Below are 112,856 nucleotides of genomic sequence, written 5' to 3'. Positions count from 1 at the left end.
AGCTGCGGGCGCTGCTTCTCGAGAACTTCCGTCGCGATCGGCAGGTCTTTGAGAACTGCGTCGATCTTGTCGGTCTGCGAGTTGACGCGACCACTGAGAGTGTCGAGACCGTCGATGGCGCGGGTGATGTCGTCGCGCTGCTGATTGAGACCGTCGATCAACGTATTGGCCTGCTGCAGAAGCTCTTTGGTCTTGCCTTCGCGACCGTCGAACGCCGTGCTCAGCTCTTTGACGATCGGCGAGAGCTGCCCGACGCCGCCGCCGTTGAGCAGCAGCGACAGGGCACCGAGTACCTGCTCGATGTCGGTTGCGTGGCGGGTGCGATCGAGCGGGATCGTGGCACCGTCCTGCAGACGTGCAGCCTCTTCGTCACCGGGAGGTGCGGAGAGCTGCACGAACTTCTCACCGAGCAGGTTGGTCTGCTGCACCGACGCGATCGCGTTGGCCGGCAGATCCACGTCGGAGTTCAGGATGACGTTGACATCGGCGGTCCACCCGTTGTTCGGCACCGAGATGGAGTCGACGCGACCGACGGGGACACCGTCGACCTTGACGGTCGACTGCGGCACCAGGTCCAGCACATCGTCGAACTGCACCGTCAGATTGAACGGGTTGTCGCCGACGTCGGCACCACCGGGTAGCGGAATGGCATAGATGCCGGCCGACGAGCACGCGCCGGCAGACAGCGCAACCACGCACAACCCGGCTCCGAGGGTCAACGAACGTTTCACGCGAGCTCGATTCCGATTCACAGAGGTCATCACTGTCCTCCCCCGATGAGCGACTGCTCGAGACCTGGCATGGTGGTGGACCCCAGTCTCGGCGAGACGTTGCCCGGCACGGTGCCCGGCACGGACACGTTCTGCTCGATGTCGTTGGTGAGAACCCCGAACGGCAACACAAGCCGATTCTGGTCGGCAAGAGGAGCCTGGATCATGGTGGTGATGTTGGCGCACTGATCGATGATCGGCTGAATCTGCGCACCGAGCGCCTCGAAACGCGGGTCACCGGGTACCAGCTTGCCGAGGTCGAGCAATCGGCAGACGGTTCCGAGCGGATCCTGGGTCTCGTTCTGCAGATTGGCACGCGAGGCCAGCGTGCCGGATTCTGCGTCGTAGGCGTTGACCAGGTTGCTGATGGCCAACGGCAGCAGCGTCAGAGTTTGCACGAGCTGCTCACGGTTGTCGGCAAGGGTCTGAGTGGGGACCACCAGACCGTTCGCTGCGGTGGTCAGCTCGGTCCGGTTGTCCGCCACGAACGTCGCCACGTCACCGAGGGACACCGAGAGCTGCTGCAGGGCGGCTCCCAGGTCCTCGCGCTGGCCCGACAGGAAGCCCGTCAGATCGGCGAGCTGACTGTTGAAGTTACGAACCTGCTGATCGTTGACGGCCAGCGCACTGACGAAGGTCTGCAGATTCTTGATCGTGTCGAAGACATCGGAGCGCGAGTCGCTCAACGTACGGCCGGCGGCCGAGAGCTGAGTGATGCTGTTGCCCAACGCTTCCCCGTTGCCGTCGAGGTTCGCCGCGCCGGTGTTCACGAGGTCGGTGAGAGCGCCGTCCTTGTTCGCGCCGTCCGGACCGAGAGCAGTGGACAGATCGTTGATCGACTTGTACAGCTCGTCGACCTCGACGGGAGTGGCAGTGCGATCACGGCCGATCGTCGTGCCGCTGGCCATGGTGTCGCCGCCGGTGTAGACGGGCGAGAGCTGGACGTAACGGTCGGCGACGAGCGACGGGGTGACCTGAACGGCCTTCGCGTCGGCCGGAATGTCGATGCCGCGATCGACTCGCATGACGACCTCGACGTCCTCACCCAACGGCGTGACCGATTCGACGGTACCCACCTTGACGCCGAGAACTCTGACCTCGGATCCCGAGTAGATGCCGATCGACTTGTCGAAGTAGGCGGTGATCTTGGTCGAACCGGCCCTGGTGAACAGCCACCAGCCGGCGACGGCCAGAACCAGCGCCACGATCACGACGACCGCGATCAGTGCGAGCTTGTTCTTGTTCCTCGGTGCTGCCTGAGTCTCTGTCATCAGTTCCCCGCCAACGTATCGAGCGCGGGCTGGCGGTAACCAGGTATCAACGGAACTCCGGGTGGGGTGAGGTTGGCCAGAACGATGTCGAGCCATCGTCCGTTACCGGTCACGTTGGTGTAGAGCCGGATGAACGGCTCGTACAGCTTCAGCGCCCGGTCGAGATTGTCGTTGTTGCGTTGCAGGATGTCGATGACGCCGTTGAGCTGTTGCAACATCGGGTTGATGGTTGCCTCGTTGTCACGGACCAGACCGGTCAACTCCTGCGACACACGTTGTGTGCCGGTGAGCAGCTGGGAGATGGCCTGCTGCCGATTGTTGAGCTCCTCGAGCAGTGGACCCGCATCGGTGATCAGTTTGTTGAACTGCTCGTTGCGGTCGGCCAGCACCTTGGAGGTCTCGCCGGTGGCTGCGAACAACTTCTTGAGTTCCTCGTCGCGGCTGGCCACTGTCTGCGACAACCGAGTCACGCCGTCGAGCGAGGCTCTGATGTTGGCCGGGGTCTCGGAGAACGCGTCGGACAACGTCCGCATGCTGGTGGCGAGCTGGTCGGTGTCGATGTCGTTGATCGTCGACGCCGCCGCCGAGAACGCGTCGATGACGTCGTACGGAGAGGTGGTGCGCGCCAACGGAATCGGATCTTTCGGGCTCAGGGTGTCCGAGCCACTCGGATCCAGTGCCAGGTACTTCTGCCCCAGCAGAGTCTTGATGGCGATGGCCGCTCGCGACTCGTTGCCGACCCAGGCGTCCTGCACCGTGAAGTCCACGAGCACCCGGTCGCCGTCGAGCCGCACGTCGGTGACCTTGCCGACCTTGACCCCCGCGATACGGACTTCGTTGGACGGCTTCAGACCTGCGGCTTCACTGAACTCCGCGGTGTACACCGAACCTGCACCGATGATCGGGAGACGGTCGAGGAAGAAGACCGACATCGTGGCGAGCAGGATGATCGCGATTCCCAGTGCCCCGATGGTGGCCGGACTACGTCGAGATGTCATTGCTTGATCCCCCCAGCTTTGCAGCGCTCTGCCGAGTTCGTGTACAGGGGCTGATTGACGGTCGGAAGCCCGGTCGGCAAATTCAGGTTCGGCGAATACCCCGGTCCGGCGACGATGTCGATACCGCAGAGGTAGAACGTGAACCAGGATCCCTGCTGAGCCGTACGAATCAGCTTGTCGAGCTTGACCGGCAGATTTCCGAGGACCGCGTCCACGTCGGCGCTGCGTCGATTGATGGTCTCCGACAACGTGTTCAGCGCTGTGACCGAACCCTGGATCGACGGCCGTGTCGGCTCGAGCAGGTCCGCGGTGGCGTTGGTCAGTCCGGCCAGCGAGGTCACGGCCGAGCCGACGACGTCGCGGTCGGCCGACAGGCCCGACACGAGCTGCTGAGTGTTGACGATGAGGCTGTCGAGCTGCCCGTCGTTCTGGTTGACCGTGGCGAGCACGTTGTTGAGGTTGGTGATGACCTGACCGATGACCTGATCCTTGTCGGCCACGGTGTTGGTCAGACTCGCAGTGTTCTTGACCAGTTCGTTGATGGTGCCCGATTCCCCCTGGAACACCTGGATGATCTGGTACGAGAGCTTGTTGACGTCATCTGCGCTGAGCGTGGTGAACAGCGGGCGGAATCCGTCGAACAGAGTCGTCAGGTTCACCGCGGGCTTGGTGCGCTCGAGAGGAATGGTCGCTCCCCCGGTGATCTTCTTGCCCTGATCGCCCGAACCCTGCTCGATGGCGATGTAGCGCTGACCGACCAGGTTGCGGAAGCGAATGGTGGCAGTCGAACTCGCCGGCAGCCAGTCGCGACTGCTCAGCGTGAAGTCGACCTTCGCCTCTCGTTCGTTGGCGATCTCGATCTTGTCGACCTGCCCGACGCGAACGCCGGCGATTCGGATCTCGTCACCCTCGTTGAGCGAGGTGACATCGGTGAACAAGGCCGAGAACTTGGTGCCGCCACCACCGCTCGAGTTCGCGATGGTGAAGGCCAGGGTGGCCGTGGCGATGATCGTGATCACGGCGAACACGACCAACTTGATGATCGGCGCGAGAAGGCCTCTCATGGCACGGTCACCTCCACTCCTCTCAATGCCGGTGCGCCGAGTGCGGCGGCCCACGACGGAACAGTCTCTGGTGCAACACCACTCGCTTGTCCGTAAATGACGGCAAGAGTGTCACGCTCGAAGTCCGAGCCCTCGTAGCTCGCGGGCTGCGCAGACGCGGAGACAGCGGGAACGATGGAACTCTGAGCCGACTTCGGTGGGCCCTGCCCGGGGATCTCCTGCGGGCCGGGATTACGGGTCGGTACCTGGTAGGACCCGTCGTTGACCGAACCTCCCGGGTACTGCGGGAAGAACTCTCCCGGTGCTGCCGGCTCGAAGCAGGTGGCTCCGCGGTCGTCGAACAGCCGTGGCTCGTCCTGGTTCGGCAAGTAACGGCCCTTCGGGTTGACGAACGATGCGGACACGTTGATTCCGGGGTACTCGTCGCCCTCACCGAGGACGATCTTGCCGCGCCTGGCACCTTCGGCGAACTGACTGAAGGTGCAGCCGAACGTCGGCGAGAACTCGGCCAGCAAATCGAGGGCCTCTCGCGAGTTCGAGGCGAGACCGATCAGATTCTCGGAGTTGACCTGCAAGAAATCGGCGGTCGTGTTCGATGCCGACGTCAGCGAGCCGTAGAGCGTCTCGAGGCTCGACTGCCGCTCGACGACCGTATTACCCGTCGTACGCAGGTTGTCCAGCGCCGAGATCAGCTCCGGTGCCGCGTCTGCGTAGGTCTGGGAGAAGTCGGCGAGACCCACCAGCGTCTGCTGGATGTTCGGCAGTTCGGTGTTGAGACCGGAAACGACATCGGTGAGGTCGTCGATGGTCTGTCCGAGCTGCTCGCCGCGTCCGCTCAGGCCCTGCGCCAGTGACCCGAGGGTATTGGCGAGGTCCTGCGGCGGGATGGCTTGCAGCAACGGCAGCAACCCGTCGAGCAGCTGCCCGACCTCGATCGCGTTGCCGCTGGTGTCCTGTCGAAGAACGGTGCCGTCGGAGATCGGCGACGCCGAATCGTTCTCGGGCACGATCAGCGAGACGTAGCGCTCGCCGAACAGGGTCTTCGGCAGCAGCCGTGCAGTGGCATTCGACGGGATCAGCGGAGCCTTGTCCGGATCGATGGCGAGCTGCGAGGTGACGACGCCGTCGACGGTCGACGCCGAGCGCACCTCGCCGACGATCATGCCGCGCACCTTCACATCTGCGTTCATCGGCAGAGCGTTGCCGACCGAGTCGGTTTCGAGGCTGACGTTGACGACCGATTTGAACGTCTTGTTGTAGGAGGTGATGCTCCATCCGAGAAACAGGATGAGTACCAAGAAGAACGCAAGTCCGAGCAGTACTCGCTTCAGTCGCGACGGCGAGTCGATCATCCGGCAACCCTCACTGTGGTGGTCGTGCCCCAGATGGCGAGGCTCAGGAAGAAGTCCAGTACCGCGATCGTGACGATCGCCGTACGTACTGCGCGACCCACCGCGACGCCGACGCCTGCCGGTCCGCCGGAGGCGTGGTAGCCGTAGTAGCAGTGGATCATGATCAGCACGAACGCGAAGATGAGCACCTTGAGGAAGGAATACAGCACATCTTCTGGAGGTAGGAACAAGTTGAAGTAGTGGTCGTACGAGCCGGACGACTGCCCGTTGAAGATCGTGCTGATTCCGCGGGAAGCGACGTACGAGGCAAGCAGACCGACGATGTAGAGCGGGATCACCGCGACGAATCCGGCGATCATGCGGGTGGTGACGAGGAACGGCACGCTGGGCACTGCCATGACTTCGAGTGCGTCGATCTCCTCCGAGATACGCATCGCGCCGAGCTGGGCGGTGAAACCACAACCGACGGTGGCGGACAGTGCAAGCCCGGCCACGATCGGTGCAATCTCACGGGTATTGACGTAGGCGGACAGGAAGCCGGTCAACACCGAGCTGCCGAGCTGTTCCAGGGCGGCGTAACCCTGCAGACCGACGACGATGCCGGTGAAGCCGGACATCATCACGATGACACCGATGGTGCCGCCGATGACGGCGAGCGCGCCGCTGCCGAAGGTGACCTCCGCCAGCAGGCGGAGAACCTCCTTCTTGTAATGGACTGCGGTCTTGGGTATCCACCCGATGGCCCGCAGATAGAACGACATCTGCTCGCCTGCGCGATCGAGCACGTTGAGCGGGGCATTGCCGACGCGCTTGACGCGCATCAGCGTGCGGTCACCGCGACCTCTGGCGATCGTCATCGCGGTTACGCTCCCTTCGCTGGTACGACCTGGAGGTAGACCAGGGTGAGAATGAGGTTGGCGAAGAACAGCAGCAGGAACGTGATGACAACCGTCTGGTTCACAGCTTCACCGACACCCTTGGGGCCGGGGTTGGGATTCAGGCCCTTGTACGACGCGATGATGCCGGCGATGAGACCGAAGATCGCCGCTTTCGCTTCTGCGACATACAGATCGGGTAGCTGAGCCAACGCGGAGAACGACGCCAGGTAGGCACCGGGGGTACCACCCTGCAGGATCACGTTGAAGAAGTAGCCACCGACGATGCCGACGACCGAGACGAGTCCGTTGAGCAGCAGCGCCACGAGGATCATGGCCAGCACTCGCGGAACGACGAGGCGGTGAACCGGATCGATTCCCAGTACCCGCATCGCGTCGATCTCCTCGCGAATGGTGCGAGAACCGAGGTCGGCGGTGACGGCAGAACCGGCCGCACCGGCCACCAGGAGGGCGGTCACGATCGGACTGCCCTGCTGGATGACGGCGAGCACGCTGGCTGCACCGGTGAACGATTCGGCACCGAGCTGCTTGATCAGCGAACCGGTCTGCAGCGATACGACCGCGCCGAACGGAATGGCGACCAGTGCCGTCGGCAGAATCGTCACGCTGGCGATGAACCAGGCCTGCTCGATGAACTCGCGGAACTGGAACGGCCTACGAAAGGTGTTTCGGACCACCTCGACGAACAGTTCGACGATATTGCCCGCTTGTGTCAGAGCGGCGTTCGCGGGCGCGAACGCGGACTTCTTCGATCCCCCCATGTCTGCTATTGACCCCGACCTTGTGTTGGAGCTTGGTAGCCCTGCTGATCATGTCCTTGGTCGTAGCCTTGTTGGCTGTACCCCTGTTGGTCGTAGCCCTGCTGGCCGTACCCCTGTTGGTCGTAGCCCTGCTGGTCGTAGCCCTGCTGGTCGTAACCCTGCTGGTCTGCGTACGCCGGGTAACGCTGCCCCGAGTCGGTGCTGTCGAGGCTCTCCTGGATCGCGACCTGAGCGCTGTGCGGCAGGGTGTGCATGATCTGGCGCACCCGCTCCTGCCTGCGTCCGACGGCCTGGCGCACCGGCGTACCCGGGGTGGCCTTCATCTGCGGCACGATGCCTTCGACGTCGTCGACGCCACCGGCGTGGTGACCGGCGTCGACCATGGCCTGCTCCTGCGCCATCTGCGCCTCGTCCTTCTCTTCCGACATTCCGATCGGCCCGATCATCGTGCCGTTCAGGAATTGCTTGACCACCGGCTCGTCACTGGTGAGCAGCACCTCACGGGGGCCGAACATGACCAGCTGACGACGGAACAGCATGCCGATGTTGTCGGGGACCGTTCGAGCCAGATTGATGTTGTGCGAGACGATGAGGATCGTGGCATCGATGTTGGCGTTGATGTCGATCAATGTCTGCGAAATGTACGTCGTACGAACAGGATCGAGGCCGGAGTCCGGCTCGTCGACGAGAATGATCTCCGGGTCCAGCACCAGCGCGCGGGCGAGGCCGGCACGCTTGCGCATACCACCGGAGATCTCACCGGGCAGCTTGTCCTCGGCACCGAGCAGACCCGTCAGTTCGAGCTTCTCCATGACGATCTTGCGAATGTCGGACTCGGACTTCTTGGTGTGCTCGCGAAGCGGGAAGGCGACGTTGTCGTAGAGGTTCATCGAGCCGAACAGGGCACCGTCCTGGAAGAGCACTCCGAACAGCTTGCGGATCTCGTAGAGCTCACGCGAGGAGCACTGCAGGATGTCGGTTCCGTCGATGAAAATCTTGCCCTGCTCGGGGCGAAGGAGACCGATCAGCGACTTGAGGAAGACCGACTTACCGGTACCGGAAGGACCGAGCAATGCACTGACTTCACCCTTCGGCAGAGTCAACGTCACGTCCTGCCAAATCTTCTGTACACCGAAAGACTTGGTCAATCCTTCGACCGAAACCTCGACTCCCACGCTGACCTCCACAATTCATACACATCGACCCGGATGTGGGTTGCGTCACTGTATCCCATGCACGTGTCCGCTCCGACACAGGAGCTTACCGCCCAGTAAGAACTTCCCCGAGTCAGGCTGTAGAGCTTGCATCAGTGTGGCTCATCTCACGCGAGCCGGTCGGGAAGTCGCCCGAACTGTGACAAGTCCCTGCCGTCGGATTCTGTGACAAGACACAACCGCACCCGGCCGAGACCATTCGGAAAGCTTCGGACTTCGGCGTTCACGAGTAAACAGTGACGCGTTGCCGATGTCCCGGGATCGAGAAGACTCCGTGATCGGTCACAACGCAGCGCGATGCGATCCGCATCGAACACAGGAGAAGGCTCCATCGAACGCAGGAGCAGCCCTCCCCCGAACACAGAAAAGGGCCGCCCTCACCGAAGTGAGGACGGCCCCTTCTGTGCGCTCGATGTTGAGAGCGCGAAGTACGACTGCAGTGAAGCGGTCTTACTTGACGGAGATCTTTGCGCCGGCAGCTTCCAGCTTCTCCTTGGCAGCCTCGGCTGCATCCTTGGCGACCTTCTCCAGGATTGCCTTCGGAGCGCTCTCGACGAGGTCCTTGGCTTCCTTCAGGCCGAGGCCGGAGACGACCTCACGGACGACCTTGATGACCTGGATCTTCTTGTCGCCGGCCGACTCGAGAACGACATCGAACTCGTCCTGCTCTTCGGCTGCCTCAGCCGGAGCGCCTGCTCCGCCTGCTGCTGCAACTGCGACGGGAGCAGCTGCGGTGACCTCGAAGGTCTCCTCGAATGCCTTCACGAACTCGCTGAGCTCGAGGAGGGTGAGCTCCTTGAACTGGTCGAGCAATTCTTCGGTGCTGAGCTTCGCCATGGTGGCGGTCCTTCCTGTAAGTACCTGGCCGCTGATCCGCGACATGGTGTTGGTGTGGAGCTGTTCGCTAATGCCAGCGGATCAGCTTTCGGCGGGAGCTTCCGCCGGTGCTTCTGCTTCTGCAGGGGCCTCGGCTGCGGCAGGTTCGCCGGCAGCCTTCTTCTCCTGCAACGCGAACGCCAAGCGGGCGAACTGCGATGCGGGAGCGTTGAACAGGCCTGCAGCCTTCGACAAGTTGCCCTTCATGGCGCCGGCGAGCTTGGCCAACAGGATCTCGCGAGACTCGAGGTCTGCGATCTTGTTGATCTCGTCCACGGACAGCGTTGCGCCGTCCATGTAGCCGCCCTTGATGATCAAGGCCTTGTTGTCCTTCGCGAAGGCCTTGATGGCCTTCGCAGCGTCGACCGGCTCGCCCTTGATGAATGCAATGGCGGTCGGTCCGACGAACAAGTCGTCGAGGCCGGTGATGCCGGCATCGGCAGCTGCGCGCTTGACCAGGGTGTTCTTGGCGACGGAGTACGTGGCACCTTCGCCGAGCGCACGCCGGAGCTGAGTCAGACCGGAAACCGACAGGCCACGGTATTCCGTGACGACGGCAGCCGTCGAACCCTTGAACTGGTCGGTGATCTCCGAAACTGCGGAGACCTTTTCGGGCTTTGCCATACTTCGCCTCCTCTCGTGGGAAGTTGTGTCGATCGCGAGAGGGCCGGAAAACGACGAACGCCCCGGTGCAGGAAGCACACGGGGCGTGAACAAGTGGCAGCCGAAGCTGCACGACAGGTTCCCTACCGCGTTCTCCTGCGTGGGCCGTCCGAAGCGATCTCGGACCTTCAACCGCACACCTGTCAGGAAATTTCCCTCGAGAAGGCGGTGACCAACGGTCTTGGGTAGAACTTGATTGGGCGGAACGAAAGAAATGCACGCACTGCGAGCACATTCCTTCTGGACCGTCGACCAGGCTACAACACCTCGGGGGTCAACTCCAAAACGATCGGCTACTGCCGCACCCCGTAGACGACCAGGTTGCGTTCGTAACTGCCCACGGTCGCATCGAAATCGCCCGAACAGGTGATCAACCGGATCTCGTCGCCGGGCACCGCGCCGAACACCGACGCCGTCGGGAAGTCCGCCTTGCCGTGGTCGCCGATGCGCTCGATCCGATAGTCCGCTCGGCCACCTGCTTCGTCGCCGACCGTGACGATATCGCCCGGGTTCAGATCCGACAGCCGATCGAACACCGCAGGCCCGGTAGTCGAGTCGACATGCCCGGCGAACACCGTCGGACTGCCGATCCCACCGGGTCGGCTACCGCCGGTGAACCACCCGACGTCGTCGTAGTCGGTGGGTACCTCCATCTCGCCGCTGTCGGCAATACCCAGGCCGACGAGCCCCTCGTCGAGCGCGATGGCAGGAATGCTCAGGCGCATCGGGATCGGCCGATCCCCCACTACGCCGGACAGTTCGGGCGAGGGCACGGGCACGGGCGACGAAGAGGACACCGTCGGGGCCGGCTCAGGTTGTGACGACGGTGGCGACGGTGGCGACGCACCACATCCCGTCACCACCGCCGTCAGAACCGCAGCCGTCAGAACCGCGGCCGCGAGTGCAGCCCGCGTGGGGAGCTTCAGCTCTGCACCCCGCGGGTGCGCCGTGCCACCAACGTCACGCCCGCGACAGCCATCGCGCCGAGGGCTACCGCGCCGACGACGGGAGCTGCGGAACCGGTCGCCGAATCGGATGCCGCGGCGAGCGCCGCGCCGCCACCTCCGGTTGCTACCGATCCGACCGGAATCCGGGTCAGCTGTCCTCGGACCGCTCCGGCCGAGAAGTCGACGGTGTGGGTGTCGGCCGCGAAGCCTGCTGGGTCGGCTTCGATCCGGTCCAACGTGAATCCGGTACCGCTGTCTGCATCGGCACCGGCCGGGGTCAGACCGGTGGTGAACGGACCCTGTATGCAGCCGTTGCTGTTGCGCGGGCCGTCCCCGACGGGGGTCGGGTTCGGGAACGCGAGGCGCGGCGGTCCCGCTGCACCTGCTGCGGCCTGGTGGATATGAGTAGCCGTCTTGGCCGGGCTCATGTAGTCACCTGTCACACCGTTCAGCGAGATGTCGTAGCAGATGATGTCGAGGTCGGAATTGATCCGCAGCGTGAAGGTGCCCATCGCGCCCGGCTGACCCGGAGTGGCCACGCCGTCACCGTTCAGAACCTGATCGGGCGTGGCCATCGCGGTGAATGCGCTGGTGAAACTGTCCGGTTCGGCGACCGGGGTGTCGGCAGCGGCCGGGCCCGCCGAGAACAGCAGCAGCGCCGCCGCGGTGGCCGTACCGCCGACGAGTGCCGTGGCGGATCTACGAACGGACGCCGCCCGGCGTGTAGTGGAACGTGTGATCATCTCGTGTGCCTTCCATGAAAGTATCGGGCAGGCGAGCCCGTACACGGTGTACGACGGTCGGCGCGTAGATGTTCAAATATCGGTAAAGAAATATTCCAGTCTTGGATATGAACGCCTGCGGGGCCGCAGACGTAATCACTGTCATGAGCATCGGGAGCGTGATCGAGCTGAACTTCGATGTCGCGGCCGCATACGACCAGCACGCGTCGGAGATGCTCGGTTACGCCGTCAATGCCCTCCGCGATCGAGCCCTCGCCGAGGATTGTGTGCAGGAGACGTTCCTGCGGGCCTGGCGGGCCAGAGCGCGCTTCGACCCGAGCCGAGGTTCACTTCGCACGTGGCTCTTCGCGATCGAGCGAAACGTCATCGTCGATCTCGTTCGGTCCCAGGCGAGAGTGCCTGCGACGACATCGGACCGGCCCGACGAGCACGAACGCGGACCGAGCGCCGTCACGCGCGACACCACCGCCGACACCGACGAGCGGCTCCGCATCATCGCGGCACTGGCACAGCTCTCGCCCGACCACCGCGAGGTCGTCGTGGCTGTGCACGTATCCGGAAGCAGCTACGCCGAGCTGTCGGAATCGACCGGAGTGCCGGTACGCACGCTCCGCACCCGCGCCTTCTACGCCCTGAAGGCACTACGCAGAAACCTCGACAGAAAGGAGGACCGATGACAGCCTCACCCGATCGGCGGGCAGAGTTGATCGCTGCAGCAGTCGGCGACGATCTCGACAATGCCGAAGCCGACGAACTTCGCGCACTGGCCGCGTCGGACCCCACGGTCGACATCGAGATCGCTGAACTACGCGCGACGACGGAGCAGCTCGAACGCCGGGGCCCGAACCTGCCGTGGCTCGACTCGACTCCGCCGCCCGGACTCCGCGAGCGAATCCTGACCGCCACCCAGAACGCCGGCAACGCCGAGAACACCGTGGTCCCTGAGCGTTCGGACAGCTCCGGATTGCAGCCGGTCGCCAGGCCGCGGTTCGGTGTCAGAAACGGGTCGGCCGGGTTGGCCGCTGCCGCAGCGCTCGTCGGTGTCGTCGTCGGCAGTGCAGCAGTACTGGGCATCGACGCATACCGCTCCGAGCCCGGTGAACCCCAGGTCGTGGTCACCGGACCACCAGGAACTCTCGGGGCCTACGAGGAAATATCGTTCACCACCAGCGGACCGACTGTCGACGTCGAAGGCGGTCTCGTCGCCCACACGTGGGGAACGGAAACCGTCCTCGAAATGGACGGCATCTCCGACGGCGGTCCGTACGACGTCGTTCTCGTCGACCGATCGGGCGTCGACCGGCCGTCCGGCACGTTCCTCGGCAGCACCGTCACCATCGAGTGCCGGATGAATGCCGCCGTCCTGCGCGGCGACGTCGCCGAGATCGAGATCAGGGGTTCGGACGGAGTCGTACTCGCGTCGGCTCAGGTGCCGTCTGCCTGAACGCTTGTCTCGGAACGCAATCCGGGCCACCAATTTCGCTCGCCGAACAGCTTCATCATTGCCGGCACCATCATCATGCGCACCAGAACCGCGTCGAACAAAACGGCGACAGCGAGCGCGAACCCGAACTGTTGGAGTTCGAGAACATCGGCAGTGAGGAAGCTGGCGAACACGGCGGTCATGATCGCGGCCGCAGCAGTGATCGGCCTGGCGGTGTGCTCGAGGCCGTCGACAATCGCGGTGTCGTTGGCACTGGTGTCGTTCACGCTGGGGTCGTTCACGCTGTGTCGGTTGCGATGCGCGACGAACACCTCGCGCATCCGGCCGATGAGAAACACCTCGTAATCCATCGACAGACCGAAGACCACGGCGAACACGGTGACGGGCAGATACACCTGGATGTACCCCGGACTGTCGAACCCGAGTAGCGACGATCCCCATCCCCACTGGAACACCGCCACCGTCGCACCCAACGCCGCGCCGGTGACGAGCACATTCATGGCGACCGCCTTGATCGGAATCACCACGCTCCGAAAGACGATACCCAGGTACACCAACGAGAATGCCAGCACTGCGAACACGACCCACAGGAATTTGCTCGAAATCTCCTGGGAGGCATCGACGACAAGGGCGGTGGTTCCGCCGACGGATACGGTGGTGCCGTCGCGGTCTGCGGCAACAACTGCCTGCGACCGGATCGACGCGACCAGGTCGGAGGCCTCGGTCGAGTCGATCGGCACCGCGGGCACCACGATCAGCAGCGTGCGGCCGGAGTCCTGTTGCGCCAGGGCGTAATCGACGCGACCGTCGGCTCGGATGTCGTCGGCGAAAGCCGCGACCGTGGCCGCCTGCGCCGGTTCGAGGGGACGGTCACCGCTGCCGGTGAACACGACGGTGATCGGCGAAATCGTTCCAGGAGCGAACTTCTCGGTGAGGACCGTGTTGGCCCGGCCGCTCGGCTCCGCGGCAAGGGCGTCGGCTCCGAGGTCCACCCCGTACTGGATGGTCCCGATCGGCACCAGGCAGGCCAGCAGCACGGCTGCGGTGACGGCCGTGTAGCGCCACGGGCGTTCGATGACGTGCTGCGCCCACCGTGACCACCACGTGGGTATCGCGGCATCGTGCTCACCGACCGCCGGAGGCTGAAACCTCTGCGGTAGCGACAGTGTCGAGATTCGCGGGCCGAGGACCGCGAGAATTGCCGGTAGCAGCGTCCAGGCCACCACGACGACGCACGCCACCGTCAGCGCTACGACGAACGAAATACTCTGCACGGCAGGAACATCGACGATCGCCAGGGCCCCGAGCGAAATGAGCACGACCAGCCCGGAGATGACGATCGTGTGGCCCGCCGTTCCCATCGCGGCCCCGACAGCCGCATTCGTACGCCCCTGGCCCGTGGTGCCCCCCGGCAGCGTGGTGCGGTCCATTTCCTCTCGAAACCGGCTGACGATGAAGAGCGCGTAATCGATGCCCAGACCGAGACCGAACATCGACGCCACCGTCGTCACGAGGACGTCGAAGGTCATGACGTGCGAGAGCAGCGAGAACACCCCGAACGCCGCCAACACTCCGATGCCCGTGGTGACGAGCGGCACGATGCCGGCGACCACGGATCCGAGAGCCAGGATCAACAGCACGAATGCCAGTGGTAGGCCGATACTTTCGGCCCGCACGGCGTCGTCGGACTCGACTTTCGTCAGATCGACGGTCATCGGCGAGTATCCGGTGACCGCCACGTCGATACCACCGGCGGACGCCCCGTCGATGAGCTTCTGCATCCGTTCTGCGGTCGCGATCCGGTCGCGAGGGTCGCCGCCGACACCGACGAAAGCCAGCGCCGACGTTCCGTCCTCGGAGATCTGGGGCACGAATCCGGCCGTCTCGTAGGGATCGACGACCCGCAGCACATCCGGGGATTGGCGCAGCGCAGAGACGGTCTCGCCGACGCGTTCGCGGAAAGCGGGATCTGCGACGCGGACCCGATCCGACGTGAACGTGACGACGAGCTGCTCGGACCCGAACGAGGAGAAGTGCTGTTCGACGAGCGCGTCGGCGCGACTCGATTCGGTACCGGGGACGGAGAAGTTGGCTCCCACCAACGAGTTCTGCAGTGCCGGATAGAGCGCAGCAGAACCCACCGCGAGCAACAGCCAGACGGCCAGCACGAGCCACCTGTGACGGCCGACCGTCCGCCCCCAGCGGTCACCGATGCCGAGCCTGGTCTGCGCACGGTCGAGCACCACCGTCCGATCGATCATGGCCGAGGCAGCTCGAGATCGCGGTTGTAGATGCGGTACGTCCGGTGCGGAGTCTGCTCCATGCGGGTCAGCACCGATCCCTTCATCCAGGGGCTGTCGTCGAGCACCGGCGCTGCCTCCACCCGGGTGTAGCCGAGATCGCGCATCCGCACCGACAACTCCATGATCAGCAACGACGACACCGCGCGATCGGGGCAGTCGGGATCGACGAACAGCATGTCCACCCGCACCCCGTCGATGACGTCCGTCCGGCTCGGCTTCTTGACGTGCCACAGCGTCACCAGGTCTCGTACCCACCGCGACTTCAGGTGCGCGGCCTTGGCCGCGGCCTGATTGACGTCCGGGATGCCCATCAGAAATCCGACGGGCTTGCCGTCCAACTCGGCCAGCAGGGTGAGCCGTCGATCGAGGACCGGCAGCATCATCCTCAGCAACTCGAACAGTTCCACGAACGACAGCGGTGAGAAACCCCAGAAGTTCACGAACGTCTTGTTGTAGAGATCGCGCACGATGCGCGCGTCGCGGCGAACCGTTCGGTACCTCATCGAGCGGAACGTCACTTCCGAACGCGCCTTGATCTTCTCGAAGATCTGCATGTGCCGCGCATATTCGGGGCGGTTGTAGATCACGCACGGGTCGTCGAACAGGTAGCTGTAGAAGTCCTTGATTCCCACGAGCCCCCACTTCTCGAAATGGGCTGCGTAGTAGAGAGGGTTGTGCGGCATGCCCACCAACGGAAGGGCGGGCTCGTCGTCGACGACGATGCCCGCGCTGTAGAACATCGACGGACCGAAAGGCCCGGACATCGCTCCGAGCCCACGCGCGGCAAGCCACGCCGCCGCGGCGTCGAGCAGGCCGGTGGCGACCTCGTGATCGTCGACGGCCTCGTAGAACCCGAAGAAGCCGATGGATTCACCGGTGTACTGGGTGAAGCTCGTGTCGTGGATGGCCACGACTCGGCCGACGACGACCCCGTTCTCGCGTGCGAGGAAGGCCGCGATATCGCGGGTCGACGCGATGGCGACCGGCGGCGAAATCAGGATCCGATCGAGATCCATGGGTTCGTCGGGCAATCGGTACGGATCACCCTGGTAGACGAGATCGGTGACAGCCTTGAATTCGTTCCAGTCCTGGGTGGACTCGACCCGGTCGACAGTGATCATCGTTCCTTCTCACATGAAGTGTTGTCTGCCACCGGGATCGGTGAGCGGGCGACGACGCTCTCCCCCGCGAACACGTACTGGCCCGGTCGGACGGTGATGGTCTCGGCGAGAGCGTCGGGGACGAACACGTCGCATTGAGACCCGAAGCGGATCATCCCGTACTGCTCGCCGCGTTCGACGGTGTCGCCGACGGCGACGTGCGCGACGATCCGGTCGACCCACAGATCGGCTATCTGCGTCACCGTCACCACCGACCCTGACGAATGTTCGATGGAGATGGTGAGCCGCTCGTTGCTCAGTATGTAGTCGCACCCCTCGTCGTACGGGGTGCGCCGCGTCAACAGGTTCGCTCCCACTCGCGCCATCGACTTGTTGAACGGTGCCGCGGAGCGATGACGCCGCATACCGATGGTGCCCGAGACCGGAATCCTGTTGCGGTGCACCGAGTATTCGGACATGTAGATCCCGATGAGGTATCCGCTCTCGGTCGCTGCCACACCCGCGATCTCGTCGAGCGGAATGGTTCTGCCCTTCTTGACGGCGAATGCCGTCGAACCCGCGTCGACTCGTTTGACGTACGTGACGAACCCGTCGGCGGGTGCCACCACCGACAGCGGATCGGCCGGCGGAACGCGATGCGGGTCTCGGAAGAAGAACCGGGTGCGCCAGTACAGGAACAGCCCGAACGGCGCCGCCACGGCGACACCCACACCGACGAGTGCTCGTCCGAGCGACATCAGAGATGTCGCTGTTCGTCGATGCTCTCCGACCAGGTCACGAACGCGTCGGCTGCCCGGTGACGTAGCGCACCGGGCAGCAGCCCGATAGCTGCACACACGACGTAGAAGCCAACGGAGAGAACGGCATTGGTGACCTCGTGGCCGACGGAGAGTTCCCGCAACCGCACCGAGGTCGGCTCGAATCCGTCTGCCACGTCAGTTGACGACAGGGGTGAGCGTCTTGAGCTGGGCCTTCTCGAAGTACAGCTCGAAGAGCCTGCGGTGATCGCACCAGGAGGTGTCGTGGTCGACGGGCAGGATGGCCTCGGGCTTGTGCACCAGCCGCATGAGCTTGTCGATGTTGTCGGCGAGCATGGTCTCGGCGAACCGAGGCGAGATACGGACGCTGACGCGTTCGACGAACTCGTCCCAGCTCACCAGGTCGAGGCCGAGGAGCTCGGCGTAAAGGTCGTGTCCGTAACCGGTCGGGTTGCTGGGCAACAATCGGGTGAGCGGGTGGCTCCGCAGTGCGTTGCCGGCCATGACGTCGCACATCACGTCCACCGGGACGTAGTTCATTCCCGGCCCGTCCCAGATCGCGCCGGCGGCGATCGCCAACTCCACGATGCGCCAGAAGCTGTAGACGCGGCCCGGATCGAGGCCCAGGTCGGTACTGCCGAGGATGTAGGGGGCCTCGGCCAGCGTGACGGAATACGTGTCCGACATCGACAACCACCCGAGCAAGGTGGCGTTGACCCACTTCATCTGGGCGTACCCGGAGTACCACCACGAGTCGGGACGACGGAAGTCCTCGGGCTTCTGATAGAGATGCGCGCCGATGCTGCCGACGTAGGTCAGATGCTTACGGGCCGAGGTGATGCTGAATTCGAGGATGCGTAGCACGCTGACGAACCAGTCGTCCCGCAGCTCGGCGTAACTCTCGGTGTAGTCGGTCGAGCTGGCGCAGTTGAAGATCTGGCTCACACCGGCTGCGAGTTCGAAGTACCCGGCCTTGTCCAGACCGAAGCGGAACGAGGTCGGCGTGCCTTCGACGATCCGAATCTTGTCTGCATCGACCGTGATCTCGTACTGATCGAACGTGCGCTGGAGTCGCTCGATAGCCGACTCCTCCTCGGTGGGACGAACCACGGCGTACACGACGTCGACGGCGGAGTCCCGGGTGAGACGGCCGATCAGATGCGCGCCGAGAAACCCGTTCGCTCCGAACACGAGCGCAGTGTCGGTACGCGGTGGTGCCATGCTCGCGACGCGGCGACGAGTCTCCTCGTCGATGAACGGCCGCAGCGCGGTGGGATCGCCGTTGCTGAGGGCAACGACATCGGCGTACTTGCCGGCAAAGCGCAGCCCCGGGCATTCGCTGGTGATCAGTGCGTCCGCGTGCGGCCAGATAGGCCGTTGCGATCCGTCTCCGAACAGTGCTTCTACGTGCATTCGTACTCCCCTGCAACGGTCGGTGTCCCACATCACTCGGACGGGCAGACGTTAACAACGCAGCGCGCGTCGTAGTCGCTGGTTTCGAAAGTCTGGTACGCCCCACAGCAACGCTCAACCGGCGTTGAGAATGTTCCCAACAAAACACAGGACTGAGGCCGTCTCGTTGGAGCACACCACGACCGATTCGCGTTCCACAGGACAAAGAGGGTCGTTCGAAGGTCTAATCGTTCTTCATGACCGCCGTCGAGCCCCACCCCCTCCTGAGACCCCCGCGCGACCCCAGCGGCGGCGAGGCCGCACAGGCCTGGGCAGCGATCACGGCGCAGGCTCCGCAGTACCCACGAGTGTCCGTCTCGGCCGACGTGCGCATTCCGATGAGCGACGGAGCGGCCCTGCGCGCATACGTCTTCCGACCCGCCGATGCGTCCGGGCAGCCGGTACCGGGGACGTTCCCGACGGTCCTGAACCTGACGCCTTACAACAAGCTGCTGATCAAAGGTATCGATACGATCCTCGAAACACCGATACTCGGCCGAGCCATCAGGAAGTTCTCGTCGGCGTTCGACCTGACCGGTACCGCGTTCGACGGCATCACCGAAATCACTCGTGTGGTCGCGGGCGGAGCCGCGGATCTGTTGTCGGTCAACCGCCACCTCGTTCGTAGCGGGTACGTCCAGATGATCGTCGACGTTCGAGGAACCGGAAGCTCCACCGGAACCTGGGACGTACTGGGCACCCGAGAACAACTGGACTCGATCGAAGTGATCGAGTGGGCGCGCCGGCAACACTGGTGCAACGGCAGAATCGGCATGGCGGGCATCTCGTACTCAGCGATCAACGCACTGCAGGCGGCAGCCAAGAGACCCGACGGGCTCGACGCGATATTCGCCGTCGAAGGTTCGGTGGACATCGTTCGCGAGATCTTCGCAACCGGAGGCGCGACCTCGGCGTTCATTCCCCTGTGGCTCGCTGCTGTCAACGGACTCAAATGGGCACCTGCGGTGAGAGGAATCGATACCGTCGCCTGGCTTCGCGATCGCGTCCGATCACCTGCGACCGACCTGTTCGATCTGGCCAAAGGCTTTGTCACGGGGAATGATCCACGAATCTACGACGACCCGTACTACGACACCATCGACGCCGTCATCGAGGACATCACCGCACCGACCTTCCTCTACGGCTGCTGGCACGACATCTTCGGCAGCTCGGCACCGGACATCTACAACCGACTCGCTCTCGAACGCGGCTCCAAACAACTACTCGTCGGCGACGGCTACCACGTCAATCCCGGAATCGGTTTCGGTGAACCGGGATTCCCACCACGACTGGATGTACTCGAGCGAGCCTGGTTCGACCGATGGCTGTGCGACATCGACAACGGAATCGAGAACTACGGGCCGGTCACCCTACGACAACAGGGCGGCAATTGGACTGCGCACGGCCGCTTTCCGGCTCCCCAGGCACTGTCGCGCAGGCTGTATCTGTCGGCCGAAGCGTCGAACACCGCCTCCCACGCCGCCGGCGACGGCAGCCTCGCCTTCGAGCCGTCCACGTCGTCCGGCGTGCTGACCGTACGTCCATCACTCCGTGCCGTCGTATCCCGGGACACCACACAGGTTCTCGCCGGTGTCACGGCTCTACTGGGCGGCGGCTTCACCTACGACAACCGATTCGCCGAAGGTGCCGCCGCCACGTTCACCACCGAACCCGCCCGCGCGGACGCCGTGCTGTCGGGGCCGATGAACCTGCATCTGCGCGTCATCTGCCGTGCCCGAGAAGCATTGTGGGCGATCATGATCTGCGACGTCGCCCCCGACGGTAAGTCGACCGTGCTGAGCAACGGGGCGTTGCTCGCGTCTCGCCGAGCCGTGGACGACGAGCGATCACTGTTCGCACCGAACGGCGACTACACCCGGCCGTACCACCCGCTCACCAAGGCCGCTGTGCTGCCGGTACCCGTGGGGCAGCCCATCACACTCGACATCGACATTCTCGGCACCGAAGCTATGATCGCGACGGGTCATCGCCTCCGGGTGGCCGTATTCGCCACCGACGCACCACGGTTCATCCCCATCCTGCCGGACCTCGTTCGCACTCGACTGAAACCGCAGGACATCGCGATCGACCCACACGATCCCAGTTACCTGGTGGTTCCGGTGCTGGGCGCCCCCGACTGGTAGGAACGAGAACATGAGAATCGAACAAGGCATCGCGCCGTCGAACTCCATCGACATCGCGTACGAGGACATGGGTTCGGTCGACGACCCCGCCGTACTGCTCATCATGGGTCTGTCCGCGCAGCTGACGCTGTGGCCCATGGACTTCTGCACGCGTCTCGTCGACGCCGGCTATCGGGTGATCCGCATCGACAACCGCGACATCGGGCTGTCGACGAAGATGACGGGCAGAAAGGTGCACGGCTGGCAGATTCTTCGGCTCCTCCGGCACGAACTGGGAATGTCGTCGGACGTCCCGTACACGATCGTCGACATGGCCGCCGATGCGGTCGGCGTACTCGACCACCTCGACATCGACTCCGCGCACGTCGTCGGCGCTTCGATGGGCGGCATGATCACGCAGGTGTTCGCCGGTAGCTACCCGCAGCGAACCAAGTCCGTGTCCATTCTGTTCTCGAGCACCAACGAGGCATTCCTGCCACCGCCGGATCCCCGGGCACTACTGCCGTTGATCGGTGGCGTCGGCAAGGACGCCACGAAGGACGAGATCATCGCGCATTCGGCGAAGACGCTGTCCACGATCGGCTCCCCCGGGTTCCGGACCCCGCTCGAGGAACAGCTCGAGATCGCCCAGGTGATGTACGAACGCAACTACAACCCGTCCGGAGTCATTCGGCAGATGGCGGCCATCACCGGTACCGGCAGCCTCAAGCCCTACGCACAGAAGATCGACGCACCGACGACCGTCATCCACGGGACCGCGGACCGACTGGTGCGGCCGGCCTGTGGCAAGGCCATCGCCCGGGCGGTGCCCGGCGCGGAGCTGACCCTCATCGAGGGCATGGCACACGACCTGCCGGCCGCGTTGCTCGACCGGATCAGCGGCCTCGTGCTGGCCAACTTCGCTCGCGCGAACGCAGCCTAGATCTCGGCAGGACAGAACGACGAAGGCCGGCCTCCCACAGGGAGACCGGCCTTCGTTCGGAGCTGAAGAAATTACGCGTTCGCGTCATCCTCGAGGAGGTTGCGAGTGCGGTTGGGATCGACCTGGACGCCGGGTCCGGTGGTGGTCGAAACGGTGACCTTCTTGACGTAGCGACCCTTCGCCGACGACGGCTTCGCACGCAGGATCTCGTCCAGTGCGGCACCGTAGTTCTCGACCAGCTTGGTCTCGTCGAACGAGGCCTTGCCGATGACGAAGTGCAGGTTGGCCTGCTTGTCGACGCGGAAGTTGATCTTTCCGCCCTTGATGTCGTTGACGGCCTTGGTCACATCGTTGGTGACCGTGCCCGTCTTCGGGTTCGGCATCAGGCCACGCGGTCCGAGGACACGGGCGATGCGGCCGACCTTGGCCATCTGATCGGGGGTCGCGATAGCGGCGTCGAAGTCCAGGAATCCGCCCTGAATGCGCTCGATCAGATCTTCTGCACCGACGACGTCGGCTCCTGCGGCCTCGGCTTCAGCAGCCTTCTCACCAGCGGCGAAAACAATAACCCGAGCGGTCTTGCCGGTGCCGTGGGGAAGGTTGACGGTGCCGCGCACCATCTGGTCTGCCTTGCGGGGGTCGACGCCGAGTCGCACTGCGACCTCGACGGTGGGGTCGAACTTGCTCGACGCGGTCTCCTTGGCCAGCTTGGCGGCTTCCAGAGGCGAGTAGAGGTTGTCCTGGTCGATCTTGGCGGCCTGCTCGAGGTAGGCCTTACTGCGCTTTGCCATGTCTTACTGTCCTTCGTTCGAGTTCAGAGTGGTTGACGAGCCTGGCCGGCTCTCCCACGTGTGATGCTTGGAGAGGCTGAAAATCAGCCTTCGACCGTGATGCCCATCGAGCGAGCAGTGCCGGCGATGATCTTCGCGGCCTGATCGATGTCGTTGGCGTTGAGGTCTTCCTGCTTGGTCTTGGCGATCTCGCGCACCTGATCCATGGTCACCTTGGCGACCTTGGTCTTGTGCGGCTCGCCGGAGCCCTTCGCCACGCCTGCAGCCTTGAGCAGCAGTTTGGCAGCGGGAGGAGTCTTCAGCTTGAAGTCGAACGTACGGTCCTCGTAGACCGAGATCTCGACGGGCACGACGTTGCCGCGCTGCGACTCGGTCGCGGCGTTGTACGCCTTGCAGAACTCCATGATGTTGACGCCGTGCTGGCCCAGTGCGGGGCCGACGGGCGGTGCCGGGTTGGCGGCGCCGGCCTGGATCTGAAGCTTGATGATCCCGGCTAGCTTCTTCTTCTTCGGGGGCATGTCTTGTTTCCTTGTATTCGCTCGGGTTTCTTGCGGTTGCTACTGCAAGTCTGTGCGGTCGGCTTCTAGATCTTGGAGACCTGGGTGAAGCCGAGCTCGACCGGGGTTTCACGGCCGAAGATCGATACCAGCACCTTGAGCTTCTGCTGCTCTGCGTTGACCTCGCTGATGCTGGCCGGGAGGGTCGCGAACGGGCCGTCCATGACGGTGACCGACTCGCCGACCTCGAAGTCGACCTCGATGGTGGGCTTCGACGTGGTCTCGCTGCCCTGCTCGGCAGTGCCTGCGGCCGCTTTCGCGTCCTTCTTGGCACCTTCCTGAGGCATGAGGAACTTGACGACCTCGTTGATGGTCAGCGGCGACGGACGTGACGTCGCGCCGACGAAACCGGTGACGCCGGGAGTGTTGCGAACCGCACCCCAGGATTCGTCGTTCAGTTCCATGCGGACCAGGATGTAGCCGGGCAGAACCTTGCGGTTGACCTGCTTGCGCTGGCCGTTCTTGATCTCGGTGACCTCTTCGGTGGGAACCTCCACCTGGAAGATGTAGTCACCGACGTCGAGGTTCTGCACACGGGTCTCGAGGTTGGCCTTGACCTTGTTCTCGTATCCGGCGTAGCTGTGAATGACGTACCAGTCACCGGGGGCGCGGCGCAGAGCCGCCTTCATCTCGGCAACGGGGTCTTCGGGCTCTGCAGTGACGTCGACGTCAGCGGAGACCTCGGATGTCTCGTCGCCTTCGGCGGGAACGTCGTCCCCGGCGGCAGCGGCGACATCGGCCTTGATTGCTTCGTCCGTCTCGCGGTCCTGAGCGGCCTGCTCCGCTTCGAGGCCCTGCTTGGTCGCCTCGACATCGGCGTCGAATGCGGCCACTTCGGTGGCGTCGTTGTGCGGCGTGCTCACGTCAGCACCCTTTCTCTAGTTCCTGCTCGGTTCGATCGTCGAAAAGTCACGGCAACTGCGTTCGGTCAACCGAACAGCCAGCCGACGCCCTTGATGAACAGCAGATCGAGGCCACTGATGAACGCGACCATGAACGCCAGGAAGACGAGCACGACGGTGGTGTAGGTGACCATCTGCTTCTTGTTCGGCCAGATGACCTTCCGAAGCTCGGCGACGACCTCGCGGAAGAACTGCAGCAGACGCAGAAACACATTCGGTCGCTTGTCGAGCTTGGCCTTGCCGGATCGAGCCTTGCCCGAAGCGGCCTTCGCGGGTGCGGCCTTCGTCATCGACACGCCGGCGGCGCTGCCACGGGACCTGCCGGACGCGCGCTTGCCGGTGGGAGCCACTGCGCCTGCAGCGGCATCATCTGCGGTTGTGTCAGCATCGGAGAGACGGCCCTCGGAGCCAGGTGCGACGTCGTCTGGAGCCGAGGAGTTCTCGAACTCCTCCGATCGACCGTCGCGCTTACCGCGCTCCTCGCTCACGTCGTTCCTCTCAGTTGCTGACACCTTGGGCAGGGGCGACAGGACTTGAACCTGCAACCTACGGTTTTGGAGACCGTTGCTCTACCAATTGAGCTACGCCCCTTCGGCCGAAAACTTCTCGGCCGCTCTGGTGTCCACCCGACGCATTCACGCGAACCCACACAACCTCCGAGGAGGACGCGGGCAGCGCACAGCGCTGGATTACCCCAGAAATCTCAGTGTACTGCACACCCTTCGGAACAGATAAATCCCGTCGTTCCGGCAGCTCGGTGGCCGTCCGGATCGACCCATCATCAGGCCAAGCGAACTGTAGCGGTCGCTCGCCCGAAAATCTTCTTGCTGTCGAACTTCGCCACGATAGCGATGACGGCAGTTCTCTCGTCCGCATCCACCGACTTGATCTTGCCGGAGAACTCGACCGCAGCCGCAGAGTCCTCGGACACGTAGACCGAGCTGGTGAAGCGAACGTTGTATTCGGTGACCGCACCGGGATCACCCAGCCACGACGTGACGAACCCGGCACCGAGGCCCATCGTCAGCATGCCGTGCGCGATCACATTGTCCAGGCCGGCCAGGCGGACGACCTCGTCGCTCCAGTGAATCGGGTTCGGATCTCCCGAGACACCCGCGTAGTTCACGAGATCGCCGCGCGTGAGCATGACGACTCGCTCCGGCATCTCGTATCCGACGGAGACGTCGTCGAAACTACGAAGCGCCATGCATGATCACTTCCTTGACCGCGTGCGCGATGTTTTCGTCGACCTCGCCGCCGGTACGCGCGACGATGGTCGTCCACGTCGTCTGCACGACCTCGCCGTTCTGGTCGGTGACGATGTTCTTGGTGGTCATGATGTCGCTGCCACTCATCTGACGGAACGACTCGAGGTGGACATCGCACACCAGTCGATCGCCGACCTGAATCGGGCGATGAAATTGCAGCCGCTGATCGGTCTGCAGAATCTGGCTCGGGTCGTACCCGGTGATGACCTCTTTGAACATCCGCGTCTGCGCGATGATGCCGACCAGCGAAATGAAGGTCAAGGGCGCGAGGAGACCGTCGTAACCGAGGCCCTTCGCTGCGTCCTCGTCGTGATGCGCGGGATGGAAGTCCTGGACCGCACGCGCGTACTCACGGACCTTTTCGCGGCCGACCTCGTAGAAGTCGTCGACGCGGTAATGAAAACCGACCATGGACGCCGCGTGAGCGGATACATCCATGGCCGGAATTTCAGATGATGCCGCAGCATCGTGTGGTGCTTGTGACACGGTGGAAACGACCTTTTCTACCCTTGCAGAAGGGCAGTTGGACCTAGCGAGACTCGCGGTGCGCCCGGTGCGTGCCGCAGTTGGAGCAGAACTTCTTCAGCTCGATGCGGTCGGGATCGTTCCGACGGTTCTTCTTGGTGATGTAGTTGCGGTGCTTGCAAACCTCGCAGGCCAAGGTGATCTTGGGCCGCACATCGGTGGAGGAGGCCACTGGACGCCTACTTTCGGGTAAATCTGATCTGGGTCAATCAGGACTGTTCATGCGTGCTACTTGCCGTGCTTGCCTACTGTGTAGCGGTGACCGGACTTGAACCGGCGACGCAACGATTATGAGTCGTTTGCTCTACCAACTGAGCTACACCGCCTCAGGTGCTCATCGTCCACCATCCCACGAACGGGAGCGCGACGTCGAGCCATCCAATCCAGCGAGCCCCCTAACGGAATCGAACCGTTGACCTTTTCCTTACCATGGAAACGCTCTACCGACTGAGCTAAGGGGGCGGGTGACTACGGGAACTCTCGTTCCGCAGGCTCCACCTCAGAACACGAACAAGCCGTGCGCTGAAGCCTTCAAGAGGTTACACATTCCGAGCACCGACTGCCAAATTGCGAGGTCAGCGGCCCTGATATGTCCTCTTCACATGGAAACCCCAGCGAGAAAATTTCTCGCCGGGGTTCCAGGTGTGGCAGATGTAGGATTCGAACCTACGTAGGCATAAGCCGACGGATTTACAGTCCGCTCCCATTGGCCGCTCGGGCAATCTGCCGTGCTGCGATCGAAGTCCGTGCTGGTCTTCGGCGCGGTGAGAAGAATACAACGAACGTCCCCCCGGAACGCAAACCGGGTGGATACGGTCGGTAGCGGGCCGATAAAGTCCCAGCGGGATGTGGACCGACACCACCGCAGAAACAAATTTTCGATTCGACTGGAGAGTGTGAGAAGTGGCTGATTCGTCCTTCGACGTAGTGAGCAAAGTCGACCGGCAGGAAGTGGACAACGCTCTCGGACAGGCCGCGAAGGAGCTGGCGACCCGCTTCGACTTCCGAGGATCGGACACCAGCATCGAGTGGTCCGGCAGTGGCGAGTCCGAGACCATCGTCATCACGTCCGAATCCGAGGAGAAGGTCAAGGCAGCTCTGGACGTCTTCAAGGAGAAACTGATCCGACGCGACGTATCGCTCAAGGCTTTCGAGACCAACGACCCGGCCGCGTCCGGCAAGGTCTACAAGGTCACCGGCAAACTCGTGCAAGGCATCAGCACCGAGAACGCCAAGAAGATCTCCAAGAAGATCCGCGACGACGGCCCCAAGGGCGTCAAAGCGCAGATCCAGGGCGACGAGCTGCGCGTGAGCAGCAAGAAGCGCGACGACCTGCAGGCAATCCAACAGTTGCTCAAGAACGAGGACTTCGGCATCGCCCTGCAATTCGTCAACTACCGGTAGAGCGCCGCATGTGAGTGGAACCTCGTAGCAGACTACGAAGTTCCACTCACATGCCGCAGGCTCCGCTCAGTACGGCCGATGGCCGGCCATCCGCTCGAGCCGCTCGATTCGGTCGGCCATCGGCGGGTGGGTGGCGAACAGTGCGCCCGCCTTGTCGCCGATACGGAACGGATTGGCGACCATCAGATGTGACTCCGCGGCCAGCCGCGGCTCGGGCGGCAGCGGTGCCAGCTGCACCCCCTGCTCGAGCTTGCGCAGTGCCGACGCCAGAGCCAACGGGTCGCCGGTCAGCTCGGCACCGGACTGGTCGGCCTGATACTCCCGAGACCGAGAGACCGCGAGGCGAACCAGGCTGGCCGCAATGGGTCCCAGCATCGACACCAACAGCAGCGCGAGCGGGTTCGGTCCCCCGTTGCCGCGGCCACCGAAGACGTTGGCGAAGAAGGCCAGGTTCGCCAGGCCGGAGATGACCGAGGCCATGGCACCGGCCACCGACGAGATCAGGATGTCGCGGTTGTAGACGTGCGAGAGTTCGTGTCCGAGCACCGCTCGCAGTTCCCGCTCGTCGAGGATCCGAAGTATGCCCTCGGTGCAGCACACGGCTGCGTTGCGCGGGTTCCGCCCGGTGGCGAACGCGTTGGGATTGTTGGTCGGGCTCACGTACAGCGCGGGCATCGGCTGATGCGCCGTTGTCGCCAGTTCCCGCACGATCCGATACATCGCGGGCTGTTCGAGCTCACTGACCGGTACCGCGTGCATCGACTTCAGAGCCATCTTCGCGCTGTTGAAGTACGCGTAGCCGTTGACGCCGACGGCCAGCACGATCGACCCGATCAGAATCATCGAGTTACCGAACAACGAACCGATGAAGACGATCAGCGCAGACATCCCGACCAGCAGGCCGAATGTCTTCGCACCGTTGGCGTAACTGTTCATCGTGACGGGTGCCTCCTCGTACCGGGTGTTCCTACCCGATCCAACGACGGCACCCCGACGTGCAGTTCCCGACCACCGAGTGGGCGACTACCCCACGCGTTCGACGGTGTAGTTCACCAGTCGGCCCAGGGCGTCGTTGGCGGGGCCCTGCGGCAGCAGTGCGAGCTCGGCGTGGGCGCGGTCGGCGTACTCGCCGAGGGTCTTCTTGGCCGCGACCATGCCGGGTGATCGCTGCAACAGCTCCAGGGCCTCGGTGACCAGCGCATCCTCGGTGACCGGGCCGGCCAGGATCTCGCGCAGGCGGTCGCCGTCGGCACCTTCCTCGCGGAGCGCGAACAGCACCGGCAGGGTGTGCACGCCTTCCCGCAGGTCGGTGCCGGGAGTCTTACCCGACTGCTCGGTGGCCGAGGAGATGTCGATGATGTCGTCGGAGATCTGGAACGCGGTGCCGACAGCGTCACCGAGGCGCTCGAGGCGTCCCACGTGCTCGGCATCGCCGCCACTGAACGTGCCGCCGAAGCGCCCACAGGAGGCGATGAGCGACCCGGTCTTCTCCCACACGACCTTCAAGTAGTGCGCGATGGGATCGTCGGTGCTTTTGGCCCCGATCGTTTCGCGCATCTGCCCGGTGACCAACTCGGCGAAGGTCTCGGCGATGATGCGGACGGCGTCGGGTCCGAGGGTGGACACCAGACGCGACGCATGTGCGAAGAGGTAGTCGCCCGCGAGAATGGCCACACTGTTGCCCCAGCGTGAGTTCGCACTCTCGGCTCCGCGGCGCATCGACGCCTCGTCCATGACGTCGTCGTGATAGAGCGTCGCCAAGTGCACCAGCTCGACCACGGTGGCGGCGGTGACGATCGCCGGATCTGTCGGCGACGGCCCCAGCTGGCCGGTCAGCACGGTGAACAGGGGTCGGAATCGCTTGCCGCCGGCCTTCGCCAGATGCAGAGCAGCCTCGGTGAGGAACTCTTCGCCGTCGGACAGTTCGCTGATCATCAGCTCTTCGACGCGCGCGAGACCGTCGGCGACGGATCGAGCGAGCTCCGGGTCACCCAGGTCGACTCCGGCAACGACCGTTACTGCGGTCGCGTCGTCTGTACTCACGATGTTGATCCCTGTCCTGTCGTCGGCGTCGAGCGGCGATGGATGACGGAAACTGCTGCTCGGGTACTACCGTAGTGAACCTAGTGTGCACACTCGCACGACGGTGCCGCCCACCACAGGTGACTATTCCCTCACCGAACCGAGCCCGAGTCGCTTCCCGACGCGCCCTCCAGGGGCGAGTGAGTGAACGACGTCACCGCTCCGACGGTGAACACGCCCGATGAGCAGGGCCTCGACAACGGTCGACCGAAGGCCCTGACGGCGCAGCACCGCGGCAGTCGGGATACTGGGATCTGTGACCTCATCCAACCCGGCCCTGCCCTCCTCGACCGATGTGTTGGTCGTGGGCGCGGGCCCCGCAGGATCGTCCGCGGCGGCGTGGGCAGCGCGTTCCGGCCGCGACGTCGTACTCGCCGACGCGGCCGTCTTTCCCCGGGACAAGACGTGCGGCGACGGGCTGACTCCGCGCGCGGTCGCCGAACTCGATCGGTTGGGCTTGGGTGAATGGGTTCGCGGTACCGCGCGCAATCGCGGGTTGCGCCTGAGTGGGTTCGGCCAGGAACTCGAGCTCGAATGGCCGAGCAGATCTTTCCCGGCCGTGGGTAGTGCCGTCCCGCGAACCGAGTTGGACGACCGCATTCGCCGCGTTGCCGTCGACGCCGGGGCTGTGATGGCCGAGGGTGCCAAAGCGGTGTCCGTCACCCGCGACGGAAATGCGGTCCGTTCGGTGACGCTGCAGACCGGCGAAGGCAGCCACGACATCGCGTGCCGCACTCTGATCGTCGCCGACGGCGTCCGGTCCACGCTGGGCAAGCAACTCGGACGCCAGTGGCACCGCGACACCGCGTTCGGCGTCGCCGCCCGCGCGTACATCACGTCTGCTCGTAGCGACGACGAATGGATCAGCTCGCACCTCGAACTGCGCGACGGCGCAGGCACGCTGCAGCCCGGCTACGGATGGGTCTTTCCACTGAACGACGGCAACATCAACATCGGCGTCGGCACGCTGGCCACTGCCACCCGGCCCGCACCGGGAGCCCTGCGTCCCCTGCTGGACCTCTACACCCAGCAACGGCGGTCGGAATGGGAACTGACCGGCGAGCTGCGGTCGGTCGCGTCGGCGCTGCTGCCGATGGGCGGGGCGGTCTCCGGCGTCGCGGGGGTGAACTGGGCGATCATCGGCGACGCCGCAGCGTGCGTGAACCCACTCAACGGTGAGGGCATCGACTACGGACTCGAAGGCGGCCGCATGGTGGTCGACCTTCTCGATCACGCGGACCTGACCGACGCCTGGCCGACCCTGCTGCGTGAGCACTACGGTCAAGCCTTCTCCATTGCTCGACGCCTCGCCGGACTGCTGACCGTGCCGAGGTTCCTGCCCGCAGCGGGCCCGGTGGGCATGCGCTCGCGGTCACTGATGAAAGTCGCGGTCCGGTGCATGGGCAACCTGGTCACCGAGGCCGACAGCGACCTCGTCGCTCGTACGTGGCGAACCGCAGGAACCACGTCACTGAAAATCGATTCGCGGCCGCCGTTTTCGTAGCCGCGCGCGGACTCAGGGCCGAATTGCCTTGTGCAGAGCCACGATTCCGCCGGTGAGGTTGCGCCACTGCACGTCGGTCCAGCCGGCGTCGGCGATGCGCTGAGCCAACTGCTCCTGCGTGGGCCACGCGCGAATGGACTCGGCGAGATAGACGTACGCGTCGGGGTTGCTGCTCACTGCGCGAGCGACTTTGGGGAGCGCCTTCATCAGGTACTCCATGTATGCCGTGCGGAACGGGCCGAAGACCGGGGTGGAGAATTCCGACACCACAAGACGCCCACCGGGTTTGGTGACTCGGGCAATTTCGCGCAGACCGGCATCGAAGTCGGAGACATTGCGAAGGCCGAACGAGATGGTGGCGGCGTCGAAACTGGCGTCGGCGTACGGAAGCGCCATCGCGTCACCGGCGACCATCGGCACTCCGCGGGAGAGTCCGGCTCGGAGCATGCCCTTGGAGAAGTCGGTGGCGACGCACCAGGCTCCGCTGCGTCCGAGTTCGACGGTGGAGACGCCGGTGCCGGCGGCGAGATCCAGGACCCGCTCGCCGGGCTTCAGGTCGAGGGCTCGGCGGGTCAGCTTGCGCCAGCTGCGGTCCTGGCCGAACGACAGAACGGTGTTGGTGATGTCGTAGCGGCGGGCGACGCCGTCGAACATCGACGCCACCTCATGGGGCTCTTTTTCCAGGGTTGCGCGCGATGTCGTGGCCACGAACTCCAGCTTACTCAGGCTGCTTCGGTCACCCGTGGCGCTGTGATGCCTTGCACGTCGTAGTAGTGGGAGATCAGCTCGTCGCAGATGGCAGGCCAGGTGCGGTGCAGAACCGATCGGCGGGCGGCGTTGCCGAAGCGGGCACGGGTGGTGGGTTCGGCGAGGGCGCCGACTGCACTGGGCAGCAGCTCGGTGAACTTGTCGACCGGCAGTAGGTAGCCGTTGCGGCAGTGCGAGACCAGATCGCGGGGTCCGCCGGCGTCGGGCCCGATGACGGGGACTCCGCTGGCGAGGGCTTCTTGGACTGCTTGACAGAAGGTTTCGTGTTCGCCGGGGTGGACGAAGATGTCGAAGCTGGCGTAGGCCTGCGCGAGTTCGTCGCCGCCGAGTTGCCCGGTGAAGATCGCGTTCGGCATCAACGCCTGCAGTGCTGCCGTATCGGGTCCGCCGCCGACGATCACCAGCTGGATCGACGAATCCGTGGCCAGCACGGCAAGCCGCTCGACGTGCTTCTCCGGCGCGAGCCTGCCGACGAACCCGACGATCAGCTTTTCGCCTGCTCCCCATCGGCCGCGAAGGGTGGCCGACGCGGCCGAGGGCGCGAACCGAACCGCGTCCACTCCCCTGGCCCACCGGTGTACGCGCGGGATGCCGTGCTGCTCGAGCGCGTCGACGGCCGAGGTGGACGGTGCCAGAGTGCGGGCCGCTCCGCGGTGGAGTCTCCTGGTCCAACGCCACGCGGCCTTCGAGGTCAAGCCGAGGCCGTAGCTCGCGGCGAATCCTGCGACATCGGTCTGGTAGACGGCGACGGCAGGCACGTCGAGGCGGTGGGCGGCGGCCAGGCCGCCCGCTCCGAGCAGGAACGGGGACGCCAGATGCACGACGTCGGGCGCGAAGGTCCGTAGCGCCGAGACCATCCCGAGGCCAGGAACACCGACGGGCAGGGAGCTGACCTTCGGCACCATGACGGACGGCACTCGGTGGACCGGGACGCCGTTGTGCCAGGTCGCCGCTCGCGGTCCCGACGGGTTGTCGGGGGCGACGACTATGGCGTCGTGCCCGGTCTTCTCGAGATGTTCGAGGACACGGATCACCGAGTGGGTGACGCCGTTCATGTTGGGTAAGAACGATTCCGCAACGATGGCTACTCGCACGGTCCTCAGTGTGGGTGGCCACGCAGTCGCCCAGGCATGGACGACGTTACGTGTGGGCCAACGTCACACGAATTGCTGGGCGACCCACGACGGACTCGGGTTGGTGCGGTGTCCGGTGCCCACGAACACCGTCGGAACCGTCTCGTTCCCGTCGTTCACCGACCGAACCCGCGCTGCGGCAGCAGCATCTGCGCGGATGTTCGTCCACACGGCCTTCTTTCCGCGGAGCAACAGCGCAACCCGCAGCCGAAGGCAGAAGATGCAACCGGGACGCCAGTAGATCAGCGGCACCGATTTCTCGGTCGCGAACACTCGAGACGCGTCGTCGGATGCAGAGCGCGGATACAGCACCGGAGTCGTCAGGACGAGCAGGAACACCACCACGAGCACCATGATCACGATCGAGGACGCGATGTTGCCGAAGTTCACCAACGCGAACCCGGCCACTGCGGCGACAGCAGCGATGACCCACTGCCTGGCATTACGCATTCTGTGCCTCTTTGCGCTGGGTCTCCTTGCGACGTAACCAGAACAACACCGGCCCGGCGATCAGCCACGTGACGACGATGACCGATCCGGCAGGAACGATGGCCACGGCGGCGTCACGGCCGGCAACCCGCACCAGCAGGTCGCTGTCGTCGTCGTCGGAGTCCGCCTTGTAGTACTCGACCTCGATGCGCTGGCCCACGACGAGATTGGTGGGGTAGAGCACGCCGAGTCTGGGGTTGTGGGTCACGCCGTCGGGGGTGATGAAGCTGACCGCCGAACGCAATTTGCCCGCCGACAGCACCTCGGCCGTCGCGACACCTTTGTCGGAGTCGATGGTGACGTCGTTTCGCCAGGCACCGACCACCAAGAGGACCGACAGAACCGAGATGGCGACCGCGACCACGAGCACGACCAGCCGGATTCTGTACAGAGTTCGGCTGCCCCTCTCGGTGTCGGTCACAGCATTCAGGTTACTTCGCGGCCGGTTCGCCTCCGCTCCGGTAGCCTCTGTGCTCATGTCGCGCAGCTTCGAGTTCACCGTCGAATCGTCCAATCCGCCCGCTGACGTGCATGCCGCACTCACCAGTGAAGACCAATGGGCCGCTCGCTTCGCCAAGGCGAAGAAGACGGACGGGTACGAGATGACCAAGCACGACGACGGCGGCTTGACCGTGGACATCACCGAGGAGGTCGGCACGTCCGAACTGCCCGGGTTCGTCACGAAAGTCATCAAGGGCAAGCTGATCGTCTCGCGTACCGACCACTGGGGTCCGCTCGAAGGCGACCACGCCGAGGGCACGCTGGTCGGCGGCACCACGGGTCTCCCCGCGAAGGTGAACGGCACCCTCTCGCTTCGCCCCGACGGCACCGGAGCGAAACTGGTCGTCAAGGGTGAGTCGACGGTCAAGATTCCGCTCGTCGGCGGCAAGATCGAAGACCTGATCAACAAGATGATCAAGGACATGATCGATCAGGAAACCGGCGAAACACTCGAATGGGTTGCTGCGCAACAGAATTAGAGACGGGCCCGGATCGCTGCGTGTAGGTCGCGCAGCCCGGACCGTTCCGTGGTCACTTCCAACACGCGGATTCCGTCGGCGTGGCCGGTGAGTTCGGCCGCCAGTTCCGCCACGTCCACCAGACGATGTTCGACGCGGTAGGCACCGCACAACGCCCCCAGATCCATTCCGTGCGGTGTTCCGAACACCCGCTCGAACACACCCGCGTACTGCGGGTCGCCCTGTTCGAGAAGCTCGAAGATGCCGCCGCCGTCGTCGTTGGCGACGACGATCGTCAGATCGTCCGGACTCGGCTCGCCGGTGCCGATGAGCAGACCGGCCGCGTCGTGCAGGAACGTCAGATCACCGAGAAGCGCCACCGTGCGGCGCTTTCCGGCCATCGCCGCACCGATGGCCGTCGAGACGGTGCCGTCGATGCCGGCCACGCCACGATTGGACAGAACCTTCACGCCCGGGATCGGAGTCGAGACCAGGGCCGCGTCGCGCACGGGGTTGGAGGCTCCGAGCACCAGCTGATCTCCGGGCTGCAATGCCGACATCACCGCGTCGGCAACGTGCAGACCCGTCGGCTTGGGGTGCTCTCGAAGTTGTTGGTGCACAGCCTTTTCGGCTCTCTCGGACAGCGCGGCGCAACGGGCGATCCACGCGGGATCGGGTGCGCCGGTGGTCACGGCACGCGTGCCGGTGGCCAGCACGTTGCCCGAGACGTCGGGCCAACGCGGGCCGGTGGTGAGCGCGATGACGTCCACCGCCGGATCCGCGAGCAGCGCCGACACCTGACGGTGCAGGGTCGGACGACCGGTGATGACGGCTTGACGCGGCTTCAACTGCGCAAGAGCCAAGGGATGCAACGCAATTCCGTGCAGTGGCGCTGTCGGCTCGGCAACGGTCGGCAGCCCGGCGAGCTCAGGACGAACGGCTCCGCCGTGCCCGGACACGACGACGGTGTCGACCGACAGATCGAGTTCGACCGGCACGTCGAGGGTCGCCTGGGTGGTCGAGGTCCACGGCATCCCGTCGGGACGTCCTTCGGGCCGGGCCCCCGGATCGCCGAGGGCGGGGACCAACGGTTCACGCAGTGGAATGTCGAAGTGCACCGGTCCGGCGTTGCCCGAGCGCGCACCCCGCGCAGCGGCGATGACTCGCGAGACCGCGCTTCGCCACTGACTGTTCTGCTTGGGTCCTTCCTCGGCGAGCCCGAGGCTGATCGTTGCGCGGACCTGCGACCCGAACAGGCCCAACTGCTCGATGGTCTGGTTGGCACCGGTGCCGAGCATCTCGTACGGCCGGTTGGCACTGATGACGATCAGCGGGATCCGGGCGTAGTTCGCTTCGAGCACTGCGGGCCCGAGGTTCGCCACCGCTGTTCCCGACGTCATCACCACCGGGACAGGTTGGCCGCTGCCCAGGCTCAGTCCGATGGCCAGGAATCCGGCGGTCCGCTCGTCGATCCGCATGTGCAGTCGTAGCCGTCCGGCCGCGTCTGCTTCCTCCAGAGCGAAGGCCAACGGGGCGTTGCGCGAGCCGGGACAGAGCACGACGTCTTCGATCCCGCTGCGCGCCAGTTCGTCGACGACTGCAGTGGCCTGAGCGGTGGACGGATTCACAGTTTCCAGAGTGTCAGATGCTCCGGTCGGCCGCCGCAACCGGGCTTTGACAGTATTGAGACGTGCGTACAGTCTTCCGGCCCGACGAGGTCTCCTCCCGCCGCTTCTACCAGCTACTGACCGCGTCGGTGGTCCCCAGGCCCATCGCCTGGATCTCCACGGTCTCGGCCGACGGTGTGGCGAACCTCGCGCCCTACAGCTTCTTCACCGTCTCGTCCGTGGAACCGCCGGTCGTCCAGTTCACGTCCGTGACCCGCAAAGACAGTCTGCGCAACATCGAGGCCACCGGCGAGTTCGTCGTCAATCTGGCCACGGCACCGTTGGTCGATCAGGTCAACGGCAGCTCGGCGAGCTTCGAGCACGGCGTCAGCGAGTTCGAGGCCGTCGGCATCGAGAGCGAACCCAGTGCGATCGTCACGCCGCCGCGGGTAGCTGCCGCCCCGATCGCCATCGAAGCCACGCTGCACCGCGTCGTCGAGGTGGGAAACTGCTTCGTCGTCATGGGTAGCGTCGTCGCAGTGTCCGTTCGACCTGAATTTCTCGCCGAGGACGGCCTGCCCGAGTTCGAGACCATCGCTCCGCTCAGTCGACTCGGCCGTACCGAGTGGGGACTGCCGCCCGAGGTTCGCGAGATCGAGCGACCTTCTTGATTCGCTGGCTGCTGCTGGTTCTCGTCACGGTCGCACTGACCGTCGGGGCCGATGCACTCGGTGTGCCGTCGGCTGCGTTGTTCGTTGCACTGTTGGTGGCGATCGTGTTCGCGCTCGCCGGGTGGGCTCCGACGACCGGAACCGAGCGAGCGCCGCTCCCCCGCAGACTCGGCATGACGGCGCAGGCAATCCTCGGCGTCGAGATCGGCACGCTCGTGCAGAGCGACACTCTGAGCTCGCTGGGCGATACCTGGCTGCCGGTACTGCTGGCATGCATCGGCACCCTGTTGCTGTCGATCGCGGCCGGCGCACTGTTGGGGCTTCGTAAAGACATCGATTCACTGACCGGTTCGTTGGCGCTGGTCGCGGGCGGAGCCTCGGGACTGGTGGCGATCACCCAGGAGTTGGGCGGCGACGAACGCGTGGTCGCGGTGGTGCAATACCTGCGTGTCGTGCTGGTGACCACAACGCTGCCGCTGATCGCAACCCTGGTGTTCGACGCCCAACCCGGACAGTCGTCGGTCACCGCCGACGTACACGAGGCGCTGTGGATCGATCTTGCGTTCGTCCTGATCTGCGGCGTCATCGGGGTAATGCTGGCCAAGGTGATCCGGCTGCCCGCCCCCGCCCTGCTCGGCCCGCTGATGATCGCCACGCTCGCCGACGTGCTCGGCGTCTCGTTCGACGCGTCCGTCCCGACGCTGTTGCTGTGGGCGGCGTACATCGTCATCGGCTGGCAGGCCGGACTGCGATTCACCGTCGCCAGCTTGAAGTCGATCTCGCGGGTCCTGCCCGCATCGCTTATGTTGATCATCGCCGTCACCGTCTGCTGCGCGATGCTCGGCCTATGGCTGGCGTCCGCGACGGGGACGAGCGGCTACGAGGGATACCTCGCGACCACTCCCGGCGGGGTGTACGCGGTGCTGGCCATCGCCGCGTCGACCGGGGCGAACGTCACCTTCGTCGTGGCCGCCCAGGTGATCCGCGTGTTCATGATGTTGTTCGCAGTACCCGTCGGAGCCAAGGTGGTCCAGCGCTACCGGCGCGGTCGGCCCGAGTGAGAGATCGACGCAACCCCATCGCAGCTTAGGGTCGGCTAACCTGTGCGGCATGGGTAAGTACCTCAAACCGGAGAACCCCGCGTTCTACCGCCTGACCGTGCTCGGGAGCGACCGAATCAGCCCCAGCTTCATCCGGGTCACCCTCAGCGGCGATTCGTTGTCGAACTTCCGCTACATGGGCTACGACCACTGGTTTCGCCTGTTCCTGCCGCAGCCGGGCCAGGACGAGCCGCGCATCCCCAGCGCCACCTCGATGCTCTGGTACGCCCAGTATCTGACGTTCTCCAAGGACACCAAGCCGGCGGTCCGCAACTACACGGTCAGCCGATACCGCGCTGCGGGAGAGGGCACATACGGCGACGGCCCGGAGCTGGATGTGGACTTCGTGGCGCACGGCGAAGTAGATGGAGCCGGCGGAACCGGTGGTCACAGTGGTCCGGCGTCGTCGTGGGCTACCAGGGCAGTCCCAGGCGATCGCGTCGCGATCTTCGACGAAGGCCGCATGTACACGTTCGAGGGACAATCGAGCTGGCAGTTGCTCGTCGGCGACGAGAGTGCTGCCCCGGCGATTCTCGGCATTCTGCGGTCGTTGCCGGCCGACGTTCGGGTCAAGGCCTTCGTCGAAGTGCCCACCGAGGCCGACATCCAGAAGCAGGACGTGCACGCAGGCGTCGAGATCGAGTGGATCGTGCGCCCCAACCCGCTGGCCAAGCCGGGCGAGGCCGCGTTGGCCGCGGTGCAGAAAGCCGAGCTTCCGGACGGCGATCCGTTCGTCTACGTGGCAGGGGAACAGGGGCTGGCGACGGGCCTGCGTAGATACCTGGTGAACGAGCGTTCCGTACCCAAGTCTCGGATCTGCTTCACCGGATACTGGAAGTTCGGTAAAGCCGCCCCGTAGCCCTCGATTAGTGTGACTTCACATGCCCGGCTCCGGAAAAGGTCATACCGTCGTCACCGACTCGGCAGCAGTCGACAGCGCACCGTACGCATCGTTGCGTGCGCGGCCACTCCCCCGAGCCGAACGATACGAGCTGGGTCGACGCCTGCGCGACAAGGTCCCGATCGCATCGCTGGGCGAGTGGACACCGCCGCCGGATCGCCCGGACCCGGTGCAGCAGATCGAGTACTCGCACCAGGGCCGGATCGAATGGCTCATCCCCACGCGCCTCGAGCGCATGGTCGAATCCCCGTACGGCTTCCTGCGCGGGACGGCCATCGTCATGGCCCGTGACGTCGCGATGCTGCCGTCCACCGGCATCAACCCGGTGATCAGCGGCGACGCCCACCTCGGAAACTTCGGCTTCTACGCCTCCCCCGAACGCGACCTCGTCATCGACCTCAACGACTTCGACGAAGCACACCCGGGTGCCTGGGAATGGGATCTACGACGCCTCGCCGCGAGCATCTGGGTGGCCGGCCGACAGAACGGACGCAGCGAGGATCGGTGCCGCGATGCCGTCGCCGCCTGCGTGTCCGCGTATCGAATCGAGGTCGCGCGCCTCGCCGACGAACCGCTGATGTCGCGGTCGTTCCAACGGTTGACGGCCGAGAAACTGCAACGGGATGCCACTGCGGGATCGTTGCGCAAGGAGATCAAACGCGCCACCAAGAAAGCGCGTCGACGCACCAGTGACCGCGTCCTGCCGCGATTCACCGAGGAACACGAGGGCACTCGCAGGATCGTCGAGGAGCCGCCGATCACCACTCGTATCTCGGCCGAGGACGAGGAGTTGCTGGCCGTCGGGCTGGACCAATACCTGGGCACCCTCACCCCGCATTGGCGTCGGGTATTGGGGGGATACACGTTGATCGACGTCGCGCATCGCGTCGTCGGAGTCGGCAGTGTCGGGCTCCGGGCGTACGTGGCACTGCTCGAAGGCACCAGCGCGGACGACGTGGTGTTCCTGCAGCTCAAGCAGGCCAGACGGTCGGTGCTCGCCCCGTATGTGCACGGCGAATCGGCCTGGCACGACCACCAGGGACAACGCGTGGTGGAGTACCAGCAGGATCTGCAGACGGTCAGCGATCCACTGCTGGGGTGGTGCACGATCGCCGGACGGCAGTACTACGTGCGGCAGTTCCGCAACATGAAGGGGACGATCGATCTCTCGTCGATCGATGCACCCGCGCTGGTGGACTACGCGCGGGTGGTGGGGCGACTGCTCGCGAAGGGACACGCTCGCACCAGCGGCGCGTCGATGATCTCGGGATACACGGGCGATTCCGATGAACTCGACGTCGCACTGTGCCGATTCGCGCGACTCTACGCCGACCAAACCGAGGCCGATTGGGAACGATTGAGCGCTACGCGCATGTGAGTGGAAACTCGTACCCTGCTACGAATTTCCACTCACATGCGGCGAAGCCGCTCAGGCGTGCTTGGCGACCAGATCGCCGACGCGCGGCAGTGCCTCGGTGACGTTCTTCTTCGCCGAGCCACGCAGGCTGCCGTAGAACTTCTTGACGACGGACTTGTCCGTCTCCTCGATGCGCGCATCGGTGACCGAGAGCAAAGCGTCGGACGCGGCATCTCCGTTGGCAGCAAGGTACTCACCGAACGTGCCCTGCGGGGCAGCGTTGTACGACTGCCAGAACGGATCGAGCTTGTCGACGAAATCGGGCCACAGAGCCGAGACCGCATTGTCGATGTAGGACGGACCGACCTTCTTCACTGCGCCGTAGCCCCCCTTGACCGCGAGGCCACTCGCGCCCTTCTTGTCGGCTACCTCGGCGTCGATCAATGCCAATACGTCGACGCGCAGAGCGTCGGCCTTCGACTCGTCGAGCAGCGAATCCTTCAGTGCAGCAACCACTTCGAACTTCCTCCCAGATGTGTCGGCGGCCCCACGCGGACCGGGCGCAACACTACCGCAGCAGTGCGTGGCAGCGCCGCACTCGCTCGATCCACCACTGGGTGCGCTCGGCGTCGGCACCGAGTTCGATCAACGCGTGCGGATCCGGCTCGACGCTCTGGACCGGATACGTTCCGTCGACCACCTCGGGTGCCGGTGCGACGTCGCGAACGAACAGACTGCCCGTCCCCAGTCCGCAGGCGAATTCGAGATGCGGCAGCGCGGCGGCAGCGGCGAGCCCCGAGGCGATGCCCACAGCCGAATCGAGTGCACTCGACACGACCACCGGCACGCCGTACTCCCCCAGTTCGCCGGCCAGTTCGAGCAGTGCGCGCATGCCACCGAGCGGAGCGACCTTGAGTACCGCGATGTCCGCGCCGCCGGCCCGCACGACCTTCATCGGATCCTCGGCCCGACGGATGCTCTCGTCCGCGGCCACCCGAACTCCCGGAGCCCGTCGCCGCAGCTCGACGAGCTCGGCAACCGTGGCGCACGGCTGCTCCGCGTATTCGAGTGGCCCGTCCGCAGTGAGAGCAGCCAACGCAGTGACTGCCTCGTCGACGGTCCAGCCCCCGTTGGCGTCGATCCGCACCCGCGGCACCAGCTCGCGCACCGCACGAACGCGAGCCACGTCGTCGGCCAGGCTCTGCCCCTTCTCGGCCACTTTCACCTTCGCCGTTTCGGCCCCGGGTGAGCGGCTCAGCACGCCCGCCACATCGGAGGCGGCGACCGCGGGCACGGTCGCGTTGACCGCGATGCGTCGACGCACCGCATTCGGCGGGCCATCCCACGCGGCCTCGATCGCCGACGCCAACCACGGGGCGGACTCGACGTCGTCGTACTCGGGGAACGGAGAGAATTCACCCCACCCACCGGGACCACGAATCAACATCACCTCACGGGTGGTGATCCCACGGAACTTCGTCCGCATCGGCATCGAGAGCACGTGCGCACCGTCGAGCAGATCGTCGATCGGGGGAATCATTGCTGCCCCGGGAGCAACTGCACCATCAGTGCCTCGCAGTCGGCCAGCAGGTTGCCGTCCAGATCCGTCAGCCTCGCGCTGATGAACGTCTTACGACCCTCCACCTTGTCCACGGCACCCTCGACGACCAACTCGGTGTTCAGTGGGGTCACCTTGCGGTAGTTGATGTGCAGATATGCGGTCCGGCTGATGGGCCGACCGTACGCATGCTGGATCAGGCCGAAGAGGTCGTCGAACAGCAGTGGAAGGGTGCCCCCGTGCGCGGCGGCGTTGCCACCGAGGTGGAAGCGACGGAACATGCCACGGCTACGGACGCCGTCGGCTGCGAATTTCTCGATGATCCACGGCGGCAGCAGCAGCGAACCACGGCCCGGCAGAGCAGGTACCCGCCCCGCGGTCTGCTTGCCTTCGGCGACCACGTGCGGCTCCAACAACTCGATCAATTCTCGAGTCTTGCTCGCGGCTGCCTCGGTGACGTCTGCGGGCAACGACGTGGACACCGCGAGATCCTGGACCGTGCGCAATGCCTCGAGCAACTGTCCGTATTCCGGCCCCACCTTCGCCGGAACGAAACGCGGGAAGCCGCCGTGGTGGTCGTAATCGGGGTCGGAACTGCGGTCGAGCTGCATCGGATCGGTCATGACCTGCACGCTAGCTGCATCGCCCGGCCGCAGCGGATTCAGCCCTCGCCACCGTTAAGCTGGCCCACGTGACCTTCACTCCCGCACTGTGGCGTCCCGTTCCCGGCTTCGAAGATCTGACCGACATCACCTATCACCGCCACGTGTCCGACGCGACCGTGCGGGTGGCGTTCGATCGTCCCGAGATTCGCAACGCTTTTCGGCCGCACACCGTCGACGAGCTCTACCGCGCGCTCGAACACGCACGCGTGAGTTCGGACGTGGGAACCGTGCTGCTCACCGGCAACGGGCCGAGCAGCAAAGACGGCGGCTGGGCGTTCTGTTCCGGCGGCGATCAGCGCATTCGCGGACGAAGCGGCTACCAGTATGCGGACGGTGAAACGGCCGAGACGGTCGACAAGGCGCGCGCGGGCCGTCTGCACATTCTCGAAGTGCAGCGGCTGATCCGCTTCATGCCCAAGGTCGTCATCTGCCTCGTCAACGGGTGGGCAGCGGGTGGCGGGCACAGCTTGCACGTGGTGTGCGATCTGACGCTCGCGAGCCGCGAACACGCTCGCTTCAAGCAGACCGACGCCGACGTGGGCAGCTTCGACGGTGGTTACGGCAGTGCGTACCTGGCCAAGATGGTCGGGCAGAAATTCGCCCGAGAGATCTTCTTCCTCGGCGAGACGTACTCGGCCGAGGAAATGCACCGCATGGGCGCGGTGAACAAGGTGGTCGATCACGCCGAACTCGAGAACACCGCCATCGAGTGGGCCGCGAAGATCAACGCCAAGTCGCCGCAGGCACAGCGGATGCTCAAGTACGCCTTCAACCTGCAGGACGACGGTCTCGTCGGCCAGCAGTTGTTCGCCGGTGAAGCCACCCGGCTGGCGTACATGACCGACGAGGCCGTCGAGGGACGCGATGCGTTCCTGGAGAAGCGCGAGCCCGACTGGTCGCCGTTTCCTCGATATTTCTGACGCTTCGTGACCCCGAACTCGCAGTACCGCGATCGCGGTACTGCCGCGGGTGCTCTGTGGGCCTGGTTCACGCAGCCGTACGACTACCGCTGGATGGCGGACTTCCAGAACTCGCGGCCCACCGGAAAACTCATCCGATGGGTGATGGCGATCCTGACGCTGAACTACGGCGCTCTGGCGGTGGTGGCCCTCTTCTCCGACGGCACCTCGCGGAACGCCGCGGCAATCGGCTGGAAGGCATTCCTGGTCGTCATGGCGGTGGCGGTCGCGGCCGCGTGGATCGTCAAGCCGTTCCCGGGCCGTCTCGGGGTGGTGGCATTCGCGGTGTTCGCCGATCTGGGCACCGCGTCGTCCATCCTCGTCAACCCGATCGCCGACGCGATCCTGACGTGCGCGCTGTTCGCCGTCATCGGCACGTTCTGCACGTTTTTCGTCAGTCCACGGTGGCTGGTGGCTCACCTGATCTTCTCGGTGGCGTGCACCATCGCTGCCGCGGTGGCGACGTACCGCACCGGCGACGTGGACGTCGCGTCACTGATCTTCCGGACCGACGTGGTGTTGCTCGCGATCGCCGGGGTGCCGCTCACCTCGCATCTGTTGGTCACCGTGTTGACCGACGACGCCCGCAGTTCGTTGCTCGACCCGCTCACCGGGTTGCTGAATCGGCGCGGGCTCGAATCGGTGATCCACGACGTCTGGTTGCTCGGCCGCGAGGAGGATCGCTGCTCGGCCGTCGTGGTCGTGGACATCGATCGCTTCAAAGCCGTCAACGACGACTACGGGCACGAGGAGGGTGAGGCCGTCATCGTTCGCGTCGCCGAGCGTCTGGGCGCACACATGGGTAGATACGGCGTGATCGCACGCACCGGCGGCGAGGAATACCTCGCGGTGGTCTCGACGTCGCGCCTGCACATCGATGCGTTGATCCATGGTGTTCGACGAGCCATGCGCGATCCCGACGACGGCGTCGCCGTGACGGTCAGCGTGGGGGCAGCCATCCTGCACGCGAGTTCACCCCTGTGGGAGCAGAACCTCGACCTCGTGACGCGGGCGATGCGAGTGGCGGACTCGATGATGTACGAGGCCAAAGCAGCCGGCGGAAACCGGATCGTCACGACGGTGCTGTGATTCCACTGATCGATGCCACTGATCCGGGTCGTTCCGCAGGCTCCACTCTCGCTGTGACCATCCTGCGGCAGTGATGGTCGGTTGCGTGATATCCATGCGAGGTGGACATCCTCGCTGCACGTACCATCCTGCGCCCGGTCGACTACCGGAAGACCCTCGAGTTCTATCGAGACGGCCTGTCTCTTGCGGTGTGCCGTGAATATCCCGGCGGCACGGTGTTGTTCGCAGGCCAAGGGTTGATCGAGATCGCAGCGCACGGCGGCACCGAGGAGCCGGGATCGTTCTCCGGGGCACTGTGGCTGCAGGTGCGCGACATCGATTCTGCCACAGCGGAATTGGAGCAGGCCGGCATTGCGATCGTACGCGCGGCGACCACCGAACCCTGGGGACTCATAGAGATGTGGATCGAGGATCCCGATGGAATCCCCATCGTGCTGGTGCAGATTCCGCAGGACCACCCACTACGCCGGGATACTCGCTAGCCACCCGAGACGGTTCGCAGTACCGCCGACGCCGATTGCGGCCTCGACCACAGATATCCCTGCGCCAGAGTGCATCCGAGATCGAGAGCGGCGTCGGCCTGAGCTCGACTTTCGATCCCCTCGACGATCATCGTCAGCTCCAGATCGTTGGCGACCGAGGCCAACGACTTGATCATCGCCCGACCGGCCACGGTGTCGATGAACCGTGTCAGATGTCCGTCGATCTTGATGCCGTCCGGTTGCAACGTCACCAAACGTTCGAGAGACGACCAGCCGGAGCCGAAGTCGTCGAGCAGGACGCGGAAACCCAGCCGGTGCACGTCGTCGATGTGCTTGCGCAGCAACGGCCCTGGCGTCACCGACGAGGTCTCGGTGAGTTCGAGCGAAATGGATTTCGGCGACACCTCGGTCGACGCGATCGCACGTTCGAGTTGGCCGACGCCGTCCGGATGCGCCAGATGACGTCCTGAAATGTTGACGGTCAGCCGCAGGTCCGGTCGGTGTACGTGCCACTTCTTCATCTCCGCGGCCGCCTGCGCGAGCACGCTCAGATCCACGTCGATGATCAGTTCACTCGCCTCGGCGAACGGCACGAAGTCCGCGGGCACCACCAGACCCCGAGTGGGATGGTGCCAACGCGCCAATGCCTCGAAGCCGACGATCTCCTCTGTCCGTAGGTCCACGATCGACTGGAACCACGGCACGATGTGACCGTCGGCGAGGGAGTCAGCGATGTCGTTGTCGCTGCCGAGTCGGGTGGATCCCGAGCCGACCCGCCGATGCAGATCGAGCTGCTCCTCGAGGACGGACGCGAACTGTTCGAGCTCCTGCATCTGGTCGTTGGAGAGGGGCCTCGAAGTGCGGTCGAGCAAGCAAAGAGTGCCGATCACCAGACCTTCTCGTCCGCGAAGCGGAACCGAGGCATAGGACTCGATGCCGTTCTCGTCGAGCAGCGCGCGTTGCCGGGTGGTCGCATCGACCCGGCCGTGGGCGACGACCGCAGGCACTCCCGTGCGCACCACGTCGTCGCACAGGGTGTCGGCCCGCACCACGGTGGACATCGGCGGACCGCCGATGTTGACCAGTGTGTACTGGGTGTCCTCGTCCAACACGTTCAGCTGGGCGATGGCGAATCCGACACTGCGTGCCGCGAATTCGACGGTGGAGCGCAACGCGGGTGTGGTTGCTTCCAGATCGAGGTAGCGGCGAGCCGAGTCGCTCTGCCGCCGAGACTGGGAGCGTGCGGTGTCGTGCACCTCACCGTCCACCAGCATCTCCTCGCAGCCGACATCCGGGCACGCTCTCGACCCGCGTGGAACCGAGTTTAACCGTGCACGAACGGCAGACCGCAGGCAAACCCCATCTCGAGCTCGTCACAATGCCGGGAAGCGCGTGTGCAGGAGCCGATGACGCAACACAGCCGCGGCCACCCGTGCGCCTTCGTCGGTTGCGACGCGATTGTCGGCCGAGCGGAACGCTCCGAGAGCGTCGAGTTCTGCGATCAACGTGTCCGCCAGAGTCTCGGCGTGCTCCGACTCCGGCTCCTCCCCCGCATGGGTCCATCCCTCCGCACGCAACAGTCGAGCCGAATCGTCGGCCGTCGCCTGCGCGTCGGCGATGTCGTTGCCCAGGATCATCCGGGCCAGGAGAACCTCCGCAGCGATCGAGTCGGGGTGGTAGTCGCTGCCGACGATTCCCCCGGCGAGCACGCGCCACAATCCGTCCGAGCTCAGCTGCCGGGTGCGCGTCGTCGGAACCAGCCTGCCTGCAGATCGACGCATCAACCGAAGTCGCATCACCAGACGCCGGAGAGCGAGGACCTTGTCGGTGTCGAGTTCGCGTCCGACGAACTGCGGACGCTCGGCTACCGGAAAGACAGTGCGAGCGATCCGCGCCACCAGATCGTCCGGCAGATACCCGGCATCGGTCAGCGCCACGCCGTCGCCGATGCAGCCGATGAAGCTCTCGAGTCTGCGCACGCACCCGTACACCGGCTCGACCGCCTCGTGCAGCGCCTCGCGCAAGCCCAAGTAGAGCTCGGCGCGTGGAGCGCTGTAACTGCTCCACAGTTCGATGCGGTGGTCGAGAAGTTGTTCGAGCAGAACGTCGTCGGTGCCGTTCTTGCCCTGCTCCGAGGTCAGCACCGCGTCGGTCACGCCGCGACGACGCGTCGCCCGTGCGGTGACTCCCAGCGGCCTGCCACCGGGCTTCGACGGCTCGAACTCACCGGCAATGGTCGCCACTTCGAGTGTCTCACCGATCTTTTCGACGATGGCCCGCTCGACCCCGGTCGGAGCGTCCTGCCACGTCACCAACTCGGTGTCGACTGCTCCGATACCGGATTGCTCGGTGGCAGCGCGATACTGCTGCAGCCAGATCGCATCGTCGGTGGCACGTACGAGCTCGTCCGTCACGCCGCTGCGTGCGATCTCCGCATAAGCGAGGCGTCCCAGCCGCTCGAGCAGATCCCCGAGCGCTCGGGCGATGTCGACGGCCCGATCGGGGCCCTCGGCCGCGTGGCGCAGATAGATCCACAAAAACGTCTGTACGGAATGCTGTGTCGGCCCCGCAGGCGGCGACACCGCGGCCAGTCCGTCCCACCCGAGCCGGGCGTCGGCGGCAAGAGCCGGATCGACGGAATCGAAGTACGACAGGGCGGCCGACACCGCATCATCCATACCCGATCCCTTCACGTCGTCCACTGTTCCACAATGCTTCGACCGGAGGAGACCACCGTCGTGCGCTACGCCACAGACGAAGTGGACATATAAGGCAAAAAGGTGAACTGGAGGTGAACTGGAGACGACTTCGCGGCACCCGAGAAGAACACTTCGCAAGAAATTTCCGCGAATGGCCGTTCGTGTCCCACACTTTCCACCGTGAGCGCTGAATTTCTCGTACTTCTCGTGGTGGTCGTGACGGCCCTGGCCTTCGACTTCACCAATGGTTTCCACGACACCGCCAACGCCATGGCGACGTCGATCGCAACGGGGGCATTGAAGCCCAAGGTCGCGGTCACCCTGTCTGCCGTCCTCAACCTGGTCGGCGCCTTCCTGTCCGTAGAGGTCGCAGCCACCGTCGCGAAGGGGATCGTCAATCTCGGCGACACCGGCGGCCAGGCCCTGCTGACCATCATCTTCGCCGGCCTCGTCGGCGGCATCCTGTGGAACCTCGCCACCTGGCTGCTCGGCATCCCGTCGAGCAGCTCGCACGCACTGTTCGGCGGCCTCATCGGTGCCACCATGGCGGGCCTGGGAACCAGCGGCGTCGTGTGGGACGGGGTGTGGAGCAAGATCGTATTGCCCGCCGTGCTGGCCCCCATCGTCGCCGGCCTCGTCGCCACCGTCGGCACCTGGATCATCTACCGCATCACCAACGCAGTTCCCGAGAAGTCCAAGGAGCGCGGATTCCGTTGGGGCCAGATCGGTTCGGCCTCACTCGTCTCGCTCGCCCACGGCACCAACGACGCCCAGAAGACGATGGGCGTGATCTTCCTGGCGCTCGTCGCGTACGGGACCGTCTCGCCGGACGCCGAGATGCCCCTGTGGGTCAAGGTCACGTGCGCCCTCGCCATCGCGTTGGGCACTTACCTCGGCGGCTGGCGCGTCATCCGCACCCTCGGTAAGGGCCTCGTCGAGATCGCATCCCCGCAGGGCATGGCAGCCGAGTCCTCTTCTGCAGCAATCATTCTGACGTCGAGCCACCTCGGCCTCCCGCTCTCGACCACGCAGGTCGCGACCGGCTCGATCCTCGGATCGGGACTCGGCAAGCCCGGTGCCGCCGTGCGCTGGAACGTCGCAGGACGCATGGCCGTCGCCTGGGTCATCACCTTGCCGCTCGCCGGTGTGGTCGGCGCCGCATGCTGGCTGCTCGCCCACACGATCGGCGGTCTGCCCGGCATCCTCGTGGTCTTCGCCATCCTCGTCGGCCTGGCCACCGTCATGTACATCCGCTCGCGCCGCGAACCCGTCGATCCGGACAACGTGAACGCCGAATGGGACGGCGGACTCGTTCCTGCCGCCGCCGAAACCGACTCCCCCGCGAAGGTCTGAACATCATGGAAACCCTCAAGCACACACTCGATTCGCTCTGGCAGGTTGTTCTCGTCGGCCTGCTGCTCGGTGCCGGACTGCCCGCGATCTTCGCTTTCGGACTCAAGGCACTCTCGGTCGGTGAGCCCTCGGACGAGGCCACTGCCTCGGGCACCACACGCGTGGCCCGACCGGCAGTGGCCACCGCCGCGGCCGTCCTCTGTTTCGCAGTGGTCGTCGTCGCCATCGTGGCCGGAATTCTCTTCATCATGAAGAACTTCCTCGACAGCACATTCGGCATCTCCGTCTTCTGACACACCCGAGAAGGGGTACAGCTCTCATGACCGACTCCACCAAGACCGCATTCCCGGCCTCGGTGCTCGAATGGCTCCGAGCCGGATACCCCGAGGGCGTTCCGCCCAAGGACCGATTCCCGCTCGTCGCCCTTCTGCGCCGCGCCGCACTCACCGACGCTCAGGTGCAGGAGATCGTTCTCGAACTCGTCTCTCCCGCCAACGGTGCACTCGACGACGGTGCCATTTCGACCGAGGAGATCGCGACGTACATCCGCGACCAGATCGACGCCGAGCCGACGGCCGAGGACATCTCCCGTGTCTCGGCACGACTGGCCGCCGGTGGCTGGCCGCTCGCGGATCCGGCTGCCCTGTAAGACCATGGCGGTCCCGTCGTTTCTCCACTCGATCGTCGAGTGGCTCCGCGGTGGGTATCCCGACGGGGTACCCGAAGCGGATTACGTTCCCCTCCTTGCCCTTCTGAATCGGCGACTGTCCGACGACGAAGTGCAGTCGGTGATGGATGCCCTCATCGCCGACGGCCAGTTACCTGCCGACAAGGCCGGAATTTCCGTCACCATCACCAAGGTCACCAACGAGCTGCCCCGAGAAGAGGACGTCAATCGGGTGCGCGCGAACCTCGCCGCCGGGGGTTGGCCTCTGGCCGACCCGTTCACGATCCGGCGCAAGGACTAATCTCGCCAGTGTGCTCGAGAGCGTTCCCATTCCAGCAGGCTCGGCCGCGGCAGACATCCTGCCGCGGCTGAGCCGTCTGCTGGCCGGCGACGGCCCGGCCGTCCTCCCCGTCCCCGCCGACGATCCACGCGAGATCCGACGCCTGCACGACGCGTTGGCCCCCGGAACCCCCATCGACGACGACGTCGCATTGGTCGTCGCGACATCGGGGACGACGGGAATTCCAAAGGGTGCCATGCTGTCTGCATCCGCACTGGTCGCGTCGGCGACGGCAACCGAGGAGCGCCTCGGCGGCCCCGGCTCGTGGCTGCTGGCTCTGCCCGCACACCACATCGCCGGGATGCAGGTGTTGCTGCGCAGCGTGCTCGCCGGCACGTCGCCGGTGATCATGGACGTATCTGCCGGCTTCGACCCGGCCGCCATGGTCGAGGCCGTGGGACGGATGTCGGGTCCGCTGCGCTACACCTCCCTGGTGCCCGGCCAGTTGATCAAAGCACTCGAGAACCCCGAGGCCACTGCTGCACTGGCATCGCTGGACGCCGTGTTGCTCGGCGGCGCTGCCACGCCGATTCCGTTGCGCGAGAGAGCTGTTGCCGCGGACGTTCGATTGGTACGCACCTACGGCATGAGCGAAACCGCGGGCGGCTGTGTGTACGACGGAGTTCCGTTGCACAGCACCGTCGTTCGGATCGACGACGGACGAGTGGTTCTGGGCGGGCGGACTCTGGCCTCGGGCTATCGCGGATTACCCGATCACCCGGCGTTCGCCGAGCCGGGATGGTTCCGCACGGACGACGCAGGCACGATGATCGACGGGGTGCTGAGCATCACTGGTCGACTCGACGAGGCCATCTCGACGGGCGGCTTGACCGTCGTACCGCAGGTGGTCGAAGCCGCGCTGGCAACGCATCCCGCTGTCCGCGAGTGCGCTGTCGTCGGATTGCCGGATGAGCGCCTCGGCCAGAAGGTGGTGGTAGCAGTGGTTGCCTCTGCGCCGGTGACGTTGGCGGAGTTGCGCTCTCACGTCGAGCAGTCGCTCGATGCCACCGCTGCACCGCGGGAGCTGTTCCTCGTCGACGCACTGCCGACCCGAGGCCCGGGCAAACTGGACCGCGCGGGATTGCGAGCCGCGTTGGCAGCGCGGTGAGAGCACCCGACGCGCGTATCCGTCAGGACACGATTCGACCGTCCTCGAGTCGCACGACTCGGTCGGCCGCAGCCAACACCTCGGGATCGTGAGACACACACGCAACGGCAACTCCGCGCATCGTCTCCTCACGCATGACGGCTCGAATCCGTTGTCCACTAGCGGCGTCGAGACCTGTCGTGGGTTCGTCGAGCAACAGGAGATCGGCCCGGCGGGCCACACCCTGAGCCAGTAGGGTGCGCTGACGCTGCCCTCCGGACAGGTCGGCGAACGGCATGCCGGTCAGTTCCGCGATGTCGAGGCGCCCGAGGGCGTCGCGCACCGATGCCCGAGCCTCGGTGTTCATCGGACGCCATCGGCCGAGGCGTCCCCACGCACCCACTGCCACGACGTCCCATACGGTCAACGGCAACCGATCCGGCACAGCAGCGCGCTGCGGAACGAATGCAATTGCGCGAGTTGCGCTTCGGGTCCCGCCCGTCAGTGGCCGGGTGCCGGCGACCACCTCGAGCAACGTGGACTTGCCGGCACCGTTCGGCCCTGCGATGGCCGTGAGCCGACCGGGTAGCAGGTCCAGATCGACGCCTGCGAGTGCCGTGTGGCCGGAGAACTCGACGCGGACGCCCCGGAGGCGAGCGAACTCGGACGACGCGCTGACAGCTGAGGTGTTCACATTGCCACTATACGATTTTGAATATCGTTATCACTCTCATTAAGCTCCGGAATGTGCCATTTCAGACAATCGACGCGCTGTTCGAGCCGTTCGACCTCGGTTTCGTCCAACGCGCCCTGTTCGGCGGAGCCCTGGTCGCCGTGCTGTGCGGGGTGGTCGGAACGTGGGTGGTGATCCGCGGCATGGCATTTCTGGGTGAGGCGCTCGCACACGGAATGCTGCCCGGTGTCGCTCTCGCGACCGTTCTCGGAGTCCCGGTGATGATCGGCGGCGCACTGAGCGCGGTCGCCATGAGCCTCGGGATCACCGCGCTGCAACGCCGCGGAACACTGTCCTACGACACGAGCATCGGGATGTTGTTCGTGTCCATGTTGGCGCTCGGCGTCATCGTCATCTCCCACTCGGGGAGCTTCGCCACCGACGCCACGTCCATACTGTTCGGCGACATTCTTGCCATCACGCACACGGACCTCTATCTCCTGGCAGGAGCGGCCGCACTCGGAGTCGCCGTCGCGGCGCTGTTTCATCGACCGCTGGTCGCCGTTGCGCTGGACCCCCGAATTGCTTCGGTGCTCGGACTCGGGCCGCGCTCGGCCCAAGCAGTTCTCGTCGCACTCGTGACGCTGGCAGTCGTCGCGTCGTACCAAGCCGTCGGCTCGCTGCTGGTCGTCGGACTGTTGCTCGCCCCTGCCGTCGCCGCCGGGCAGTGGACCACCCGCATTCCCACTCGCATGCTGGTGGCGGCCGTCCTCGGCGTGCTGTCCGTGTTCGGCGGCCTACTGATCTCCTGGCACGCGGCCACCGCCGCCGGTGCCTCCGTGGCGGCGACCGCGATCGCGGTGTCCGGCCTGTCGTACGCGATACGCAGTGCCGTCACCGCCATCCGTCCTCGCCCCACTTCACCCGAAAGGAACACGTGCGCACCCGCATCCTGACCACCACAATCGCCGTCGGTGCCCTCGTTCTCGCATCGACGGCCTGTTCCTCGGAGACGAACGTGCCACCCACAGACGAACCCACAGGCGAAGGCCACGGGGCAATAGCCGGTGCCGCCGAACTCGCCGAACCGCGGCTCGGGCTCACGTCCGTGGACCCGACGGGGCGGGTGTCCCATCTCGATCTGCTCGACGACACCGTCACCGATCTCGGGACCATCGGAGCCCCGCAGGCTCTGCACACCGACGGCCGCTACCTGTTCGTGCAGACCGACGCGGGCGTCGAGATCGTCGACAGCGGGGTCTGGACCTGGGACCACGTCGACCATTTTCACTACTACCGCAGCGAGCCTCGACTACTCGGCACGGTCGGCGGCTCAGGCACGGCAACCGTTGCCACATCCAACCTTTCGACCTCGGGAAGTACTGGGCTGTTCTTTCCCGACTCCGGGGACGCTGTACTGCTCGACACCGAGGCCCTGTCGAAAGGCACAGTCGTGGAACGATTCCGAAAGGTCACCACTCCCGGTGCCGGAATGGTCGTTCCCGTCGGCACTTTCGCGCTCGTGACCGAGGGATCCGGACCGTCGACCTCGGTCGTCGGATACACCGCCGACGGCGAACGCACCGGGCCGGTCGAACCGTGCCCGCAGGCCCGCGGCACGATCACCACCAGGGTCGGTGCCGTGATCGGGTGCGCCGACGGCGCACTGCTCGCCTCGGCCACCGGCGACGAATTGGCGGTCGAGAGAATCCCCTACCCGGCCGGCGCCACCGCCGCGGCAGCGACGTCGTTCGACAACCGCGAGGGCCGCCCCACGGTCGCAGGTTCTACCGGTGCAGAGGGCATTTGGATGCTGGATACCCGCGCACGGTCGTGGTCCCTACTCCCGGCACCGGCACCCCTGGTGCACGTCACCGCCGTGGACGATGCGGACGAGCACGTGCTGGCCCTCACCGAGGATGGCCGAGTCCTGGTACTCGACGGCAACAACGGAGCTGTTCTGGCCGAAACCGCACCGCTGGTGGCCGAATCACTCGAGGCCGGCGCGTCCCCGACCCTGGTCGCCGACGATCAGCGCGCCTATCTCAGCGCCCCGACCGAACGACGGCTGTACGAGATCGACTACGCCGACGGTGCCCGCATAGCGCGGACCTTCGACACCGCCACCGAACCGACCTTCACCGCGGAGACCGGACGATGACGAGCGGACGCGTCGGCCGCTTCTCATCGGCAGTGGCGGTGGCCGCAGCAATCGGACTGTGCCTGAGCGGCTGCTCCGCCGACGGTGACGACCGCCCGGTGGTGATCGTGTCCACGAACATCCTCGGCGACGTCGTGCAGCAGCTCGTCGGCGACGAGGCAGACGTGGTGACGCTGATGAAGCCGAACGCCGACCCGCATTCCTTCGAGATCTCGGCGCAGGAAGGTGCCCGCCTACGCACGGCAGACCTGATCGTCTCCAATGGTCTCGGCCTCGAAGAAGGTCTACAGCAACATCTCGACGAGGCAGCGGCGGAGAACGTGCCCACCTTCGTCGCGGGCGACGCCATCGACGTCCTCGAGTACACGGAAGGGGACGCCGCAGGCAGTCCCGATTCGCACTTCTGGACCGATCCCGCGCGCATGACAGCCGTCGTCGATGCCCTCGAGCCGGCGCTCGCCGGGCTGGACGGTGTCGATTCTGCCGAGATCGCCGACCGCACAGCAGGTTACCGGCTGCAGTTGAAGGGGCTCGACGACGACATGAGCGCCACCTTCGCTGCGATCCCGGATCAGCGCCGCGCACTCGTCACCAATCACCATGTATTCGGTTATCTCGCAGCCCGTTTCGATTTCACGGTGATCGGGGCAGCCATTCCCGGCGGCACCACCCTGGCGGCACCGTCTGCTTCCGATCTGGCCGAACTCGTCGGAGCCATCGAGAAGACCGGTGTTCCCGCGATATTCGCGGAATCGTCTTCTCCGGATCGTCTCGTCCAGGCCTTGGCGAGTGAGGCCGACATTCGTGTCGCTGTGATCGAACTGTTCACCGAATCCCTCACCGCGCCCGACGGCGGTGCCCCCGACTACCTCACCATGATGCGCGTCAACACCGAGCGCATCTCCGATGGACTCACCAGCTGACCGATTCGTCACACAGAAAAGGAACAATCATGCGTATCAACGATTTTCGAAGGGCGAGCGTCACCGCGCTCGCCCTCGGTGCGGTAGCGACCCTGGCGGCGTGCGCCTCCGGCACCACACCCGCCGCCGAATCCACAGCGATTGCGGCCGGGCCACGGGTCGCAGTGTCCTACGAAGGCGGCCTTCGGGTGCTCGACGCCGAGACGTTCGAGACCGTCGCTGATTTCGACTCCGAGGAGTACACGCGCCTCAACCTCGCCGGCGACGACCGCAACGTCATGGTCACCACGAGCGAGGGCTTCCGTGTGCTCGACACCGCGGCCGGGACGACCGAGCAACCGCAATTGACCGACACCGTCTTCGAAGCCGAGAAGCCCGGTCACGTCGTACGACACGGCGGCAAGACCATCCTGTACGCCGACGGCACCAGCGACACCACGATCTTCGACACCGCAGCGCTCGAATCCGCAGACGGGCTCCCGGAGACCGAGAGCATCCCCGGTGTCGACGCGCACCACGGCGTCTCGATCGTCCTCGAAGACGGCACGTTTCTCACCACGGTCGGGAACTCGAACGGCCGCACCGGCATCGAGGTTCGTGACGCATCGGGCGCGGTCGTCGCCAAAAACGATCAGTGCCCCGGCGTCCACGGAGAGGGAACAGCGGAAGGCGAGATCGTCGTCTTCGGTTGCGAGAACGGCGCTCTGATCTACGACAAGGGCCAGATAACCAAGCTCGACGCTCCGGACCAGCCCTACGGGCGGACGGGCAACGCGTACGTGAGCGAGACCAGCCCCCTCATCGTCGGAGACTACAAGGACGACCCGGACGCAGAGGGCTCACTCCTGCACGCGGTCACCGTCATCGACCCCGCGGCCAAGACCCTCGACGTCGTGAAGCTCCCCGACGGTGCCGAGTACACCTGGCGCGGAGTCGCCCGAGGCCCCGGCGACTTGGCCTACATCATCGGATCGGACGGCGCAGTCCACGTATTCGATCCGACGACAAAGACATTCACCGCCTCGTACCCCGTCATCGACGCCTGGGAAGGTCCCGCGAAATACCAGGACGCCCACCCCGGCATCTCCATCGCGGGTGACACCGCCTACGTCACCGAACCGGCCGGCAACAGCATCCACGCCGTCGATCTGAGCACCGGAAACGTCACCGAGAGCAAGCAACTCGATGTCACGCCCAACGAATTCGTCGTCGTGACTGCCTGACCCTGCAGCCCGGGGACGCAGAAATCCACTCTGCGTCCCCGGGTTCGGCTACCCCGTCCGATCCGGCGGACCGTCGACCACAGGTGTGCCTTGGTGATGCACCAGTTCCCATCCATCGGAGGTGCGTCGCCAGATCGACGATCGACGGGCTCGACGTCCCGACCGTCGTGACGTCCACTGCACCAGAACGACACCCACGTCCAGTATCCGTCCGGAGAGATCGTGGACCTCGATGATGCCGTCGGCCGCACTTTCTCCGCCCAACAGCTCGAGTATCGACTGCTTGGTCCACACCACCCCAGACGCTCCGATCTCGACGAAATCGTCCGCAAGCAGCGCCGCGAGTCTGCTTCTGTCACCACGGGTCTCGGCCCGCTGCAACTGCCGCTCCAGCTCCAACACCTGGCCGACCTCGTCGTTCTCCGGCACCGATGTCAACCCGCCATTTCGAGGTACAGCCGCTCGACGTCGGCGTCGGACCATCCCGCCGGTTCTAGGATGTCGGCCCACATGCGCACCGCGTCGGCTCCGTAGCTGTGGCCGTGCCCGTCGTCGACGTCGGTGGAGAACACCTGGTCGAAGGTCAATTGCCAGAACGTCACGAACGGGAACCACTGCACTCCCGGATCGACGTCGGTGCCGCGGGGTTCCCGCAGCCAGTCGGGCCTGCCGAGGATCAGATCGGGTGACCACCACACGATCGGGTCGGATGCGTGCTGCCAGTACACGATTCGCGGCTCTTCCCACGGACCACCGATGTCGAGATCCCCGGACGAACTCGCGAATCGCACGTGCTCTCCGCCGTCGATGACAGGCAGGATCTCGCGGGAACCGGCGTCGCGTCCGCTCGTGATACGCGCCCACTGAGGCGTGAAATTGGGGTTGCCGACCCACAGAGCGCCGTCGATACGAGCGATCATGTCCTGTGCACCGCTGAATGCATCCTGCCCGCCGTAGGCACCGAGGCTCTCGCCGAACAACACCAACTTGGGTCGTAAATCCTCCGGGAGTTCGCTCCACACCGCGTAGATCGCCTCGAAGAGGGCTCGTCCGGCATCCTGCGGGGTCTGCCGATCGGCCAGAAATGCCATCGGGCTCGGCAGGAACGAGTACTGCATCGACGCAATCGCCGAATTGCCGTCGAACAGGTACTCCAGTGGACGAGCCACGGATTCGTTGACCCATCCGCGTCCGGTGGTGGTCGCGACACCGAGCACGGCCCGTGAGAATGCGCCGGTACGTTCGAGTTCGGCCACCACCCGCTCTGCCACACCCTCGACCGTTTCGGCCGATTCGACACCGGCGTAAACGCGGATCGGTTGCACTGCAGGCCTTCCGGTGAAGTCACCGATCTCGTCGGGCGATGCTCCGGAGACCACGAAGCGTCGCCCCTCCTGACCCAGCGATTCCCAGTCCTCGTTCGACGCATCGGACCCCGACAGTTCTGCTGCATCAGGCTTTTCCACACCCTCGTGGTTGCCGCGATCGGCGGTAGAGGCCGACTTCTCCGCGACGGCCACAATTCCCCGAATCAGTGCACCGTTGACGGCGAACACCACCAGCAGTGCAACCACGATCACGCTGGCGATCCTCGCCAACGGCCTCGGTACGTACTGCTTTGCCCATCGCGTCAACGCACGAGTTGCTCTGCGCAGCAGGCGGCCGAGAGCAATCACCGCCACCGCTACCACCAGCGAGAGCACCAGCACCGCGATGTAGAGCGGCCGGCCGGGGTCCTCCACACCGACCAGCTTGCGCACGATCTGCTGCCACCACGAGCCGAGGATCAGGAAGAGCGGAATCGCCACCACCGCAGCCGCGGCCAACGCCCACCAACCACGTCGACGCCACTGCTCCGACCAGTTCGGTGACACTCCGCAGCGCCGGACCACCCAGGCAACGAGGCACCCCACGCCGTACCCGATCGCGACGCTGATCCCCGTGGCCACCGCCTGCAGGTACCACACACGAGGTAGCAGAGACGGAGTCATCGACAGCGCGAAGAACACCAGAGCGAAGACGATCCCCACCGGATGTAGTGCGCGACAGTACCGATCCGCTCGCGAATCCCGCCAATACGAACGTATCGAGGCCGACCGCCGTGTGGTCACCCATAGATCGTATTGGCCCGCCGACTGGGCCGCACCCACTTCGACGTGCAAGCATTCACGCCATGAGTGTTCTGGTCTGCTTCCACGCGCATCCCGACGACGAAGTGTTCGGCACGGGCGGCGTCATGCGGCTCGCGGCCGACGCCGGCCACCGCGTCGTACTCGTGACGGCCACCGACGGTGCCGTCGGCGAATATCCCGACGGCATCCTCGCCGACGGGGAGACGTTGGCCGCGCGCCGACACATCGAATTGGACCGTTCGGCTGCCGTCCTGGGGGTCGCGCGCGTCGTTCGCCTGCACTATGCCGATTCCGGAATGGCCGGCACGCCGGAGAACGGCAACCCGGAGGCGTTCTGCAACGTCGACGTCGACACCGCGGCTGGGCGATTGGCCGACGTGTTGCGCGAGGAGCAGGCCGACGTCGTCACCATCTACGACCCGAACGGTGGATACGGCCACCCCGACCACATTCAGGTGCACGTCGTCGGCAAGCGCGCCGCCGAGATCGCCGAGACGCCGTACGTGTACGAGACGACCACCAACCGTGACCACATGCGCAGGTTGATGGAAGCCAATCCCCACTGGAGCGAAGAGGCGTCACCACCGGACATGGAGTCGTTCGGACTGCCGGAAACCGAAATCACCACTGTCGTGGACGTGTCGAGCGTCATCGCGGCCAAGCGGGCCGCGATGGAAGCGCACGAAACGCAGGTCGGCGATTTCGGGCCGTTTCTCGCAATGCCGATCGAACAACTGACCACTGCGTTCGGTCTCGAATGGTTCCGCAAACTGCGGGGCACCGGCGGGGTCGGACTGACAGAGACATCGTTGCCGCTCTGACGAGACAGCTGCTGCAAGCGCGACGTATGCGTCGTGCAAGCGGTCGGGGCGATCGTTGTCCCATGACCACACCAGCTATCGAGGCCGACGGCCTCATCAAGACATTCGGCAAGCAACGCGCGGTCGACGGCGTCAGCCTGACCGTCCCAACCGGGGCGGTCTACGGCGTCCTCGGCCCCAACGGCGCAGGTAAGACCACCACGGTCCGCATGCTCGCCACCCTCCTTCGACCCGACGGCGGCTCAGCCCGAGTTTTCGGCCGAGACGTCGTCGCCGACGCCACCGCGGTCCGGTCGTTGGTCGGCGTCACCGGTCAGTACGCATCGGTGGACGAGGATCTCACCGCAACCGAGAATCTGGTCGTCTTCTCACGGCTCCTCGGCCTGAGCCGCCGCGACAGCAAAGCCAAGGCCGTCGAACTCCTCGAGGAATTCGGGTTGGCGGACGCAGCGTCCCGACCCTTGAAGTTGTTCTCCGGTGGCATGCGGCGGCGCCTCGATCTGGCCGCGAGCCTGATCTCGGCACCGCCGTTGCTGTTCCTCGACGAGCCGACCACCGGTCTCGACCCCCGCACCCGAGCCCAGATGTGGGACACCATCCGCCGGCTCGTCGCGGCGGGCTCGACAGTTCTACTGACCACTCAGTACCTGGACGAGGCCGATCAACTGTGTGATCGCATCGCCGTCATCGATCATGGCCGCGTGATCGCCGACGACACCGCCGACGGGCTCAAGTCTTCGGTAGGCACCTCCGCACTGTCACTGACTCTCACGGATCGAAACCAGATCGACGACGCCCGAGCTCTGGTCGCGAAGCAACTGGGCACAGAAGTGTCGGTCAGCCCCGAGTCCGCTCGTCTGACAGCACCCATGACCGACACATCGATCACCCCCGACATCTTGATTCGCCTGCGCGACTTCGGCATCGACGTCTGCGAAATCACCGTCACCAAACCCAGCCTGGACGAGGTATTCCTGACCCTCACCTGCAAGAGCGCAGACGAGGACGCAGCATGACCACTACTCTCACTCCGCAACCGTCGACGTACATCGACCCCGCCGACCGTCCGGTCGTCCGACACATCGGCCTGGCCCGCACCGTCGCCCAGTCCGCCACCATGGGATATCGCGGGTTGCTCAAGCTTCGCCACAATCCCGAACAACTCACCGACGTGGTGCTACTACCGGTGATCTTCACCCTGATGTTCAGCTACATCTTCGGCGGCGCGGTTGCCGGCGACGTCACGTCCTACCTGCCGATGATCGTGCCCGGAATCCTGGTACAAACAGTCATCACTGGTTCCGTCGTCACCGGCACACAGCTGCGAGAAGATATGGACAAGGGTGTCTTCGACCGATTCCGATCTCTCCCGATCGCCCGAATCTCCCCGCTTGCAGGAGCATTGATGGCCGACGTCATCCGCTACCTGATCGCGGCTGTCGTCTGTTTCCTCACCGGGTTCGCGATGGGTTACCACCCGGCCGGAGGATTTCTCGGCCTCGCCGGAGCCGTCCTACTGGTGATGTTCTGCGCCTGGGCGATCAGCTGGATATTCGCACTGCTGGGCACCCTGATGAGCAAAGCCTCCTCGGTCCAGGGCATCTCGATGCTGGTGCTGTTCCCGCTGACGTTCCTGTCCAACGCCTTCGTCGACACCTCCACGATGCCGAGCTGGCTCCGGTCCTTCGCGAACATCAACCCCGTCTCGCACCTGGTGACCGCGGTGCGCGAGCTGGCGAACAACGGGCACTTCGGTATCCACGTCGTGTACTCACTCGTCGGAGCCGTGGTCATGGTCGCCGTCTTCGCCCCACTGACCGTGAAGTCGTACATGCGCAAGGCCTAGGACACGGGTAGCGAACTCAAGATCTCTTGCAGTGCAGTATGTCTGGTGATACCAGCAGCCCGCGCGATACCGGCATCGACCGTAGGGTCACCGACAATCGCGCGGGCCGCGGCCACGTGCCGATCGATGCGCATCGACGGAAAATCCTGGCGACCCACCGCCCGCTCCGACGCCGCCAACAAGCGCAGACCCAACTCTGAGTCCCCGCAGTGCACCTCGAAAGAACCCACCGCGCAGGCGACGGCACCGAGCATCGGGATATCGTGGAAACCGCTCGGCATCAGCTTATTCCACGGTGTGCGCACCAGCTGCTCCACCGCGCCGCGCACATCCTCGGCACGTTCGTGCAACACATGTGCGCCCACGGCTGCGCACACCAGGATCGACATGAACGGATCCGTCGGATCGTCCGACGGCCACCGACCCATCGCCAGCGCCTCACGAAACAGCGTCAGCCCCTGCTCGATCGAACCGTCCTCCAGATCCGCCGCGGCTCGCGCCGCGGTCAACGACGCCGACGTCGACCTCTGTTGAGCTCGATCCCATCGAGCACCGACACCGTCGCCCTCACGTTCCGTTTTTTCTGCACCCCCATCGAGAACCCACTCCGGTTGCCCCGTCGACGAGGATAATTCGTCGATCAGCGTCCGAGCCTCGGCAGTCTGCCCCGCGCCGGTCAAGGCCATCGCGAGAAAGGTTCGGGTCTGCACACTCTCCTCGTACGCATGCATCTCCCACATCACGTCAGCGGCCGTGCGGTAGTACTCGGCCGCGCGAGCGTGGTCACCGGACAGACCGTACGAGCTCGCCAACGTCTGCGACGTCGACCCGACCGCCCACAGGTCGCCGCGTCGACGAGCGATACTCAACGCGCGCTCACCGTCCCTGATCGACTCGAACAGTCGACCCGAGTTCTGCGCGAGCATGGAGCGAACCACGTACGCGTTGCACCGCACATCCTCATGTTCGGAACGACTGGCGCGGGCCAGTTTTCGGGCCAGCCCGCGGCCGCCCGTGTGATGGACCACCACCTCGGAATTGAACCTCAGACCCGGCGACATTCCCGGCCTGGTGCGCAGGAGATGCCGTAAGTCGATCCGCATCCTCGCCACCTGGCGCAGGTTCCCGCCGTAGGCGAAGTGCGCCACCAAGACCAGCAGGCACATCGCGGCATTGTCGTCGGGTGCCCCGGCAAGGCCGCGGCGCATACTGTCCTGCACTCGGCCGGCCCAATTCAGCACCTCCGCGTGCGCGCCGCGCATGGCCCAGAAATAGCCCAACACCGAGAACAGGGTGCACACGTTGGCCGAAACATCATGCGCGAAGGAATGTCTCATCACCGACAACAAATTGTCGTGCTCGGCCTCCAACACCAGAACCATCTTGGCCGGTTGTCCAGCAGAGTAGCCCGTGGACACCCGAACCGCGACGGCCTCGGCCCACAAGCGCATCCGCGCGGCGACGTCGGCCGCCTCTCTGCTGACGTCGAGCTGCTCCTCACCGTACTCACGGACCGTCTCGAGCATGTGATAGCGGATTCCCGACTGCGTTTCGGCAACGGAGAGCAAGGACTGATCGACCAACCCATCGAGTGCAGCCGAAACATCCTCGACGTCGGCCCATTCCGCGACCCGGCGTGCGGCATCGAGATCGAAACCCGCCGGAAACCGACACAGACGCCGCAGCGCCGCCTGCTCGATGGGTGCGAGCAGATTCCAACTCCAGGCGATCACCGCATGCAGGGTCCGGTGCCGTTCGGGCCTCGTCCGATCGACCGAACGTAGCAAGACCAAACGCCGGTCCAATCTGGCGGCGATGTCCTCCACCGTCATTGATTTGACCCGCGCCGCAGCTAATTCGATCGCCAGCGGCAACCCGTCCAACGATCTGCACAACCGCGCGACCGCATCGAGATCGAGCACCACAGAAGGGCGAACCGCGCGTGCCCGAAGGCAGAACAGTTCGATGGCAGGCGAATTCGGACCGGTTGACCCCAGAGGCGGCAGCGGATATACCGTTTCCGACGTCGACCCGATCGGAGAACGTGAGGTCGTCAACACGGTCACCGCATCGGTCGCCGAGACCAGCTTGTCCACTACCGCCGAAACCTCGTCGATCACGTGCTCGCAATTGTCGAGAACGAGCAGACCGGGTCGGGCCGAGAACACGTCGACCAGGCGTTCCTGAATCGAATGTATCCGAGCGACCTGCAACCCTCCCACCAGGTAATCGGCCTCGGCCAGACCGAGGGTCGCAGCCACGGCGGATGCCACGTCCTCTCCGCTGCGGAGCGAGGCCAGCTCGACGAACGCAACCGGCATTCTCGCAGCAGCCCGACGTCCGAGCGCGTGAGCGATCCGCGTTTTTCCCGCCCCACCGGGCCCGAGCACGGTCGTCACGCGCGAGCCGGCCAGGACTCGTTCGATCGCGACGAGATCGTCGTCTCGACCGATAAGGGCATTGGGTGCGGCACGCAATCCTATGGTGTGCAACACCTTCGGGGCCGCATCCATCCGTCCGAGAATGTCGGCGTTCACAGCCGCCGCCGCGGGCGACGGATCGGTTCCCAACCGCTGTGACAATTCGGTTCGCAGCGACGCGAACACCATCAACGCATCGTTCGATCTACCTGCGCCGTGCAGAGCCCGCATGAGCTCCACGGCAGCGCCCTCGTCCGCTCGATCGGCCGTGACCCGAGCTCTGACGAGCGGGATCACCTCGCCGAATCGTCGCAGCCCTAGCAACGCGGCTATCCGAAGGGATGTCAGGGCAGCCTCCACCACGTCGGCCTCGACGCGCACGGTTTCCGGTGGCTCGCCGCGCCACAGGCCCAGCGCCTCGGTGACGGTATCGAGGGCCTCCTGACAGTGCCCGTCTTGGAGCATGCTGCCCGCTGCCCCAGCCAGCGCCTGCGCACGGCCGAGGTCGGTGTCCTCGGCACCGAGGACCAACCGATAGCCCCCAGGGCCGCCGGCCAGTGCACCCTCGGGCAACACCGACCGCAACCGAGAGATCTGCGTCTGTAACGCGTTCTTGGGAGATCGAGGCGGTTCGTCGGGCCACACGTCGTCGATGAGAGTTTGCGGTGATCGCGCCCGCCCCGGATGCAAGGCCAGAGACACGAGCAGGGACTGCGCTCGCGCACCGGGAACCGGCACCGAACGGCCGTCGATCGCCGCGGTGACCACGCCGAGAAGCCCCACCACCGGTTTGTCGGTCGTGGGGTCCGTCGTATTGGGGTCGGAGATGTCACTGCGCACTGACATCAGATCGTAGGCCGCCCGTCGAACACCCTCGACCTGACGTTCGGATTGTTTTGGACCTCTAATCAAACCTCGAGACGGTACAGTGTCCACGTCGCCGTACAGGAGAGGCCGGTTGGAGATGCGTTCGTCGGTAGGTGTGTCCCTGGGAACGTGCGGCATCCGCACGTCTCGGACGACCGAAGACGGCACGTGGACAGACGCCGCTCCCTTCGACGACTGGCAGCTCTCCCCCTCCCCCGAGGACGTCGCGCGGGTCGTTCGCGGAATCGTCGACCACCCGGACGCGCCGCAATCGCTGGGCATTGCATACCGGACCGCCGACGAGCGTGATCGCATCACGAAGGCTCTGGCCGAGGAATACGTCTCGGACGTACATCTGATCGACGAGACCGACGCTGCCCTCGAGTACCTCCGTCCCGGCCTGGCCAGCCAGCACCGCACCATCGCCCTGTTCGACGCAGGCGAGACCGGTGTCGACATAGACATCGTCGACGTCGAATCCGGCCGCTCCTACGGCTCGACCCGTACGACAGCAATCAGCGGAGCCTCGTTCGATGCGGTGGTTCGGGAACACATACTGGGCCTCGGCATCGTGCGGGAGCCGCACACACACGACGAGGACACTGCTCTGACGGCATTCTGCCGTGGCATCAAGGAGGCACTGTCCACGCACGAGACCACCAGCACGCCCGACGGCGAACACATTCTTCTCGAGCGCCACATCTTCGAGCTGTCGATTGCCCGGGCCACCGAACAGGCTGCCACCACGGTCCGCCAACTGGGGCTCGAAGCCGAGTTCTATCCCGACGCGGTCATCGCCATCGGCGGTACGAGCAATGTCCCTCTGGTCCGCACGACACTCGAACGGTTTCTGCAGCTGCCGATCATCGTCCCCGAGCAACCAGAACTCGTCGTTGCAGGTGGGGCGGCCGTGCACGCTGCGCGCGTCGACGTCGACCGCATTGCACCGGTCGTCTCGCACCGACCGGCGCTGGCGCGGCTCGGATTGATCGCGCTACCGATTGTGGGCGTCATCGCCGCCGTCGGACTGTTCTCGGGCCTGAGTTCCGAGAGCGAAGATCAACCGCTGAGCACCCCTGCCAGCGTGGACGAGGGCATCCGGCAGACCACGACACCCTCGGCTGCACGGACCACCACCGCCACACCGTCACCGACCCCGGACATCCCGGCCCCGCCGCCGACGTCCGCTGCACCACCTCCAGCCGCCGACAGCGCGCCGTACGTGCAGTATCAACCGCACTACAACCCGCCGCCACCGCCGCCCGCTCCGACGGTGCCGCTCCCGCAGATCCCCGGAGTCCAGATGCCTGTCATCCCGCTGCCGGTACTGCCGCGCCTGCCGTTCTGACCGGCCGCGTCCGCACCCTCCCGGCAGATACGGAAAGATCGTCGCTCATGGCCACCACAGCACAATGGATCGAAGGGGCGCGACCCCGAACGCTCCCCAACGCTATCGCCCCCGTCCTCGTCGGCACCGGTGCAGCCGTGTCCCTGGACGCAGGCGTGTGGTGGAAGGCTCTACTGGCACTGATCGTCTCGTTGGCGCTGATCGTGGGCGTCAACTTCGCCAACGACTACTCCGACGGAATCCGTGGCACGGACGACGACCGAGTCGGCCCACTTCGACTCGTCGGTTCCAAGGCCGCCTCGGCAGGAGCCGTCAAACGGGCCGCCATCGGCTGCTTCGCGGTCGGTGCCGTCGCAGGTCTTGTCCTGGCCGCCACGAGCGCTTGGTGGTTGGTGATCGTCGGCCTGATCTGCATAGCCGGTGCCTGGTACTACACAGGCGGCTCGAAGCCCTACGGCTACAGCGGATTCGGCGAGATTGCCGTATTCGTGTTCTTCGGACTCGTCGCCGTGCTCGGCACCCAATACGTGCAGGCCGAGCAGATCGACTGGGCGGGCGTGCTCGCCGCGGTAGCCGTCGGATCTTTCTCCAGTGCCGTACTCGTCGCGAACAACCTTCGGGACATTCCTACCGATACCGAATCCGGAAAGCGAACACTCGCAGTGCGATTGGGCGATACCCGCACGCGCTATCTGCACCTGGCACTGTTGGTCGTCCCGTTCGCCATGACCGTCGCGCTGACCGCCCGAACCCCGTGGGCCCTGGTTGCCCTGCTCGCGCTACCCCTCGCTGCGCGCGCCAATTCGCCGGTTCGCGGCGGTGCTCACGGCTTCGAGTTGATACCGGCGCTGCGTGATTCGGGACTGGCAATGCTCGTCTGGGGTGCCGCTACCGGTGTGGCGCTGGCGTTCGCCTAACGCTTCTCGGGCACGAATGCGCCCAGCAGAAAGTTCACGATCGAGATGATGATCGCGCCCCAGAACGCGGCAGCGAAACCGACGATCTCGAGGCCGTAACCGGTCTGCGACGACAGCCACCCCGTCAACATCAGCATCAACGCGTTGATGACGAGAGTGAACAGCCCGAGGGTGAGAATCAGCAGCGGCAGTGACAACAGCTTCACCATCGGCCTGATGAACGCGTTGACGATCGTCAACACGGCCGCAATACCGAGCAGGACCACGATGTCCCACCCGTCACCGCGGCCCGAGCTGGTCACGGTGATGCCGTCGACGAATTCGTTCGCAACCCAGATGGCGACGGCATTGATCACGAGCCGAATCAGAAAGTTCATGGCGCCCATCGTAGAGTTCGGGCCCGCTCGGAGCTATGTCGTGCGAACCAGCAGGACGGCGTCGCGCAGATCGTCCAGGCTGCCGCGAACACTCACGAGCTCGGTGAACGATGGATCGGCACCTGCGATCACACCGAGAAGCATGTGCTCGACGCCGATCTCCCTGTCCCGCAATCGGACGGCCTCCTTCAAGGCCAGCTTCAGCGCTTCCTTGGCCGACGGCGCGAACGGCAGGTGAGAATCGTTCGAATGGTCGACGTCTCCGAACCCCACCGCAGTCTCGACGGTGTCGATCACGTTGTGAAGGTCGATGCCGATGGACCGTAGGGCCCGGGCGTCCCTCGACAGCACGTCCTCGAACGCGTTGTCGAGGGTGAACCCCGCCTCGGCCAGCGCGGACCCGAGCGGTTCGTCGGTCTTGTCGAGCGCACCGAGGAACAGATGAATGGGTTCGACCCGCTCCGAGTGCAACGTCCGGGCGTGCAGCCGGGCACTGATGACGACCGCCCTGGCCTGTATGGTGAATCGCTCGAACATGGTTGTTTACCTTCCCTTTCCGCCGTGCTTCTTGTGAACGGCCTGTCTGCTGACACCCAGCGAATCCGCTATCGCCTGCCACGCCCACCCCTGATTCCGCGCATTGCGAACCTGGACGGCTTCCAGACGTTCGAGTAGACGGCGAAGTGCGGCTACGGCACGCAACCCCTCCCCCGGATCGGAACTGGCGGCCGCGGCGGCCAATGCAGTGGCTTCTGTCATGCATGTCAATGTAGGTTGACAGAGAAGGGGTTGTCAACCTTTATTGACACACAAGTCAGTGGTCCACAGCGATATCGACAGAGACCCGCCCACAGTCGTCACGGGTCGCCGTCGCGAGGCCGGAGTACTGGACACCGCCGAGGTCGACATCGACACGACCGCCGCCGTCCACGAAATTTCGCCACCAGTTCTTCTTGTCCGGCATCGCCACCCTGACCTTCAGGTGCTCACCTTTCCGGCTGATCGCAACCGGCAATGCGATCCTCTTGCCGGACTTCCGGCCGGTGTAGGTCAAAATGCCCATCGAGCGTCCGAGCACCCTGTCGAGCACCGGTGCCTTCATCACGACCATGAAGACCGTGTCGAACCCTGCCGCCGACTTCTGAAATGTGTTCATCGTGTCCGCCTTACGAATCGCCCCGCACGTGTTGGCGAGCGTAGCCGTGACACAGGCCGACGGGAACGTCACCGAGACGGCAGACCGGACTTCATCGACTCGGCGAGCGTGGTCAGGGCCTCGAGAACACGGTTTCGACGTGCACCCAACGCATCGAACAATCTTCCGTGCGCTTCGAGCTCTCGGGGAAATACGTCATCCACGATGCGCCTTCCCTGATCGGTCAGGGTGATCGACGCAGACCGTCGGTCTTCGGCGCTGGGCACGCGCTGCAGAAAGCCGCGACGTTCGAGCTTTCCGAGCGTCTTGCTCACACCTGCGCGGGTCATGCCGAGCAGCTCCGCCAACCGCGCTGCCGTCACCGGTTCGATCGCGTAACGCAGGGGCACCATCAATTCCACCTCGGCGACGGATACATCGGCCGCGGCGTATATCGGTTCGACGGCCACGTCGAGCAGCGCGACGATGCGCTTGATCTCGGCCACCACCTGCATCGGCGAGGTGTCCAGCTCCGGGTTGAACTCGGCCCACCGTGCACAGGTCAGCTCACGAAGCGAGGCATCGGTCATCGGCACCACCAATATTGTTAACTAGTTGACGGTTCTGCTACGTTCACAACATATCGCACCACCGAGGAGGCATCTTGACGTACGACACCGTGGTAATCGGTGGCGGCCCAGCCGGACTCAGTGCCGCGACACTTCTGGCTCGCGCCCGCCGAAAGGTGATCGTTGTCGATGCCGAAGAACCACGCAACGCGCCTGCCGACCATGTTCACAACTTCCTCTCGCGCGATGGTTCCACACCCGAGGAGTTGCATCGGGCTGGATGCGAGGAAGTCCTCCGATACGGCGGAGAAATTCTGCGCGGCAAAGTAATTAGACTCGACGAGGGATTCGAGGTCCGCCTCGAGGGCGGCGAGTCCCGGCACTCGCGGTCGGTCTTGGTGGCCACCGGGCTTCGAGACGAACTGCCCGATATCCCCGGCGTTCACGAACAGTGGGGCTCGGGAGTGCTGCATTGTCCGTACTGCCACGGCTACGAAGTTCGGGATCAGCCGATAGCCGTGGTCGGCGGATCCAACCGACCGTTCACGATCCACCAGGCGTCGCTGATTCGCCAATGGTCGGACGACGTCGTCTTCTTCACCAACGGCATCGAACTGAGTGAAAACGAACGCCTTCGACTCGACGCGCGGTCCGTCGGAATCGTCGACGTACCGGTTGCCCGAATCTTTGTGCAGGACGGTCGCATCATAGGCATCGAGCTGACGAACGGGACCGTCGTTCCTCGAACAGTCGTGTTCGTCGGGCCGACGTTCGTTCCGAACGACGCGCTCCTGCGATCGATCGGATGCACTCGCCTCGACAACGGCTGGGTGGCCACCGACCCGACCGGGCTCACCAGCGTCGACGGCCTGTGGGCTGCGGGGAACGTCTCGGATTCCCCCGCCCAGCTCATCAATTCGGCAGCAGCAGGATCGAAGGCTGCAATCGCCATCAGTCACTACCTACACGAACTCGATGTGACCCGAGCCGTCAGCGCGGTCTGACGCCTCCTGCCAGCGCCGAAGAATGTGTCGGCGCCCTGTTCTACACTTGCCGCAGTGGATCGAATACGTGTTCGATCTTGAGTCGCTGGGGGGTGACATGGGGCTACGGAAAGCGGCGTGGGTGACGGGGGACCATTCTCCGCTCGCCGACGTTCTGGGCGCGCGACGGACGATCAACGCTGCCGTCGCTTCGGAACTTGCTCTACTGGACGACTATGTCCGCAGCCGAACGGCCGGCGCGTCACCGTGGGACACCGGGGTCACCGAGGTCACCGAGAAAGATCTGTTCAACTCGGCAGTCTGTGAACTGGCGGCGGCTCTGTCGTCCACGTTTGCCGCCATCAACAACAAGCTGCAGATGTGGCGTCAACTGCGCCCTCTCGTGCGTCAGGGCTTCATCGACGGTGCCCTCGATCTGGAGCGAGTCAGAACGATCCACGATCATCTACTTCATGCCCGTCCGGAGACGGCCGTTGCCCTGGAGACCGAGATTCTCAAGGCCGCCCGGGAGATGGCACCGGGAGCTCTGGGCCGCGAAATCGATCGACTGCTCATCGAGGCCGACGCCGACTGGGACCGTGCGGTACGCAAGCGTGCCGCACGCACCGAGAAGCGAATCCGCCTTCGTCGCCGGGCACGAGGACTGTCGAGCCTGACCACACTGATGACCGACGGCGAAGCCGACGAACAACTTTCGCGGATCGACGCCGAGGTCATAGGCCTGCACCCGGAGGATCCGCGGTCGGACGACCAACGACGGGCCGACGCTCAGACCGCCTTGATGCGCGGGGAGACACTGCTGTGCGAGTGCGCGACATGCCTGACGCCACGCGACAGCGACAGGGCCCCCGAGCACGATGATCCGGACACAGCGGACAACGAACCATCGGACACCGACTGCGCCGCAACCGACGGAACACGCAGCGGCAGTTCCACTTCCGCTGCACCGGGGGACGAGCCGCCGACGAGCCAATCACCGAACACGATCCCACCGGACGCACCGCCACCCAGGCTTCCCACGCCCGGCTCTGTGAATACCAGAGCTACCCGATCGCGGCCGGGTGGAGGAACGCTGATCGAACGGTGGCGTGCCATCGTCGGGGACGACCCCATCGGGATCCACGCCTTGTACCCCGACGGCCATGGGGGCATGAAACTCCCGCCGCCAGGCGCGCTGAGCTATACACCCAGTCGAGCTCTCGCGGCGACGGTTCGAGCCGAGAACCCGTACTGCCTGCATCCTGGCTGCAACGTGCCCTCGGAACGATGCGACCTCGACCACATCGTCGAATTCGACCGACACCGCCCCGAGAAGGGCGGCTGGACCATCCTCACGAACATCGGTCCGCGCTGTCGGCTCCACCACAACCTCAAAACGCGCAAACTTTGGCGCACCGAACTGCTTCCGGACGGAGTGCTGCATATCGTCGATCCACTCGGACGTCACTACTTCACCCCACCCGCCCTGTGAAAAACAATCACCTAGGGTTGGTTCGGTGAGCACCGCGAATCTGACCCGAACCGAAACTCGCAGGCGATCGCGCCACATAGACGGGGTGAAATATCTCGTCGATCTGAACCTCTTGCGCGCCGAGGACACGGACGTCGACACCTTCGAGTCGGTGACGACTATCGAGTTCGATGCGACGACGGCGGCGACATGGGTCGATTTCATCGGTGCGTCCGTGGACGAGGTCACCGTCAACGGCACCGATGCGCAGGTCGATTACGACGGAGCTCGCATTCAACTGGTCGGACTCGCCGACCACAACGTCGTTCGGATACGGGCACGCGGGCGGTACAGCAGGTCGGGTGAAGGACTCCACCGCTTCGTCGACCCCGTCGACGACAACGTCTACCTGTACACCCAGTACGAACCTGCCGATGCGCGACGGGTGTTCGCGAATTTCGAGCAACCCGATCTGAAGGCCTCGTTCACGCTGAGGGTCACAGCACCCCCGGCATGGACGGTCCTGTCCAACCGCGCGGGAGTCACCGACGGCACAGTCACCACGTTCGCCCCGACGCTGCCCATATCGACGTACATCACCGCGGTTGCGGCCGGACCGTACCACGGCGTCGAATCGTCCTGGACCCGAGGCGATCTGACTGTCCCGCTCGGCGCGTACTGCCGCGCATCCCTCGCCGAGTATTTCGACGCCGAGGACATCTTCGACATCACCGAGCGTGGCCTCGACTTCTTCCACGACAAGTTCGACTATGCGTACCCGTTCGGTAAGTACGACCAGATTTTCGTCCCCGAATACAACCTCGGTGCGATGGAGAACCCCGGGCTCGTCACGTTCACCGAATCGTACGTATTCCGTTCGGCAGCAACCGAAGCCCAGTACGAGGCTCGGGCGAACACGATTCTGCACGAGATGGCGCACATGTGGTTCGGCGACCTCGTCACGATGCAATGGTGGGACGATCTGTGGCTCAAGGAGTCGTTCGCCGACTACATGGGTGCGTACGCGTCGGCCGAAGCCACCCGGTTCACCGATGCCTGGGTCAGTTTCGCGAACCGCCGAAAGGCGTGGGCCTATTTGCAGGATCAGCTTCCCACCACTCACCCGATCGTCGCCGACATCACCGACCTCGAGGCAGCCAAGCTCAACTTCGATGGCATCACCTACGCCAAGGGCGCAAGCGTGCTCAAACAGTTGGGGGCGTTCGTCGGTGCCGACGCCTTTTTCGCAGCGTCCCGCAACTACTTTCGTACGCATGCCTTCGGTAATACGACCCTGACGGATCTCTTGAGCGAGATGTCCACCGCCAGCGGGCGAGACCTCGAGGCCTGGGCGGGCGCGTGGCTGCAGACCACCGGCGTGTCCACACTGACTTATACAGGCGACGCCGTCGAGCAGTCGGATCCGCGTCCGCACCGCATCGCGGTCGGGCTCTACGATCCGGACGAGGCCGGAAATCTCACGAGGACCCACCGCTACGAACTCGACATCACCGACTCGCGAACGCCCGTCGACTTCCCCGATTCTGCACTGGTTCTGCTCAACGACGACGATCTGACCTACGCCAAGATCCGATTCGACGAGCGCTCCACCGCCACCGTGCGGACCTCACTCGATCGCATCGTCGATCCCCTTGCACGAGGGCTGGTGTGGTCGGCACTGTGGAACTCCACCCGGGACGCCGAGCTCTCTGCGATCGAATACCTGGACATCGCAACCAGATTCGCGCCGACCGAACCCAAGATCGGGTTGCTCTCCGCAGTCACGGCCAACGTCACGTACACACTCGCGCACTACCTCCCCGAAGACCGACGGGACGAGCCCACCCGGCATTGGCTCGAAGCGTCGTGGCGGCAGCTGCAATCGAGCGAACCCGGAAGCGACGCGCAGTTGGTGTGGGCGCGGGCGGTCGCATCGGCTGCGCAGCTCGACGACTTCCTGGCCGACGATCTACGCTCCCTGCTCGATGGCACCGCGACCATTGCCGGGCTGAGGCTGGACCCCGATCAGCGCTGGGCATTCTGGCTGGCACTCGCCGCCACCGGACACGCAACTATCGCAGAGCTGGATGCCGAACTCGGTTCGGACGACACACTTTCGGGGCGCACTGCCCACACCGCGGCGGCGACGGCGATCCCTGACGCCACAGTCAAAGCGAGCGCGTGGACTTCCATCACCGAGCGCGACGACGTGTCCAACGATGTTCTCGACGCCTTCATCACCGGGTTCGGGGCGGGTCACCGACCGGACCTCACTCAACCGTACGAGGACCGGTATTTCGAGTCCATCTCCTCGTTGTGGACCTCACGCAGCATCGAGATCGCACGGAGGATAGTTGTTCGCCTCTTTCCTCAGCGATCGTCGACCGACAGTGCAGACGTGTGGCTCGCCGAGCACGAGTGGGCACCGGCTGCGTTGCGGCGCTTGGTGATCGAGCAGAGAGATCACCTGGCCCGGAGTTTGCGCGTGCAAGCTCGGCTAGGGTGACGATCATGTCCGACCATGATGCTCGACGTTCGTTCGCCACATCCGCTCTCGCCGCAGGCGGCTTGCTCGGCGGCTTCGCTGTTGCTCGCCGGTCGCACAATCGCCAACTCGGCGGAGCAGTGCTCGCTGCAGTCGGCGTTGTCTGCACCACGCAATGGCAGAAGTCGTCGGGCTCGGCTCGTGCCGGCGCACTGCTCGGGACGTACCTCGTGGCGTTCGGTGCGTCGCATCCGCTCGCGAAGAAGATCGGTGCGTGGCCGGCCGTCGGGACGGTCGCCGCTGTCACTGCGGTGACGTCGATGGTCGTGACCTGGTAGATCTGCTCAGAACACCCCGGTACGGATGAACTGCTCGAGCGCGGCGGTCGGTTCGTCGAGATCCATCCCCTGGCCCGCGACCCAGGTGTCGTCGAAATAGGTTTGCGAGTAACGGTCGCCGCCGTCGCACAACAACGTCACCACACTGCCGGTGCGTCCCGCGGCAATCATCTCGGAGATCAATCCGAAGGCACCCCAGATGTTGGTGCCGGTGGATCCTCCCACTCGTTTACCGATCGCAGCCGAAGTGAATCTCGCGGCCGCCACCGACGCAGCGTCGGGCACCGCGATCATTCGATCGATCACTTGGCCGACGAAGGACGGTTCCACCCGCGGTCGCCCGATGCCTTCGATACGTGAGGACTTACCGGTCTCGAAACTCGCGTCACCGGTTTCGTAGCCTCCGATGAAGGCCGAATTCTCTGGGTCCACCACGGCCAAACGCGTTGCGTGTCTGCGGTATCGGATGTAGCGACCGATGGTGGCGCTCGTTCCGCCTGTTCCCGCGCCTACGACCACCCAATCGGGGATAGGACATTTCTCGAGCCGGAGCTGATCGTAGATGGACTCGGCGATGTTGTTGTTCCCCCGCCAATCGGTGGCCCGTTCGGCGTGGGTGAACTGGTCCATGTAATGGCAGTCGGGTTCGGCTGCGAGCCGGTGCGCCTCGGTGTACATCTCACCCGGGTGGTCGACGAAGTGGCAGCGCCCACCGTGCGATTCGATGAGGGCGATCTTGGCGGGACTTGTACTTCTGGGCATGACTGCGACGAACTTCAATCCCAGCAGGCCGGCGAAATATGCCTCACTGACCGCCGTGGAGCCGGACGACGCCTCGACGACCGTGGTTCGCGCGGTGACCCAGCCGTTGCAGATCGCGTACAGAAACAGCGATCGCGCCAGCCGGTGTTTGAGGCTGCCGGTGATGTGAGTGGATTCGTCCTTGAGGTACAGCGAGATTCCCCATGCGGCAGGCAGTGGATAGCTCAGCAGGTGTGTGTCGGCACTGCGCTGAGAATCGGCTTCGATCAACCGGACTGCGTTGTCGACCCACTCACGCGATCCGGAGCGGTCCACCGATGCGGTCACTTGCGGCCGTCTTCACCGCGCAGCTTGGACTGCAGGTCCGCGCGAGCGGTGCGTCGGTGTTCGTCGACCGCAGCGATGGACTCGTTGACGCGGATGCGCATCTGCTTGAACAGAAGCAGGGACAACGGCAGCGAGATGAGGACGCCGAAGATCGCCGCGACGAGGATCGGAACCTCGATGCCGAAGAGTAAACCGACACCGATGATGATCGCGGCGATGACGATGACGAGCGCCAGACGCGCAAACGTGTACACGGCGAGATTGACGGCAAGGGACTTCTTCGCAGAACGGCCGGGCGTGGGGTTTCCGCTGGTCGGGTCGCTTCGGTCGGCATTCGTCGCATCGCTCACGAGCTCAAGGTTACCGGTCACGCCAGGGCTTCCCACCCACCCCTGGCGTGACCGATTTGTCCATTACCTCCCCTTTACCAACCTTGTATCAGTCGAGTACCTAGGGGTCCGAGTGCAACCATGGGGCTCACAACACCGCAGACCGATATCTCCGGTTCGACGCAAATGCACAGAACCGCACCGTAGGAGGACACGACAGATGAGCGCACCCACGTTCCACAAAGCTCAGGACTCACTTCTCACACCGGGTCAGGTAGCAGCGCTTTTTCACGTCGACCCCAAGACCGTGACTCGCTGGGCGCACGCCGGACGTCTTGGATCGCTCCGCACTCCCGGCGGACACCGTCGCTTCCGCGAAACCGAGGTCATGCAGCTGCTGACTTCTCTGACGACCGAAGCCGGCGTACAGCACTGAGACAGGCCATTCGGCGCAGTTTCGGCAACGACCTCCGCACCCGTACGAACTCATCGAACATTCTCAGGAATCTTCGACGCTCGACGGGTGCGGAGGTCGTTGCATGACGGCTACCCTCGTAGTAGGAGGTGCGTCGTGATCTATCTATTGGCGTTGATCGGTTTGGTGGCAGTGATTGTGCTGCTGTGGAAGGCATTCGGACCCAGCACGCAACCTGAACCCCCGCGGACTGTCGGGCCCGATGACGATCCGGAATTTCTCTGGAAAATCAACCGGGACGCTCGTCGCGGAGGCAAGGACGGGACCGACGCCGGCACTGAAGTCGGCGAATAAAGTTTCCGATCAGCTGCGGCGAGAAGTAGTGGGCGAGGCCGGAAAGCCTGCTGCCACCGCCGCAGCTACTTCGAGGAGTGCCTTCCGCGTGCGTCCACGAAGCCTGCCCAGTTCGATCTCAGCCCCCTCCTCCAGATGCGGGTCGAACGGAATCGTCCGAACCTGAGCGCATCGCTGCTCGAAATGTTCGACCACCTTCTGCAAGTCGACTTTTCCCGCCCTCGGTCTTACCGCGTTGACCACCGCCACCGACGTGGCCACCAGCTCTCGATAGCCATGAGCATCCAGCCAATCCAATGTCGCCGACGCGCTCCGCGCCCCGTCCACCGACCCTGAGCTGACGACGACCAGAGTGTCCGCGCCCTCGAGAATGCTCTCCATCGCCGAATGCATCAATCCGGTGCCGCAGTCGGTGATGACGATGCTGTAGAACTTCTCGAGCAGTGTCACCGTTCGGTCGTAGTCGTCACCGCTGAATGCCTCGGACGCCGCCGGGTCCGAATCGGAGGCCAGCACCTCCAGCCGATGGACGTTCTGTGACGTGTAGGCCCGAACGTCGCTGTAGCGCTCCAAGGAATCCATGTCTCGCAACAGATTTCGGACCGTCGCCGTCGTTTCCGACGGTACTTTCTGCCCCAGCGTTCCGCGGTCGGGGTTCGCGTCGATCGCAATCACGCGGTCACCGCGGATGTCCGCGAACGTCGAGCCCAACGTCGCCGTTGTCGTCGTCTTTCCGACCCCACCCTTCAACGAGAGCACCGCGACGCGGTAGCACCCCACCAATGGTCGATCGACCTGCGCGGTCAATTCGAGGCGTCGCTGTTGCGCCGGACTGTTCCCCACATCGATCCGACCACCGGACATCAGATACAGCGCACGACGCCACCCGGCCACCGGAGCGACACTTGCCGACCTGATGAGCAACGAATCGCCGAGGTCGGCCGCCGACATCGGCTGCGACAGCGGTCGATGATCCGGCTGAACGACAGCAGCCACGGCAGGAACCACAACAGGAACATGGCCGGGCACCATCGGTTGCGGCCACGAACCGGGTTGCGGAGCCCACTGCCCATACCCCTGACCCTGCCCATATCCCTGCCCATGCCCATGCGTCGGCCAGCCGTTCTGGGACTGCCACTGATTCTGGGCTGCCCACTCGTTGTTCGGCTGCCAATATTGCTGGGGCACAACAGCATTCTGGGGCAACACCACCCCGTTCTGCGGCTGGACAGGGTGCTGACCCTGTTGCCCAGGCGGCTGCGGCTCGCCCGTGGGCCGAGTCGGCGGACCAGGGGCCATGGCCATGTCGGACGAAACCGGTGGCACAACCGGTGGACCCGATGCTTCGGGCATCGTCGGCATCTCGTCGGTCGGTGGCGTCACCTCGACGGGTGGAGTCGGCATTGCCGCGACAACAGGATTCGGGCTCGGAGCATCCGCGGGCGGCATGGCGATGGGGGTGGATCGGAACGGTTCACGCTCACCCGAAACCCGAGACTCCCCCACAACCCGAGAAGACCCCGCAGTCTCAGCAGACCCCGCAACCCCCGAAACTTCCCCAACCTCGGCAGACCCGACAACCGGGGTCTCGGTCACCACCGGCTCCGGCGTGTTCGGGGGTTCGTCGTCGTCCATCGGTCGGACGGGTTGCCAATTGTTTCCGTGCCGATCGGCCATGACCGATTTCCCCCCAGTGTGCGTCCCGCGTCGAGTGCCGGCTCGGATGTCTCCCCCATCGAGCCGGATCGGACGCTACCAGCTGCACGTCGGCAGCGGAGCGTGTGGAACGCGCAGAGGTCAGTTCAGTCCTGCGTAGCTGTGCAGACCGGAGACGACCATGTTGATGATGAAGAGGTTGAACAGCATGGCAGTGAATCCACCGACGTTGATCCACGCGGCGCGGGTGTTTCGCCAGCCGGAGGTAGCGCGGGCGTGCAAGTAAGCGGCGTAGATGATCCACGTGATGAAGGACATCGTTTCTTTGGGGTCCCAGCCCCAGAAACGTCCCCATGCGGCCTCGGCCCAGATCGCGCCGAGGATGACGCCGGCTCCGAACAGCGGGAAGGCGACGATGGTCGTCTTGTAGGCGAGTCGGTCGAGGGCTTGGGCGTCAGGAAGCTTGGAGGCGAAGCGGCCCCAGAATCCCACGCTCTCCTCGCCCAGGGGCTGTTTGATGCGCAGCAGGAACAGCAGGCTCGCGACACCGGAGACCAGCAGGATGCCGCTGCCGACGCTGACGATGGTGACGTGGATGGGCAGCCAGTAGGAGCGCAGTGCCGGGACGACGGGTGCGGCATCGGCGTAGAGCTTGGTGGCGGCGAAGAACATCAGCACGATGATGGGTGCGAGGACGAACACCAGCATCGGGCGCATCGTCTTCTTGCGCAGCACCACCACGGAGGTCAGTGCTGCGGCAGCGGTTGCCATGGTGACGAACTCGTACATGTTGCCCAGCGGGAATCGGTGGGTGGCGAATCCGCGGAGCACGACCGAGGCGATGTGGAGGACGAGGGCCGGTGCGAGCAGCGCGAAGCCCATGCCTGCGAGGCGTTCGGACAGCGGGCGCTTGGGTGCCTCGATGACGCGTCCCGGGCCGGAGGACGCAGCCTGCGACGACGCGGTCACCGGGGCTCCGGCACCGACGAGCTCCTTGGCCTGGGCGGCCGTCGCCTTGGCGGAGGCGTATTGGGCGATGAGCAGGACGAACGCAAGCACGTAGATGGTGAAGGCTGATTCGAACGACCAGTCGCTGTACTGCGAGAGTGTCTCGTTGATCGGCATCGGTCAGTTCTCCTGTTTCGAGGTGTCGCCGAGCAGGCGGGTGCACAGGCGGTCGAACTCTTCGCCCCACCCCGCCTGATCGGTGCGTGCAAGTCCGCCGAGTTCTACTACAGTACGTCGTGAGTCGCCGTCGGCGGTGAGTCGGACCCAGATTCTGCGACGTTTGATCACCAATGAGACGAGCAGTCCGCCCATCATCGTCAGCGCGAACACCAGGACCCAGGTCTGAGCCGGGTCGTGCGATACCTGCAGGTTGACGAATTCCTTCGCCCCGTCGAATCTGACGACGGTGCCGTCGCTGAGTGTGGCCGACTCCCCGGGCATGAGGTTGACGCGGTCCTGCTTGACGAGCCTGCCCTGGGCGATCATTTCCTGATCGAGCGAGAAGATGGACTGCGGGAGTCCGGTGTCGAGTCCGGTGTCGCCTTTGTAGATGTCGATGGCGACGGCTGGGTCGTTCATCGCCGGGAAGCTCGACGACAGCAGACTGCCGTGGAACGACGCCGTCGGGGCGAACAGTCCTTCGATGGCGATCTGGTTCTTACGCCGGTCCAGCGCGTCGGGGTAGAGGCCACCGGGTGGGTCGACTCGCAGTACCCCGCTGGAGAGGAATGTGGTGGCGTCCGTCGGCTGCCATTGGATGGTGTCGGTGCGGGTCTCGCCGTTCGGGAACGTCACCGTGAACGTGGGCGCGTAGCCGTGGCCCTGCAGGTAGACGCGGTCGCCTGCGACCCGCAGCGGGTGATTGACCTGCAGTCGGTCGTCCTGCCAGTCGTTGTTCGCCAGGTCTTCGCCGGCCTGGTATTGGATGTTCGAGGTGAACATTTCCGCCTGGCCGTTGTCGAGGTAGTCCGCCTGGAAGTCCTTGACGCGCAAGCACAACGGCTCGAGGTCGGTGCCGTCGACGAGGTTGCCCGCCCGGAACGAGTCGTAGTTGGCAGGCGTGGAGGTACAGAATCCGGGGCCGTCGTCGGCGATGACGATGCGGTTTCCCTCGTAGCCGAGCAGCTTGCCCATGGCGATCGCGGCCAACAGTCCGACGAGCGAGAGGTGGAACACGAGGTTGCCGAGTTCGCGAACGTAGCCCTTCTCCGCCGAGAGCGTCACTGCCCCACTGCCCTCGGACCGTTGCGCGACGCGCCACCCACGCAGCTGAGTACGAACCTGGGCTGCGATCTCCTCGGGTGCGCCGTCGACGTCGTACCGGGTGTGGTGCGGCAGGCGCGAGAGGTTCCGCGGCGCACGAACGGGCTTGGTACGCAACTGTTTTGCGTGCTCGATGCACCGCGGCAGGATGCAGCCGATCAGGGAGACGAACAGTAGTGCGTAGATCGCGGTGAACCAGAAGCTGCCGAACACGTCGAACAGTTCGAGCTTGTCCATGATGGGGCCGAGTGTCGGACGGTCGGCGATGTATTGGTCGACCTTGCCCGCGTTGAGGCTGCGTTGCGGTACCAGGGCTCCGGGCACGGCGGCGAAGGCCAGCAGGAACAGCAGCACCAGCGCGGTCCGCATACTGGTGAGCCCGCGCCAGGTGTTGCGCACCACGGCCACGGCCTTACCGAGTACGGATTGCTTGTGCGGCGGCGACGCTTCTGTCCGCTCCTCGGTCTCGGCGGTCATATCGGCAACACCACATCGGAGACGAAGGCGTCGCGCACCCAGCCGACGAATTGATCCCAGGCACCGGTGACCAGTGCAATTCCTACCGCTATCAACATGATTCCGCCGAACACCTGTATCTGTCGTGCGTGTGTACGTAGCCAGCCGACGCCTCGCAGTGCGCTGACCGATCCGAACGCGAGGATCACGAACGGCAATCCAAGACCGAGGCAGTACGCCACGATGAGGGTGACTCCGCGGGCAGCCGTGGCACCGTCGGTGCCTGCGGCGAGCGAGATGACGCCGGCGAGGGTGGGCCCGAGGCACGGGGTCCAGCCGAGTGCGAACACTCCCCCGAGCAAGGGCGCTCCGGCGAGGGAGCCGATCTGCTTCGGCTCGAACCGCACATCGCGCTGCAGCGCGGGAATCAGTCCGACGAACACCAGGCCCATGGCGATGGTGACGACGCCGCCGATTCGCATGAGCAGTTCGCGGTTGATCGCCAGCACCGAAATTGCACCGAACACCGACGCGGTGGCGAGAACGAACACCACGGTGAATCCGAGGACGAACAGCCCCGCGGCTCCCGCGACGCGCAGCCGACCGCTGCGCACCTTCGTCTTGACGGCCGCTTCGTCGGCGCTGACCGCCGGTGCGTCGGCTCCGACGACCCCGGCGAGGTACGACAGATATCCCGGAACCAGCGGTACGACGCACGGTGATGCGAAGGAGACGAGCCCGGCCAGGACGCAGGCTCCGAGGGCCAGCAGCAGCGGCCCGGAGGCCGCAGCTTCCTGGAAACTCGCGCCGACGCCGGCTAGGTACATCTCGCTCACGGCTGCACAGGCTCCTCGGCTGCCACGCGCTCGACGACGGGCTGCAGGTCCTCGACGAGCAGTTCACGCAGGAACACTGCGGCCACGCGGTGCTGTCGATCGAGCACGATGGTCGTCGGAATGACAGAGGTCGGAACGCCGCCGAGCGCGGTCAGGGTGCGCATCGGCGGGTCGTAGATCGAGGAGTACGTGACGTTGTTGCTGACGACGAAATCCTGTGCTGCGGTCTGTGATTCGTCGCGCACGTTGATGCCGAGGAATTCGACGCCGGAGGCTTTGGTGGCCTCGTAGACCTTCTCGAGGTCGTCCGCTTCTCCGCGGCACGGTCCGCACCACTGACCCCAGACGTTGAGGACGACGACGTCACCCTCGTAGTCCGACAACGAGGTCGTCTTGCCTTCGGTCATCAGGTCGGGTCCGGAGAGTTCGCCGAGTGCGCCGCGGTCGGACGGCGGATCGTAGAAGATTTCGGTCTTTCCGCCGGGCGAGACGAACTGGAAGGTTCCGCCCTGAGCAACCGCGTCGGTGCCGGTCGAACAGCCGGCGACGAGGGCCACAGCGGCAACCGCGAGTAGTAACCTACGCACCGGTGATCCTCGGGTCGGATGCTCCTGCTGGCTCGGAGTAGACGAGATCGACGAGCTGATCGCCCTCGTAGACCAGTGACGTCAGCGACGCGAGTCCACACTGGCGATTGCGCGGGTCGTGCCAGAGCCGGTCGCCCTGGAGGAACCGGCGCAGCGTCCAGACCGGGAGTTGGTGGCTCACGCAGACGGCCTCGTGCCCGACGGCTGCGACTCTGGCCGCGTTGACGGCGGCGAGCATGCGGTGCGCGATCTGCAGATACGGCTCGCCCCAGGACGGGGTGAACGGGTCGCGCAGCTTCCACCAGTGCCGAGGCCTACGCAGGGCTCCGTCGCCGACGGCAACGCGCAGCCCCTCGAACTCGTTACCCGCCTCGATGAGATTCTCGTCCTCGGACACCGTCAGGCCGTGGGCTGCCGCGATCGGGGCAGCAGTCTCCTGGGCGCGTTGCAACGGCGACGCGACGACGTGGGTGATGTCGTGACCGGCGAGCGCATCTGCGACGGCCTTGGCCTGGGACTGGCCGGTGACCGACAGCTTGAAGCCGGGCAACCGCCCGTAGAGGATGCCCTTGGGGTTGTGCACCTCGCCGTGCCGGAGGACGTGCACGATGGTGCGCGTCGTCGAGTGCGGGTGTGTTGCGGGGGCCTCGGTCACGTCGGGGTCCTGTTTCTCGCTAGTCGGGTGGTGATCACTTCTGAGTGGACGTCACAGTGGTGCTACAGCGGCTGCCGCAGCCTTCGCAGCGGCCGGGGCCGCGTCGGCGATGATCTCGAAAGCTCGGTCGTCGAGCGCAGCCGAGACGAACCATGCCTCGAATGCGCTCGGCGGCGGGTACACCCCGCGAGAGAGGAACGCGTGGAAGAACGCCGGGTAGCGCCACGTCTGGGCAGCCTTGGCCTGCGCGTAGTCGGTGACGGGTCCATCGGCGAAGAACACACTCACCATAGTGCCCGCGAACTGCACGTGGTGGTGGACGCCTTCGGCGGTGAGAGCATCGCCGAGCAGTGTTCCGAGTCGCTGTGAGTTGGTCTGCAGCTTCTCGTAGACGGCGGCGTCGGCCAGTTGCAGGCTCGTCAGGCCGGCAGCGACGGCGACGGGGTTTCCGCTGAGGGTGCCCGCCTGGTACACCGGCCCGGCCGGTGCGAGGTAGGCCATGACGTCCGCGCGGCCACCGAATGCTGCGGCCGGCAGCCCGCCGGACATGACCTTGCCGAAGGTGTAGAGGTCGCCGGCGACACCGTCGATGCCGTACCAGCCTGCGGCGCTGACACGGAATCCGGTCATCACCTCGTCCATGATCAGCAATGCGCCGCGCTCGGTCGCGAGTCGGCGTAGTCCCTCGTTGAAGCCGGTGACCGGCGGGATCGCGCCCATGTTGCCCGCGGCCGCTTCGGTGATGATGCACGCGATCTCGCCGGGATTGGCGTCGAACGCGGCGGTGACGGCGTCGAGGTCGTTGTAGGGAACGACGATGGTGTCCGATGCCTGAGCGCCGGTCACTCCGGGTGACGTCGGCAGTCCGAAGGTGGCCAGTCCCGAGCCCGCGTCGGCCAGCAGGGCGTCGACGTGGCCGTGGTAGCAGCCGGAGAATTTGAGGATCTTGGTGCGGCCGGTGAAGCCGCGCGCCAGACGCACCGCGCTCATCGTGGCCTCTGTGCCCGAATTCACAAGGCGAACCTGGTCGACGGGGCCGACGCGGCGCACGATTTCCTCGGCGAGTTCGATTTCGCGCTCGGTGGGTGCGCCGAACGACAGTCCGGTTGCGGCCGCCTTCTGGACTGCCTCGACGATCGCCGGATGGGCGTGTCCGTGGATCATCGGACCCCAGGACGAGATGAGGTCGACGTAGGACTTCCCGTCCGCGTCGGTCATCGTGTATCCGCTGGCCTGCGTGATGAAGCGTGGAGTGCCGCCGACCGATGCGAACGCACGCACCGGAGAGTTGACGCCACCTGGAATCACTGTGCTCGCGCGGGCGAAGAGTTGGGCCGATACGGGGGCGTCGTTGCCGTCAGGAACAGTCACGACTTCCAGTGTCCCAGGTTCTGCGAAATCACCAACTACAGGGCGTAATAATCGCCGAAACAGGGAGTCGGCCTGGTTTCGGCGATTGAAGACCCCCGCCCCGGGTATTTACTTTCGATGACAAACACCGATGGCGTCACCAAGGTCGCCGAATTGATGTCCGAAGCCGGACTGTGCATGTTCACCACCGTGGGCCGGGACGGCCACCTCCTCTCGCGTCCGATGGCACTGCAGGAGGCGGAGTTCGACGGGGACCTGTGGTTTTTCGCAGCGCAGGACTCCAGAAAGGTACGCGACATCGCCGCCGACCCGACGGTCAACGTCTCGTTCCAATCCGGTCAGGGCTGGGTGTCGCTGTCCGGTACTGCTGCGGTCGTCGAGAACAAGGCCAAGGCGGAGGAGCTGTGGAATTCTCGGGCGGCCGCGTGGTTCGAGAAGAACCCCGATTCACGTGAGGTCGCTCTGATCCACGTGGCCGCCGAAGGTGCCGAGTACTGGTCCACCCCGGGCTCGAAGGTGTCGACCCTGCTGGCCTACGCCAAGGCGAAGGTCACCCATGAGCGTCCGAACCTAGGCGAGAACGACGTGGTCGAACTCCAACTGCCCAATACCTCGACGAGCTAGTTCCGCTCGTGCCGGGCTGCCGTCGGGGGCAAGTCCGGATTACCGGTCACGCCATGCTGTCCTGCCTCGGACCGGTCGGCACTCGCGTTCCGATCGACAGTCGCGTTGTGCTGCGCACCGAAGTCCCGATCCGCGCCCGCGTCGCGGCCGACGTTGTGGTCACCGGTCACCTTGCGGTCGCCCTTCACATCCGGATCGATGTGGTTCGCGCGCTCGAACTGTGAGTTCACTTCGTCGCGTGATGCCGCCGCGACTCCCTGGTGAGATTGGGCCTGCTGAGCAAGTTTCTCTGCCTCGGCAGCTTTGACGTCCGCCTCCGCCTGGGCGCGACGTGCCTTGGCCTCGCTCTCGCGGGCCTGCAGTTCACGCTCCTCGACGACGGTCGCCTGATCGGCCGCCTTCTCGCGAAGGTGGTTCGCTTCCAGCCTCTTTCGCTCTTTGCCCTTGCGTGCCACAACCAAGGCGACGGCAATGACCAACACTACGACTACTACTGCAACGATGATCCACACTGCGGTGCTCATGATGGAACTCCCGATCTGTTCCGACTGCCGAAGTGGCAGACGTTCCGAGCCGGTTACCCGAGTAATGAGCCGGCAAACTCGCCGAACTTCGTCCAGGCGAGCGCACCGAAGTTCTTTGCGTCCAGCGCGGCGGCCCCGGTCGGCACAGACGCCAGCAGCTCGACGCCCGTCACGAGCGGCAACTCCTCCACGTTGACCCGCGCCGCCAGATCGGGTTCGGCCGGCCACGATCCGATCACCAGGCCCGCACAGGTCACACCCGCTGCGCGCACCGCGGCGACGGTCAGCGCGCTGTGGTTGAGCGTCCCCAGCTCCGCCCCTGCCACGATCAGGACCGATGCGCCGACGGCGCCGGCGACATCGAGTGCGGTGAACCCGCCGGCACCCAGGCGCACCGCTACCCCGCCCGCACCCTCGACCACGACGAGATCGTGAGCCTCGTCGAGGACTCGCACCGCGTCGACGACGTGGTCGAGTTCGAGCATCGACCGACCCGAACGGCGTGCTGCGACGTCGGGCGCGAGCGGCTCGGGGTACCGCACCAGCTCGATCCCGCGGATGCCCGAAAGACGTTCCACCACATCCATATCCGACTCGTCCAGGCCGTCGTCACCGACTCCGGTCTGCGCCGGTTTGCACACCGCCACTGTCCGGCCCTGTGCCCGGGTTGCGGCCGCGAGCGCCGCGGTCACCACGGTCTTGCCGACGCCGGTCGACGTTCCGGTGACGAGAAGAACCGTCATCCCGACACCGCCGCACGCAACACCGTCGAGAGAACGGACGTGGCACGGTCGATATCGGTGTCGCTGAGGTCGGCGCGCGCGGTCAAACGCAGCCGAGATGCGTTCGCGGGAACCGACGGCGGCCGAAAGCACCCGACGCGCACGCCCAGGTTCAGACACTCCCCGGCCGCGCGGACGGCACGCACTGCGTCGCCGAGTACTACCGGAACCACCGCCGACGCCGTCGGCGAAACACCGGCGGCCGCCGCCAATTGCCCTGCCCGCCGACCGATCGCAGCGACCCGATCGGGTTCGCTGCGCAGCACCGCCAGCGCTGCCGATGCCGCGCCGACCGCGGCCGGGGCGAGTGCGGTATCGAAGACGAAGCTGCGCGCACTGTGCAGTACCTGGTGCCGTACCGCCGCCGGCCCGAGCACCACCCCACCCTGCGATCCCAGCGCCTTGGACAGCGTCGCGGTGATCACCAGGTCCGGCAGTCCCGCCACACCGGCGTCGTGGACGGCACCGCGCCCACCGTCACCTCGGACGCCCAGCCCGTGGGCTTCGTCGACGATCAGCACCGCGTTCCATCTCCGGCACGCCGCGTACAGCTCGTGCAGCGGCGCGAGATCGCCGTCGGCGCTGAAGATCGAGTCGGTCACCACGAGCGCGCGAGATTCCGTTCGTTCGCGGAGCAACTGCTCGACGTGCTCGACGTCGCGATGCCGCGCCACGGCCACCCGCGCCCGAGACAGACGGCAGGCATCGATCAACGACGCGTGCGACGCGGCGTCCGAGATCACGACGGAGTCGCGGTCGGCGAGCGCGGTGACGACTCCGAGATTGGCGGTGTAGCCGGACGAGAAGACCAGTCCGGTCTCGGCACCGACGAAGTCGGCAAGGTCCTGCTCGAGCTGTTCGTGGGCGGTGGTCGTGCCGGTGACCAATCGAGATCCGGTGGACCCGGTGCCCCACCGACGCGTGGCCGCGCAGGCCGCGTCGACGACGTGCGGATGACGAGACAGGCCGAGGTAGTCGTTCGACGCCAGGTCGAGTGTCGAATCCTCGGGACTGCGAGCGTGGACGACGCGCTCGAGCCCGGCCGCGCGACGGTCGTATGCGGCGGCGTCGAGCCAATCGAGTGCACTCATGTCCACGACCATACTTGAACAGTGTTCAAGTATGGGTGTTCAAGTATGGTCGCGCGCCACCGCCACCATGGCATCGGCGATGGCTGCCACATCGGCATCGGTACAGACATACGGCGGCATCGCATAGACCAACCTGCCGAACGGCCGCAGCCAGACACCTGCGTCCACGGCGACGGCCGTCGCACGTGCTATGTCGACCGCGCCGGTCAGTTCGATCACCCCGATTCCGCCGAGCACGCGCACGTCGGCCACGCCCGGGAGCGACCGGGCCGGCTCGAGCCGTTCGGTCAGCACGTCTGCGACGGCGGCGACCTCGGCGCGCCAGTCGCGCGAGAGCAGCAGCTCCACCGACGCCACCGCGATCGCGCAGGCCAGTGGATTGCCCATGAACGTGGGCCCGTGCATCAGACCGCCCGCCTCACTGTTCGACACCGTCTCCGCCACCTCGGTGGTGCACAGCGTCGCCGCCAGCGTCATGTAGCCGCCGGTCAACGCTTTGCCGACACACATGATGTCGGGTGCGATGCCCGCGTGATCGGCGGCGAACAGCTCACCGGTGCGGCCGAACCCGGTGGCGATCTCGTCGAAGATCAACAGCACGCCGTACTCGTCCGCGAGTTGGCGCAGTTCGACCAGCAGACGTGCGTCGTGGAAGCGCATTCCGCCGGCACCCTGCACGATCGGCTCGACGATGATCGCGGCCACATCGTTCGCATGCGCCGCGAGCACCTGCTCCAACTCGGCGACGTAGGCGGCGATACCCGCCGCATCGGACGCGGCGGGTGGCGCGGGCGCGAACACCTGCTGCGCCAGCACTCCGGTCCACAACCTGTGCATCCCGCCGTCCGGATCGCAGACACTCATCGGCGCGAACGTGTCCCCGTGATAGCCGCCCCGCCACGTCAGCAACTTCGTACGCCCGCTCTCACCCCGCCCACGCCAGTACTGCAATGCAATCTTCACCGCGACTTCGACGGACACGGACCCGGAATCTGCGAGGAACACCTTGTCCAGCCCGGCCGGCGTGATCGAGACCAGCAGCTCCGCCAATCGCGCCGCCGGCGCATGAGTGAGGCCTCCGAACATCACGTGACTCATGCGGTCGAGCTGGTCTCGCGCTGCCGCGTCCAGCACCGGATGCCGGTAGCCGTGCACCGCCGCCCACCACGAACTCATGCCGTCGACGAGTTGGCGGCCGTCGGCCAACGTCAGTCGAACCCCGGAAGCGCTGTCGACGACCAACGGTGTCGTCGTCGACGGAAACCCGCTGTAGGGATGCCAGAGATGCTCGGTATCTATTCGACGGACGTCGTCTGAAGTCAGCACGCCAGAGCACACTGCCACAGCACCCGACCGGCCGTACCGAGACTGGGCGGGTGGCGAAATGTCCGAATCCTTTAGCATTGCGACATGACGACGCGCACCGTGACGAGACTGGCAGGGGTGGTCGTGGCCGTAACTCTGACGCTGTCCGCCTGCGGGGGACCGTCCGAAACGCCGACGCCCACGACCACCACGGCACCGGCGTTCGCGATCGACACCTCGACGCCGCTGGGCGCGATCAACGACCGAATTCTGCAGTGGATCAACGCCGACGCCGCCCCGGATCCGGCGGCGGTGGACGCCGTCACCGGCGCGGAGCTGGCGGCAGCACTCGAGCCGATGGGCGGGCTCGTCACCCCTCTCGAGCAGTTGCGCGCCGGTGCGCCGAACGTGGCGACGGGTTTCGAGGCCGGACCTGACAGCGCCGTTCTTCGCTTCACCACCGCCGGCATTCCGGCCACGATCACCACCTCCCTCGGTGCCGACGGCACGCTCGACGGCATTCTGGCCAGTCCGGAAACTCCGAAGATCTCGTCCTTCGACGAGCTCGATTCCGCCCTGTCGAAGGTGGCTCCGAATTACTCCTACAGTGCGTCTCGTCTGAACGGCGGTGAGTGCGAGTCGGTGTACTCGGTCAATGCCGACGCGATGCTCCCGCTGGGATCGGTGTTCAAGCTGTACGTTCTCGGGGCGCTGACCGACGAGATCGAGGCGGGCAGCGTGCGATGGGACGAGCAGCTCACCATCCGCGACGAGAACAAGAGTGCGCCATCGGGTGAGCTGCAGAATCGCCGCGACGGCACGACGGTGTCGGTGCGCGAGGCCGCGGAGAAGATGATCTCGCTGTCCGACAACACCGCCACGGACCTGCTGATGGAACGCCTCGGTCGGGACCGCGTCGAGGCTCAGCTCGCCACGATGGGTCATAACGATCCCGCGGCGATGACGCCGATGATGGACACCCGACAGTTCTTCGTCATCGGGTTCGGGAATCCGAATCTTCGTTCCGAATGGGCGGACGCAGATGCCGACGCTCGCGAGCAGCTCCTGAAGCAAGCCGATTCCCGGCCGCTGGACATCGACTTCGAGAATTTTCTCGACAACCCGGCATCGGCCGACGGCGTGGAGTGGTTCGCCAACGCACAGGACGTGTGTGCGGCCGTGGGGTACCTGGCGACCGGCCCGTCGGCGGAGGAGAACCGTCGGATCCTGGCCATCACCCCGGGTGTGCAGCTCGATCCCGCTCGCTGGCCGTACTCCGGCTTCAAAGGCGGTAACGCTCCTGGCGACCTCGCCGCGGCGTTTTTGACAACCGACGCCTCGGGGCAGGACTGGATCGTCACCGAGCAGTTCCGGGCGGACGGTGCCATCGACCTGATCCCGTCCAGCTACGCGTTCCTGGTTGCGCAGGAAGCTTTCGCTCTGTTGAAGTGAGTGGGATTTGTAACACCGGTGTTACCGCTGGATTACACTCGTGTCTGTGGAGGCACAACACGAACCGGCTCAGCAGGCGTGGCCGACAGGCTTCAAAGAGTTCCTGGTCTGCGAGTTCACCGACTTCAGTCCCCTGGTGACCAGGGCCATGGAGGACAACTGCGCGTCGCTGTTCCACGACGGTCCCTACGGCAGATCCGGCTTCTGGCGGACCTTCCGGGCCGTGTTCCGAGAATTCGTCTGGCCGGTCTGAAGTTCCGGGCCTCACGGGCCGCGGCAAAAGGTTACCGTCGAGTATGGCAACCACAACGGATCACCTTCGGAACACTCTGGACGGCCGCTGGCGTGATGTGAAGAACGAGGCGCGCAAGCAACTCGCGCGCGACGAGTTCCGCCCGCATTACACACCGAACACCGTCATCGCCCGCACCAAGGCGCTCGAACAGCTCAAGCTTCTCGCCGCGGCCGGGGCTGCCGACAACGGCTTCAAGAAGGAACACGGCGGTACCGGAGACGTCGGTGCCGCGGTGACGATGATCGAAATGCTCGCGATGAGCGACCTGTCGTTGATGGTCAAGGCAGGGGTCCAGTGGGGACTGTTCGGCGGTGCCATCGAGAATCTGGGTACCGAGCGGCACCACGAGGCATACGTACCGAAGATCATCAACCTCGAGTTGCTGGGTTGCTTCGCGATGACGGAGACCGGACACGGCAGTGACGTGCAGTCTCTCGAGACGACGGCGACGTACGACCCGAAGACCGACGAGTTCGTGATCAACTCACCCACTCCGTCCTCACGCAAGGACTACATCGGTGGTGCCGCCGAGACCGCGACCGTCGCTGCCGTCTTCGCGCAGCTGATCACCGCAGGGCCGGGCGAGGAGCCCGAGGGCCACGGTGTGCACTGCTTCTTCGTACCGCTGCGGGACGAGAACGGCGACGACCTCCCCGGCGTGACGACCTCGGATTGTCAGTACAAGGGCGGACTCCCCGGCGTTGACAACGGCCGACTGATGTTCGACCATGTCCGCATTCCGCGGGACAACCTGCTCAACAAGTATGCCGACGTCTCTGCCGACGGCACGTACACCTCCCCCATCGAGAATCCGTCCAGGCGGTTCTTCACGATGCTCGGCACGTTGATCCGCGGGCGCGTCACAGTCGGTGGCAGCGCTGCGGCCGCAGCTCGTGTCGCCCTCGACATCGCGACGCGATATGCGTTGCAGCGCAGGCAGTTCGCTGCCCCCGGTTCCGATCAGGAAGTGCTGATCATGGACTACCTGGTGCATCAGCGTCGACTCTTCCCGCTCATCGCCAAGTCGTACGCACTGCAGTTCGCGCAGAACGAGCTGGTGTCGAAGATGCACGAGCTGCAGACTGCGGACAACCCGGATGCCGAGGAGCAGCGCGAGCTCGAGTCGCGTGCCGCCGGCCTCAAAGCCGCCAACACCTGGCACGCCACTGCCGCGATCCAGGAAGCACGCGAGGCATGTGGCGGCGCGGGTTATCTGGCCGAGAACCGACTGATCTCACTCAAGGCCGACACCGATGTGTTCACCACCTTCGAGGGCGACAACCACGTGCTCACGCAGCTGGTGGCCAAGGAACTGCTCACCGCGTACGCCGACGACGTGAAGTCGATGAGCCCGGTCGAGTGGGTCAAGTTCGCAGCCGACATGGTCGGCGATCGCGTCGTCAAACGCACTGCGGCGCAGGCGATCATGCAGACCATTCTCGATCGGCGTCAGGACAACGAAGAGGAGGGGTCGCTGTTCAACCGCGGCACCCAGGTCAAGATGTTCGAGGATCGTGAGGAGTACCTGCTGTCCACGGTCGCGCGCCGTCTGCAGTCGAAGTCGAAGGAGAGCAGTTCGTTCGACGCGTTCAACGCGGTACAGGACCACGTTCTGCACGCTGCGAGCGCCCACATCGACCGCATCATCTTCGAGGCCTTCATCGCCGGTATCGAGTCGTGTGAGGACGAGACCACCAAGGACCTGCTCGAGGAGGTCTGCGATCTCTACGCCCTGTCGGTGATCGAGGACGACAAGGCCTGGTTCATCGAGCATCGCTACCTGTCCACCGAGCGCTCCAAGGCAGTGACTCGCGCTATCAACGAGCGGTGCCGCACCCTGCGTCCGCATGCGGAGTTGCTGGTCGACGGCTTCGGCGTGCCCGAGGCTCTCGTCGGTGCCGCGATGCTCGGCGAGCCCGGAGCGGGTACCGAGGAAGAACCGGCCGGAAACCCCAGCCACGCGCACTGACGCGTAGTCGGGGGTCAGCCGGGAGAGATCGCGAAGACCCGGCAGGGACCACCGGTCGCGCCCGCGTGCTTCGGTGCGCCGACGACGACCGTGGCCCCTGCCGGGGGCACGGCATCCAGATTCGCCAGTGCCTCCACTCCGTATCGGCCCGCGCCGAGTACCGCTGTGTGCGCTGGATAGTCGCGGTCGCTCATCCGATCGAGACTGAGCGTGTCGACCCCGATTCCGACGACGTTGCGCTCGCGCACCAGCATCCGTGCCGCGTCACCGCCGAACCCGGGTGCGGCACGTTCGGCGAGCCGGTCCTGCCATCGACTGTGCATGACCACCAGTGCGCGATCGGGTATCCGTCCGTGCTCGCGCTCCCACCGGGCGATGTCCTCGGTCGTCACGACCGATTCCGGATCCGACGCGGCCCGCGCGGAGATGTCCAGCACGACCAGCGGGGCGATCAGGTCTTCCAGCGGCAGGATGTCGGCCGTCGCACCGCCGCGCACTCGATGCGCGGGGGCATCGATGTGCGTGCCCGTGTGCTCGTAGTACGAGAGCTTGTTGACGAGGAAGCCGCCCAACTCGTAGGCGGCGACCGGGTGCATCGAGAACGGTTCGTTACCCGGCCACACCGGAAACGTCGGACTCAACGTGTGCGTCAGATCGATCAGTCGACCTGCGGGGATCGCCGCTGCGACCGCCGGTGCGGCGTGTGCAGCACCGCCGGCCGCAACCGTCAGGGCAGCTGCCCCCAACGACCCGAACAGCGCCCTACGTCCGATTCTGCGGTGAACAGTTTCGACGACCTCGGGGCCGCACATCAGTCGGCAGCGGGGGTGACGAGCAGAACCTTGTCGTCGGATCCGTTGTCGGTGGTCAGCAGGAAGGCCCCGTCGCTTCCGAAGCTGGTGAGCGAGCGCAGCCGACCGTAGGTACCCACCAGGGCGTCGGCTTCGTCGACGTAGTCCGTGCCGTCCTCGGACAGCTTCAGGAACACGAGCTTCTCGCCCTGCTGACTCGACACCACTGCGGCACCGTTCCAGGAACCCCATCCCGCGCCGTTCGCGAACGTCAGGCCGGGGGTTGCGATCGTGGGACTACCCGAACTCCACACCGCCGCGCGGGCCCCGGGCACCCGGGTGGGATCGGTCATCGGCACCGACTCGTCGTAGACGAACGGCAGCCGATCCGGCCGGTAGCCGTAGTTGCCGCCGGGGACCAGCAGGTTGAGTTCGTCGTCCCTGGTGGTGCCCTGCTCCACCTCGTAGATGTCCTGAGTGCCGGGTCGTATTGCGAGCCCCTGCACATTGCGATGACCGAGCGTGAAGACGCGGCCGGGTGCATCGGCCGCCGCCGAGCCATCGGCGTTGATGTGCAAAACCTTCCCGCCCAACGAGTTTCGATCCTGCGGCACCGACGGCGACGCGGTGTCGCCGGTTCCGATGTACAGGGTGCCGTCGGGGTGGGCCAAGATGCGGCAGCCGCCGTGGCGACCACCGTCGGCGACGGGGATGTCGTCGACGAGTGTGCCGGTGCGCGTCAACTCGGTCCATGCAGAGTCGACGGTCCACGACACCACGGCGATGTGGTTGTCGGTGCCCCCGCCCGCACTACCGGTGCCCGCACTGCCGGCACCTGTTCCCTGACCCTGCACGCCCTGGCAGGTGTAGATGGTTCTGGATGTGGCGAAGTCCGTCGCCAGTGCGATGCCCATCAGGCCTGTCTCGCCCGACGCGTAGAGATCGCCGAGATCCGCTTCGAGCTCGCGAGTGGCACCGCCGACATCACGAATGACGAATCGTCCCGCTCGCTCGCCGGTCAGCACCGTCCCGTCGGGGGCAACCACGGCATCCCACGGTTTCGCGAGCCCGTCGAGCACGGTGGTGACCGTCAGGTCGGGCAGCGGATCGGCCTGTGCCGTCGCGCCCGTCGAGCATGCCAGCGTCAGGAAGACGCTGGCGGCGAGTACACCGGAACTGGACACCAGCTTGTTCATCCACACTCCTGACGACGATCGGCCACCAGCCCGATATGACCGGTATCACACGATCATAAACACACCGAGGAGATGGCCGACGCAGTCAGGACGCGATTCGGTAGCCGGCTTCTTCGATTGCGGCGTCGACGGCAGCTGCGTCGAGTTCCGCGTCACTGCTGATCACGACGGCTCCGGTGTCGACGTCCACATCGACGCCCGTGACGCCCGGAACCTCGGACACTTCTTCCTTCACCGACGCTGCGCAATGCGCGCACGTCATACCCTCGACGGAGTAGGTCGTCTGCATTTTGTTACCTCCTGTGCCTGGTCAGGAACGAACGAGACGCGCAATGGCCTCGGACGCCTCTTTGACTTTCGCGTCTGCTTCGGGTCCGCCCTGCCGCGCGGCGTCGACGACGCACCCGGCGAGGTGGGCGTCGAGCAGCTTCAGCGAGACGGACTGCAACGCCTTCGTCACCGCAGATACCTGGGTGAGGACGTCGATGCAGTACCGGTCGTCGGCGACCATGCGTGAAATGCCGGCCACCTGCCCCTCGATGCGACGCAGTCTTTTCAGCAGGTCGTCCTGTTCGGCGCTGTAGCTGCTCATGCCGTCGATCATACCCCTACCCGGTATGGGGAGGGTCGACCGTCAGCAGTCGACGGACGCCATCGATGGCAACCAGTCCCCCGACGATCACTGCGAGGGCGGCGACCGCAATCCACGACCCCGAGTAATAGGTGCCCGTGTACGCCGGAGAGACGTCGGGAACGGCGGCGAATTCGGTGGTGCGAACGCCTGCCTTCCAGCACACCACCGCGCAGATCACCGCGAATACTGCGAGGACCAGTTCCACCCAGCCGACGGACTTCCTCACACGTACTCCTGCTTCGCCGTCTCGAGTGCGGCGCGTAGACCGTCGTCGTCCTTCGCCCACGCTTGCACCAGTCCGCCGCCGACCAGTCGCAGCCCGATGCCGTGCCGTTTGCGCGGCACCCCCGAGAGCTCCCCGAGAACGCGTGCGGTTTCCCACTTCTTCGGCTCGTATTCGCCGTCCTCGTACTCGGCAGGAGGGAAGATCTCCGTGATCTCGGCGACGTCGACGGTTTCGGTCCCCTGGCGCAGCTGCCGAGTGGTCAGCTCGACGCTGACATGCATCCGGGCTGCGCGGAGCTGTACGTAGGTCAGTCCGACGAGAATCAGCGAGAACAGCGCCAGGGCGAACCAGTGGATCACCGGTCCCGACGCCAGCTCGACCGCGAGCACCACCAGACAGAACGCGGGGCCCCACAGCAGGGCGCGCCAACGGCCACCGGGCTCGTGGAACAGAACGGGGTCGGTGCCGCCGAGATCATTGCTCACGGACGAACCACTCTCGCGCCGACGGGCGATACACCAGCACCGATGCAACGACCAGCGCGATCGTGATGATCAGCAACACGAACGGGAAGACGAGCGCGGCGAAGGTCAAGAGCAGCGCGGTGGCCCCGGACAGCGCCACCAACGCCCGTCGGAACCGTCGGTCGCCACCTCGGACGGGGCCCGACATCAGCCCCACTGCCAGGCCGACCACGCCGAAGATGACACCGAGACCTCGGAACACGGTCAGAAAAGAGTCGATCTGTTCGTCGCTCGCGCCGCCGTCGGTGAACGACGCGCGGATCTGATCGACGGGCAACGTGAGCGCGATCATGCAGACGACGATCAGCATCACTGCCGACGCCAACCACAACCAGTACGCGGTGGAGACCACCCGGGGACGAACCATCGATTCGTCAATGTCAGCACTCACGCTCGACATACTGCCACCGCGCGGCGGCGCAGAGTTCAGCCGGCAGAAATTCCCAGCGCCATGATGGCGATGGCCGCCGACACGGCGAGCAGCAGACCGAGCAATGCCCACCCGGGCCTGCCGTTCTCGGCGGGACACGCGTTGCTCTCGGCCGCCGCGATCGACTCCGGGAGGGCACGACTGGGCGGCACCGGAATGTTCTCTGCCATGTTCGATCCGATCACTCGATACTTTTATCGAAAGTGATGGTAGTCACACCGACGGGCTCGGCGCGCGGAACACGCTCGAAATCAGCGCTTCCGCGAGGACAGGAAGTACTCGTTGGATTCCTTGCGGTGCATCAAGTAGATCGCACCCGCAGCAAGCACACCTTGGCCGATGCTCAGCACGCTCATGACGATGTTCATCGCACCGGTACTCGATGCGATCGCGAACAGGTCGAGAATCGTCGTGAACACGGTGATCGAGCCGATGATGGTCAGCAGCATGCGCGCCCACATCTTGCCGGCGCGCATCCGCTTCACCCAGAACAGGAACAACGCACCGAATCCCGCGACGACGAACAGCGTCACGACGAGCATCACCGTCACCATCGACTGCGTGGACTCGACGGTCATGTCCGCCGCCGCACCCTGTGCTGCGAGGTCGTCGAGCAGAGACTGCGCGAATTCCGCGCGTGCGCCGAACAGCGTCCACACCGAGTACAGCGCCGAGATCGCACCGATCAGCGCAACTCCCCACCACAGGTGCCGGGCAGTCTCCACATCCACCGGTGCCGGGCGAGCGGCCGGCTCGAGCTCGGGACCGGACTGAGGGAAGCCGTGTTCGAGCTCCCAGCGCTGCCAGTCCGGTTGCAACGGAGGATTGTTCGGCACGTTGCTGTCAGGATTGCTACCGTCCGCGTTGTTGCTCGGAGGAAAATCGTTCACAGCCAGCCCGCCACTTCGGTTGCCCAGTAGGTCAGTACGACATCTGCACCGGCGCGCCTGATGCCGACGAGCGATTCGAGGACCGCGGCGTCCCGGTCGATCCACCCGTTCTGGGCAGCGGCGGTGATCATGGCATACTCCCCCGAAATCTGGTACGCCGCAACCGGAACCGGTGACATCTCGGCCACGTCGCGGAGAATGTCCAGATACGACATCGCCGGCTTGACCATCACCATGTCGGCACCCTCGGCAAGATCGAGCTCGACCTCGTGGGTCGCCTCACGACGGTTGGCCGCGTCCTGCTGATACGTCCGACGGTCACCCTGCAGCGACGAGCCGACCGCTTCACGGAACGGTCCATAGAACGCAGACGCATACTTCGCCGAATACGCCAGCTGCCCCACCTCGACGTGACCGGCCGCATCGAGTCCAGCACGAATGGCACCGACCTGGCCGTCCATCATGCCGCTCGGCCCGAGCAGGTGCGCTCCGGATTCCGCCTGCGCGACGGCCATGTCGACATACCGCAGCAACGTCGCGTCGTTGTCGATCGAGCCGTTCTCGCTCAGCACACCGCAGTGGCCGTGCGAGGTGAACTCGTCGAGGCAGGTGTCGGCCATGATGACCGTCGAGTCACCGAGATCGGCTTTCAGACGGGCCAGGCCCCGGTTGAGGATTCCGTCGGGATCCGTTGCCCCCGAACCGTTCTCGTCCTTGTCCTCGATCTTGGGGACACCGAACAACATCACGCCGCCGACACCGGCTGCGACTGCTTCCTCGGCGGCCCTGCTCAGCGAGTCCAGCGTGTGCTGGAACACTCCGGGCATCGAGCTGATCGCGCGGGGCTCGGAGATGCCGTCGGCGACGAACATCGGCAACACCAGATGCCGTGGCTGCAGCGACGTTTCGGCCACGAGGCGGCGCAGTGCCGGAGTGCGGCGAAGGCGTCGGGGACGGTCGGTGGGGAACAAGCGAACCTGCCTCACTTGGTTCGTCGTGCGCGTTGTGTGTGGCCGGAGCTACGCACAACGCGCACGAGGCGCATTCAGCGCCTGCGTGACTTCTTACCGCCTGCGTGACTTCTTACCGCCTGCGTGACTTCTTGCGCGGTGGCGGCAGTGCACCCTCGGCCCGCAGCCGAGCCGCGTGTTCTGCCAGTGCCTCGACCAGCGGTCCGACCTGAGCCGACTCCGGCTGCACGTCCACGCGCAGACCGAACTCGACGGCCGTCTCGGCGGTCTTCGGGCCGATGCACGCGACGAGCGTGCGAGCATGCGGCTTACCTGCGATACCGACCAGGTTCCGCACGGTGGAGCTCGAGGTGAAGCACACCGCGTCGAATCCACCGGTCTTGATCATCTCGCGGGTCTCGGCGGGGGGTGGCGCTGCCCGGACGGTGCGGTAGGCCGTGACGTCGTCGATCTCCCAGCCGCGTTCGCGCAGCCCTTCGGCGAGCGTCTCGGTAGCAATGTCGGCGCGCGGCAACAGAACTCGATTGACCGGGTCGAAGACCTCGTCGTACGGCGGGAAGTCCTCGAGCAGTCCGAGCGAGCTCTGCTCCCCCGACGGAACGAGTTCGGGATTGATGCCGAACGAGCGCACCTTGGCCGCGGTTGCCTCACCGACACAGGCGATCTTGACGCCGGAGAACGCACGCGCGTCCAGGCCGAATTCCTCGAACTTCTCCCACACCGCGCGAACGGCGTTGGTCGAGGTGAACACGACCCACTGGTAGCGGCCGTCGACCAGGCCCTTGACCGACCGTTCCATCTGAGCCGGGCTGCGCGGGGGCTCGACGGCGATGGTCGGAACTTCGATGGGGATGGCCCCGTGCGTGACGAGGCGATCGCTCATCTCGCCGGCCTGATCCTTGGTGCGCGGCACCAGCACGGTCCAGCCGTACAGTGCGCGAGACTCCCACCAGGACATCTTGTTTCGCCCGGAGACGACCTTGCCGACGGTGACCACCAGAGATCCGACGAGCTCGGATCCCGCGTCGTTGAGGGTGGCCAGTGTTGCCTCGACGGTGCGCTGCTGACGGGTGGTGCCGCGCACGGTGATGGCTGCAGGTGTCTGCGGTGCCAGGCCGTGTTCGACGAGGGCACTGGCGGTTTCGGCCAGGTGCCCCGCCGTGGCGTGCAACACCAGCGGGCCGGGAGCAGCCGCGAGTGCAGCCCAGTCGACCTCGCCGCGAACGTCCGCTTCGGTGTGGCCGGAGCCGAGTGCCATGCCTGCGTAACTGGGTACCGCGGAGCCCGAAGGCAGACCGGGCAGCACCTCGAACGGCACGTGAGTGCGGGCCACGGCACTGACCTCGGCGATCACCGAGTCGGTGGTCAGCGGATCTCCCGAGACCAGACGCACCACATCGTGGCCGTTCTTGGCTTCGGCGAGAAGGGTTTTGGCGACCTCGGCGGGCTCGCCCAGTGCCGGGCGCACCTCGACCCCGTTCTCACCCGTCTCGGCATCGCGAGGGACGTCGGCACCGACGAGAGCGGTGACACCCTTGTCGACGTCGGGATCGGTGAAAGCGAGCTCGGCCGCTCCGAGCACTTCCCGTGCCCGGACCGTGAGCAGAGCCGGGTCACCGGGCCCGGATCCCACGAACAGGATCCGTCCGTTGGTGTTCTTGCGGACTGGGCTCATCGGTTGTTCTCCAGTGCTGTCTTGTATGGGTACTGCAGTTCTATCGGGGTTGCGGTGCCCCGTTTGGGAATCAGCCGGGCAGTGGCGATCGACTCTCTTCGCACTACGGGACGGGTCGCCGCGCGTTTGGCGCGTCCGCGAACGGGTGCCGTTATTGCCCTAGACATGAGATCCGCCCTGTGATGGTTCGGTGACCGAAACGAGTTCGCGTGCACCGAGATCGAGTAGTTCGCGGGCCAGTTCGCGGCCCAGTTCCTCGGCCCGGTCGGGTGACCCGACGATCGACGCGCGAATGGTGTCGCTACCGTCGATGGCCGCGACGCAGCCGCGCAGCGACAACTCGTCGAAGATGCGGCCGTCCTCGTCGATGGACTCGACGACCTCGGCGATCGCACCCACCGGCGCGGTGCAGCCGGCTTCGAGTTCGGCGAGCAATCCGCGTTCGGCGGCCACTGCCGCCCGCGAATGTGCATCGTCCAGTGTGGCGATGGAGGCAGCGAGATCGGTGTCGCCACTGCGGCATTCGACGGCCAGTGCACCCTGTGCGGGAGCCGGCAGCAACTGCACCGGATCCAGCGCTTCGGTGACGACGTCCAACCTGCCGATACGGGACAGTCCCGCCCGCGCGACGATGACGGCGTCGAGCTCACCCGAGGCCACCTTGCCGATGCGGGTGTCGAGGTTGCCGCGCAGAGGTCGAACGTCCAATCCCTGTCCGAGAGCACGCAATTGAGCAATACGGCGGGGCGCGGAGGTACCCACCTTCGCGTCGGCCGGCAGCTCACCGAGCACGAGCCCGTCGCGGGCAACCAGTGCATCGCGGGGATCTTCACGCTCCGGAATGGCAGCGATGGTGAAGCGCTCGTCGGCGGCGGTCGGCAGATCCTTGTACGAGTGCACGGCGATGTCGACGGTGCCGTCGGCCAGGGCCTCACGCAACGCCGCGGTGAACACTCCGACGCCGATGGTCTGCACCGGTGCAGCCGACAGGTCGCCCGCGGTCTTGACGATCACCAGTTCGGCTTCGACTCCCGCCGCAGCGAGAGCCACCCGAACCGTATCGGCCTGAGTGGTCGCGAGAAGGCTTCCGCGAGTACCGATCTTCACGACGCCGGTCATTCCTGATCCCCCTCGGCGGTGGTTCCGGGGCGAAGATCGGTACGGCTTGCCGTGAAGTCGTCGACCAACTCCAGGGAACCGATTTCCATGGGAGTCGCCACGGCCTCGACCGAACCGGGGCTGAGCTCGAACAATTCGCGCAGCGCCGCAGCATAGGAATCTCCGCCGGGAGTGCTGGCGAGCTGCTTGACGCGCACCGTCGGTGAATGCAGCAACTTGTCGACGACGCGGCGCACGGTGCGGGCCACTTCGTCACGCTGCGGGGAGTCGAGCCCGGGCAGCCGCGACTCGAGCCGCAGCAGTTCCCCCTCGACCACCTCGGCGGCGCGCTGGCGCAGCGCTGTGACGGTGGGGGTGACCTCGGCAAGTCGTTGTCCCGCAAGGTAACCCGAGAGCTCGTTGGAAACGATCTCGCGTGCGGCCGACGCGTCGTTCGCGGCAGCTCCGGCAGCGGGGTCGCGCTGCAGGGATTCCATGTCGAAGACGGTGATGCCCGGCAGACCGGAGACGGCCGGGTCGACGTCGCGCGGTAGTCCCAGGTCGCAGATCACGAGCGGCCGGTCTGCGTCGCGGCGGGCGAGTGCGAGGTGGGCGTCGGCGATGGAGACGACGGCCCCCACCGCACCGGTACAGGTGACGAGGATGTCGGCGGCGGCCACTGCGTCGGCCAGGTTCTCGAGCGCGACCGAGGAGGCGGTGATTCCGTTCGAGACGGCGTTCTCGGCCAGGTGGTCGGCTCGTTCGCGGGTGCGGTTGACGACGGTCAGCGAGTCGATTCCGGCGCGGCCCAGGTGTGCGACGGCGAGTCCGCCCATCGCTCCTGCGCCGAGGACCACCGCGGTGCGGCCGCGGAGCGAGCCGCCGAACACGTCTGCGGCGCGGTCGAGAGCGACGGACACCACCGAGGCTCCGGCGGCGTCGATGCCGGTTTCGCTGTGCACGCGCTTGCCGACTCGCAGAGCCTGCTGCGCGAGTTCGTGCATGACGCGGCCCGATGCCTGCTGACCGTCCGAGGCGGCGTAGGCCGATCGAATCTGGCCGAGGATCTGCTGCTCTCCGATGACCATCGAGTCCAGGCCACTGGCCACGGCGAACAGGTGCTCGACGGCTGCCTCGCTGTACCGAACGTAGGCGTGCTTGGTCAGGTCGGCGATCTCGAGGCCGGAGTGCTCACCGAGAACTTCGCCGACGGCGGTCAGTGCGCCGTGGAACGCGTCGACGACCGCGTAGATCTCGACGCGGTTGCACGTGGAGACCACCATGACCTCGGAGATGTTTCCGCTGGCCATCAGTTTGTCGGTCAGTTTCGGGCGATCGGTGTCCGTGATGGCGACACGCTCGAGGACTGCGACGGGAGCGCTACGGTGCGATATCCCGACGAGAAGGACACTCACGGTGCAATCACCGATCCGTTTCTTGTCGAACTGTTGACTGGGCTTGGATTACCGGCGATGCGCGGGCCGTGACTGCGACCCAGACGCGAGGTGGAGGGCAGTGGTGACGCCGACACGGGCGTCGGCACCGGGGCTGTCACGATCGTCGGCCCGGACACGTTGCGGGAGCTGTTGAAGGACAGAACCTGCATCTCGACAGCCAGGTCCACTCGGCGTACTTCGACGTGGTCGGGGACGTCGAGCACCATCGGCGAGAAACTCAGGATGCACTCGACTCCGCCCGAAACGAACCGGCCCGCCACCTGGTGGACGGCCTCGTCGGGAGTGGCGATGACACCGATGGTCGCCTCGAGTTCGCGGCAGGCGTCTTCGAGCTCGTCGATATGCCGAACGGTGAGTCCCTCGACCTCGGTGCCGACTCGCGCGGGGTCGTTGTCGAACAGGCCGACCATGGTGAATCCGCGACGTGCGAAACCGCCGTATCCGGCGAGGGCCTGACCGAGGTTGCCCACACCGGCCAGTACGACGCGGTGGCCACGGTCGAGCCCGAGAGCACTGTCGATCTTGGCGCGCAGGCGCGCGACGTCGTAACCGACTCCGCGCACACCGTTGGGTCCGAGGAACGAGAGATCTTTGCGCAATTTCGCAGATCCGACGCCTGCTGCGGTGGCAAGCTCTTCACTCGAGACGATGAGAACGCCTTCGTCTGCAAGGATCGAGAGGACCCGCAGGTATGTCGCCAGACGAGTGACCGTAGCCTGAGGGATGACCCGCTCTACGCCGCTGGGCGACGGGCGCTCTTCGGTCACGTCTGGGGCTCCTCGTCCGAACGGCGTCGATGCCGGTCTTCACGCTGATCCTGCGTTCGTGTCTATTTCACGAATGCTGTTCACACCACGGTAACTGCTTGTGAACGAATGAACAAAGTTGCGCATACCGGCCCTCACCTGCACACGGAGAGCAATCACACGTTCTTAGGGTGCCCTGCCCGGCCCAGATCGGCCCGCAATCGGGGCACGTCGACCTCCCAGTAACTGTGCTCGACACCGTCGAGTAGCACCACGGGCACTCGGTCGCCGTACTCCGCGCGCAGGTCAGGCGATTCGGCCGCGGCCTCGTCCACGTCGATGACCGTCACGGCGACGCCGAATTCGGCGCACACCTCGTGGAGCACCGCGGACGCGTGGGTGCAGGAATGGCAACCTGCGCGGGTGAGAAGTGCCACGCCGGACGGAGTCGTTTCCATCCGTCCACTCTGACATGCCGGCAACAGAGACGAAGGTCACAGCTGCGCGGTGCGTCGGGAACTGTTCATCGTCGGTAGGTGCCGTCGTGCGACGCTCGTGTCGGACGCACGCATTAGGCTGCGAGTGACGTACTGGCGAGGGAGGTGGACGTGGTGACTGACGGGGGCACAGACCTGCCGATCGAGGACACGCCCGATGTCGACATGGTCGACACGAACGATCCGGACGGGGACAAGCAGCGCAAGCGGCGTATTCGCCGGATTCGCAATCCGTTCGGCCCGTCCGATGCGGAGGTACGCGCCAACGTCGCGGGTGAAGCGAGCGCCGATGCCGCTCTCGCCCTGCAGGTCGAGTCCGAGGGAGCGGTTCCCCGCGATCTGACCGCAGCCGCCTTCTTCGACGTGGACAACACCATGGTGCAGGGCGCGTCGATCATCCACTTCGCGCGCGGGCTCGCCGCCCGAAAGTACTTCACCACGGGCGACGTCGCCCAATTCGCTTGGCAGCAAGTCAAATTCAGGGTCAGCGGCAAGGAGAACAGCGAGGACGTGGCCAGTGGCCGCGAGAAGGCGCTCTCGTTCATCACCGGTCGTCCCACTGCCGAACTGAGCCGGCTCGGCGAGGAAATCTACGACGAGATGATCGCCGACAAGATCTGGGCGGGCACCCGTGCCCTCGCCCAGATGCACCTCGACGCAGGTCAGCAGGTGTGGCTGGTCACCGCCACTCCCCTCGAACTGGCGCAGATCATCGCCAAGCGGCTGGGCCTGACGGGCGCGCTGGGAACTGTCGCCGAGAGTAAGGACGGCGTCTTCACCGGCCGTCTCGTCGGCGACATCCTGCACGGCATCGGCAAAGCTCATGCGGTGCGGTCGTTGGCCGTACGTGAAGGCCTCAACCTCAAGCGGTGCACCGCGTATTCGGACAGCCACAACGACGTGCCGATGCTCTCGCTCGTCGGTACCGCGGTCGCGATCAACCCCGATCCGGACCTGCGTGAGCTGGCGAAGAACCGCGGCTGGGAGATTCGCGACTATCGCACCGGACGCAAGGCCGCCAAGATCGGTGTTCCCACTGCGCTGGCCCTGGGTGCGGTGGGCGGCGGTCTCGCTGCGGTGATCGGTCGCCGCAAGGCCTGACCTCGCCCGTCCGTCGGGTCAGAGCGTCAGTTGCATCAGGGTCAGGTCCAGCCAGCGCCCGAACTTGACCCCTACCTCCGGCATCTGTCCGACGCGAACGAAGCCGAACTTCTCGTGCAGTGCGATGGACGTGGTGTTCTCGGATTCGATGAACCCCACCAGCACGTGGATGTCGCCGCCTCGGGCCCGGTCGATCAATTCGCTCAGCAGGGCACTGGCCAGGCCGCGGCGATAGAAGTCGCGGTGGATGTACACCGAATGTTCCACCGAGTGCCGGTAGCCGCTCTTGACTCGCCACTGGCCGTACGACGCGTAGCCGGCGACCCGGCCGTCGACCTCCGCGGTGAGTACCGGGTACCCGGCAGCGATCCGTCCCTCGAACCACGCTGTGCGATCGGCGAGGTCCACCTGTTCCTCGTCCCAGATGGCGGTGGTGTTGGCGACCGCATCGTTGTGGATGTCGAGAATGTCGGGGAGGTCTTCTACCGTGGTGTCGCGAATATGCACTGGCAGAGGATAACCCGAGCTATCCGAGAAAGACGTTGCGTCTCTTGGCAAGCAGTCGGTACAGCGTGTGCTGAATGGTTTCGCGCACGTGGTCGGTCAGCTCGAAGAGCACCATCGGATCCTCGAACGCGGTGGCGTCGTAGGAGTCGGTGTGAATGGGCTTGCCGAACTCGATGTACCACTTCGACGGCAACGGAATCAGGCCCAGCGGCCCGAGATGCGGGAAGAACGGTGTCACCGGGAAGTACGGCATCCCCATCAGTCGTGCCAGCGGGGCGATGTCGCCGATCTTCGGGTAGATCTCCTCTGACCCGACGATGGAGCACGGAATGATCGGCGCACCCGTTCGCAGTGCAGCCGAGACGAACCCGCCGCGGCCGAACCGCTGCAACTTGTACCGCTCACTGAACGGTTTGCCGATGCCCTTGAAGCCCTCCGGGAACACGGCGGCAACTTCCCCGGTGCGCAGCAGCCGCTCCGCGTCGGGATTGCACGCCAGCGTATGCCCGGCCTTGCGGGCGATCGTGCCGACGCCGGGCATCTCGAATGCCATGTCGGCAGCCAACATTCGCAACGGCCGGTGGGCAGGGTGATGATCGCGCACGGCAACCGACGTCATCAGCGCGTCGACCGGTACGACTCCGGCGTGGTTGGCCACGACGAGCGCACCTCCCTCGGCGGGGATGTTCTCGATGCCCTTGACCTCGACGCGGAACCATTTGTCGAACAGCGGACGCAGCAGCGGCAGCCAGACGGCATCGGCGAAGTGCGGGTCGTAGCCGAACTCGTCGACGCTGTAGTCGCCGGCCAGGCGTCGACGCACGAATTCGGCGACCGAGGAGATCTGGTCGACGATCGCGGTCTTGGTGTCGTCGATCATCGACAGCACGGGTGCCGCTTCTGCGGCGATCGTGGCCGCAGAAGCGGCGGGGGTCGGGTCCACCAGCGGCGTCGGCTCACGTGGGTCGGCGTAGGCCGATGGGTGCCGCTCGCGTGAACCCTGCGCTGCGCGGGCGGACCGGGCGGACGCGCCGCCGTGCAAGGGAATGACTTTGGCCACGTCGCTCACCTGTCCGCTCCGGATTCTCGCGCCGTGTCGGCACTGCCGAGTGAGGCCAGGACGCGCGCCGCGGACGCCCCTGTGTCGACGGCCCCGAGCAGCCGATTCTCGATGGCGTCGACCCATTCGGTTCGGACGACCGGCCGAAGAGCCGCGCCGCGCACGAAGTCGTCGAACGCCTGGACTGTGGTCCACCGAGGCTCGAACCCGAGCACGGACCGCATCCGCGTGGTGTCCAGCCCGCAGCCGAAATGGAAGTAGTCGAGTTGCTCGGTCGTGAATTCGCGCATCATTCCGCCCATGAGCGCCCGCCCCACGCTCTTGAACAGTGGAAACGGCACCGGAACCTGCACTCGACCGGCACGTCGAATGGCCTGCGAGAGCATGATGGTGCCGTCGGCACCGATGTTGAACGTGCCTGCCGGCCCGCCGATGGTCGCGCGTTCGAGAGCCGCGAGGGCGTCCTCCTCGTGCAACAGCTGCATGCGCGCGTCGCGTCCGACGATGCTCGGAATCAGCGGTGACGTCATGTACCGCGAGATGGTGCCGTTGAGCCGCGGGCCTATCAGTGGGGCCATACGCAGAATCGATACCGCGATATCCGGGCGACGACGACCGAGTCCGCGAATGTAGCCCTCGATGTCGATGGTGTCCTTGGCGTACGCGCCGCTCGGTGGGCGTCGAGCACTCATCTCCTCGGTGAATTTCACCGGATCCTTGGCGCTGCATCCGTACACCGAGGAGGACGACCGCAGGACCACCTTCTCCACGGTCGGCGACTTCTGGCACACCGCGAACAGCTGCATGGCTCCGATGACGTTGAGGTCTTTCATCGTCGCGCGGCCGCCAGATTTCGGAGGCTTGGCGACCGTGGCCGCATGCACCACGGTATCGACGCCGGCGTTACGAATCACCTTGCCGATCAACGGGTTTCGAATGTCGGCACGAACGAATTCCGCGCGACCCATACGTCGCAGCAGATCTTTGCTCGGAGATTTCTCGTCGACGGCGATGACACGTTCGATGCGAGGATTCTGAGCGAGCCGGGTCACGAGGTATCCGCCGAGGAATCGACTGGCACCGGTCACGAGCACCACCCGGGGCGCGGCAACACCACGATCGCTCGGACTCACTGCGCCTCCCCAACTTCGGCTCCCGTGCCGAGCCTACTGGATCGACAGGTTTCCGCGAGGTCTGAAAGGAAAGGAGGTCCGAAAGGAAAGGAGGCCTGAAAGGAAAGGAGGTCCCGAAAGGAAAGGTGCCACTCGCCTTCGAACGAGCAGAGCCCGCCACCGATGGTGACGGGCTCGGCCGTGAAGCAGATGACGGCAGGCTTATTTGCCGAGTTTCCTGCGCTGCACGCGGGTACGACGAAGCAGCTTGCGGTGCTTCTTCTTCGACATGCGCTTGCGACGCTTCTTGATCACTGAACCCATGCGGGTGTCCTCACGTTCTTCTCTAGCGTTTTCGCGCACGCCGTTTGCGTACGCCTACCTGACAACCAAGCCCGAAGGCTTCGAGCCAACAACCTTGGTCACCGAGCTGGCGCTGGGGCCACGTACTCGCCCACGGCTGCACACCGGCTGGCTGGCACGACGAACGCCAATCCTACCGGTGTGAGCCGTGACTTACGAAACCGGCCCGGTCTTACGACCTAGCTACGTGCACTAGCCTGCGTCGAAGTACGAGGTCTCGAGATAGTCGTGTACCGCCTTGGCGTGCACACGAAAAGATCGACCCACCCGTACTGCGGGCAGCTCTCCGCCGTGCACCAGTCGGTACACGGTCATTTTCGAAACTCTCATCAGAGTCGCCACCTCGGCGACAGTGAGGAACTGTGTTCCGGCCAGAGCCGGTTGACCGTCCGGGGACGAACCCTTGGACGGCTTGTTTATAGACGCCATCAATCCACTTACCTCCGGCACGTCTCATGCGGCAGGCTTCCCCTCCTGCCGAACAGACACGCACGTGCTGCCCCCGAGCCTATAGGGACAGATGGGGTTACTGCGACGGGTGTGGGGAAAAGATTTTTTATTCTGCTGTGATGCCCATCTCAATCGATCGGGCGTTGGCTGCACCGAGAGCATCGAAAAACGCAGCTCGGAGGCCGTTTCGCTCCAATTCGCGCACCGCCGCGGCGGTCGTTCCGCCCGGGGAGGTCACGGCGTACCGAAGCTCGCTGGCGGACTCGTCCGAGCGATCCAGCATCGCTCCCGACCCCACCATCGTCTGTGCGACGAGTGCAGACGCGACATCCCGGCTCAATCCCAGGCCCACTCCCGCGTCGATCATGGCCTCGGCGACCAGGAAGAAATAGGCCGGACCGGACCCGGACACGGCCGTCACCGCGTCGAGCTGATGTTCCTTGACGACGACGACCTTGCCGACGGCCGACAGGATGGAGCGCACGAGCTCGAGGTGCTCGGCGCGGGCGTACTTTCCCGGGGCCAGCACACTGACGCCCTCCCCTACCAGCATGGGGGTGTTGGGCATGACCCGTACGACCGGGAATCCGGCGGGGAGCTTGGGCTCGAATTTGGCGGTGGGCACGCCAGCGGCGAGCGAGACGATGAGTTGTTCGCGGTCACCGTCGAGCTCGATCTTGGTGATCTGATTCAGGGCGCCCTCGACGTCGGCCGGCTTGACCGCCAGCACGATGACGTCGGCTCCCTCGGCCGCGTCGGCGACACTGGCGGTCAGTACTCCGAAGTCCTTCGCGATCTCTCTGGCGCGCGGCTCGGACTTCTCGGCGACCACGAGGTCGCGCACGGCGTGACCGGCCTCGAGGAGTCCCGCAATCAATGCCTCGCCGATCCGTCCGCCACCGATCACTGCAATTCTCGTCATACGGCCAAGCCTGCCATGTCAGTTCGAGCGCGGCACCATCGCCAACTGTCGGCTCTGCACCACCACGGCACCGGTCGAGTCGAGTATCAGGTGGTCCTCCTCGAACCAGGTGCTGCCGATGACGGAGCTGGTCGCCGCCACCCGCAGCCACCCCGGAGCCGGGCGGCGACGCAGATATGTCGTCAGCTGGACCGTCGGTGCCCAACCGAACATTCCGCGGTTCATCGTCACCGGGGCCGAGATGTCGCCTGCCATCAACGCGAAGAGCACCGACGTGTCGACGTCGGCTTCGTCGCCCGCGAAGGGGCGCACCCACAGTCGAATTTCGGCCTCACCCTGCTGACCGGTGAGAAACGATGCCGACGACGGTTCGATCCGCATCTCGCAGCCCTTGGCGACGTGCACGATCGACGCCATGGGGTGATCGCCTGCCACCGCGAGGGTGTCCGCAGGAGGCTCCGCGGCCATCGACGTCAGCGACAACGGGGTTTCGTGGTTCGGTTCCTCCGAGTCGGGCCGACCGAGGGTGACCACCGCCCGCACTGCGACACGTCCGGCCTGAGTCAGCTCGACGTCGACGTGCGAGACCTGCCTGCCGCGCTTGCGCACGATCGTCGTGAGCGCCACTTCGCCTGGGTCGGGCGCGGCCAGATAGCTGACGCTGACGGCCAAAGGCTGGATCTCGACCTGGGCCGGGTCGATCAGCACGATCTGCTGACGCGCCGCGGCCGCGCAGATGGCGAGCATCGCCCCGCCGTGCACTTTGGGGCCGATGGTCCAGGTGGAATCGATCGCACCGGCGAAGGACGCCGTGTCTGCGGAGACGTCGAGTGGGACCAGTGTGGTTGCGGCCCGGAACGGGCTGGTGGAACTCATTCCGGACAACTTACCGGCAGTCAGGACAGGTGTGCGCGGGCGAACTGCAGCGCCTGGTCCAGCATCGACGAACGCTCGGGCACCGTGCGCGCATTCTGAGTGTTGATCTCGATGACGGCTTGGCCGTCGAATCCTCGCCGCACCAGTTCGGTGCAGACCTGGGCACAGGGCTGGCTGCCGTGCCCCGGGATCAGATGCTCGTCCACGGACGCGCCGCGGCCGTCGGCCAGATGCAGGTGCGCTATCCCGTCGCCCATCCGGTCGAGCATCTCGAGTGCGTCCGAGCCTGCGGTCGCGGTGTGCGAGAGGTCGAGTGTGTAGTGGCCGTGACCGACGTCGGTCGGGTCGTACGACGGCGAGAACGCCGACAGGGCCGCTCCCGGGCCTCCGCGTCGTTCCAGCCGTTGGGCGGATTTCTCCTTGCGCCCGAAGAATCTGTCGGCACGCATCGGGAACATGTTCTCCACCGCGACCACGACGTGGGAGTTCGATTCCAGTTCCGCCACCTGATCGGCGAATCCATCGCTGTACTTGCGCTGCCAGCGGAACGGCGGATGCACGACGACGGTCGCCGAACCCAGCTTCTCGGCCACTTCGATCGACCGGGCCAGTTTGACGATCGGATCCGATCCCCACACCCGCTGTGAGATCAGCAGACACGGCGCATGGATGGCCTGCACCGGTATCGAGTACTCACGTGACAGCGCAGCCACCGCATCGACGTTCTGACTGATCGATTCGGCCCACACCATCAGTTCGACGCCGTCGTAACCCAGATCGGCGGCATAGCGAAACGCTGCCTCGGTGTTCTGCGGGTACACCGAAGCCGTGGACAATCCGACTTTGATTCGCTTCGCCGCCATCGTTGTCGAAACTCAGCCGGTACTGAGCTGGAAGGCCAACGGACCGAGCGTGACGAACACACCGACGGCTATGGCAATGACGATCGAGACCAGATCGTCGGTACGCCGGAGAATCCTCACCACGGCGACGAGACCGACGATGACCAGCACCGACAGCACCAGTGCCACCCATGGCAGCACGTCCCACAGCTGCTCGAAGCCCTTGAACAGCAGCGCACCGACGACGATCGACACGACGGCCTGCCCGATGAGCACCAGCCACTGCCGAACCGCGCCGCCCTTGCCCTTGACCGGGGACTTGTCCTTGCTTCCCGTGTCCTTGCTCGCCTTGTCCTTACTCGCCTTGTCCTTGCTCGCCGACTTGCGTCGATCGGCACGCGAGCCGGTACTCGCGGTGTCGGCGGTCGTCGAGTCGGCGGTCGTCGAGTCGGCGGTCGTCGAGTCGGCAGGGTCTTCGTCGGTGGTCGGCTTCGTGAGGTCGACCACCTCGGGTATGACCTGAGTGCCGGCCTCGTCGGCCGATTCATCAGTGGCCTTCTCGTCCGCGGTCTTCTTGTCAGCGGTCTTTTTGTCGGCGGTCGTCTTGTCGTCGACCTCGTTGCCGCGCGTGATGCGCGGGGTGACCGCGGTCTTCGCCAGGTCGTCCACCTCGACGAGAGCGGCATGTGGGCTCTCCACCAGCGGCGCACGCGAGGTGACGTCGGTCTTGGGTTCGGCGGATTCGGTCGAACGCGGCGGCTGGAATCCCGCCGATCGACGGGCCCGTCCCTGCTCGGCCTGGGTCGACCCGTACGGACGACGCTCCGATCCCTGCGCGGAAGGAGCAGCGGGCCGCAACCCGCGCGCGGTGTCGTCGTGCGATCGATTGAGCAGGTCTCCGGCGACGGTCGTGGAGCCCGACAGCAGTTCCGGTTCGGGCTGCTGCTTGTCGCGCTTACCCGCCGGTTGGTACGGGGTCGGGCGGGTGCTCTGGGGCCGGGCCGGTTGCGGCGTGGACGCCGCGGTCGTGTCGCCATCGGATGCACTGCTCGTGGGCTCGTTCGCAGCGGTATCGGGAGCTTCGTCCCGCGGCTCGTCGACGACGGGTGCGCTGCGGTCGCCGGGTTCGTCACGAACGACGGGAATCTCCCCGGTCAGTTCGGCCACGGAAATGCCGCCCTTGACGCCTCGCCGGCGTCGCCCTCCTGCCGTCAGGTTGGTCTTCTGGCCGTTTCTGGCCAACAGCTCGGCGACCGAGATCTGCCCGGTGTCTTCCGGGTTGGCGTCGCTCATCTCGAACTCCCCACCAGATCGCCGTCGGCTTCGGTGTCCAGCTTCCTCAAAATCAAACCTTCCCTCAGCGCCCACGGACAGATCTCGAGTGATTCCACCGACAGTGCCCGCATGCTCGCCTCCGCTACCAGCGCCCCGGCCACCAGTTGTGGTGACCTGTCGGCACTGATGCCTTCCAATTCTGCACGGTCGGCGGCCGTCATCCGCGATATGAACGCGATGAGTTGCCTCAGACCGCTCGCCGTCAGCGTTCTCGTCACTCGCGGACCGGCCGCGGAAGGCGCAGCACCGGTCAAGCGAGCCAACGAACGAAATGTCTTCGACGTTCCCACCGCGCGGTCCGCGTCGCCCGCAGCCAACAGTTCCTTGGCCGGTGTCGCGAGTTCGGCATCCAACCAGTCACGAAGCACGGCGATACGACGCTTTCCCGGAGGATCCTCGTCGAGCCAGTCCCGAGTCAGGCGGCCGGCACCGAGCTGCAGGGAGAACGCCACGTCGGGATTCTCGTCGCTGCCGCTGGTCAGTTCCAGCGATCCGCCGCCGATGTCGAGTCCGAGGATGCGCCCGGCGCTCCAGCCGTACCAGCGGCGCACGGCCAGGAACGTCAATCTGGCCTCGTCCACGCCGGACAGGGTTTCCAGGGCCACTCCGGTCTCGGCGAGAACCCGCGCGAGAACGTCGTCGGAGTTGTAGGCGTCGCGCACCGCGGAGGTGGCGAACGCCATCAGTTCACTGCAACCCGACCGAGCGGCAATGGCGGCGAACTCACGCACCTCGTCGACGAGCCGATCGGCACCCGCAGGAGTGATGTTGCCGAACGCGTCGGTGTTCTCCGACAGGCGCAACGTCGCCTTGCTCGAGCTCATCGGCGTCGGGTGTGCGCCACGGTGTGCGTCCACTACGAGCAGATGCACCGTGTTGCTACCGACGTCGAGCACCCCTAATCGCACAACCCCACGGTACTGGGTCTACCGTCGTCGTTTGTGACAGCAGGTCGTGAGCAGCAGTCGTTCGCTGCAGAGGTCGAGTTGGATTTCCCGCGAGAATGGGTCGAGTTTCCCGACCCCGACAATGCCGAACATGTCATTGCCGCCGATCTGACGTGGCTGTTGTCCAACTGGACCTGCGTGTTCGGTACCCCCGCCTGCCAGGGCACCGTCGAGGGTCGCCCCGACGACGGTTGCTGCTCGCACGGCGCGTTCCTGTCCGATGAGGACGACAAACGCAAGCTCGACGAGTCGGTGAAGTTGCTCACGCCGCAGGACTGGCAGCTGATGGACAAGGGTCTGGGCAAGAAGGGATACGTCGAATACGACGATCTCGACGACGAGCAATCTCTGCGCACGCGGCGGTACAAGGGTGCGTGCATCTTCCAGAACCGACCAGGGTTCGAGGGTGGCATCGGGTGCGCATTGCATTCGATGGCGCTGCGCAAAGGCATCGAGCCGCTCGAGGTCAAGCCCGACGTGTGTTGGCAGTTGCCCATCAGGCGCACCCAGGATTGGGTGACGCGTCCCGACGGCTCCGAGATTCTCAAGACCACCATCGGCGAGTACGACCGACGCGGTTGGGGCGAAGGCGGACTCGATCTGCACTGGTACTGCTCCGGCTCACCCGACGCGCACGTCGGAGCCAAGCAGGTGTTCGAGTCGTACAAGCCGGAATTGACCGAGCTGCTCGGCAAAGCCGCGTACGAGGAGTTGGCGTCCCTGTGCAAGCGTCGTCGTGGCCTCGGTCTGATCGCCGTACATCCGGCCACTCGTGAGGCCCAGCGTCGGTAGAGCGGCTGGCGCCGCACGTGAGTGGAAACTCGTAGCCGACTACGTGTT

At 65.2% G+C, this 112,856-nt stretch carries 123 protein-coding genes and 4 tRNA genes (1 of these 127 running past the window's edge); 40 read left to right on the top strand and 87 right to left on the bottom strand.

Annotated elements, in window-relative coordinates; genetic code table 11:
• The 12 genes from RFA01S_RS19165 to RFA01S_RS19110 all read right to left on the bottom strand — a co-directional run.
• Positions 1–731, bottom strand: the 5' portion of a protein-coding gene (locus RFA01S_RS19165; RefSeq protein WP_139278473.1) for an MCE family protein. Its footprint begins 535 nt before the window's first position; only the first 731 of its 1,266 coding nucleotides appear in the window; its start codon is at positions 729–731; its stop codon lies off the left edge, out of view.
• Between the two features lie 29 nt (positions 732–760).
• A complete protein-coding gene (locus tag RFA01S_RS19160; RefSeq protein ID WP_032381287.1) occupies positions 761–2,041 on the bottom strand; it encodes an MCE family protein in 1,281 nt (426 codons plus the stop codon).
• On the bottom strand, positions 2,041–3,039 hold the full coding sequence (locus RFA01S_RS19155) for an MCE family protein (RefSeq protein WP_032365273.1): 999 nt from the start codon (positions 3,037–3,039) through the stop codon (positions 2,041–2,043). Before RFA01S_RS19155 ends, RFA01S_RS19160 begins: the two co-directional genes overlap by 1 nt.
• Positions 3,036–4,103 (bottom strand): MCE family protein, encoded by a 1,068-nt coding sequence (locus RFA01S_RS19150; RefSeq protein ID WP_032369723.1) that lies wholly within the window; start codon positions 4,101–4,103, stop codon positions 3,036–3,038. The genes RFA01S_RS19155 and RFA01S_RS19150 overlap by 4 nt, the downstream gene beginning before the upstream one ends.
• Positions 4,100–5,455 carry an MCE family protein gene (locus RFA01S_RS19145; RefSeq protein WP_032369724.1) on the bottom strand — a complete coding sequence of 452 codons (1,356 nt, stop codon included), beginning with the start codon at positions 5,453–5,455 and terminating at the stop codon, positions 4,100–4,102. The genes RFA01S_RS19150 and RFA01S_RS19145 overlap by 4 nt, the downstream gene beginning before the upstream one ends.
• Positions 5,452–6,312 carry an MlaE family ABC transporter permease gene (locus RFA01S_RS19140; protein WP_032365270.1) on the bottom strand — a complete coding sequence of 287 codons (861 nt, stop codon included), beginning with the start codon at positions 6,310–6,312 and terminating at the stop codon, positions 5,452–5,454. The genes RFA01S_RS19145 and RFA01S_RS19140 overlap by 4 nt, the downstream gene beginning before the upstream one ends.
• A 5-nt stretch (positions 6,313–6,317) precedes the next feature.
• Entirely contained in the window at positions 6,318–7,112 is a 795-nt protein-coding gene (locus RFA01S_RS19135) for an MlaE family ABC transporter permease (RefSeq protein ID WP_032365269.1), read from the bottom strand.
• 5 nt (positions 7,113–7,117) lie between these two features.
• On the bottom strand, positions 7,118–8,287 hold the full coding sequence (locus RFA01S_RS19130) for an ATP-binding cassette domain-containing protein (RefSeq protein WP_094622920.1): 1,170 nt from the start codon (positions 8,285–8,287) through the stop codon (positions 7,118–7,120).
• A gap of 489 nt (positions 8,288–8,776) precedes the next feature.
• Complete coding sequence (gene rplL / locus RFA01S_RS19125) at positions 8,777–9,163, bottom strand: 50S ribosomal protein L7/L12 (protein ID WP_032365267.1); 387 nt, start codon at positions 9,161–9,163, stop codon at positions 8,777–8,779.
• A gap of 81 nt (positions 9,164–9,244) precedes the next feature.
• Positions 9,245–9,826 carry a 50S ribosomal protein L10 gene (rplJ, locus tag RFA01S_RS19120; RefSeq protein ID WP_032365266.1) on the bottom strand — a complete coding sequence of 194 codons (582 nt, stop codon included), beginning with the start codon at positions 9,824–9,826 and terminating at the stop codon, positions 9,245–9,247.
• A gap of 332 nt (positions 9,827–10,158) precedes the next feature.
• Positions 10,159–10,590, bottom strand: a complete 432-nt coding sequence (locus RFA01S_RS19115; RefSeq protein ID WP_052060740.1) for a class F sortase — start codon at positions 10,588–10,590, stop codon at positions 10,159–10,161.
• Between the two features lie 197 nt (positions 10,591–10,787).
• Entirely contained in the window at positions 10,788–11,555 is a 768-nt protein-coding gene (locus RFA01S_RS19110; RefSeq protein WP_032407343.1) for a CHRD domain-containing protein, read from the bottom strand.
• A 143-nt stretch (positions 11,556–11,698) separates the two neighbouring features.
• On the opposite strand from RFA01S_RS19110, the gene RFA01S_RS19105 reads away from it, so the two are divergent.
• Together RFA01S_RS19105 and RFA01S_RS19100 are read left to right on the top strand one after the other, a co-directional pair.
• On the top strand, positions 11,699–12,232 hold the full coding sequence (locus RFA01S_RS19105) for an RNA polymerase sigma factor (RefSeq protein WP_230073282.1): 534 nt from the start codon (positions 11,699–11,701) through the stop codon (positions 12,230–12,232).
• The gene (locus RFA01S_RS19100) at positions 12,229–12,999 is read left to right on the top strand and encodes a hypothetical protein (protein ID WP_032407344.1); all 771 of its coding nucleotides are present in this window, start codon (positions 12,229–12,231) and stop codon (positions 12,997–12,999) included. Before RFA01S_RS19105 ends, RFA01S_RS19100 begins: the two co-directional genes overlap by 4 nt.
• Here RFA01S_RS19100 and RFA01S_RS19095 read toward each other — a convergent pair.
• Genes RFA01S_RS19095 through RFA01S_RS19075 form a run of 5 tightly spaced genes read right to left on the bottom strand, consistent with a single transcriptional unit; the run spans position 12,981 to position 18,594 of the window.
• Entirely contained in the window at positions 12,981–15,260 is a 2,280-nt protein-coding gene (locus tag RFA01S_RS19095) for an MMPL family transporter (RefSeq protein ID WP_032407345.1), read from the bottom strand. The genes RFA01S_RS19100 and RFA01S_RS19095 overlap by 19 nt on opposite strands.
• A complete protein-coding gene (locus RFA01S_RS19090; RefSeq protein WP_032407346.1) occupies positions 15,257–16,423 on the bottom strand; it encodes a GNAT family N-acetyltransferase in 1,167 nt (388 codons plus the stop codon). Before RFA01S_RS19090 ends, RFA01S_RS19095 begins: the two co-directional genes overlap by 4 nt.
• Complete coding sequence (locus RFA01S_RS19085) at positions 16,420–17,160, bottom strand: phosphatidylserine decarboxylase (protein ID WP_032407347.1); 741 nt, start codon at positions 17,158–17,160, stop codon at positions 16,420–16,422. Before RFA01S_RS19085 ends, RFA01S_RS19090 begins: the two co-directional genes overlap by 4 nt.
• Positions 17,160–17,357 (bottom strand): hypothetical protein, encoded by a 198-nt coding sequence (locus RFA01S_RS19080; protein ID WP_032407348.1) that lies wholly within the window; start codon positions 17,355–17,357, stop codon positions 17,160–17,162. The genes RFA01S_RS19085 and RFA01S_RS19080 overlap by 1 nt, the downstream gene beginning before the upstream one ends.
• A 1-nt stretch (position 17,358) precedes the next feature.
• The gene (locus RFA01S_RS19075) at positions 17,359–18,594 is read right to left on the bottom strand and encodes an SDR family oxidoreductase (protein WP_032407349.1); all 1,236 of its coding nucleotides are present in this window, start codon (positions 18,592–18,594) and stop codon (positions 17,359–17,361) included.
• Positions 18,595–18,830: 236 nt separating this feature from the next.
• Here RFA01S_RS19075 and RFA01S_RS19070 point away from each other — a divergent pair, with 236 nt between their 5' ends.
• Together RFA01S_RS19070 and RFA01S_RS19065 are read left to right on the top strand one after the other, a co-directional pair.
• A complete protein-coding gene (locus RFA01S_RS19070) occupies positions 18,831–20,777 on the top strand; it encodes a CocE/NonD family hydrolase (RefSeq protein ID WP_032407350.1) in 1,947 nt (648 codons plus the stop codon).
• 10 nt (positions 20,778–20,787) lie between these two features.
• Positions 20,788–21,699 carry an alpha/beta fold hydrolase gene (locus tag RFA01S_RS19065; RefSeq protein WP_032365255.1) on the top strand — a complete coding sequence of 304 codons (912 nt, stop codon included), beginning with the start codon at positions 20,788–20,790 and terminating at the stop codon, positions 21,697–21,699.
• Between the two features lie 71 nt (positions 21,700–21,770).
• Here RFA01S_RS19065 and rplA read toward each other — a convergent pair whose 3' ends face one another.
• From rplA to RFA01S_RS19010, 11 genes are all read right to left on the bottom strand, one after another.
• A complete protein-coding gene (rplA, locus tag RFA01S_RS19060; RefSeq protein ID WP_027498276.1) occupies positions 21,771–22,490 on the bottom strand; it encodes a 50S ribosomal protein L1 in 720 nt (239 codons plus the stop codon).
• 83 nt (positions 22,491–22,573) lie between these two features.
• Complete coding sequence (gene rplK, locus RFA01S_RS19055) at positions 22,574–23,008, bottom strand: 50S ribosomal protein L11 (RefSeq protein ID WP_008713829.1); 435 nt, start codon at positions 23,006–23,008, stop codon at positions 22,574–22,576.
• A 65-nt stretch (positions 23,009–23,073) separates the two neighbouring features.
• On the bottom strand, positions 23,074–23,910 hold the full coding sequence (gene nusG / locus RFA01S_RS19050) for a transcription termination/antitermination protein NusG (RefSeq protein WP_032381279.1): 837 nt from the start codon (positions 23,908–23,910) through the stop codon (positions 23,074–23,076).
• Between the two features lie 65 nt (positions 23,911–23,975).
• On the bottom strand, positions 23,976–24,437 hold the full coding sequence (secE, locus tag RFA01S_RS19045) for a preprotein translocase subunit SecE (RefSeq protein WP_032369898.1): 462 nt from the start codon (positions 24,435–24,437) through the stop codon (positions 23,976–23,978).
• Between the two features lie 30 nt (positions 24,438–24,467).
• A tRNA-Trp gene (locus RFA01S_RS19040) sits at positions 24,468–24,540 on the bottom strand.
• 190 nt (positions 24,541–24,730) lie between these two features.
• Positions 24,731–25,156: a (3R)-hydroxyacyl-ACP dehydratase subunit HadB gene (gene hadB, locus RFA01S_RS19035; protein WP_032407351.1), complete on the bottom strand. Its 426-nt coding sequence runs from the start codon at positions 25,154–25,156 to the stop codon at positions 24,731–24,733.
• Positions 25,143–25,655, bottom strand: a complete 513-nt coding sequence (gene hadA, locus RFA01S_RS19030; RefSeq protein ID WP_048316186.1) for a (3R)-hydroxyacyl-ACP dehydratase subunit HadA — start codon at positions 25,653–25,655, stop codon at positions 25,143–25,145. Before hadA ends, hadB begins: the two co-directional genes overlap by 14 nt.
• 91 nt (positions 25,656–25,746) lie before the next feature.
• Positions 25,747–25,914, bottom strand: coding sequence for a 50S ribosomal protein L33 (rpmG, locus tag RFA01S_RS19025; protein WP_027498281.1), 168 nt, complete (start codon positions 25,912–25,914; stop codon positions 25,747–25,749).
• An 81-nt stretch (positions 25,915–25,995) separates the two neighbouring features.
• Positions 25,996–26,068 (bottom strand) — tRNA-Met (locus RFA01S_RS19020).
• A 63-nt stretch (positions 26,069–26,131) separates the two neighbouring features.
• Positions 26,132–26,204: transfer RNA gene (locus tag RFA01S_RS19015), tRNA-Thr, on the bottom strand.
• Between the two features lie 183 nt (positions 26,205–26,387).
• Positions 26,388–26,470: transfer RNA gene (locus RFA01S_RS19010), tRNA-Tyr, on the bottom strand.
• A 175-nt stretch (positions 26,471–26,645) separates the two neighbouring features.
• Here RFA01S_RS19010 and RFA01S_RS19005 point away from each other — a divergent pair.
• On the top strand, positions 26,646–27,146 hold the full coding sequence (locus tag RFA01S_RS19005; protein WP_027498282.1) for a YajQ family cyclic di-GMP-binding protein: 501 nt from the start codon (positions 26,646–26,648) through the stop codon (positions 27,144–27,146).
• A 66-nt stretch (positions 27,147–27,212) separates the two neighbouring features.
• Here the strand turns inward: RFA01S_RS19005 and htpX are convergent, their stop codons facing one another.
• Positions 27,213–28,082, bottom strand: a complete 870-nt coding sequence (gene htpX / locus RFA01S_RS19000; RefSeq protein WP_072692139.1) for a zinc metalloprotease HtpX — start codon at positions 28,080–28,082, stop codon at positions 27,213–27,215.
• Between the two features lie 87 nt (positions 28,083–28,169).
• A complete protein-coding gene (locus tag RFA01S_RS18995; RefSeq protein WP_032365250.1) occupies positions 28,170–29,189 on the bottom strand; it encodes a polyprenyl synthetase family protein in 1,020 nt (339 codons plus the stop codon).
• Positions 29,190–29,484: 295 nt separating this feature from the next.
• On the opposite strand from RFA01S_RS18995, the gene RFA01S_RS18990 reads away from it, so the two are divergent.
• Positions 29,485–30,732 carry a geranylgeranyl reductase family protein gene (locus tag RFA01S_RS18990; RefSeq protein WP_032407352.1) on the top strand — a complete coding sequence of 416 codons (1,248 nt, stop codon included), beginning with the start codon at positions 29,485–29,487 and terminating at the stop codon, positions 30,730–30,732.
• A 12-nt stretch (positions 30,733–30,744) separates the two neighbouring features.
• On the opposite strand, the gene RFA01S_RS18985 is transcribed toward RFA01S_RS18990, so the two are convergent.
• From RFA01S_RS18985 to RFA01S_RS18970, 4 genes are all read right to left on the bottom strand, one after another.
• Positions 30,745–31,440 (bottom strand): demethylmenaquinone methyltransferase, encoded by a 696-nt coding sequence (locus tag RFA01S_RS18985; protein ID WP_027498286.1) that lies wholly within the window; start codon positions 31,438–31,440, stop codon positions 30,745–30,747.
• Between the two features lie 14 nt (positions 31,441–31,454).
• A complete protein-coding gene (locus RFA01S_RS18980; protein ID WP_174557289.1) occupies positions 31,455–32,594 on the bottom strand; it encodes a glycosyltransferase family 4 protein in 1,140 nt (379 codons plus the stop codon).
• A 63-nt stretch (positions 32,595–32,657) separates the two neighbouring features.
• Positions 32,658–33,083 (bottom strand): glutaredoxin domain-containing protein, encoded by a 426-nt coding sequence (locus RFA01S_RS18975; protein WP_032407354.1) that lies wholly within the window; start codon positions 33,081–33,083, stop codon positions 32,658–32,660.
• A complete protein-coding gene (locus RFA01S_RS18970; protein WP_052060741.1) occupies positions 33,076–33,543 on the bottom strand; it encodes a hypothetical protein in 468 nt (155 codons plus the stop codon). Before RFA01S_RS18970 ends, RFA01S_RS18975 begins: the two co-directional genes overlap by 8 nt.
• Before the next feature lie 55 nt (positions 33,544–33,598).
• Here RFA01S_RS18970 and RFA01S_RS18965 point away from each other — a divergent pair, with 55 nt between their 5' ends.
• Positions 33,599–34,102, top strand: coding sequence for a DUF2505 domain-containing protein (locus RFA01S_RS18965; protein ID WP_027498290.1), 504 nt, complete (start codon positions 33,599–33,601; stop codon positions 34,100–34,102).
• Here the strand turns inward: RFA01S_RS18965 and menD are convergent.
• Entirely contained in the window at positions 34,099–35,709 is a 1,611-nt protein-coding gene (gene menD / locus RFA01S_RS18960) for a 2-succinyl-5-enolpyruvyl-6-hydroxy-3-cyclohexene-1-carboxylic-acid synthase (RefSeq protein WP_032365246.1), read from the bottom strand. The genes RFA01S_RS18965 and menD overlap by 4 nt on opposite strands.
• Before the next feature lie 62 nt (positions 35,710–35,771).
• Between menD and RFA01S_RS18955 the strand changes: the two genes are divergently transcribed.
• From RFA01S_RS18955 to RFA01S_RS18940, 4 genes are read left to right on the top strand one after another with little or no spacing between them, the layout of a single operon-like run.
• Positions 35,772–36,359, top strand: coding sequence for a flavin reductase family protein (locus RFA01S_RS18955; protein ID WP_032365245.1), 588 nt, complete (start codon positions 35,772–35,774; stop codon positions 36,357–36,359).
• Positions 36,356–37,420, top strand: coding sequence for an AbrB family transcriptional regulator (locus RFA01S_RS18950; protein WP_032407471.1), 1,065 nt, complete (start codon positions 36,356–36,358; stop codon positions 37,418–37,420). The genes RFA01S_RS18955 and RFA01S_RS18950 overlap by 4 nt, the downstream gene beginning before the upstream one ends.
• 49 nt (positions 37,421–37,469) lie before the next feature.
• Complete coding sequence (locus tag RFA01S_RS18945) at positions 37,470–38,318, top strand: siderophore-interacting protein (RefSeq protein ID WP_032407355.1); 849 nt, start codon at positions 37,470–37,472, stop codon at positions 38,316–38,318.
• A 22-nt stretch (positions 38,319–38,340) separates the two neighbouring features.
• The gene (locus RFA01S_RS18940) at positions 38,341–39,738 is read left to right on the top strand and encodes a DUF2252 domain-containing protein (protein ID WP_032407356.1); all 1,398 of its coding nucleotides are present in this window, start codon (positions 38,341–38,343) and stop codon (positions 39,736–39,738) included.
• Positions 39,739–39,789: 51 nt separating this feature from the next.
• Here RFA01S_RS18940 and RFA01S_RS18935 read toward each other — a convergent pair whose 3' ends face one another.
• The 3 genes from RFA01S_RS18935 to RFA01S_RS18925 are packed head-to-tail and all read right to left on the bottom strand — an operon-like array spanning position 39,790 to position 41,898.
• On the bottom strand, positions 39,790–40,233 hold the full coding sequence (locus RFA01S_RS18935) for a DUF6918 family protein (RefSeq protein WP_027498296.1): 444 nt from the start codon (positions 40,231–40,233) through the stop codon (positions 39,790–39,792).
• A gap of 52 nt (positions 40,234–40,285) precedes the next feature.
• A complete protein-coding gene (locus tag RFA01S_RS18930; RefSeq protein ID WP_032407357.1) occupies positions 40,286–41,257 on the bottom strand; it encodes an o-succinylbenzoate synthase in 972 nt (323 codons plus the stop codon).
• Positions 41,254–41,898, bottom strand: coding sequence for a PaaI family thioesterase (locus tag RFA01S_RS18925; protein WP_027498298.1), 645 nt, complete (start codon positions 41,896–41,898; stop codon positions 41,254–41,256). Before RFA01S_RS18925 ends, RFA01S_RS18930 begins: the two co-directional genes overlap by 4 nt.
• A 68-nt stretch (positions 41,899–41,966) precedes the next feature.
• On the opposite strand from RFA01S_RS18925, the gene RFA01S_RS18920 reads away from it, so the two are divergent.
• The 3 genes from RFA01S_RS18920 (at position 41,967) to RFA01S_RS18910 (ending at position 44,470) form a co-directional block, all read left to right on the top strand.
• Positions 41,967–42,860, top strand: a complete 894-nt coding sequence (locus RFA01S_RS18920; protein ID WP_027498299.1) for a 1,4-dihydroxy-2-naphthoyl-CoA synthase — start codon at positions 41,967–41,969, stop codon at positions 42,858–42,860.
• Between the two features lie 6 nt (positions 42,861–42,866).
• Positions 42,867–43,988, top strand: a complete 1,122-nt coding sequence (locus RFA01S_RS18915; RefSeq protein WP_255283976.1) for a GGDEF domain-containing protein — start codon at positions 42,867–42,869, stop codon at positions 43,986–43,988.
• A gap of 101 nt (positions 43,989–44,089) precedes the next feature.
• Positions 44,090–44,470: a VOC family protein gene (locus RFA01S_RS18910; RefSeq protein WP_027498301.1), complete on the top strand. Its 381-nt coding sequence runs from the start codon at positions 44,090–44,092 to the stop codon at positions 44,468–44,470.
• Here RFA01S_RS18910 and RFA01S_RS18905 read toward each other — a convergent pair.
• Both RFA01S_RS18905 and RFA01S_RS18900 read right to left on the bottom strand, forming a co-directional pair.
• Entirely contained in the window at positions 44,467–45,738 is a 1,272-nt protein-coding gene (locus RFA01S_RS18905) for a sensor domain-containing phosphodiesterase (protein ID WP_238325117.1), read from the bottom strand. The two genes, RFA01S_RS18910 and RFA01S_RS18905, sit on opposite strands and share 4 nt — an antisense overlap.
• A 105-nt stretch (positions 45,739–45,843) precedes the next feature.
• On the bottom strand, positions 45,844–47,172 hold the full coding sequence (locus RFA01S_RS18900) for a hypothetical protein (protein ID WP_238325118.1): 1,329 nt from the start codon (positions 47,170–47,172) through the stop codon (positions 45,844–45,846).
• A gap of 177 nt (positions 47,173–47,349) precedes the next feature.
• Between RFA01S_RS18900 and RFA01S_RS18895 the strand changes: the two genes are divergently transcribed.
• From RFA01S_RS18895 to menE, 5 genes are read left to right on the top strand one after another with little or no spacing between them, the layout of a single operon-like run.
• Positions 47,350–48,522 (top strand): inorganic phosphate transporter, encoded by a 1,173-nt coding sequence (locus RFA01S_RS18895; RefSeq protein WP_027498304.1) that lies wholly within the window; start codon positions 47,350–47,352, stop codon positions 48,520–48,522.
• Between the two features lie 5 nt (positions 48,523–48,527).
• Positions 48,528–48,815 carry a hypothetical protein gene (locus tag RFA01S_RS18890; protein ID WP_027498305.1) on the top strand — a complete coding sequence of 96 codons (288 nt, stop codon included), beginning with the start codon at positions 48,528–48,530 and terminating at the stop codon, positions 48,813–48,815.
• A gap of 26 nt (positions 48,816–48,841) precedes the next feature.
• Positions 48,842–49,171, top strand: coding sequence for a DUF3349 domain-containing protein (locus tag RFA01S_RS18885; protein WP_032369750.1), 330 nt, complete (start codon positions 48,842–48,844; stop codon positions 49,169–49,171).
• Positions 49,172–49,175: 4 nt separating this feature from the next.
• On the top strand, positions 49,176–49,490 hold the full coding sequence (locus RFA01S_RS18880; protein ID WP_027498307.1) for a DUF3349 domain-containing protein: 315 nt from the start codon (positions 49,176–49,178) through the stop codon (positions 49,488–49,490).
• A 10-nt stretch (positions 49,491–49,500) separates the two neighbouring features.
• Complete coding sequence (gene menE / locus RFA01S_RS18875; RefSeq protein WP_032407359.1) at positions 49,501–50,637, top strand: o-succinylbenzoate--CoA ligase; 1,137 nt, start codon at positions 49,501–49,503, stop codon at positions 50,635–50,637.
• Between the two features lie 22 nt (positions 50,638–50,659).
• Here menE and aztA read toward each other — a convergent pair whose 3' ends face one another.
• Positions 50,660–51,310, bottom strand: a complete 651-nt coding sequence (aztA, locus tag RFA01S_RS18870) for a zinc ABC transporter ATP-binding protein AztA (RefSeq protein WP_032375576.1) — start codon at positions 51,308–51,310, stop codon at positions 50,660–50,662.
• A 53-nt stretch (positions 51,311–51,363) separates the two neighbouring features.
• Between aztA and aztB the strand changes: the two genes are divergently transcribed.
• The 4 genes from aztB to aztD are packed head-to-tail and all read left to right on the top strand — an operon-like array spanning position 51,364 to position 55,596.
• Positions 51,364–52,245 (top strand): zinc ABC transporter permease AztB, encoded by an 882-nt coding sequence (aztB, locus tag RFA01S_RS18865; protein WP_202902209.1) that lies wholly within the window; start codon positions 51,364–51,366, stop codon positions 52,243–52,245.
• Complete coding sequence (locus RFA01S_RS18860; RefSeq protein WP_032407360.1) at positions 52,227–53,450, top strand: hypothetical protein; 1,224 nt, start codon at positions 52,227–52,229, stop codon at positions 53,448–53,450. Before aztB ends, RFA01S_RS18860 begins: the two co-directional genes overlap by 19 nt.
• Positions 53,447–54,373, top strand: a complete 927-nt coding sequence (gene aztC, locus RFA01S_RS18855) for a zinc ABC transporter substrate-binding protein AztC (RefSeq protein ID WP_032407361.1) — start codon at positions 53,447–53,449, stop codon at positions 54,371–54,373. Before RFA01S_RS18860 ends, aztC begins: the two co-directional genes overlap by 4 nt.
• A gap of 29 nt (positions 54,374–54,402) precedes the next feature.
• Positions 54,403–55,596 carry a zinc metallochaperone AztD gene (gene aztD, locus RFA01S_RS18850; RefSeq protein ID WP_052060715.1) on the top strand — a complete coding sequence of 398 codons (1,194 nt, stop codon included), beginning with the start codon at positions 54,403–54,405 and terminating at the stop codon, positions 55,594–55,596.
• Positions 55,597–55,644: 48 nt separating this feature from the next.
• Here the strand turns inward: aztD and RFA01S_RS18845 are convergent, their stop codons facing one another.
• Positions 55,645–56,025 carry a nuclear transport factor 2 family protein gene (locus RFA01S_RS18845; RefSeq protein WP_052060716.1) on the bottom strand — a complete coding sequence of 127 codons (381 nt, stop codon included), beginning with the start codon at positions 56,023–56,025 and terminating at the stop codon, positions 55,645–55,647.
• A gap of 5 nt (positions 56,026–56,030) precedes the next feature.
• The gene (locus RFA01S_RS18840) at positions 56,031–57,587 is read right to left on the bottom strand and encodes an alpha/beta hydrolase (protein WP_032407476.1); all 1,557 of its coding nucleotides are present in this window, start codon (positions 57,585–57,587) and stop codon (positions 56,031–56,033) included.
• 182 nt (positions 57,588–57,769) lie between these two features.
• Between RFA01S_RS18840 and RFA01S_RS18835 the strand changes: the two genes are divergently transcribed.
• From RFA01S_RS18835 to RFA01S_RS18825, 3 genes are read left to right on the top strand one after another with little or no spacing between them, the layout of a single operon-like run.
• The gene (locus tag RFA01S_RS18835; protein WP_027498315.1) at positions 57,770–58,549 is read left to right on the top strand and encodes a PIG-L family deacetylase; all 780 of its coding nucleotides are present in this window, start codon (positions 57,770–57,772) and stop codon (positions 58,547–58,549) included.
• Positions 58,486–59,565 (top strand): ATP-binding cassette domain-containing protein, encoded by a 1,080-nt coding sequence (locus RFA01S_RS18830; protein WP_442978218.1) that lies wholly within the window; start codon positions 58,486–58,488, stop codon positions 59,563–59,565. Before RFA01S_RS18835 ends, RFA01S_RS18830 begins: the two co-directional genes overlap by 64 nt.
• On the top strand, positions 59,562–60,395 hold the full coding sequence (locus tag RFA01S_RS18825; protein WP_032365234.1) for an ABC transporter permease: 834 nt from the start codon (positions 59,562–59,564) through the stop codon (positions 60,393–60,395). Before RFA01S_RS18830 ends, RFA01S_RS18825 begins: the two co-directional genes overlap by 4 nt.
• Here RFA01S_RS18825 and RFA01S_RS18820 read toward each other — a convergent pair.
• On the bottom strand, positions 60,392–63,661 hold the full coding sequence (locus RFA01S_RS18820) for an AfsR/SARP family transcriptional regulator (protein ID WP_052060717.1): 3,270 nt from the start codon (positions 63,659–63,661) through the stop codon (positions 60,392–60,394). The two genes, RFA01S_RS18825 and RFA01S_RS18820, sit on opposite strands and share 4 nt — an antisense overlap.
• Positions 63,662–63,779: 118 nt before the next feature.
• On the opposite strand from RFA01S_RS18820, the gene RFA01S_RS18815 reads away from it, so the two are divergent.
• Together RFA01S_RS18815 and RFA01S_RS18810 are read left to right on the top strand one after the other, a co-directional pair.
• Positions 63,780–65,030 (top strand): DUF7159 family protein, encoded by a 1,251-nt coding sequence (locus RFA01S_RS18815; protein ID WP_032407363.1) that lies wholly within the window; start codon positions 63,780–63,782, stop codon positions 65,028–65,030.
• Between the two features lie 47 nt (positions 65,031–65,077).
• Positions 65,078–65,947 carry a 1,4-dihydroxy-2-naphthoate polyprenyltransferase gene (locus RFA01S_RS18810; protein ID WP_032399445.1) on the top strand — a complete coding sequence of 290 codons (870 nt, stop codon included), beginning with the start codon at positions 65,078–65,080 and terminating at the stop codon, positions 65,945–65,947.
• Here the strand turns inward: RFA01S_RS18810 and RFA01S_RS18805 are convergent.
• The 5 genes from RFA01S_RS18805 to RFA01S_RS18785 form a co-directional block, all read right to left on the bottom strand.
• The gene (locus RFA01S_RS18805; protein ID WP_032390699.1) at positions 65,944–66,324 is read right to left on the bottom strand and encodes a phage holin family protein; all 381 of its coding nucleotides are present in this window, start codon (positions 66,322–66,324) and stop codon (positions 65,944–65,946) included. The genes RFA01S_RS18810 and RFA01S_RS18805 overlap by 4 nt on opposite strands.
• A 33-nt stretch (positions 66,325–66,357) precedes the next feature.
• Positions 66,358–66,861 (bottom strand): Clp protease N-terminal domain-containing protein, encoded by a 504-nt coding sequence (locus tag RFA01S_RS18800; protein ID WP_052060718.1) that lies wholly within the window; start codon positions 66,859–66,861, stop codon positions 66,358–66,360.
• A 6-nt stretch (positions 66,862–66,867) separates the two neighbouring features.
• Positions 66,868–67,083, bottom strand: a complete 216-nt coding sequence (locus tag RFA01S_RS18795) for a hypothetical protein (RefSeq protein ID WP_032365231.1) — start codon at positions 67,081–67,083, stop codon at positions 66,868–66,870.
• A gap of 55 nt (positions 67,084–67,138) precedes the next feature.
• The gene (locus tag RFA01S_RS18790) at positions 67,139–67,480 is read right to left on the bottom strand and encodes a hypothetical protein (RefSeq protein WP_032407479.1); all 342 of its coding nucleotides are present in this window, start codon (positions 67,478–67,480) and stop codon (positions 67,139–67,141) included.
• Between the two features lie 68 nt (positions 67,481–67,548).
• The gene (locus RFA01S_RS18785) at positions 67,549–68,049 is read right to left on the bottom strand and encodes a MarR family winged helix-turn-helix transcriptional regulator (protein WP_052060742.1); all 501 of its coding nucleotides are present in this window, start codon (positions 68,047–68,049) and stop codon (positions 67,549–67,551) included.
• 74 nt (positions 68,050–68,123) lie between these two features.
• Here RFA01S_RS18785 and RFA01S_RS18780 point away from each other — a divergent pair, with 74 nt between their 5' ends.
• The 4 genes from RFA01S_RS18780 to RFA01S_RS18765 all read left to right on the top strand — a co-directional run bounded on the left by RFA01S_RS18780 (position 68,124) and on the right by RFA01S_RS18765 (position 73,305).
• Entirely contained in the window at positions 68,124–69,032 is a 909-nt protein-coding gene (locus tag RFA01S_RS18780; protein ID WP_032407364.1) for an NAD(P)/FAD-dependent oxidoreductase, read from the top strand.
• 67 nt (positions 69,033–69,099) lie between these two features.
• Positions 69,100–70,503, top strand: a complete 1,404-nt coding sequence (locus tag RFA01S_RS18775; RefSeq protein ID WP_162182887.1) for an HNH endonuclease signature motif containing protein — start codon at positions 69,100–69,102, stop codon at positions 70,501–70,503.
• Between the two features lie 25 nt (positions 70,504–70,528).
• Positions 70,529–72,988 (top strand): aminopeptidase N, encoded by a 2,460-nt coding sequence (gene pepN / locus RFA01S_RS18770; protein ID WP_032407366.1) that lies wholly within the window; start codon positions 70,529–70,531, stop codon positions 72,986–72,988.
• Between the two features lie 5 nt (positions 72,989–72,993).
• A complete protein-coding gene (locus RFA01S_RS18765; RefSeq protein WP_027498322.1) occupies positions 72,994–73,305 on the top strand; it encodes a hypothetical protein in 312 nt (103 codons plus the stop codon).
• Between the two features lie 6 nt (positions 73,306–73,311).
• On the opposite strand, the gene cds1 is transcribed toward RFA01S_RS18765, so the two are convergent.
• Positions 73,312–74,394 (bottom strand): L-cysteine desulfhydrase Cds1, encoded by a 1,083-nt coding sequence (gene cds1 / locus RFA01S_RS18760; RefSeq protein WP_032390602.1) that lies wholly within the window; start codon positions 74,392–74,394, stop codon positions 73,312–73,314.
• Positions 74,391–74,744, bottom strand: coding sequence for a DUF4229 domain-containing protein (locus tag RFA01S_RS18755; RefSeq protein ID WP_027498324.1), 354 nt, complete (start codon positions 74,742–74,744; stop codon positions 74,391–74,393). Before RFA01S_RS18755 ends, cds1 begins: the two co-directional genes overlap by 4 nt.
• A 199-nt stretch (positions 74,745–74,943) precedes the next feature.
• Here RFA01S_RS18755 and RFA01S_RS18750 point away from each other — a divergent pair, with 199 nt between their 5' ends.
• Together RFA01S_RS18750 and RFA01S_RS28210 are read left to right on the top strand one after the other, a co-directional pair.
• Positions 74,944–75,159 (top strand): BldC family transcriptional regulator, encoded by a 216-nt coding sequence (locus RFA01S_RS18750; RefSeq protein ID WP_027498325.1) that lies wholly within the window; start codon positions 74,944–74,946, stop codon positions 75,157–75,159.
• A gap of 135 nt (positions 75,160–75,294) precedes the next feature.
• On the top strand, positions 75,295–75,492 hold the full coding sequence (locus RFA01S_RS28210; protein ID WP_027498326.1) for a membrane protein: 198 nt from the start codon (positions 75,295–75,297) through the stop codon (positions 75,490–75,492).
• Positions 75,493–75,501: 9 nt separating this feature from the next.
• On the opposite strand, the gene RFA01S_RS18740 is transcribed toward RFA01S_RS28210, so the two are convergent.
• From RFA01S_RS18740 to hemL, 7 genes are all read right to left on the bottom strand, one after another.
• Positions 75,502–76,524: a MinD/ParA family ATP-binding protein gene (locus RFA01S_RS18740; protein WP_371829108.1), complete on the bottom strand. Its 1,023-nt coding sequence runs from the start codon at positions 76,522–76,524 to the stop codon at positions 75,502–75,504.
• A 765-nt stretch (positions 76,525–77,289) separates the two neighbouring features.
• Positions 77,290–78,273 (bottom strand): c-type cytochrome biogenesis protein CcsB, encoded by a 984-nt coding sequence (ccsB, locus tag RFA01S_RS18730; protein WP_027498328.1) that lies wholly within the window; start codon positions 78,271–78,273, stop codon positions 77,290–77,292.
• A 3-nt stretch (positions 78,274–78,276) separates the two neighbouring features.
• On the bottom strand, positions 78,277–79,896 hold the full coding sequence (gene resB / locus RFA01S_RS18725; protein WP_032407367.1) for a cytochrome c biogenesis protein ResB: 1,620 nt from the start codon (positions 79,894–79,896) through the stop codon (positions 78,277–78,279).
• Positions 79,893–80,702, bottom strand: a complete 810-nt coding sequence (locus tag RFA01S_RS18720) for a cytochrome c biogenesis CcdA family protein (protein ID WP_032369910.1) — start codon at positions 80,700–80,702, stop codon at positions 79,893–79,895. Before RFA01S_RS18720 ends, resB begins: the two co-directional genes overlap by 4 nt.
• Before the next feature lie 5 nt (positions 80,703–80,707).
• The gene (locus tag RFA01S_RS18715; RefSeq protein WP_027498331.1) at positions 80,708–81,298 is read right to left on the bottom strand and encodes a TlpA disulfide reductase family protein; all 591 of its coding nucleotides are present in this window, start codon (positions 81,296–81,298) and stop codon (positions 80,708–80,710) included.
• Positions 81,291–81,953, bottom strand: coding sequence for a histidine phosphatase family protein (locus RFA01S_RS18710; protein ID WP_027498332.1), 663 nt, complete (start codon positions 81,951–81,953; stop codon positions 81,291–81,293). The genes RFA01S_RS18715 and RFA01S_RS18710 overlap by 8 nt, the downstream gene beginning before the upstream one ends.
• 51 nt (positions 81,954–82,004) lie before the next feature.
• Complete coding sequence (hemL, locus tag RFA01S_RS18705; RefSeq protein WP_032365224.1) at positions 82,005–83,324, bottom strand: glutamate-1-semialdehyde 2,1-aminomutase; 1,320 nt, start codon at positions 83,322–83,324, stop codon at positions 82,005–82,007.
• Between the two features lie 117 nt (positions 83,325–83,441).
• On the opposite strand from hemL, the gene RFA01S_RS18700 reads away from it, so the two are divergent.
• Complete coding sequence (locus tag RFA01S_RS18700) at positions 83,442–83,948, top strand: pyridoxamine 5'-phosphate oxidase family protein (protein WP_032407368.1); 507 nt, start codon at positions 83,442–83,444, stop codon at positions 83,946–83,948.
• Here the strand turns inward: RFA01S_RS18700 and RFA01S_RS18695 are convergent.
• Genes RFA01S_RS18695 through RFA01S_RS18680 form a run of 4 tightly spaced genes read right to left on the bottom strand, consistent with a single transcriptional unit; the run spans position 83,945 to position 87,683 of the window.
• On the bottom strand, positions 83,945–84,472 hold the full coding sequence (locus RFA01S_RS18695; RefSeq protein WP_052060721.1) for a hypothetical protein: 528 nt from the start codon (positions 84,470–84,472) through the stop codon (positions 83,945–83,947). The two genes, RFA01S_RS18700 and RFA01S_RS18695, sit on opposite strands and share 4 nt — an antisense overlap.
• Before the next feature lie 53 nt (positions 84,473–84,525).
• Entirely contained in the window at positions 84,526–85,215 is a 690-nt protein-coding gene (bioD, locus tag RFA01S_RS18690; RefSeq protein ID WP_032407369.1) for a dethiobiotin synthase, read from the bottom strand.
• Positions 85,212–86,345, bottom strand: a complete 1,134-nt coding sequence (locus tag RFA01S_RS18685; RefSeq protein ID WP_032407482.1) for an 8-amino-7-oxononanoate synthase — start codon at positions 86,343–86,345, stop codon at positions 85,212–85,214. Before RFA01S_RS18685 ends, bioD begins: the two co-directional genes overlap by 4 nt.
• Positions 86,346–86,384: 39 nt before the next feature.
• Positions 86,385–87,683 carry an adenosylmethionine--8-amino-7-oxononanoate transaminase gene (locus RFA01S_RS18680; RefSeq protein WP_032407483.1) on the bottom strand — a complete coding sequence of 433 codons (1,299 nt, stop codon included), beginning with the start codon at positions 87,681–87,683 and terminating at the stop codon, positions 86,385–86,387.
• 72 nt (positions 87,684–87,755) lie between these two features.
• Here RFA01S_RS18680 and RFA01S_RS18675 point away from each other — a divergent pair, with 72 nt between their 5' ends.
• From RFA01S_RS18675 to RFA01S_RS18665, 3 genes are read left to right on the top strand one after another with little or no spacing between them, the layout of a single operon-like run.
• Positions 87,756–89,102 (top strand): serine hydrolase, encoded by a 1,347-nt coding sequence (locus tag RFA01S_RS18675; RefSeq protein ID WP_052060722.1) that lies wholly within the window; start codon positions 87,756–87,758, stop codon positions 89,100–89,102.
• A 46-nt stretch (positions 89,103–89,148) separates the two neighbouring features.
• Positions 89,149–89,355, top strand: a complete 207-nt coding sequence (locus tag RFA01S_RS18670; RefSeq protein WP_027498338.1) for a hypothetical protein — start codon at positions 89,149–89,151, stop codon at positions 89,353–89,355.
• A gap of 43 nt (positions 89,356–89,398) precedes the next feature.
• On the top strand, positions 89,399–91,366 hold the full coding sequence (locus RFA01S_RS18665; RefSeq protein ID WP_032365221.1) for an acyl-CoA dehydrogenase family protein: 1,968 nt from the start codon (positions 89,399–89,401) through the stop codon (positions 91,364–91,366).
• Between the two features lie 14 nt (positions 91,367–91,380).
• Here the strand turns inward: RFA01S_RS18665 and RFA01S_RS18660 are convergent, their stop codons facing one another.
• From RFA01S_RS18660 to RFA01S_RS18590, 15 genes are all read right to left on the bottom strand, one after another.
• The gene (locus tag RFA01S_RS18660; RefSeq protein WP_032407370.1) at positions 91,381–92,178 is read right to left on the bottom strand and encodes a cyclase family protein; all 798 of its coding nucleotides are present in this window, start codon (positions 92,176–92,178) and stop codon (positions 91,381–91,383) included.
• Positions 92,178–93,353, bottom strand: coding sequence for a PQQ-dependent sugar dehydrogenase (locus RFA01S_RS18655; protein WP_032386198.1), 1,176 nt, complete (start codon positions 93,351–93,353; stop codon positions 92,178–92,180). Before RFA01S_RS18655 ends, RFA01S_RS18660 begins: the two co-directional genes overlap by 1 nt.
• An 85-nt stretch (positions 93,354–93,438) precedes the next feature.
• Positions 93,439–93,642 (bottom strand): heavy-metal-associated domain-containing protein, encoded by a 204-nt coding sequence (locus tag RFA01S_RS18650; RefSeq protein ID WP_027498341.1) that lies wholly within the window; start codon positions 93,640–93,642, stop codon positions 93,439–93,441.
• A gap of 21 nt (positions 93,643–93,663) precedes the next feature.
• Positions 93,664–93,945, bottom strand: coding sequence for a metal-sensitive transcriptional regulator (locus tag RFA01S_RS18645; RefSeq protein ID WP_027498342.1), 282 nt, complete (start codon positions 93,943–93,945; stop codon positions 93,664–93,666).
• A 16-nt stretch (positions 93,946–93,961) separates the two neighbouring features.
• Entirely contained in the window at positions 93,962–94,213 is a 252-nt protein-coding gene (locus tag RFA01S_RS18640) for a hypothetical protein (protein ID WP_032381257.1), read from the bottom strand.
• Complete coding sequence (mce1N, locus tag RFA01S_RS18635; protein WP_027498343.1) at positions 94,210–94,698, bottom strand: transport-regulating membrane protein Mce1N; 489 nt, start codon at positions 94,696–94,698, stop codon at positions 94,210–94,212. Before mce1N ends, RFA01S_RS18640 begins: the two co-directional genes overlap by 4 nt.
• Positions 94,688–95,128, bottom strand: a complete 441-nt coding sequence (locus RFA01S_RS18630) for a hypothetical protein (RefSeq protein WP_027498344.1) — start codon at positions 95,126–95,128, stop codon at positions 94,688–94,690. Before RFA01S_RS18630 ends, mce1N begins: the two co-directional genes overlap by 11 nt.
• 35 nt (positions 95,129–95,163) lie before the next feature.
• A complete protein-coding gene (locus RFA01S_RS27865) occupies positions 95,164–95,337 on the bottom strand; it encodes a hypothetical protein (protein WP_155288423.1) in 174 nt (57 codons plus the stop codon).
• Positions 95,338–95,418: 81 nt separating this feature from the next.
• The gene (locus RFA01S_RS18620) at positions 95,419–96,057 is read right to left on the bottom strand and encodes a hypothetical protein (protein ID WP_230591122.1); all 639 of its coding nucleotides are present in this window, start codon (positions 96,055–96,057) and stop codon (positions 95,419–95,421) included.
• Complete coding sequence (gene hemB, locus RFA01S_RS18615) at positions 96,054–97,028, bottom strand: porphobilinogen synthase (RefSeq protein ID WP_032407485.1); 975 nt, start codon at positions 97,026–97,028, stop codon at positions 96,054–96,056. Before hemB ends, RFA01S_RS18620 begins: the two co-directional genes overlap by 4 nt.
• Before the next feature lie 112 nt (positions 97,029–97,140).
• A complete protein-coding gene (locus RFA01S_RS18610) occupies positions 97,141–98,703 on the bottom strand; it encodes a bifunctional uroporphyrinogen-III C-methyltransferase/uroporphyrinogen-III synthase (RefSeq protein WP_027498347.1) in 1,563 nt (520 codons plus the stop codon).
• Positions 98,704–98,862: 159 nt separating this feature from the next.
• Complete coding sequence (hemC, locus tag RFA01S_RS18605; protein ID WP_032407371.1) at positions 98,863–99,822, bottom strand: hydroxymethylbilane synthase; 960 nt, start codon at positions 99,820–99,822, stop codon at positions 98,863–98,865.
• Positions 99,819–101,216: a glutamyl-tRNA reductase gene (locus tag RFA01S_RS18600; protein ID WP_032365215.1), complete on the bottom strand. Its 1,398-nt coding sequence runs from the start codon at positions 101,214–101,216 to the stop codon at positions 99,819–99,821. Before RFA01S_RS18600 ends, hemC begins: the two co-directional genes overlap by 4 nt.
• Entirely contained in the window at positions 101,213–102,025 is an 813-nt protein-coding gene (locus RFA01S_RS18595; RefSeq protein WP_027498350.1) for a redox-sensing transcriptional repressor Rex, read from the bottom strand. The genes RFA01S_RS18600 and RFA01S_RS18595 overlap by 4 nt, the downstream gene beginning before the upstream one ends.
• Before the next feature lie 155 nt (positions 102,026–102,180).
• Complete coding sequence (locus RFA01S_RS18590; RefSeq protein ID WP_027498351.1) at positions 102,181–102,462, bottom strand: glutaredoxin family protein; 282 nt, start codon at positions 102,460–102,462, stop codon at positions 102,181–102,183.
• A gap of 204 nt (positions 102,463–102,666) precedes the next feature.
• On the opposite strand from RFA01S_RS18590, the gene RFA01S_RS18585 reads away from it, so the two are divergent.
• The gene (locus RFA01S_RS18585) at positions 102,667–103,602 is read left to right on the top strand and encodes an HAD family hydrolase (protein WP_045840673.1); all 936 of its coding nucleotides are present in this window, start codon (positions 102,667–102,669) and stop codon (positions 103,600–103,602) included.
• An 18-nt stretch (positions 103,603–103,620) separates the two neighbouring features.
• Here RFA01S_RS18585 and RFA01S_RS18580 read toward each other — a convergent pair whose 3' ends face one another.
• The 10 genes from RFA01S_RS18580 to RFA01S_RS18535 all read right to left on the bottom strand — a co-directional run bounded on the left by RFA01S_RS18580 (position 103,621) and on the right by RFA01S_RS18535 (position 111,977).
• Positions 103,621–104,109: a GNAT family N-acetyltransferase gene (locus RFA01S_RS18580; RefSeq protein WP_032365213.1), complete on the bottom strand. Its 489-nt coding sequence runs from the start codon at positions 104,107–104,109 to the stop codon at positions 103,621–103,623.
• Between the two features lie 19 nt (positions 104,110–104,128).
• Positions 104,129–105,178 (bottom strand): lysophospholipid acyltransferase family protein, encoded by a 1,050-nt coding sequence (locus RFA01S_RS18575; RefSeq protein WP_027498354.1) that lies wholly within the window; start codon positions 105,176–105,178, stop codon positions 104,129–104,131.
• Complete coding sequence (locus RFA01S_RS18570; RefSeq protein WP_228139283.1) at positions 105,175–106,302, bottom strand: NAD-dependent epimerase/dehydratase family protein; 1,128 nt, start codon at positions 106,300–106,302, stop codon at positions 105,175–105,177. Before RFA01S_RS18570 ends, RFA01S_RS18575 begins: the two co-directional genes overlap by 4 nt.
• Before the next feature lie 201 nt (positions 106,303–106,503).
• Positions 106,504–106,605, bottom strand: a complete 102-nt coding sequence (locus RFA01S_RS18565; RefSeq protein ID WP_003402602.1) for a 30S ribosomal protein bS22 — start codon at positions 106,603–106,605, stop codon at positions 106,504–106,506.
• Positions 106,606–106,836: 231 nt separating this feature from the next.
• Positions 106,837–107,073, bottom strand: coding sequence for a helix-turn-helix domain-containing protein (locus RFA01S_RS18560; protein WP_008713658.1), 237 nt, complete (start codon positions 107,071–107,073; stop codon positions 106,837–106,839).
• Between the two features lie 127 nt (positions 107,074–107,200).
• Positions 107,201–108,016 (bottom strand): pyrroline-5-carboxylate reductase, encoded by an 816-nt coding sequence (proC, locus tag RFA01S_RS18555; protein WP_032407372.1) that lies wholly within the window; start codon positions 108,014–108,016, stop codon positions 107,201–107,203.
• An 18-nt stretch (positions 108,017–108,034) separates the two neighbouring features.
• Positions 108,035–108,892 (bottom strand): thioesterase family protein, encoded by an 858-nt coding sequence (locus tag RFA01S_RS18550; protein WP_032407373.1) that lies wholly within the window; start codon positions 108,890–108,892, stop codon positions 108,035–108,037.
• Between the two features lie 20 nt (positions 108,893–108,912).
• Positions 108,913–109,755, bottom strand: a complete 843-nt coding sequence (locus tag RFA01S_RS18545; RefSeq protein ID WP_032407374.1) for a sugar phosphate isomerase/epimerase family protein — start codon at positions 109,753–109,755, stop codon at positions 108,913–108,915.
• 12 nt (positions 109,756–109,767) lie between these two features.
• Positions 109,768–111,027, bottom strand: coding sequence for an Rv0497 family membrane protein (locus RFA01S_RS18540; RefSeq protein WP_032407375.1), 1,260 nt, complete (start codon positions 111,025–111,027; stop codon positions 109,768–109,770).
• Positions 111,024–111,977: a Ppx/GppA family phosphatase gene (locus RFA01S_RS18535; protein WP_032365208.1), complete on the bottom strand. Its 954-nt coding sequence runs from the start codon at positions 111,975–111,977 to the stop codon at positions 111,024–111,026. The genes RFA01S_RS18540 and RFA01S_RS18535 overlap by 4 nt, the downstream gene beginning before the upstream one ends.
• 33 nt (positions 111,978–112,010) lie before the next feature.
• Between RFA01S_RS18535 and RFA01S_RS18530 the strand changes: the two genes are divergently transcribed.
• Positions 112,011–112,808 (top strand): DUF3109 family protein, encoded by a 798-nt coding sequence (locus tag RFA01S_RS18530; RefSeq protein ID WP_027498360.1) that lies wholly within the window; start codon positions 112,011–112,013, stop codon positions 112,806–112,808.
• Positions 112,809–112,856 lie beyond the last annotated feature (48 nt).

The sequence above is a fragment of the Rhodococcoides fascians NBRC 12155 = LMG 3623 genome (assembly GCF_001894785.1).
Lineage (GTDB): Bacteria > Actinomycetota > Actinomycetes > Mycobacteriales > Mycobacteriaceae > Rhodococcoides > Rhodococcoides fascians.
Note: the sequence above shows the minus strand (reverse complement) of the source record. Positions and strands in the feature narration are given on the sequence as shown.

Excerpts from the sequence above, each read along its gene's own strand:
- RFA01S_RS18925 (WP_027498298.1), bottom strand. The coding sequence starts at position 41,898 with ATGACCGATCCGATGCAGCTCGACCGCAGTTCCGACCCCGATTACGAC.
- RFA01S_RS19150 (WP_032369723.1), bottom strand. The coding sequence starts at position 4,103 with ATGAGAGGCCTTCTCGCGCCGATCATCAAGTTGGTCGTGTTCGCCGTG.
- RFA01S_RS18740 (WP_371829108.1), bottom strand. The coding sequence starts at position 76,524 with ATGGTGCCCGGCCATGTTCCTGTTGTGGTTCCTGCCGTGGCTGCTGTC.
- RFA01S_RS19145 (WP_032369724.1), bottom strand. The coding sequence starts at position 5,455 with ATGATCGACTCGCCGTCGCGACTGAAGCGAGTACTGCTCGGACTTGCG.
- rplL (WP_032365267.1), bottom strand. The coding sequence starts at position 9,163 with ATGGCGAAGCTCAGCACCGAAGAATTGCTCGACCAGTTCAAGGAGCTC.
- RFA01S_RS19090 (WP_032407346.1), bottom strand. The coding sequence starts at position 16,423 with ATGATCACTGTCGACCGGGTCGAGTCCACCCAGGACTGGAACGAATTC.
- RFA01S_RS18565 (WP_003402602.1), bottom strand. The coding sequence starts at position 106,605 with ATGGGTTCAGTGATCAAGAAGCGTCGCAAGCGCATGTCGAAGAAGAAG.
- RFA01S_RS18940 (WP_032407356.1), top strand. The coding sequence starts at position 38,341 with ATGCCCGGCTCCGGAAAAGGTCATACCGTCGTCACCGACTCGGCAGCA.
- RFA01S_RS18975 (WP_032407354.1), bottom strand. The coding sequence starts at position 33,083 with ATGCGTAATGCCAGGCAGTGGGTCATCGCTGCTGTCGCCGCAGTGGCC.
- RFA01S_RS18585 (WP_045840673.1), top strand. The coding sequence starts at position 102,667 with ATGGTCGACACGAACGATCCGGACGGGGACAAGCAGCGCAAGCGGCGT.
- RFA01S_RS19115 (WP_052060740.1), bottom strand. The coding sequence starts at position 10,590 with ATGCGCCTGAGCATTCCTGCCATCGCGCTCGACGAGGGGCTCGTCGGC.
- RFA01S_RS19140 (WP_032365270.1), bottom strand. The coding sequence starts at position 6,312 with ATGACGATCGCCAGAGGTCGCGGTGACCGCACGCTGATGCGCGTCAAG.
- rplJ (WP_032365266.1), bottom strand. The coding sequence starts at position 9,826 with ATGGCAAAGCCCGAAAAGGTCTCCGCAGTTTCGGAGATCACCGACCAG.
- RFA01S_RS18840 (WP_032407476.1), bottom strand. The coding sequence starts at position 57,587 with ATGACTCCGTCTCTGCTACCTCGTGTGTGGTACCTGCAGGCGGTGGCC.
- RFA01S_RS18590 (WP_027498351.1), bottom strand. The coding sequence starts at position 102,462 with ATGGAAACGACTCCGTCCGGCGTGGCACTTCTCACCCGCGCAGGTTGC.
- RFA01S_RS18655 (WP_032386198.1), bottom strand. The coding sequence starts at position 93,353 with ATGAACAAGCTGGTGTCCAGTTCCGGTGTACTCGCCGCCAGCGTCTTC.
- RFA01S_RS18685 (WP_032407482.1), bottom strand. The coding sequence starts at position 86,345 with ATGAGTGCACTCGATTGGCTCGACGCCGCCGCATACGACCGTCGCGCG.
- RFA01S_RS18675 (WP_052060722.1), top strand. The coding sequence starts at position 87,756 with ATGACGACGCGCACCGTGACGAGACTGGCAGGGGTGGTCGTGGCCGTA.
- hadB (WP_032407351.1), bottom strand. The coding sequence starts at position 25,156 with ATGGCGCTTCGTAGTTTCGACGACGTCTCCGTCGGATACGAGATGCCG.
- RFA01S_RS19070 (WP_032407350.1), top strand. The coding sequence starts at position 18,831 with ATGACCGCCGTCGAGCCCCACCCCCTCCTGAGACCCCCGCGCGACCCC.
- RFA01S_RS18815 (WP_032407363.1), top strand. The coding sequence starts at position 63,780 with ATGCGTTCGTCGGTAGGTGTGTCCCTGGGAACGTGCGGCATCCGCACG.
- RFA01S_RS19105 (WP_230073282.1), top strand. The coding sequence starts at position 11,699 with ATGAGCATCGGGAGCGTGATCGAGCTGAACTTCGATGTCGCGGCCGCA.
- RFA01S_RS18650 (WP_027498341.1), bottom strand. The coding sequence starts at position 93,642 with ATGCAGACGACCTACTCCGTCGAGGGTATGACGTGCGCGCATTGCGCA.
- RFA01S_RS18645 (WP_027498342.1), bottom strand. The coding sequence starts at position 93,945 with ATGAGCAGCTACAGCGCCGAACAGGACGACCTGCTGAAAAGACTGCGT.
- RFA01S_RS18820 (WP_052060717.1), bottom strand. The coding sequence starts at position 63,661 with ATGTCAGTGCGCAGTGACATCTCCGACCCCAATACGACGGACCCCACG.
- RFA01S_RS18800 (WP_052060718.1), bottom strand. The coding sequence starts at position 66,861 with ATGTTCGAGCGATTCACCATACAGGCCAGGGCGGTCGTCATCAGTGCC.
- resB (WP_032407367.1), bottom strand. The coding sequence starts at position 79,896 with ATGACCGCCGAGACCGAGGAGCGGACAGAAGCGTCGCCGCCGCACAAG.
- hemC (WP_032407371.1), bottom strand. The coding sequence starts at position 99,822 with ATGACCGGCGTCGTGAAGATCGGTACTCGCGGAAGCCTTCTCGCGACC.
- aztD (WP_052060715.1), top strand. The coding sequence starts at position 54,403 with ATGCGTATCAACGATTTTCGAAGGGCGAGCGTCACCGCGCTCGCCCTC.
- RFA01S_RS19085 (WP_032407347.1), bottom strand. The coding sequence starts at position 17,160 with ATGTCGCTCGGACGAGCACTCGTCGGTGTGGGTGTCGCCGTGGCGGCG.
- RFA01S_RS18695 (WP_052060721.1), bottom strand. The coding sequence starts at position 84,472 with ATGAGCACCGCAGTGTGGATCATCGTTGCAGTAGTAGTCGTAGTGTTG.
- RFA01S_RS18750 (WP_027498325.1), top strand. The coding sequence starts at position 74,944 with ATGAGCGCACCCACGTTCCACAAAGCTCAGGACTCACTTCTCACACCG.
- RFA01S_RS18880 (WP_027498307.1), top strand. The coding sequence starts at position 49,176 with ATGGCGGTCCCGTCGTTTCTCCACTCGATCGTCGAGTGGCTCCGCGGT.
- proC (WP_032407372.1), bottom strand. The coding sequence starts at position 108,016 with ATGACGAGAATTGCAGTGATCGGTGGCGGACGGATCGGCGAGGCATTG.
- bioD (WP_032407369.1), bottom strand. The coding sequence starts at position 85,215 with ATGACGGTTCTTCTCGTCACCGGAACGTCGACCGGCGTCGGCAAGACC.
- RFA01S_RS18545 (WP_032407374.1), bottom strand. The coding sequence starts at position 109,755 with ATGGCGGCGAAGCGAATCAAAGTCGGATTGTCCACGGCTTCGGTGTAC.
- RFA01S_RS18550 (WP_032407373.1), bottom strand. The coding sequence starts at position 108,892 with ATGAGTTCCACCAGCCCGTTCCGGGCCGCAACCACACTGGTCCCACTC.
- RFA01S_RS18700 (WP_032407368.1), top strand. The coding sequence starts at position 83,442 with ATGACAAACACCGATGGCGTCACCAAGGTCGCCGAATTGATGTCCGAA.
- RFA01S_RS18720 (WP_032369910.1), bottom strand. The coding sequence starts at position 80,702 with ATGTACCTAGCCGGCGTCGGCGCGAGTTTCCAGGAAGCTGCGGCCTCC.
- RFA01S_RS19100 (WP_032407344.1), top strand. The coding sequence starts at position 12,229 with ATGACAGCCTCACCCGATCGGCGGGCAGAGTTGATCGCTGCAGCAGTC.
- ccsB (WP_027498328.1), bottom strand. The coding sequence starts at position 78,273 with ATGCCGATCAACGAGACACTCTCGCAGTACAGCGACTGGTCGTTCGAA.
- RFA01S_RS19160 (WP_032381287.1), bottom strand. The coding sequence starts at position 2,041 with ATGACAGAGACTCAGGCAGCACCGAGGAACAAGAACAAGCTCGCACTG.
- RFA01S_RS18890 (WP_027498305.1), top strand. The coding sequence starts at position 48,528 with ATGGAAACCCTCAAGCACACACTCGATTCGCTCTGGCAGGTTGTTCTC.
- rplA (WP_027498276.1), bottom strand. The coding sequence starts at position 22,490 with ATGGCAAAGCGCAGTAAGGCCTACCTCGAGCAGGCCGCCAAGATCGAC.
- RFA01S_RS18785 (WP_052060742.1), bottom strand. The coding sequence starts at position 68,049 with ATGACCGATGCCTCGCTTCGTGAGCTGACCTGTGCACGGTGGGCCGAG.
- RFA01S_RS18790 (WP_032407479.1), bottom strand. The coding sequence starts at position 67,480 with ATGAACACATTTCAGAAGTCGGCGGCAGGGTTCGACACGGTCTTCATG.
- RFA01S_RS18805 (WP_032390699.1), bottom strand. The coding sequence starts at position 66,324 with ATGAACTTTCTGATTCGGCTCGTGATCAATGCCGTCGCCATCTGGGTT.
- RFA01S_RS18660 (WP_032407370.1), bottom strand. The coding sequence starts at position 92,178 with ATGTGCGGCCCCGAGGTCGTCGAAACTGTTCACCGCAGAATCGGACGT.
- RFA01S_RS27865 (WP_155288423.1), bottom strand. The coding sequence starts at position 95,337 with ATGGCAGAGAACATTCCGGTGCCGCCCAGTCGTGCCCTCCCGGAGTCG.
- RFA01S_RS18665 (WP_032365221.1), top strand. The coding sequence starts at position 89,399 with ATGGCAACCACAACGGATCACCTTCGGAACACTCTGGACGGCCGCTGG.
- RFA01S_RS19075 (WP_032407349.1), bottom strand. The coding sequence starts at position 18,594 with ATGCACGTAGAAGCACTGTTCGGAGACGGATCGCAACGGCCTATCTGG.
- RFA01S_RS19065 (WP_032365255.1), top strand. The coding sequence starts at position 20,788 with ATGAGAATCGAACAAGGCATCGCGCCGTCGAACTCCATCGACATCGCG.
- RFA01S_RS18810 (WP_032399445.1), top strand. The coding sequence starts at position 65,078 with ATGGCCACCACAGCACAATGGATCGAAGGGGCGCGACCCCGAACGCTC.
- RFA01S_RS18560 (WP_008713658.1), bottom strand. The coding sequence starts at position 107,073 with ATGGCGTCTATAAACAAGCCGTCCAAGGGTTCGTCCCCGGACGGTCAA.
- RFA01S_RS18540 (WP_032407375.1), bottom strand. The coding sequence starts at position 111,027 with ATGAGCGACGCCAACCCGGAAGACACCGGGCAGATCTCGGTCGCCGAG.
- hadA (WP_048316186.1), bottom strand. The coding sequence starts at position 25,655 with ATGGATGTATCCGCTCACGCGGCGTCCATGGTCGGTTTTCATTACCGC.
- RFA01S_RS19110 (WP_032407343.1), bottom strand. The coding sequence starts at position 11,555 with ATGATCACACGTTCCACTACACGCCGGGCGGCGTCCGTTCGTAGATCC.
- RFA01S_RS18945 (WP_032407355.1), top strand. The coding sequence starts at position 37,470 with ATGGGTAAGTACCTCAAACCGGAGAACCCCGCGTTCTACCGCCTGACC.
- RFA01S_RS19135 (WP_032365269.1), bottom strand. The coding sequence starts at position 7,112 with ATGGGGGGATCGAAGAAGTCCGCGTTCGCGCCCGCGAACGCCGCTCTG.
- RFA01S_RS19095 (WP_032407345.1), bottom strand. The coding sequence starts at position 15,260 with ATGATCGATCGGACGGTGGTGCTCGACCGTGCGCAGACCAGGCTCGGC.
- aztC (WP_032407361.1), top strand. The coding sequence starts at position 53,447 with ATGACGAGCGGACGCGTCGGCCGCTTCTCATCGGCAGTGGCGGTGGCC.
- rplK (WP_008713829.1), bottom strand. The coding sequence starts at position 23,008 with ATGCCCCCGAAGAAGAAGAAGCTAGCCGGGATCATCAAGCTTCAGATC.
- RFA01S_RS18610 (WP_027498347.1), bottom strand. The coding sequence starts at position 98,703 with ATGAGCCCAGTCCGCAAGAACACCAACGGACGGATCCTGTTCGTGGGA.
- RFA01S_RS18825 (WP_032365234.1), top strand. The coding sequence starts at position 59,562 with ATGACCACTACTCTCACTCCGCAACCGTCGACGTACATCGACCCCGCC.
- RFA01S_RS18965 (WP_027498290.1), top strand. The coding sequence starts at position 33,599 with ATGTCGCGCAGCTTCGAGTTCACCGTCGAATCGTCCAATCCGCCCGCT.
- RFA01S_RS18835 (WP_027498315.1), top strand. The coding sequence starts at position 57,770 with ATGAGTGTTCTGGTCTGCTTCCACGCGCATCCCGACGACGAAGTGTTC.
- RFA01S_RS18930 (WP_032407357.1), bottom strand. The coding sequence starts at position 41,257 with ATGATTCCCCCGATCGACGATCTGCTCGACGGTGCGCACGTGCTCTCG.
- RFA01S_RS18795 (WP_032365231.1), bottom strand. The coding sequence starts at position 67,083 with ATGACAGAAGCCACTGCATTGGCCGCCGCGGCCGCCAGTTCCGATCCG.
- RFA01S_RS18885 (WP_032369750.1), top strand. The coding sequence starts at position 48,842 with ATGACCGACTCCACCAAGACCGCATTCCCGGCCTCGGTGCTCGAATGG.
- htpX (WP_072692139.1), bottom strand. The coding sequence starts at position 28,082 with ATGAACAGTTACGCCAACGGTGCGAAGACATTCGGCCTGCTGGTCGGG.
- RFA01S_RS18830 (WP_442978218.1), top strand. The coding sequence starts at position 58,486 with ATGGTTCCGCAAACTGCGGGGCACCGGCGGGGTCGGACTGACAGAGAC.
- RFA01S_RS19155 (WP_032365273.1), bottom strand. The coding sequence starts at position 3,039 with ATGACATCTCGACGTAGTCCGGCCACCATCGGGGCACTGGGAATCGCG.
- RFA01S_RS18765 (WP_027498322.1), top strand. The coding sequence starts at position 72,994 with ATGTCCGACCATGATGCTCGACGTTCGTTCGCCACATCCGCTCTCGCC.